Raw genomic sequence first — 110,660 nt, 5'->3', positions numbered from 1 at the left:
GCCGTGGTCGCCCAGGAAGTGCGTGCGCTGGCGCAGCGCTCGGCCAATGCGTCGAAGGACATCAAGGCGCTGATCAGTGCCTCGAACGCGCAGGTCAAGACCGGCGCTGGCCTCGTCAACCAGACCGGCAGCTCGCTCGACGAGATCGTCGCGGCGATCAAGAAGGTCTCGGACATCGTGGCCGAGATCGCGGCGGCGAGCCGCGAGCAGGCCACCGGCCTCGAGCAGATCAACACCGCGGTCGGCAGCATGGACGAGATGACCCAGCGCAACGGCGCGCTGGTGGAAGAGACCTCGGCCTCGGCCCAGGCGCTGTCGGAACAGGCGGGCCAGCTCGCCGAACTGGTCGGCTTCTTCCGTCTGGGCGGCGAGGCGGCCCGCGCCCCGGCATCAACGGCGGCAAGGCCGGCGGCCGCACCGAAGCCTGCCGCAGCAGCGGCGGCACCGCGGCCGGTCGCAAAGCCTGCGCCGGTGGTGAAGCCGGCCGCCAGACCTGCCGCGCCGCAGCCTGCCGCAGCCAAGCCGAAGCCGGTCCCGGCCGGTGGCGATGACGACTGGCAGGAATTCTGATCCGGCCAGGATTGCACATAACGGCTTGAAAGCCTCGCTCGCCTGAGCCATATGGCGCGGTCCGGGACGACCCGGACCTTTCGTCATCGCAGGGACGGCCCTGCAGCGTTCCTGCGGAGGGACAGCATGGCATGGTTGATCCTGGCGCTGGCCGGCCTCGCCGAAGTGGGCTGGGCGGTCGGGCTGAAATACACGGCGGGGTTTACCCGGCTGTGGCCGACGCTCGGCACGGTGGCTTCGATGGTTGTCAGCCTGTGGCTGCTCGGCGTGGCGCTGAAGACGCTGCCGCTCGGCACGGCCTACGCGGTCTGGACCGGCATCGGCACCATCGGCACGGCGGTGCTCGGCATCCTGCTGCTCGGCGAGAGTGCGGCGCCGCTCCGGCTCGCCTGTATTGCCTTGATCGTGGCCGGCATCGTCGGGCTGAAACTGGCGACGCCGGCCTGATCGCCAGCCGGCTCAGACTTCCAGCCATTCCTTGCGGATGGCGGCGTCGTCCATCAGCTGCCTGGACGTGCCCTCGAAGACCATGTGGCCATGGCCCATGACATACAGCCGCTTGCAGATCTTCAGCGCGATGGTCAGCTTCTGCTCGACCAGCAGGATGGCGATGCCGCGCTCGGCGATGCGGGTCAGCAGGGCGCCGACATGCTCCACCATCATCGGCGACAGGCCCTCGGTCGGCTCATCGACCATGATCAGGTCGGGGTCGCCCATCAGGGTGCGGCACATGGTCAGCATCTGCTGCTCGCCGCCCGACAGCACGCCGGCTGGCGTCTCGGCGCGTTCCTGCAGGCGCGGAAAGATGTCGAACATGTCCTGCATCGACCAGCGGCCGCCCGGCTTGGTCGATTTCTGGCCGAGGAACAGGTTCTCGCGTACCGTCAGGCCGGGGAAGATGTCGCGGTTCTCCGGCACATAGCCGAGGCCGAGCCGGGCGATCTCGTGCGGTTTGCGGCCGGCGATCTGCTCGCCCTTGAACAGGATCGAGCCCTGCGGCGGCACGTCGCCCATGATCGCCTTGATGGTGGTCGAGCGGCCGACGCCGTTGCGGCCCAGCAGCGAGACGATCTCGCCGGCGCCGACGTCGAAGCTGACGCCGTGCAGGATATGGCTCTTGCCGTAATAGGCATGCAGGTCGCGGACCTGCAGCATGGCTTCACTCATCGTCAGTGCCCCGCTTCGGCGTGTTCGTCTTCCATGGCCTGGCCGAGATAGGCCTCCTGCACCGCCTTGTTGGTGCGGATCGCCGCCGGCCGGTCGGTGGCGATCACCTCGCCGTAGACCAGCACGCTGATGCGGTCGGCAAGATCGAACACCACGCCCATGTCGTGCTCCACCATGATCAGGGTGCGCCCCTCGGTGACCTTGCGGATCAGGTCGACGAAATGCGCGGTCTCCGACCGGCTCATGCCGGCGGTCGGCTCGTCGAGCATCACCACTTCAGCGCCGCCGGCGATGGTGATGCCGATTTCCAGGGCGCGCTGTTCAGCGTAGGTCAGCAGGCCGGCCGGCATCAGGCGCCGTTCGGCCAGGCCGATCTCGCGCAGGATGGCATCGGCGCGCTCGTTGGCGTCCTTCAGCTTGCGCACGTTGTGCCAGAAGGAATAGCGGTAGCCGAGATGCCACATCACCGCGCAGCGCAGGTTCTCGAACACCGTCATGCGCGGGAAGATGTTGGTGACCTGGAAGCTGCGGCTCAAGCCCCGGCGGTTGATCTGGTAGGGTTTCAGCCCGGTGATGTCCTCGCCGTTCAGCGCGATGCGGCCCGACGAGACCGGGAAACGGCCGGAGATCAGGTGGAACAGCGTCGACTTGCCGGCGCCGTTCGGGCCGATGATGGCGTGGCGTTCGCCGCGGCGCACGTCGAGGGTGACGCCGCGGATGATCGGTGTATTGCCGAAATTCTTGCGCACGTCGTCCAGTGCCAGCGAGGTCATGGCGGCGGCCGCGGTCATGCCGCACCTCCCTGTTTCGAAGTAGCAGCCTGCGGGCCACCCTGAGCCGCCTCGTTGAAGGCGTCGCGGAACCGCGGCGCGTAGAGCCGGCCAAGCCAGAAGCCGCCGCCGATCAGGGCGATGGCGACGATCCAGGCCAGCGGATTGTTGGAGTTATAGGCGATGCCGAACAGCGTCATGGCCGGTCCGTCGGTGACCGCCTTGACCATCTGGTGATGCGCCGTCTCGATCAGTGCCACCAGGCCGGCCAGCCCGAGCAGGGCCGGCACCGCCATCACCAGGTAATGCGGCAGCACGCGATGCAGGGTGCGGCGGTAGACCAGCGGCTCGTGCAGCATGATCAGCCCGGCGATGCCGCCTGGCGCGAACATCACCATGGCGATGAACAGCAGACCGAAATAGAGCTGCCAGGCGCCGGTATAGTCGGACAGCATGCTCTGCAGCAGGGTGACGACGATGGCACCGAGGATCGGGCCGAAGAAATGGCCGATGCCGCCGATATAGGCCATCAGCAGCACCACGCCCGACTGCGCGCCGGACAGGTTGATGGCATTCATCAGTTCGAAGTTGATCGCGGTCAGGCCGCCGGCGATGCCGGCGAACAGGCCGGCCACCGAGAAGGAGAGAAAGCGGATCATCTGCGCGGAATAGCCGATGAATTCGGCGCGCTCCGGGTTGTCGCGCACGGCATTGCAGATGCGCCCCAGCGGCGTGCGGGTAAACGCGAACATCAGCACCACGCAGATGAAGCACCAGGCGGCGATCAGGTAGTAGACCTCGATCTGCGGGCCGAATTTGTGGCCGAAGAAGGCCAGCATGCGGGTGCGGTTGGCCGAGATGCCTTCCTCGCCGCCGAAGAAGCCGCGCAGGATCAGCGACATCGACGAGATCAGTTCGGCCAGGCCGAGCGTGATCATGGCAAACACCGTGCCGGCGCGCCGGGTCGAGACGGCGCCGAGAATGATGCCGAAGAGCAGCCCCATGAAGCCGCCGGCCAGCGGGATCAGCGGCAACGGCACCGGCAGCTTGTCGGCTGCCACTGTCACCATGGCATGGGCGGCGAGGAAGCCGCCGAGGCCGTAGTAGACCGCATGGCCGAAGCTGAGCAGGCCGGTCTGGCCCAGCAGCATGTTATAGCTGAGCGAGAAGATGATCATGATGCCCATCAGGCACATGGTGGTGATCGAGCCACCCGAGGTGAAAATCTTCGGCATGACCAGGAAGGCGAGCGCGAGGATGATCCAGATGCCGTAACGGCGGACGGTGTCGAGCGAGAAGAGGGCGGGGCTGGTCATGGTGGTGGTCGCGCGCATGGCTCAGGTCTCCCGCGTGCCGAGCAGGCCGGTGGGCCGGAAGATCAGCATCAGTACCAGCATCAGGTAGGGCAGGATCGGGCCGACCTGCGCCACGGTGACATGCCACAGGTCGCCGAGCACGCCGGTGGTCTGCGGCCCGACACCGATCAGGGCGAAGACATCGCCCATCGAATAGTTGATGGCGATGGCGAAGGTCTGGATCAGGCCGATCAGCATCGCCGAGATGAAGGCGCCGGGCAGCGAGCCGAGCCCGCCGAACACCACGACGACGAACAGGATCGGCCCCAAGGTGGCGGCCATGGCGGGATCGGTGACCAGCGCCGGGCCGGCGATCACGCCGGCGATGGCGGCCAGGCCGCAGCCGAAGCCGAACACCATCATGAAGACCTTGGGGACATTGTGGCCCAGCATGGCCACCATATGCGGATGGGTCAGCGCCGCCTGGATGATCAGGCCGATGCGCGAGCGCGTCATGATCACCAGCAGGGCGATGAAGATCGCCAGCGAGATCAGCAGCATGAACATGCGGAAAGCGGGATAGGTGGTGCCGAACAGTTCGAAGGCCGAGAAATCCAGCGCCTTCGGCACCTGGTAATCGACCGGCAGCTTGCCCCAGACCATCTTGACCAGCTCTTCGATCACGAAGGCCAGGCCGAAGGTGAACAGCAGTTCGGGCACATGGCCCCATTTGTGCACGGTGCGCAGGCCGAAGCGCTCGACCAGGGCGCCGATCAGGCCGACCAGCACCGGCGCCAGGACCAGGCCGGTCCAGAAGCCGAAATACTGGCTGATCTGGAAGCCGAAATAGGCGCCGAGCATGTAGAAGCTGGCATGGGCGAAGTTGAGCACGCCCATCATCGAGAAGATGACGGTCAGGCCGCTCGCCAGCAGGAACAGCAGCATGCCGTACAGCACGCCATTCAGGGTGGAGAAGATGATGATCTCGAGCACGCGACTACCCCGTCAGAGAAATTGAGATTCCGCCGGCGGCAGCGAATCCCGGTCCGGAGACGCTGCGGCCCCGGAATATCCAGGGCCGCAGGTCCGGTTGCAACAGGCCGATCAGCTCGGCTTCTGCATCTTGCAGGTGGTGGGGACGACGGTGGCCGACGCCGGCACCTTCGCCGCGACATGCCAGCCCCAGCCGGTCTTCTCTTCGTCGAACTTCACGTCGCCGCCCACGGGGATCAGGTTGGCGATGTACATGTCCTGGAAGAACTGGTGGTCGGTCTCGCGCATGTAGGACTCGCCGCCATACATGGTCTTGTGCTTCATGCCGGCCAGAATCGGCGCCAGCTTCAGCGGATCGTCGGACTTCGCCTTGTTGATCGCTTCCGCCACCATATCCATGGCGTTGCGCACGCGCGGATAGGTCCAGCCGAGACCGTCATGGCTCTTGCGGAAGGCCGCCTCGAAGGCCTGCGCATCGCCGCCGCCGGCATTGGCCAGGCCTTCGATGATGGCAAACACCTTGCCGTTCAGGCCGGCCTGCTTGATCGCAGTCGGGCCGCCGGCGCCGCCGGCATAGAAGGTGTAGAAGTTCGCCTGCAGGCCGGCATCGCCCGCCGCTTTCAGCAGCAGCGAGATGTCGGAGCCCCAGTTGCCGGTGACCACGCTGTCCGCGCCCGATGCCTTGATCTTGGCGATATAGGGCGAGAAGTCGGTGATCTTGGCGACCGGATGCAGCTCGTCGCCGACGATCTGGATGTCAGGGCGCTTGGCCTTGATCATTTCGGTGGCGACCTTGCGGACACCCTGGCCGAAGGAATAGTCCTGATTGATCAGGTAGACCTTCTTGATGTCCTTGTTGGTCTTCATGTAGCTGGTGAGCGCCTGCAGCTTGATGTCGGTGTTGGCGTCCCAGCGGAAATGCCAGTAGCTGCACTTTTCGTTGGTCAGCGGCGGATCGACCGCCGCGTAGTTGATATAGAGCAGCTCCTTGCCCGGATTGCGTTCGTTGTTCTTGTTGACGAAGTCGATCAGGCCGGCCGCGATGCCCGAGCTGTTGCCCTGGGTGATGATGCGGATGCCCTGGTCGATCGCCTTCTGCGCCTGCACCACCGATTCCTGCGGTGACAGCTTGTTGTCCATCGGCACGATTTCAAGCTTCTTGCCGGCCACGCCGCCGGCAGCATTGATGCGCTCGGCCATGTAGCGGTAATCGGCGAGGCCCTGCTCGCCGATCGGAGCCATCATGCCCGAAAGCGGATCGATAAAGGCGATCTTGATCGTATCTGCGGCTATCGCCGGTGTGGCTGCAAGGCCGAGCGCAAGCCCGGCTAGCGCCATGCCCTTCCCGAAACGAGTCGGCATTCGAGTTCCTCCATCCCATTTATGTTGCGGCGGCTTCCGGTCCGCCGATCCACCGCATCTGCGGCGAATTCCGTTATTTGTGCAAAAGCGTGCCGAAGCCTCCCAACCCTGTCAAGCCAATCCGCCGCGCGTTACGGACGACACAAAGAGTGTGTGTCGCGTCGCGCCGCAGGCTGCTCAACACTTCGGCGTGGCCATGCGATATGCAGTGTGATGACGATGCGATCATGACGCGCGTGCCGCACCGTGAACCGGTGTGCATGCGTGCAGAGACATGATCGTCATGATGTGGATGCCGCTGCGGCAGGGCGGCATGATGCGCGGATGCTGCTGCGCTGCGGCGGCGGTGCCGGACCCCGGTCACCGGACGCGCCGGAGCAGGATCGACGGCAGCGATACACTGCCATGGTGCGGTGCGGCAGAAGCAGAGGGCGGGGCCCGGCACACGCGGCCGGCGGAAATCCGCAGCGCCCGGTGCCAACCGGAGCCGCGCATACCATGCGGTTCCTGATAGGGCGATCCGGTCCGGGCCGGCGGTCGTCGCCGACGCAGAGCTGGCTGGCTGCATCCCGTATTGCCTCCCTGGCAATGATTTTATGTTTTACTTGGCGACTATGATTGTCGGACAATCGGACGTAAGTCAACGCCGCATATGCCGCTTGATGGTCGGTCCCGCAAAAGTCGCGCTGACAGCCCGGAAGGCTGGACGGCGCGGTGATATCGGGCCGATCATGTTACAGGTCGAATCGTCTGGCTGGCCGGGTGCTGGCCACGCAGCGGGGAACCGACAGGAAAATAAATGTCTGAAGTGGCCGAAAAATTTGCCCGGATCACACCGGTTCCGGCCTATCAGATGGTCGCCGAAGCCATCGAGCGGGAGATTTTTGCCGGCCGCTTGCGGCCCGGCGACCCGATCGGCACCGAGGCCGAGCTGGTCAAGCAGTTCGGCGTCAACCGTTCCACCGTGCGGGAAGGCATCCGCCTGCTGGAACACGGCGGACTGGTGCATCGCGATTCCAGCCGCCGCCTCTCGGTCGGCCTGCCGCATTACGACCGCCTGGCCAGTCGCGCCAGCCGTGCCCTGGTGCTGCATCAGGTCACCTTCCGCGAGCTGCTCGAGGCGACCATGGCGCTCAGTCTCGCCTCGATCGAACTGGCCGTGCTGCGCGCCACCGACGACGACCTTGCCGCGCTGGAGGCCAATATCACCGCCACCGAACTGGTGATGGACGATCCGGCCGCGGTGGCGGCCTATGACAGCGAGTTCCACATCCTGCTGGAGCGCAGCGGCCGCAACCGCGTGCTGGAACTGGCGCGCGAGCCGTCCAACATGCTGATCTATCCGACCACCCAGGTGGCGGTCGGCGGCAGCGCGCAGGGCGCGCAGCGGCTGATCGAGGCGCACCGCATGCTGGTCGAGGCGGTGCGTCGCCGTGACAAGGACATGGCGCGGCTGTGGACCCAGCGCCACCTGATCGACTGGCGCAAGGGCTTCGAGAAGGCCGGCATGGATCTCGACCAGCCCATTGATAGCATGACCGGCGACAGCGTCACCGGCATGGGCGCCGACGCCGGCTGAGACGGCCTACGGCTGCGGCATCACGCAGGTGGTCGGCAGCGCCGTATCGGCGGCTTTCACCATCCCGGCCGTCTTCCAGCCCCAGCCGGTGTTTTCCTCGTCGAAATGCATGCTCGCGTTGCGCGGCCCGAACGAGGCCACGTAAAGATCCTGCAGGACCTGGTGGTCGGCCGGCCGCAGGGTGGCGATGCCGCCGTACATCGTCTTCTGCTGCGCGCCTGCCATGGCCGCGGCAACGCGGTCGGCATCGGTGCTGCCGGCCCTGACGATGGCGGCCTTCAGCATCTCCATGGCCAAGCGGATGCGCGGCACCACGAAACCGCCGCCGAAGCGTGCGCGATAGTCGTCCTCGATGCGGTCGGTCATCGGCAGATTGGCATGGCCCTCGATGACGGCATAGACGCGATGCTCAAGCCCGCTCTGCTTCACCGCGGTCGGGCTGCCGATGCCGCTGGCGTAATAGGTATACCAGCCGGCTTTCAGATGTGCGTCGCCGGCCGCCTTCAGCAGCAGGGCCAGGTCGCTGCCCCAGTTGCCGGTGATCACGCTGTCGGCGCCGGACGCCGCGATCTTGGCGACATAGGGCGAGAAGTCATTGATCTTGGCCAGCGGGTGCAGCTCGTCGCCGACGATCTCGATATCGGGCCGTTCGGTCTTCAGCATCGCGAGAGCGGCATCGCGCACGGCGCGGCCGAAGGAATAATCCTGGTTGATCAGATAGACCTTGCGGATCTGCGGCTGGGTTTTGATGAATTTCGCCAGTGCCAGCATCTTCATGCCGGCATGGGCATCGAAGCGGAAATGCCAGGGCGAGCATTTCTCGTTGGTCAGTGCCGGATCGATGGCGGCGTAGTTCAGATACAGCACGCGGGCGTCCGGGTTGCGCTCGTTGTGCTTGACGACGAAATCGGCCAGTGCGGCGGCGGCGGCCGAGCCATTGCCCTGCGCGATAAAGCGGATGCCGGCATCGATCGCCTTCTGCGCCTGCACGATGGTCTCCTGCGGCGACAGCTTGTTGTCGTAGCCGGTGACCTCGAATTTCAGCTTCGCATCCGACAGCCGCTCGGCCATGAAGCGGAAATGATTGAGGCCGTTCTGCGTCACCGCCGCGGCCGGGCCGGACAGCGGATCGATGAACGCGATGCCGATTGTTTCGGCGCGGGCGGAAAGACTGGCCATGGCGGCACAGAAAACCACAGCAAGAAAGGCGAGAAAGCGCATGACGGCTCCGGGGTGAAAACCTGCGCGGAGCCTAAGAAAAAACCGCCGCGGCACAAGCCGCGGCGGTCGGAAATAAACGCTGATACGCGAACAGTTATATCCGCAACCGTTTACCTACCGCGCGTTATAGGCCGCCAGCGCCGCGATGTTGACGATCTCACTCATGCTCGCGCCCATCTGCACGATCTGCACGGGCTTTTCCATGCCGACCAGCAGCGGGCCGATCACCGTGCCGCCGCCGAGGTCCTGCAGCAGCTGCGACGACAGCAGCGCCGAATGCAGGCCGGGCATGATCAGCACGTTGGCCGGACCCGACAGGCGGCAGAAGGGATACAGCTTCATCAGGTCGGGGCTGAGCGCGGCGCGCGCGTTCAGTTCGCCGTCATACTCGAAATCGACCGGATGGCCGCCGGACTCGAGCGCATCGAGTTCCATCACCGCCTGGCGCACGACTTCCACCACGCCACCCGGCGCATTGCCGAAATTGGAATGCGACAGCAGGGCGACGCGCGGCTCGTGGCCCATCTGGCGGGCGGCCGAGGCCGCCTGTACGGCGATCTGGCAGAGATCCTCGGCCGAGGGCTGCTCGGTTACCGTGGTATCGGCCATGAACACGGTGCGGCCCTTGGTGACGATGATCGACAGGCCCATGACGCGCTGGCCGCGCGCCGGGTCGAGCGCGAGGCGCACGCCGTCGTAGGAGACGGAATAGGTCCGGGTCACGCCGGTGATCAGCGCATCGGCATGGCCGTTGGCGACCATGCAGGCGCCGAACACATTGCGGTCGAGATTGACCAGCCGCTGGGCGTCGCGGTGCAGCATGCCGCGGCGCTGGTGCCGGCGATACAGGAAGTCGGTGTATTCGCCATTATGCTCGCTGAGCCGCGCATTGTGGATTTCGCAGCCGTCGAGGTTCTTCAGGCCGATCGCCTTCATGGTCTGCTCGATCCGCTCGCTGCGGCCGATCAGCACCGGGGTGCCGTAGCCGGCGGCGCGGAACTCCAGCGCGGCGCGGATCACGGTCTCTTCCTCGCCCTCGGCGAAGACGACGCGCTTCGGGTTCTGCACCACCTGGTCGAAGAAGATCTGCAAGCTTCCGGCGGTCGGGTTCAGCCGCGCGCGCAGCTCATGGGCATAGGCGTTCCAGTCGGTGATCGGCTTGCGGGCGACGCCCGACGCGACAGCGGCCTTGGCGACCGCCAGCGGGATCTCGACGATCAGTCGCGGATCGAACGGCGAGGGGATGATGTAGCCGGGGCCATACTTCGGCCGCTCGCCCTTGTAGGCGGCGGCGACCTCGTCGGGCACGTCCTCACGCGCCAGCAGCGCGATGGCCTCGGCGGCGGCGATCTTCATCTCGTCGTTGATGGTGCGCGCCCGCACGTCGAGCGCGCCGCGGAAGATGTAGGGGAAGCCGAGCACGTTGTTGACCTGGTTCGGATAGTCCGAACGCCCGGTCGCCATGATGACGTCGCCGCGGGTGGCCAGTGCATCTTCCGGGGTGATTTCCGGGTCCGGGTTGGCCATGGCGAAGACGATCGGATTGGCCGCCATCGAGCGCAGCATCTCCGGCGTCACCGCGCCCTTGACCGACAGACCGAAGAATACGTCGGCGCCCTTCATGGCGTCTTCCAGGCTGCGCGCCTCGGTCTTCACGGCATGGGCCGACTTCCACTGGTTCATGCCCTCGGTGCGGCCCTGGTAGACCACGCCCTTGGTGTCGCAGAGGATGACATTCTCATGCTTCATCCCCATGGCCTTCATCAGCTCGGTGCAGGCGATGCCCGCCGCACCGGCGCCGTTGACGACCATCTTGATGTCCTTGATGTCGCGGCCGGTCAGATGCGCGGCATTGATCATGCCGGCGGCCGCGATGATGGCGGTGCCATGCTGGTCATCATGGAAGATCGGGATGTCCATCAGCTCGCGCAGGCGCTGCTCGATGACGAAACATTCCGGCGCCTTGATGTCCTCGAGGTTGATGCCGCCGAAGCTGGGGCCGAGGTAACGCACGGCGCCGACGAATTCGTCGACATTCTCGGTATCGACCTCGAGGTCGATGCAGTCGACATCGGCGAAGCGCTTGAACAACACCGCCTTGCCTTCCATGACGGGTTTACCCGCGAGCGCGCCGAGGTTGCCGAGACCCAGCACCGCGGTGCCGTTCGAGATCACGGCGACCATGTTGCCGCGCGCGGTGTAATCGTAGGCGGTGTCGGGGTCCTTCTGGATTTCCAGGCAGGGGGCGGCGACGCCGGGGCTATAGGCCAGGCTGAGGTCGCGGGTCGTCGCCATCGGCTTGGTCGGGACGATCTCCAGCTTGCCCGGCTGACCCATCTTGTGGAATTCGAGGGCGTCGTCGTACAGGGACGGATTTTTCGCGTCGCTCATTATATCTCTGCGAGGTTATGGCCAAACTCGGGACGTTGGCTCCCGGCATCATCATAAGGCCAAGCCGCGAGGGGTTAAAAGAGCCGTGCGCTGTGCTATGTCTGCGACTGGCATATTATTTTCGACCATGAACAAACAAGAACAGACACCTCCGCTGCCCCCCGGCACCTCTCCCCTGATGGCGCAGTATCTGACCATCAAGGCGGCAAATCCCGATTGCCTGCTGTTCTACCGCATGGGGGATTTCTACGAGCTGTTTTTCGACGACGCGGGCACCGCGGCACGGGCATTGGACATCGCGCTCACCAAGCGCGGCGAGCATGACGGCCAGCCTATCCCGATGTGCGGCGTGCCTGTGCATGCGGCCGAGGCCTATCTGTCGCGCCTGATCCGCCAGGGTTTCAAGGTGGCGGTCTGCGAACAGATCGAAGATCCGGCCGAGGCCAAGAAGCGCGGTGCGAAATCCGTTGTGCAGCGCGATGTGGTCCGCGTGGTCACGCCGGGCACCATCACCGAAGACAGCCTGCTCGACGCGCGACGCAACAATTATCTGGCGGCGCTGTCGCAGGTTGGCGGCAGCGACGGCGGCATGGCGCTGGCCTGGCTCGACATGTCGACCGGCGAATTCGGCCTGGCGGAAACCGGGCTGGCCGGCCCGGAGGGGGCTGGGCTGGGTGCCGATCTGGCCCGCATCGGCCCGCGCGAACTGGTGCTGCCCGAAAGCCTGCTGGCGCGGGCCGAATTGCGCGTCCTGCTGGAGCAGGCGGATACCGCCCTGTCGCCGCTGCCGTCGGCGCGGTTCGACAGTGTGTCCGGCGAACGCCGGCTGAAACAGACGCTCGGCGTCGCGGCGCTGGATGCCTATGGCCAGTTCAGCCGCGCCGAGCTCGCGGCGGCCGGCGCCCTGCTCGATTATGTCGAGACGACACAGCGCGGCCGCATGCCGCGTCTCGATCCGCCGGTGAAACAGCCGCCGGCCGCCGCCATGGCGATCGACCCGGCGACCCGGCGCAACCTCGAACTGGTCGAGACCATGACCGGCGCCCGCGACGGCGCGCTGCTCGCCACCATCGACCTCACGCTCACCGGCGCCGGCGCCCGGCTGCTGGCCCAGCGCCTGCAGGCGCCGCTCACCGACATGGCGGCGATTGCCGCGCGCCATGACGCGATCGCCTATCTGCTCGACGGCGTGCGGCTGCGCGACGATATCCATAGTGCGCTGCAGCGGGTGCCCGATCTCGCCCGTGCGCTGTCGCGGCTCAGCCTGAATCGCGGCGGTCCGCGCGATCTCGGCAGCTTGCGCGATGGCCTGATCCAGGCCGGTGCCCTGCAGGCACGGCTGGGCGCGGAAGCCACCCTGCCGCCGGCACTGGCGGCCATGCGCGACGGGCTCGGCGACCATGCCGCGCTGGTGGCGGCGCTCGATGCCGTGCTGGGCGACGAGCTGCCTTTGCTGGCCCGCGACGGCGGCTTCGTCAAGGCCGGCCATCATACCGGACTCGACGAATTCCGCGCGCTGCGCGACGAAAGCCGCCGTCACATTGCGGCGCTGCAGGACAGATACGCCGCCGAGACCGGCGTGCCGGGCCTGAAAATCCGCCACAACAACGTGCTCGGCTATTACATCGAGGTCACGCCGCGCCACGCCGACCGCATGGGCGTGCAGTATATCCATCGCCAGACCATGGCCAATGCCATGCGCTATGCGACGCCCGAGCTGTCGGAACTGGAAAGCAAGATCGCCCAGGCGGCCGAACGCGCGCTGGCGCTGGAACTCGAGATCTTCACCGGCCTCTGCGCCCGGGTGCTGCAGGATGCCGCCGCCCTGACCCGGGCGGCGCGCGCGCTGGCCGAGCTCGATGTCGCGGCGGCGCTGGCCGAGCTCGCCATGCAGCGCGGCTGGGTGCGGCCGGTGGTCGACGACAGCCTGGCCTTCGAGATCCGCGGCGGCCGCCATCCGGTGGTCGAGGCGGTGCTGGCCCGCGCCGGCCAGGGCGGGCAATTCGTCGCCAACGACTGCAATCTCGGCGACGGCCAGAAATTATGGTTATTGACCGGCCCCAATATGGCCGGCAAAAGCACTTTCCTGCGCCAGAACGCGCTGATCGCGCTGCTGGCGCAGACGGGATCCTACGTGCCGGCGGCGTTTGCCCATATCGGCGTGGTCGACCGGCTGTTCAGCCGGGTCGGCGCCGCCGACGATCTGGCGCGCGGCCGCAGCACCTTCATGGTCGAGATGGTCGAGACGGCGGCGATCCTGCATCAGGCCGGCGAGAAGGCGCTGGTCATCCTCGACGAGATCGGCCGCGGCACCGCGACCTTCGATGGCCTGTCGATCGCCTGGGCGGTGGTGGAATACCTGCACGAGAAAAGCCGCTGCCGCGGCCTGTTCGCCACCCATTATCACGAGCTGACCGTCCTTGCCGACCGGCTCAAACAGCTCAGCAACCATACCCTCAAGGTGAAAGAGTGGAACGGCGAGCTGGTGTTCCTGCACGAGGTCGGCGCCGGCGCCGCCGACCGCTCCTACGGCATCCAGGTGGCGAAACTCGCCGGCCTGCCGGCCGCCGTGCTGGCGCGGGCCTCGGACGTGCTGCACAAGCTGGAAGAGACCGACCAGGGCGGTGCGGCGAAACTCGTCGATGATCTGCCGCTGTTTTCGCTGGCGTCGCCGCCCGCAACCGCAGCAATAAAGCCTTCGGCCATCGAAGCGGCGCTCAAGACGGCCGATATCGACGCCCTGTCACCGAAACAGGCGCTCGATTTGCTGTATCAGCTCAAGGCCCTGCTCGGCGAATAACGCCGATTGCCGCCATATCTCGTCTCATATCCGCGTATGGCCCGCACTGTCGTGGAATGGTCGCTTGTAAAGCCGGGCAAGACCGCTTATATATCTGCCATCGACCTTTGGCCGGACAATCAGGCTGTCTGTCGCGCTTGGCCCTGTGCCATCAGGATGTATCCTCCGGGTTGCTCCGTCGCGCGGCGAACTTTCGGACTCTCTTCCAAAATCGACAAGCCGGGCTTTCAGTACGCAACATCTGTGTCCTGCGCCTGTGCGCCAAACCCGAAAGGATCATCATCATGATGACGGGCACCGTTAAGTTTTTCAACGTCACCAAGGGCTTCGGCTTCATCCAGCCGGACGACGGCAGCAAGGACGTGTTCGTGCATGTCTCGGCGCTGGAGCGGGCCGGCATGAGCGCGCTCAACGAAGGCCAGAAGGTGTCGTTCGATACCGAGCAGGATCGTCGCTCGGGCAAGACCGCCGTCGCCAACATCAAGGCGGCCTGATCTAGTCAGATCCGGCCGGGCCCGTCACACCGACGGGCCCGGCCTTTCTTTTGCGCCTTTGCTGAAACAACACATAGAAAGCCGGAATGTCCGCCTCACGCCACGCCTACAAAGATACCGACTTCGGCGACCGCCAGCAGGCCGCCGCCGCCGCGCGCCGCGCCGCGCTCGAGAAATTCCGCACCGCACCGGTCGTTGACGAGGCTGCGCTGCAGGCCCGCCAGGCCGAGCGCGCTGCCAATGCCGCCGCCCGCGAAGCCCGCCAGGCCGCCCGCCGCGCCGAGCGCGAGGCCGCCCTGCTGCGCGAGGCCGAAGAAAAGATCGCCCGCGCCGCCGAGGCCGAGCGTCTGGCCGCCGAACAGGCCGTCGCCGCCGTCGCCCGCGAGGCCGAACTCAAGGCCGCGCGCGACGCCCGCTACGCCGCCCGCAAGGCCAAAACCCGCAAGTGAACGCCTGCCAGTGAACGATGCAGCACCGCCGGCGGCAGAGTTTGACTGCCAGTCCTGCGGTGCCTGCTGTTCCTACGCTGCCGACTGGCCGCGCTTCACCCTGGAAGACGACGCAACCATCGCCCGTATCCCGGCGGCGCTGGTCGATGACGAGCGCGGCCGCATGCGCAGCACCGACAACCGCTGCGACGCGCTGACCGGCCAGGTCGGCCGCGCCACCGGCTGTGCCATCTATGCGCTGCGCCCCGATGTCTGCCGGGCCTGCCTGCCCGGCGACGACGCCTGCCTGATTGCGCGCCGGCATTTCGGCCTGCCGGTTTAGTGCAGTCCGTCTGATCCCGATATCATTGCCGAAGCCGCGCAGCCGCCGATAGAATGATCCCGGCATGTCGGCGAGCGGCCAAAATCGTTCGTAGACATGCGACAGTCGTGCAATCCACCGGGAGTGCCGCATCCTGTCGTCGCTTCGCATCGCCGCCGTCCTGATGCTCTGCCTGGCGCTGCTGCCGCAGCGCCTGCTCGCGGCGGACGGACCGGTGCTGCAGGTCCTGCTCAACGACGCGCCGCCCTATCGCATCATTGATGACAGCACCCGGCCGCCGCGCTACAGCGGCATCTATGTCGATATCGCCCGCACCGCCGCCGCGCGCGCCGGCGTCCGGCTCGATTTCATGCAGGTGCCCTATGCGCGTGCCTTTGCCATGATGCAGAACGGCGAGGGCGACCTGATGCTGGGACCGAACCGCACGCCTGAGCGCGAGGCCTATCTGCTCTATCTCGACCCCGCCCTGCCGGCCGAACCCAAGGTCTTCGTGGTGCGGCAGAACGGCCCGGTGATCGCCCGCCGGGACGATCTGCGCGGCCTGCGTATCGCCACCCTGCGCGGCGCCCATTACACGGCGGATTTCGACGGCGATGCGGCGCTCGTCCGCGTGCCGGTGGTGGATTACGAGACGGCGCTGCGCATGCTCGGTGGCGGCCGGGTCGAGACTGCGATCATGCCGGAGATGCGGGCGCGCTGGCTGCTGCGCGAACAGCCCGGCCTGCGGCTCGCTGGCTACCGTATCCCATATGTATTCGCGCAGTATACCTTGGCTGGAAAAGTGCGCGCTGGCTTTTCCAGTTGGATCGAGCAGTTTTGCGGAACATACAAACCGGCAGAAGATATTGCGGAATTTTTATACGATCAATTTGGGATTGAAGTTCGCAGTCCTGATGCGCCAGAGAATTTGTCTCCGGATCTAACATCTGAGATCAGAGAATATTGGAGGCGAGTGCAGGATCGGCGGAGGGGTTCGAGAGATGACTTTGGTATGATGGCTAATCGTCTAGCAGAGCATGATTCTGAAACTTGCTTGACGGTTTTGGAACAACGCAAGTTGGGCGTTGGAAAATCGCCTCTCGGATATACAAGCTGGTGGTTTACGCTCGATAGTGCTGCTTGGCGAATGCAGTCCGATATTGACCCGGCAGTTTGGCTGGAGATAAAGCATAGCCCAGTGATTTCGATAGATTTCCTCTTGAAGTACTTAACTTTTGGTCCTAATCGGGACCAAGTCGCTCATTCCGAACGCAGTCTCGCGTCCATGTTATCGGGGGTTATTCTCGAATCATTGCCGAATGACTTGTTGGAAATTGTAAATAAGATTCGCCAAGAGTCGGAGGGGGTTTCAGAGCGGGTCGTTCAGCGGCGTATTCGCGATGCAGTTGATCGTGAAAAATCTAAAATTGGACCGGTGCATATGGCTGGCTTGGATGGGGCGAACCAATCAATTAACGATATGTTCTGAGCTGATCTTATTCTATGGGCTACATTGTGGTATTGATGCCTACGCGCTCTTGCCGTCGTATTTCATCGGCTCCAGCGTCTCGAGGTCGAAGCCGTCGAGGCAGCGCACGTTGATCGCCACCATGCGGTCGCCGTTCGGTGCCGTGCCGGTGGCGAAGGATTCCACGCCGCAGGTCTTGCAGAACAGGTGATGGATATTCTTCGTGTTGAACTGGTAGTCGCTCACCGCGTCCTTGCCGGCCAGCAGCTTGAAGTCATCGGCCGGAACGAAGCTGAGCAGCGAGCCCTTCTTGGAACAGATCGAGCAGTTGCACGAGATCACCGGCGGGTTGGCCCCGGTGCTGACGCTGTAGCGCACGGCGCCGCAATGGCAGCCGCCGCCGTAGATATGTTTCGCTGTGGCTTTCGCTTCCGACATGGCTTCCTCACACGTTCGCTGCTGCCGGTTTCTGGCATCCGCCGCGACCGGCTGCAACCATTAACCGGTCGGGCGTCACGCCAGCAGGGAGGTCCGCTGCGGCGTCGCGCCGCCGCGGCCGGGCCACAGGCGCGTCAGGTCGGCGGCGGCAAAGCTCAGCCCGCGCCAGGCGACCTTTCGCCCGGTGGTGTGGCGCGCTTCCGACGGCGCCACCGGCACCAGCGTCTGCCAGTCGGCGGCGGCAATGGCAACGGCTGTCGGCGCTGCGCCGGAGGCTGCAGCCATGCCGCGCGCCACCAGACCGCCGCCCTGCAGGGCACGCAGCAGGGCGCCGCGATGGTCGTCCTCGACCACCGGCACCCCATCGGGAAACACGATTTCCTCGGCGATGCCGAGATGGCTCTCGCTGGCATAGGCGGCGACCTTGGCCGGATCGCGCCAGCGGATCCACGCCCAGGCCTGGGTCAGGTTCCAGTCAGCGGACATTTGCAGCGAGCGGGCGGATTTGACACATGGCCGATGCAGTATGCCGCATCTGCTGCGCACCTCAAACTGCTCGCCGGCCCTCCCGCTACGGCATCCGGGTATGCTAGGTCTGTGACCGGCCTGCTCTGGCTTTTTCCTGTCCGACCCCATTGCAAGGATTTTCCGATGTCCGCGCCCGCCGCCATCCCCGATACCCCCACCTTCGTCACCCACCTCGAATGCGGCATGACCGGCGAACGGCTGCCGGCCGACACGCTGCAAAACCTGTCGCCCAAGGGCTGGCCGATCCTGGTGCGCTACGACCTCGCCGGCGTGAAGGCGGCGCTGACCAAGGAGCTGATCGCCGGCCGCGCGCCGAACTGGTGGCGTTACCGCGAGCTGCTGCCGGTGCGCAGGACCGAGAATGTCGTCTCGCTCGGCGAGGTGATGACGCCGCTGATCCCGCTGCCGCGGCTGGCGCGCCGGCTCGGTGTCACCGCCGAGGTGATCGTCAAGGACGAGGGCCGGCTGCCGACCGGGAGCTTCAAGGCGCGCGGTCTCGCGCTCGCCGTCTGCATGGCCAAGGAACTCGGCGTCGAGAAGATGGCGATGCCGACCAACGGCAACGCCGGCGCCGCGCTGGCCGCCTATGCCAGCCGCGCCGGCATCGAGACGGTGGTGTTCTGCCCGGATGATACGCCGGCGGTGAACATGAACGAGATCGCGCTGCAGGGCGCCCGGCTCTACAAGGTCAACGGCCTGATCAACGACTGCGGCAAGCTGGTCGGCGAGGGCAAGGCCACGGCCGGCTGGTTCGACACCTCCACGCTGAAGGAGCCCTATCGCATCGAGGGCAAGAAGACCATGGGATTGGAGCTCGCCGAACAGCTCGGCTGGGAAATGCCCGATGCGATCTTCTATCCCACTGGCGGCGGCACCGGCCTGATCGGCATGTGGAAGGCCTTTGCCGAACTGGAAGCCATCGGCTTCATCGGCTCGAAGCGCCCGAAGATGATCGCCGTGCAGGCCTCGGGCTGCGCGCCCATCGTGCGGGCCTTCGAGGCCGGCGAGCGCCATGCCAAGCTGTGGGAGAATGCCCATACCGTGGCGGCCGGTATCCGCGTGCCGGCGGCGATCGGCGACTTCCTGATCCTCGATGCCGTGCGCGAGAGCGGCGGCTTTGCCATCGCCGTCGAAGACGCCGCCATCGAACAGGCGCTGAAGGATGTCGCCACCGAGGAGGGCCTGCTGCTCTGCCCGGAAGGCGCCGCCACTTACGCGGCCTACAAACAGGCCCTCGGCGACGGCCGGGTCAAGAAGGGCGACCGCGTGGTGCTGTTCAACTGCGCGACGGGCCTGAAATACCCGATGGCCGATGGCGGCAAACCGCTCGACCGCCACGGCAGCATCGACTACAGCAAACTGTAATCAGCAGACGGGAGACCAGTCAGGCCGGCTCGCGCATGAAATAGATCATGTCGAGTTCCGGCGGGCTGGCGCCGGCATGGCTCAGCAGGCCGTGCACCTGACCGCGGTGATGGGTCTGGTGGTTGAAGAAATGCATCAGCGGCGGAAACAGCGGATCGGTGAAAGTCTGGCCGCGCGTGTTGGTGTAGGTGAATGTCCCTTCCAGCGCCGCATCGTCGAGGCCGTCGCAGAAGGCGATGATCTCGGCATCCTTGGCGCTGCGCGCGGTGCGCAGGGACGCGAAATCCGCGTGCAGGATCTGGTTCAGCGCGGTGATATGCGGCGGCGGGCTGCCCTTGAAACGGCCGAGCCAGATGCTGTCGCCGACCAGGATGTGATTGAGCGTCGTATGCAGGCTGCCGAAGAAGCTCGGCCGGGCCGCGTAATAGTCCTCCGGCGCCAGCGCGGCGCAGGCGTCATAGACTCGTGCATTGGCCCAGCGGTTGTAGCGGGCGAAGCGGCGGGCATGCTGCAGCGGCAGGGACGGGGCGGCGGTCATCGGGGCACCTCTGGTCTGGTGCCGCAAGCTTAGAGCCGGCCGCTCCGTGGCGGGAAGCGCGGAATTGTCCCGCTGCAATTGAGCAAAATGACAGGCCGGAAAAGACCGGGAAAAAGAAAACGGCCCGCCGGTGGTTCAGCCGGCGGGCCGCGCAGTCAGGCGATGCCGCCCGGACTTACCACCCAGAACTTACCACTCGGTGAGAACCGGCTCCATGCCGGCCTTGGTCAGCGCCTCGGCGCGCAGCTTCTGCCAGCCGGCCATGGCGGCCTTGTCGTCGGTATAAGACGCCTTGCCATGGGCTGCCCAGGCGGTGGCCAGCACCTGCTGGCGCTGCACCAGCGCAGCGTTGCTCTTGTCGTAGTCCGGCTTCCAGACGCCGATCTCCTTGAAGTACTTGATGGCGCCCTCATGCACCGGCACCACCCAGTCGAAGACCTGGCGCTTGATGTCCCAGCCGATATTGCCGGGCGCCGAATCCTTGTATTCGGCGAACAGCTCGACCATCGCCTTGGTCATCGCATAGACCTGCCCGGCGTCGATCTTCTCGTAGGTCATCAGCACCGGATAGGGATAGGTGGCGCCCTCGACCGGCTTGTCCTTCGACAGGCCGGCGCCCTCGGTGCCCATGAACGGCACGTAGAACGGCGCATGGGCCTTCAGGCGCTTCCAGCCCGCCGCATCGCCGTGCGGCACGGTCGGCCAGGCGATGCCGCGCGGCGAGGATTCGATCTGGAAAGCCTTGCCCGAGATGGTCGAGGTGAACGCCGCGTCGACCTGGTCGTTGATGATGCCGTCCATCGCCTGGCCGAAACCGCCGAACTCGACCCTGGTGACGTCCTTCCAGCCCAGGTTGGCGTAGGCGAGCAGGGCGGTGATGTTCTGGTTCAGTGAGGGCGCGCCGACCACCCAGGCGACCCGCTTGCCTTTCAGGTCGGCGATGGTCTTCACCCCGGCATTGCCGGCGGCGACCACGGTCAGCAGCGCATCGGAATTGTTCAGCAGCAGTGAGCGCACCGGCTGCGGACCCCAGTCCTTGCTGCCGAATTCATACATGCCTTCCTGCGCCATGTAGGTGCCGCCGACACCGTTGGCCGAGAAGGGCACCTTGCCCTCGCGCAGCGGCACGGTGCGCGAGACGTCGTTCTTGCCGGGCAGCACGCGCAGCGTGACGCCCATCTTGTTCTTCAGCGCATTGCCGATGGCAACCGCCTGGTTGTAGCCGCCCGAGCCGACGTCATAGGCGGTCCAGGTCAGCTGGTCGGGCAGTTTCTGTGCCAGGGCTGCGCCCGATGCCGTCAGCGCGGCGATGGCGGCGAGTGCCGTCAGGGTTACTCCTCGCATGTGTAATCCTCCTTGTTTTCTATTTGTTGGTCGTCATTGCCAGCACGTTGCGGCCGCCGAGTTTCAGCAGGCCGAAGGCACCGAGCGCCAGCACGATGCCGATCCCGGCCAGCGCGACATTGCTGACCGGAATGAGGTTGCCGCCGGGCACCGCCAGCGCGAAGCCGGCCACCAGCAGCATGAGACGGGCGAGCAGCCTGAGCGGGCTGCCGTCAAGGCGTCCGGCGCCGAGCAGATAGCCCTGCAGGGACGAGCCGATCAGGGCGACACCGAGCGCGGCGGAAACGATCACCGAGATCACTTCCACCGGCGAGCCCTTCAGGATCAATGCCGGGTTGAGCACGAAGAAGAACGGCACGATGTAGATCACGGCGCCGAGCCGCACCGCCTGAAAGCCGATCTTGAACGGCGAGGTGCGCGCGATCGACGATGCCGCGAAGGTTGCCAGCGCCACCGGCGGGGTGATGAAGGAGATCATGCCCCAGTACATGATGAACAGGTGCACGGCGAGCGGATCGAGGCCGGATTTCACCAGCGGCGGCGCCAGCACGATGGCAAGGAAGATGTAGCAGGCGGTCACCGTCATGCCCATGCCGAACACGAAACTGGTCAGCGCCCCCATCAGCAGCAGGATCAGCGTATTGTTGCCGGCCAGATAAATCAGGTCGTTGGCCAGCGTGCCGGCGAGGCCCGTCACCGAGAAGGCACCGATGATGAAGCCGACGCCGGCCAGAATCGCGACCAGTTCGGCCAGCGCCCGGCCGGTGGCGCAGATCAGGTCGACCAGCCGCTCGCGGTTGAGCCGGTGATTCGGCAGCAGCTGGTTGATCACCAGCAGCAGGGCGGTCGCGGCGAACGGCGCCACCGCCTCGCGCTGCTGCCAGACCATCAGGAAGACCAGGGTGACGAAGACGAGGATGTAGAGCCAGCCGCGTTTCAGCGTGTCACGCAGGTTCGGCAGTTCCTCGCGCGTCATGCCCCGCAGGCCAAGCCGCGCCGAATAGGCATCGATCTGCACCACCAGGCCGAAATAGAACAGCAGGGCGGGGATGGCGGCGGCCAGCGCGATCTCGCCGTAGGAAATGCCGAGAAAGCTCGCCATCACGAAGGCGGTCGAGCCCATCACCGGCGGCATCAGCACGGCGCCGGTCGAGGCCACGGCCTCGACCCCGCCGGCATAATCGGCGCGAAAGCCGGTGCGCTTCATGGCCGGGATAGTGACCACGCCGGACGAGATCACGTTGGAGATCACACTGCCCGAGATCGAGCCTTGCAGGGCCGACGAGACCACGCCGACCTGGGCGGCGCCGCCGCGCACCCGGCCGACCAGGGCGAAGGCGAGATCGTTGAAGAAGCGGCCGCCGCCGGTCTTGTTCAGCGCCACGCCGAACACGATGAAGCCGATGACGATCTCGCCAAAGGCCTGCATCGGGATGCCGAACGCGCTTTCCGACGAGACGATGTGATAGGCCAGCGTATCCGGCAGGGTCTGGCCGATGCCGCGAATCGGCCCGGGCATCACGTCGGCGACCACCGGGTAGAGCGAGATCGCCAGCACGATGACGAAGATCGCGGTGCCGCCGGTGCGCCGCAGGGCTTCGAGGATCAGCACCCAGAGTACGCCGCCGAGGATCTTGGCGGTCAGCGGCGCGGCGAATTCCCAGCCTTCGGCCAGGATCGAATCAGCCGCCCAGGCGAACCAGCCGATGCAGCCGAGCGTGAGCAGCGCCAGCAGGATGTCGAGCGGGTTGAGCCGACCGACCGCAGTCTTGTCCTTCGGCTGGCGCCACGGGTAGGCGAGGAAGACCAGCGGCAGCGTCGCGCCGGCCATCAGGAAGAGATAGCGGTTGTCGATCAGCGTGATGCCGAACAGATGCAGGTTGAACTGCTGGTTCAGCACCAAAGCGAGGGTCAGCAGGGTCAGCAGCGTGAAGATCGCCCGCACTGCCGGCGACATCGGGCGATGCACCAGCTCTTCGACCATCTCGTCGGCAGACGACATCGTTGCGGCGCCCGCCGCGGCGCCGGCCCCCTGTTGCATTCTGTTGCCTCCCGGACGTCCGATTGTCGGACGATTGCCGACAGCTTATGCGGCGCATGCCGCAGTAATCAACCATGCCGTGACGATGCAGGGAGGAAGAGGCGCATACGCAAACGGCCACCGCGATGCACCATGCGATGCTGCGGTGGCCGTCGGTATCGATGCGCGCACCCGGGCGAGGTGCGCGTGACGTAGCGTCGACGTTACTCGGCGCCGTGGACGTCGCGCAACTGCAGCGGCGCACGCCAGAACGGCTGGTTGCTCTCGAAGCTGGCCGCGCCGGGATCGATGCCGGCATCGCGCAACGTGCGGCTGTCGACGCGGGCGAGATCGCGGCGGCTGCGCGCGCGGGCCGACCAGGCGGCCAGCAAGCCGCGGGCAGCAGCCGGCAGCAGGCGCCACCACGGCAGCGACAGGCCGTCGAGCGCGGCGGCATCGGTCAGGCCGTCCAGCAGGTGCTGTTCGGCGCGGCCGGTGGCGACCGGGGTGCGGCGGCTGCCGGCTGAAAGCGAACGATCGTGCTTATTCTGGCTCTGGGGCGACTGGCGATGGGCAATGAACGTCATGGGAGGCCTCGTTTCTTGTGGGGGCTTAAATAGGCCGCATGCTGCGCTGCAGCAAGCCGGCAAAGGCGTCTTCGACGCGGCGGATTGCCGCGGGATCCTGCAGCAGGCGCCGGTAGAAATTCAGGCCGAGCACGATGGCCTGCATCTCGAAGGCGAACTGCTTCGGGTCGAGATCGGCGCGGAAATGGCCTTCCTGGATGGCGATCTGGGCACTGCGCGCCAGCATCGCCTGCCACTGCCGCTGCAGGTCGGCCAGCTGGTCGCGCACCGGGCCGGCCTTGTCGTCGATCTCGGCGGCCAGCGCCACGAACAGGCAGCCGCCGGGCAGGTCGGCATTATTCTGGGTCCAGTCGAGCCAGCGACGGAACAGCGCCTCGATGCGCGGCTGGCCGCGTGGTTCGCGCATCACCGGCGCCCAGATGGCATCCATGAAGCGCTTCGCCGTCTCGTCGAGTACCGCCTTTTCCAGCTCCTCCTTGGAGCCGAAATGGGCGAACAGGCCGGATTTCGACATGCCGAGCCGCTCGGCCAGCATGCCGATGGAAATGCCCTGGAAGCCCTCGACGCTGGCGGCGCGCATGGCTTCCGAGAGGATCGTGCTGCGGGTCTGCTGGCCTTTGCTCATGCCTGGAATATACGAACGGTCGTTCGCAAAGGCAAGCCGTGATCTTTTCGCACTCGCGAAAGTGTGATCGGGCGCACAGGTGCGAAACCGCAGGCAAAACACCGGGACCGGCGTATATCCCGTACTGCATCTGCGAAGGGAGATTCGTCCGTCATGCCGACCCGTCGCGCCCTGCTGCTCCAGGCAGCCATGTTTTCCGCCCTGTCCGCCCGCGGTTTTGCCCAGACCCGCGGCAATCACCGGCTGCCGCTGGAGCCGACCCCGGCCTGCGGCGCGGACCCCGCCGCCGCGACCCCGGCCAGCGCGGAAGGGCCCTATTATGCCCGGCGCTCGCCGCGGCGGACCGACCTGCGCGAGGCCGGCATCGCCGGCCCGGTGCTGCGGATCGGCGGCCTGGTGCTGACGCGCAGCTGCCGGCCGGTGGCCGGTGCGCTGGTCGACCTGTGGCAGGCCGATGCCGCGGGGCAGTACGACACCGCGGGGTTCCGCCTGCGCGGCCATACCTTCAGCGATCCGGACGGGCGCTGGCAGTTCGAGACCGTGCGGCCCGGCCTCTATCCCGGGCGTACCCGCCATCTGCATTTGAAAGTACAGATGCCGCATCAGGCGGTGCTGACCACCCAGCTGTATTTTCCCGGCGAGCCGCGCAACGGCAGCGACCGCATTTTCGACCGCCGCCTGCTGATGGCGGTCGGCGGCGACGAGGAGACAATGATTGCCCGGTATGATGTCGTGCTGGATGTGAGCTGAAGCGCTGCCGCCGCCGGCGTTTTTTGCTAGACTGGCACCATGATGGATTTCGCCACCCTGCTGACCTTTGCCGGCGCCGCTTTCGCGCTGGCGCTCACCCCCGGGCCCGACATGCTGCTGGTGATGACGCGCAGCGTGGCGCAGGGCCGCGTCGCCGGGCTGGTCACGCTCGGCGGGATTACCGCAGGCTGTTTCGGCCATGCGCTGATCGCCGGCTTCAGCTTAAGTGGCGTGCTGCTGGTAGCGCCGGTGATGTTCGAACTGATCCGCTGGGCCGGTGCGGCCTACCTGCTGTATCTCGGCATCCAGGCCCTGCGCGGGGCAGGCGGTTTCCGGCCGCCGCCGCCGGGCGCACCGCGACTGCCGCTGGCGAGGCTGTTCCGTCAGGGGCTGCTGACCAACCTGCTCAACCCGAAGGTGGCGCTGTTCTTTCTGGCGCTGTTTCCGCAGTTCATGCGGCCCGATCCGGATACTGCGGTCGCACAGGCGCTGCTGCTGGCCTGCGTGCTGTCGCTGGCCGGCCTGCTGGTCAATGGCGGCATCGCGCTGGTCGCCGGACGGCTCGGCGAATGGCTGGCGCGGCGGCCGGCCTTCGTGCGCTGGCAGAACCGCCTGCTCGGCTGTGTGTTTGCCGGGCTTGCCCTCCGCCTCGCCTTTGATGCGAGGCGGTAAAAGAGAAAGTTGCGCCTCGCATTGATGCGAGGCGGTAGGGCGCCTGCTTACATCCGTGCAGCCTTGACGCCGGAGACCTCGGCGGTGCCATCGAGGATGGCGCCCTTGATCATCTCGAAGCCATGTTCGAATTCGGCGATGCGCTCGCGCAGGCCCTTGAGTTCGTCGAGCGCCGGCTTGCCGATCGGCCGCTCGCTCTGGCCGTATTCGAGGATCAGACTGGCATAACGGCTGCGCATGCGGGCGAGCTGCTTGACCATGTTGTCGAGTTCGGCCGGTTCGATGCGGCCCAGCGCCCAGACCATCTGCGCCTGGGTGGTCTCGCGGTCCTTGGCGACCAGGCTCTGCACGAACTGGCGGGCATTGAGGATGGCGGCGGCCTCGACCGCGCTGCCGTCGCGCAGCGCCAGCCGCTCGCGGGCGGTCAGCCCCATGGCGGCACCGGCCTTCACGCTGTCGAATTTGCTGCCGGCAGCTTTCGCCGATGCGGCGGAGCCGTTGAGGGCGGCCTTGAGCTGCGGTTCGACTTTTTCTGCCTGGCGCAGGCTCAGCAGCGCAATACCCATGGGTCGGTTCCTTTCCGCCGGTTCACATCTGTCTGCGGAAGAAGGAGCAAGTGGCATGCCAGAGTTAATATGCCTGATTTCCGGGGAATTATTGGCATCCCGTCATGCCGGCGGGCATTTTCTGCCGGTCCAGCCCGGTCTCAGGGCTGCAGGCTGCCGGGTTCCGGCGGCGGCGCCGGCAGGCTGGCATCGCGGCCCTCGAACTGCAGGTCGAGCTGCCAGTCCTGCGGCCGGGCGCGATAGCTGGCCAGGGCCTCGTCGGGCAGGCGGAATTCGGCTTGGGCCGAACGGTAGCGCGGCGGGTCGGCGGCAAAGGGATTGCGCACCGGCAGGCCGATGCTGATGCCGGCGTCCAAACCGCTGCGCGATCCGCCGGAGCCGCCGATGCCGATATCGGGCCAGCGCCGGCCGCCCTGGTCGCCGCTGTCGCCACCCGCCGGTCCGGTGAAATGCACCGGCGTCCAGGCCCGGCCGTCGGGGCCGGTCAGGCCGATGCCCTGCAGGGTCTCGACCGCCAGCACGCGGATCACCAGCACGCGCGGCCGTGATGGTGTCCCGGACTGGGCGGCGGCATCATCGCTGCCGGCGCTGATCCAGGCGGCGGCGCGTGGCGGCGGGGGCGGTGCGTCGCTGCCGCAGCCGGCCAGCGGCAGCATGGCCAGCACGGCGAGAATCACCATATGGCGTGCGGCTTTACGCAGCGTCGCGCCTGTGTGCAGCGGGTGACGTAACGGCAACGGAATCTGCATGCTCATGACAGTACTATACCGTGCCGGCAGGTTGTCCGCATGGCCCGGCCGGCGTTATCGTGACGCCGGCAACACAGACAAGAAAACGAGGAAACCGGGATGGACAATCTGTTCGATCTGCAGGGCAAGGTGGCCGTGGTCACCGGCTCCAGCCGCGGCATCGGCCGCGCCATTGCGCTGCGCCTGGCGCAGCATGGCGCGAAACTGGTGATTTCCAGCCGCAAGGCCGAGGCCTGCGAGACGGTCGCCGAAGAAATCCGCGCCAATGGCGGCGAGGCGATCGTGCAGCCCTGCAACGTATCGGACAAGGCGCAGCTGCAGGCGCTGGCCGACGCGGCGATGAAGCAATGGGGCCGCATCGACATCCTGGTCTGCAACGCCGCGGTCAATCCCTTCTTCGGCCCGTCGAAGGACATTCCCGACGACGCCTTCGACAAGATCATGGACGTCAACATCAAGTCGAACCACTGGCTGTGCAACATGGTGGCGCCCGGCATGGCCGAACGCGGCGGCGGCGCCATCGTCATCATCTCGTCGGTCGGCGGCCTGTTCGGCTCCAGCACGCTCGGCGCCTACGGCATCTCCAAGGCGGCCGACATGCAGCTTGCCCGCAACCTCGCGGTCGAATGGGGGCCGCAGAACGTGCGCGCCAACTGCATCGCGCCGGGCCTGATCAAGACCGATTTCGCCCGCGCCCTGTGGGAGAACCCGGAGATCGCCAAGAAGGCGACCAAGGGCTATGCGCTGCGCCGGGTCGGCGAGCCCGACGAGATCGCCGGGGCGGCCGTCTTCCTCGGCAGCCGGGCCGGCAGCTTCATGACCGGCCAGACCATCGTGATCGACGGCGGCGGCATGGTGAATTTCCAGAGCGTCTGAAAAAAACACCGGGCGTATAAAGAAAAAACACCGGGAAACCCCCGGAATGCCGGGCCGGGGGGCGCATTTTTAACAAACTCGTCTATATACTGGACGCATGCGCCCCACCATCCAGACCCCCCGCGAGATCATCGACCGCAAGGCCCTGACCCTGCAGCTCGATGCGCTGGGCGGCGAAGGCCAGCACGGCAAGCCCGAGCAGCGCCAGCAGGCCCTGGTGCTGCTGAAGGCCGCGTTGCAGTCCGGTCACGCGGTGATCCGCAGGCGCTTCGAGGCCGGCACCCCGGCGCTGGCGACCCGGCAGTCGATCGCGTTTCTCACCGACCAGATCATCCGGCTGGTGTTCGATTTCACCGTCAACCGGGTCTACCGCCTGCCCAACCCGACGGCGGCCGAAAAGCTGTCGCTGATGGCGGTCGGCGGCTACGGCCGCGGCGAGATGGCGCCGTTTTCCGACGTCGACCTGCTGTTCCTGTTTCCCTACAAGCAGACGCCCTGGGGCGAGCAGGTCGCCGAATACATGCTCTACCTGCTGTGGGATCTCGGGCTGAAGGTCGGCCATGCCACCCGCTCGGTCGACGAATGCATCCGGCTGTCCCTGAGCGACGTTACCATCCGCACGGCGATCCTCGAGGCGCGCTGGATCTGGGGCGACCAGGATCTCGCCGGGCAGCTGATGACCCGCTTCCAGGCCGAGGTGGTGGCCAGGACCGGCGCCGATTTCATCGACAAGAAGCTGGCCGAGCGCGACGACCGCCATCGCCGCATGGGCGATTCCCGCTATGTGGTCGAGCCCAACATCAAGGAGGGCAAGGGCGGCCTGCGTGACCTGCACACCCTGATCTGGATCACCAAATACGTCTACGGCGTCGATGACACCGCCGAGCTGATCCAGCGTGGTCTGCTGCATGCCGACGAACATCGCCGTTTCGTGCAGGCGATGGAATTTCTGTGGACCGTGCGCATCCATCTGCATTATCTGGCCAACCGGCCGGAAGAGCGGCTGACCTTCGACATGCAGACCGAGATCGCCAAGGCGATGGGCTATGCCGACCGTCCCGGGCGGCTCGATGTCGAACGCTTCATGAAGAAATATTATCTGGTCGCCAAGGAAGTCGGCGACCTGACCCGCATCTTCGCGGCGGCGCTGGAAGAGCGCCACAAGAAGAAGAAACCGCTGGCGGCGATCCGCGCCCGCATGAAACGGCCGAAGACCATCGACGGCTTCGAGATCGAGGGCGGTCGCGTCAATGCGCGCAGCGAGGGTCTGTTCGAGAAGCAGCCGATCAAGATGCTGCGGCTGTTCCACCTGGCGCAGGAACAGGGGCTCGACATCCACCCGGAAGCCCTGCGCCTGGTGCGCCGCCATCTCAAGCTGATCGGCGCCCAGATGCGCAACGATCCGGAGGCCAACCGGCTGTTCCTCGAGATGCTGTGCTCGAAGAACGACCCGGAGACGACGCTGCGGCGGCTCAACGAGGCCGGCGTGTTCGGCCGCTTCGTGCCGGATTTCGGCCGCGTCGTCGCCCAGACCCAGCATGACATGTACCATACCTATACGGTGGACGAGCACACCATCCGCGCCATCGGCATTCTTTCTCGCATCGAAAGCGGCGCGCTGAAGGAAGACCATCCGCTGTCGGTCAATGTCATCAAGGAAGTGCTGTCGCGCCGCGTGCTCTATGTCGCGCTGCTGCTGCATGACATCGCCAAGGGCCGCGGCGGCGACCATTCGGTGCTGGGCGAGACGGTGGCGGAAAAGCTCGGGCCGCGCTTCGGGTTGACCGCCGCCGAGACCGAGACGGCGGCCTGGCTGGTGCGCTGGCACCTGCTGATGTCGGCGACCGCCTTCAAGCGCGACATCGCCGACCCGAAGACGGTGGTCGACTTCGCGCAAGCCGTGCAGAGCCCGGAACGCCTGCGCCTGCTGCTCTGCCTGACCGTCTCCGACATCCGCGCCGTCGGCCCAACCATCTGGAACGGCTGGAAGGGTCAGTTGCTGCGCGAGCTGTATTACCGCGCCGAGGAGTTCCTGTCCGGCGGCTTCACCGGCCGGGCGCGCAGCCAGCGCATCGACGACACCAAGGCAGAGGTGCGCAAGCTGCTGGCCGACTGGAGCAAGGCCGAGACCGATCGCCTGCTCAAGCGGCATTACGAGAACTACTGGTATTCCAACGACCCCGAAACCATCGCGCGCCACGCCCGCATGATGAAGGCGGCCGATGCGGCGAAGCGGCCGCTGACCCTGGAAACCCAGACCGACAGCTTCCGTGCCGTCACCGAGGTGGCGCTCTATGCCCCCGACCATCCGGGCCTGTTCGCCCGCGTCGCCGGGGCGCTGGCCTCCTGTGGCGCCAATATCGTCGACGCCAAGATCTTCACCACCAAGGACGGCATGGCGCTCGACATGTTCTTCATCCAGGACATGGAAGGCGGCGCCTTCGACCGCGCCGACCGGCTGAAGAAACTGAGCGGCACCATCGAAGGCGCGCTGTCCGGCGACCTCAAGCTGCGCTCGGCCATCGCCGCCGAGAAACCCGGCCTGCCGAGCCGCACCCGCGTGTTCAAGGTGGCGCCGCAGGTGCTGATCGACAACAACGCCTCGAACCGCTGGACGGTGATCGAGGTCAATGGCCGCGACCGGCCGGGCTTTCTCTACGATGTCACCAAGACGCTCTACGGCCTCAACCTCAGCATCGGTTCGGCGCATATCGCCACCTACGGCGAGCGCGCGGTCGACACCTTCTATCTGCAGGACCTGACCGGCATGAAGCTGACCGACAAGCGCCGGCTGGCCCAGATCGAGCGCGCCGTGCTGAAACGCCTGCGCCCGGAGGACAAGCCGGCGAGTGCCAAGGCCGCGGCCGCCGCCAAGGCGGCGTGACCGCCCGGCCCGACTGATCCCCGCAGATGTCGCTGTTTCGCTCCATCGCCACGGTTGGCGGCCTCACCATGGTGAGCCGGCTGGCCGGTTTCGTCCGCGACCTTCTCATTGCCCGCTATCTCGGCGCCGGTCCGGTCGCCGATGCCTTCTTCGTGGCGCTGCGCCTGCCGAATTTCTTCCGCTCGCTGTTCGCCGAAGGCGCGTTCACCGCCGGCTTCCTGCCGCTGTTCAGCGGCACCGAAGCGACCGAAGGCCGGGCGGCGGCGAAAAGCTTCGCCGAATCCGCGCTGGCCATCCTGCTGCCCAGCCTGCTGGTCTTCGTGATCGCCGCGCAGATCGCCATGCCGCTGGTGATCCACCTCTTGGCGCCGGGCTTCGCCGGCGATGCGCAGCGCTTCGGCCTCGCGGTGCTGCTGACCATCATCACCTTTCCCTACCTGCTGTTCATCTCGCTGGCCGCGCTCTATGGCGCCATGCTGAACAGTGTCGGCCGGTTCGCTGCCATGGCCGGCACCCCGGTGCTGCTCAACCTGACCATGATCGCGGCCCTGCTCGGCTTCCACCTGCTGCATGGCGGCGATATTTCCGGCCTGCCGGAGACCGGCCACCTGCTCGCCTGGGCCTTGTTCGCCGGCGGCATCGTGCAGTTCCTCTGGCTCGCCTTCGAGGCGCGCCGCGCGGGGCTCAGTCTCAGTCTGCGCCGGCCGGCGCTGTCTGCGAAAGTGAAGCGGCTGTTCGCGCTGGTGCTGCCGGCGGCGATCGGCGCCGGGGTCACCCAGATCAACCTGATCGTCGGGCTGATGCTGGCCTCGCTGCTGCCGGCGGGCGCGGTCTCGTATCTGTTCTATGCCGACCGCATCAACCAGCTCACCGTCGGCGTGGTCGGCGTCGCCATCGCCACGGCTTTGCTGCCGGCGATCTCGGCGCAGCTGGCCCGCGGCGAGACCAGGGCCGCGCAGGCCAACCAGAACCGCGCCATCGAATTCGGCCTGCTGCTGTCGCTGCCGGCCGCTGCGGCGCTGATCGCCGTGCCGGGGCCGATCATCGGCATTCTGTTCCAGCGCGGCGCCTTCGATGCCGCCACCGCGCAGGCCACCGCCGCCGCGCTGCTCGCCTATTCGGTCGGCCTGCCGGGCTATGTGCTGTCGCGCACGCTCACCCCCGGCTTCCATGCCCGCCAGGATACCCGCACGCCGGTGAAGATCGCCGTGGTCGCTATCGGCGTGAACCTGGCCTGCAGCCTGGCGCTGATGCCATGGCTCGCCCATGTCGGGCTGGCGCTCGCCACGGCGCTGGCGGCCACCGTCAACACGCTGCTGCTGGGTCTCGTGCTGCGTCGGCGCGGCCACTGGCAGGCCGATGCCCGGCTGGTCTCGCGCGCCTGGCGGATTCTCGCCGCCTCGCTGGTAATGGCGGCCGGGCTGGTCGCGCTCGACCGCCTGCTGCTGCCGGGCTGGTATGCCGGCCCGGCGGGCTTGCGCTTTGCCGCGCTGGCGGTGCTGGTCGGCGGCGGCGTCCTGCTGTTCGCCGCCGCCGCGCTCGCCTTCGGCGCGACCCGGCCGGCGGAATGGCGCTCGATGACACGGCGCCGTCCTGCGGCTTGACGGACCCTGTCACGGGGCGCGATAACCGCGCGCTCACAGCCCGGCGCCCTGCCGGGTCTCCCGCAACCGGGGTCTTCCACCGCCCCATCCCAAGGGACTTTCCATGGCCTTCCAACGGCGCATCTTCTCGGGCATCCAGCCCACCGGCAATCTCCATCTCGGCAATTATCTCGGCGCGGTGCGCAACTGGGTCGCGCTGCAGAACGAGTTCGAGTGCATCTTCTGCATGGTCGACATGCATGCGATCACGGCGAGCCTGCTCGACCCCGATGACCTGCGCCGATCGACCCGCGAACTCGCCGCGGCGATGATCGCGTCGGGCATCGACCCGCGGAAGAACATCCTGTTCAACCAGTCGCAGAACCCGGACCATGCCACCCTAGCCTGGATCTTCAACTGCATCGCCCGCATGGGCTGGATGAACCGCATGACGCAGTTCAAGGAGAAGGCCGGCAAGGACCGCGAGAATGTCTCGCTCGGCCTGTTTGCCTACCCGGCTCTCATGGCTGCGGATATTCTCGTCTACAAGGCCACCCATGTGCCGGTCGGCGAGGACCAGAAGCAGCATCTCGAACTCGCCCGCGACATCGCGCAGAAGTTCAACTTCGACTACCAGAAGGAATTCTTCCCGCTGACCGAGCCGCTGATCTACGGTCCGGCCACCCGCGTGATGAGCCTGCGCGACGGCGCCAAGAAGATGTCGAAATCGGACCCTTCCGACCAGTCGCGCATCAACCTGACCGACACGGCGGACATGATCGCCGACAAGATCAAGCGCGCCAAGACCGACCCCAATCCGCTGCCCGACACGGTGGAGGGCCTGGAAGGCCGGCCGGAAGCCGAGAACCTGATGGGTATCTACGCCGCGCTCGGCGGCATGACGATCGAACAGGCGGTCGCCGACTGTGCCGGCAAGGGCTTTGCCGAGTTCAAGAAGCTGCTGACCGAGGTCGCCGTCACCGTGCTCGGGCCGATCACCGCCGAGATGCGGCGGCTGACCGACGACACGACCTATGTCGACGGCATCCTGCGCGACGGCGGCGAACGGGCCCGCGCGCTGTCGGCGCCGATCATCGCCGAAGTCTACGACACGGTGGGATTCTTGCGGCCGTAACGCCGTAATGTCGCGGAAATCCGCGGCATGCCTTGAAACGACCCGGGGGCGGGCCCACATTCGTGGGGTCCGCCCTTTCTCTTTCCCCGTATGGACACCCGGCCACCATGACCGATCCCGACAGCTCTCCCGGATTTCTCGCGCGCCTGCGCGGCCGCTGGCCGTTGTTCGCCGCCATCGCGGCGGTGCTGGTCTTCGGGCTGTATTACCCGGTCGGCATGCTGCTGGCCCACAAGATCGACGACAATCTCGACTATCAGATTCCGGCAACCGAGGGCGCGCAGAGCGGCAGCCGCGCGGTGGCGATGGCCGCCGCGCTGATCGACCGCGAGGTCAACCACACCGGCTGGGTCGCCAACGATCCCTTTTTCATGCCGGGCTCGATGCTCGACAACATGCCGAACTACCAGCTCGGCATGATCCATGCGCTTGGCCGCTTCGCCTTCCAGATGGTCGACCAGATCGGCCGCACGCGCGGCTCCAGCCAGACCGACACCGACCTGCAGGAAGCCGCCGGCCTGCTGCAATATTCCGGCACCAAGTGGACCTTCGATTTTTCCACCTCGCTGCTGCCGACCGCGAAATCGGAAGACCAGTATCGCAAGGCGCGCCGCGCGCTGCTCAACTACAACAGCCGGCTGGCGCAGGACAAGGCGATCTTCGAGCGCCGCGGCGACAACCTGCAGGCCACGCTGGAGCGCATCGCGCTCGATATCGGGTCTTCCTCGGCGGCGCTGGACAGCCGCATCCGCGAAGGCAGCCATCTGTGGATCGACTGGCAGAGCGACGACGTCTTCTACAGCGTCAAGGGGCAGATGTATGCCTATGACCTGCTGCTGCGTGAACTGCGGCAGGATTTTTCCAATGTGATTCGCGACCGCGAGCTCGGCGGCGCCTGGGACCAGATGATGTCGTCGTTTGCCGGCGCCGCCGCACTGCATCCGCTGGTCGTCTCGAATGCCGCCACCGATGCGGTGATCCTGCCCAACCACCTCGCCTCGATGGGCTTCTATGTCGAGCGCGCCCGCACCCAGATCTACGAGATCGTCAACATCCTGCAGAAATGACCGGCTGCAGAAGTGACCGGGGCCGGATTGCCGGTTTTACGGAATGGAATGAACGGGATGGCCGGAACCGGAGCAACCGTGACAATGCATGCAAAGAGAAGCATTGCCTGCCCCCGGGCGTTGATGGCAACCTGATCCCATGAGCGACACGGCGACCGCCGCAAAAACCGAAGCCAAACGGCGCAGCAAATTCCTTGTGGTGGTCGACGACACCCAGGAGTCGCGCGTCGCCCTGCGCTATGCCACGCGTCGGGCGCGCAACATCCGCTGCGGCGTGGTGCTGCTGCGCGTGGTCGAGCCGGTGGATTTCCAGCAATGGGCCGGTGTCGCCGAGATCATGCGCTCGGAGGCCCATGAAGCGGCGGAAGGCCTGCTGCAGACGCTGGCCGAACAGGTCAACAAGGAATCCGGCCTGATGCCGGAGCTGGTGATCCGCGAGGGCATGGTGCGCGAGGAGGTGCTGGCGCTGATCGATGCCGATCCGGATATCCGCATGCTGGTGCTGGCCGCCGCACCGGGCGGGCAGGGGCCGGGACCGCTGGTCACCGCGCTGGCCGGGCAGATGGCCGGCGACCTCAGCTTCCCGATCACCGTGGTGCCGGGCAGCCTGACCGACGAGCAGATCGACCGCCTGACCTAAGCCGGCGGGTTCAGGTCGAGGATGGCTTCCTGTTCCGGCACGATGGTGACCGGATCATGGATGTGGTCGATCGGTTTGCCGTCGTGATCGGGCAGCAGGTCATACAGAGCGAAGCCGAGCACGCCGTCGATGCATTGGCGGTCGCTGGCCAGTGGCAGCAGCAGGCGGCGGAAACGGATCACCGGCCGGCCGCGCTGTTCCCAGCGCTGGATGGCATACTCACCCCGGCCGCCGATCACGGCGTGATAGGCGGCCATGTTGCGTTCAAGAATATCGCCCTGGAACAGCTCGTCGAAATAGCGGCCGCTCAACTCGAAGTGCAGTGTGTTGCGAATGGTGGCGCCGGCCAGCACGTAACGGAAGCGCCGGCCGCCGTCGACGGCTTCCACTACATACAGATTGGGCAACAGCAGGCGCAGCTCGTCAGAATCGATATCGGCGCGCGTCGGCCAGTCGTGGTTGCAACGCCAGTGCTGCCAGCAGGACAGCGCGTGACTGAGCCTGGCGTCGGTAACGGTCTGTGGCGTCTGCTCCGACATGACTGCCACTGTCGCGCCGCGCCGGGCGGCGGACAAGCGCCATCTGCAAAAACGGACTGACGGTGCGTATGCAGGCTACTTTCCGGAGGGGCTGACCTGACCGATCGTCCCGCAGAAATCGGCGACGCTGCTGACCCAGCCGAAAAACGTCTCGATGTTGTACAGCGCCGCCTGCTGGATGTAGTCGGGTCCGGCCTGATGGGTGGCATCGGCCAGCACCACGCCGAAATACTCCAGATGGAAGGCGTCGCGCAGCGAGGATTCGACGCAGACGTTGGTGGCGATGCCGGTAAACACCAGCGTGCGGATGCCGCGCGCCCGCAGGAAGCTGTCGATGCCGGTGTTGAAAAAGCCGCTGTAGCGGCTCTTGGCGATCACCATGTCGCCGGGCTGCGGCGCCAGCGCATCGACCAGCGCATAATCCCAGCCGCCCTTGGCGAGCAGTTTGCCCTGCAGGTCGGGCTGCCGGCGCATGGTCTTCAGCGCATTCGACTTGTGCCAGTTGGGCGAGCCGGGCCCGCCGGCTTCAGCGTAGCCGGCATCCCAGCCGTTCTGGAAATAGATCACCGGAATGCCGGCGGCGCGCGCGGCGGCGGCGGCCCTGGCGATCTGCCCGGTTGCCGCCGCGGCGCCACTGATGTCAAAACCGGCAAGATCGAGGTAGCCGCCGGGCGAAGCATAGGCATTCTGCATGTCGACGATTACCAGCGCCGTTTCCGCCGGCTTCAGCCGCAGCGGCTCCGGCCGGGCCGGCAGGGTGACCAGGCGGCCATCGGCGTGCTCGGGCGCATAGCCGGCGGGCATAGGGTTGGTGCTGGAGGCATCGGTCATGGCGGACTCCGTGTCTTGGGCTCCGTCAATCCAAGCAGGATGCGTGCCAGCGCCTATCTGTCTGGTCCTGTCCGGGCGGCGCCTAGTCGTAGCCCGCGAGGATGCGCTGCGGCAGGCCGAACAGCTCCTGCGGTTCCTGCACGCCGCGCAGGCCGTGAAAGCCGAGCGATTCGATCGGATGGTCGGTCACTTCGGCGGCGAAGGCGGCCGAGGTCAGCAGCGGCCGGTTCAGCACCTTGGTCATCGCCTCGACGCGCGCCACCTCGTTGACGGCACGGCCGATCACGGTGAAGTCCAGCCGGTCCTTGGCGCCGATGTTGCCGAACACCACGCGGCCGACATGCAGGGCGAGGCCGATGCGCAGCGCCGCCTCGCCGCCGATGGCACGGCCCTGGTTCAGTTCGTGCAGTTCGGTGAAGGCCTGGCGGGCGGCCTCCATCGCCCGGTGGCAGGCCTCGGCGCGGCCGCCACCGTCCGGATCGACCCGGAAGATCGCCAGCAGGCCGTCGCCGATGAATTTCAGCACCTCGCCGCCATGGGCCTGCACCGGGCCGGCCATGGCGTCGAAATAGTCGTCCAGCGTGGCGACCACCTGCTGCGGGGCATGGCGGTCGGAATAGGCGGTGAAGCCGCGCAGGTCCGACAGCCAGATGGCGGCCTCGGCCTCGTAGCCGCGGCCGCGCATGAAATCGCCCTTCAGCACCCGCTTGGCCGGGCCGCGGCCCAGATAGGTGGTCAGCAGGTCCTTGGTCATGCGCCGGCCGGCCTCGAGTTCGAGGCGCAGCGCGATCAGCGGCATCAGCTCCATCAGGTAGCTCAGTTCCTCGGCCCGGAAGCCGCCGGCCCGGTCGGCCACGAAGCTCATGAAGGAAATGTTGGAGCGGCCGTCATGGCTCATGCCCGGGCCCTGGGTGAATCGCATGGGCAGGGCGATATAGTCGGTGGCGCCGATGGCTTTCAGATCCTCCAGCACGCCGAAATCGAGCGGCGCGTCGGGAATATCGAGCCGGCGGCGCACCGCCGCGGCGCCCTGGTGGATCACATGCACCGGGCTGTTGAGGTATTCGGGCGACTGGCGCACGTCATGGCCGCGCACGATGACGGAAACCCCCTGGCCGCGGGTCCAGGTGAAGCCGCGGGTGAAGGTCTGGGGGTGCATCGAGGGCAGGCCGGTGCTGACCCGCAGCAGCGGGATACCCTCGTCGAGCAGATGGCGGCAGAATCCCTCGATCAGGTCGGCCATCGGCATGACTTCGCCGTTGTGATCGAGCAGCCAGCGGGCCGCCGGGGTCAGCCGGAGGCGCGAATCGGGCCAGCTGGGCAGCCGTTCCACCGCTGCCGGGTCCCCGCTCACCCCAGGCCTGCCCTGGGGATAACCCTCGATTTTATCCACATTGGTTAAAAATCTTTCCAGTTGCTGGGTAAATCACGCAGCTTTGTTACCTTGCCCACGATTCGCCACAGTCTTCGTCCTTGATATTTGTAGACCCGGTGACCAATTTCCAGTGGCCTTGAACGGACCCATCATGTTTATCCAGACCGAAACCACGCCGAACCCGGCGACCCTGAAGTTCCTGCCCGGCCGCGACGTGCTGCCGGAGGCCAGTGTCAACTTCATTGCCGCCGCGGATGCCGAGGCCTCGCCGCTGGCCAGCCGCCTGTTTACGGTGCCTGGCGTCGAGGGGGTATTCCTGGGCGCGGATTTCGTCACCGTCACCAAGGCTGGCACCCGCGACTGGACCGAGCTGAAGCCGGCCCTGCTGGGTGCCATCATGGAGCATTTCATGACCGGGCTGCCGGTCATGACCAGTTCGCCGGCCGCCGTCGATGGCGCCGACGAGCAGTATGATCCCGCTGACCGCGAGCTTGTACTGCAGATTAAGGAACTGATTGATACGCGGGTGCGTCCCGCTGTGGCCCAGGATGGGGGCGACATCGTCTTTCGCGGTTTCGACCGCGGTGTCGTCCTCCTGCATATGCAGGGCTCCTGTGCCGGTTGCCCGAGTTCGACGGCAACTTTGCGCTACGGCATCGAGAACATGCTGAAGCATTACGTCCCGGAAGTGACTGAAGTCCGGGCTGTGTAGTCATAGCCGGCCGGCTCGGGGCAGAGCCGTACGGTCCACGCGTTTCCTGGTGGGGGATCGCACAAGGGCGGCGCCCGGTGTGCCCGACGATGTCATGTCGGCTGCACCGATTGTTACGGCGTCGAGAACTGTGGAGGTTAGCCCATGGCGCCAAATCGCGATCGGCATCTGCTTGCCATCGGATCTGACGTAAGATTGATGTTGGCCGGCTTTGGCCTGTTACTGGCCGTCGGCCTGGTTTCCGGAGTGGGGGTGGGTGTGCTGTCGAGCCGGCAGCTGGCCCGTGTTCCCGAGGTGGATGTACAGCAGGCATCGCTGGGTGACGGCGTGCAGGAGGCCTTCGACCGCCTGCGCCAGATCGCCCAGCTTGACTGGCGTGCGGCCATGGAGCCGCGCCCGGCCGGCAGCAGCAGCAATACTGCCGTGGCCGACGCCGCTGCCGCGGTGCGCGCCGCCATGCCTGCCGTCTCGGCCGAGGATGCCGCCCGCCGGGTTGCCGAAGGGCGCCAGCTGTCGCCGCACCGCACCGCCGTGCGCACCGAGGCCAACCGGACCGTCGATGCGACCCTGACCCGCTTCGAGCAGCAGGGCTTCGACCTGACCGATTACCGCAGCTCCGGCGGCCAGCTTGAAGTGCCGCGCATCTTCCTGGCCAAGCTGCCGGTCGACATGGCCGATGTCAGCATCACCGACAAGCGCAAGCGCGCCTTCATCAAGGTGATGCTGCCGCATATCCTGCGCGAGAACGAGCGCATCATGGCCGACCGCGAGCGGCTGGAGAAGCTCGCCGACCGCATGAAGCTCGGCGACAGCCTGAGCGGCCGCGACCAGCGCTGGCTCGACCAGCTGGCCGACCGCTATGGCCTCGACAGCGTCGATGCCAACGAGCTGCTCGAGCGTGTCGATGTGGTGCCGCCGGGCCTCGCCCTGGCGCAGTCGATCGAGGAATCGGGCTGGGGCACCTCGCGTTTCGCCCAGTCGGGCAATGCCGTCTTCGGCATGTGGACCTGGAGCGCTGGCAGCGGCCTGGTGCCGGAGGATCGCCCGGACGGCGAGACCTACGAGGTGCAGCGCTTCCGCAGCCTGGAGAATTCGGTCGCCGCCTACATGCGCAACCTGAACACCAAGACGAGCTACCGCGAGTTCCGCGACCGCCGTGCCGCCCTGCGCGACCAGGGTTCGCCGCTCGACAGCTATCAGCTGGCGGGGCAGTTGCAGCGCTATTCGGTGCGCGGGCCGGATTACATCCGCACCATCCGCTCGATCATGCGCTCGAACGCCCTGGACACCTTCGACGAGGCGAAGCTGGCGGACGAGCCCTCGCCGATCCTGGGCTTCGACCTGTTCGGCAAGTCCTGACGGTTTTGTCATCGTGACGGCAAACGGCCCGGTTATCCGGGCCGTTTTGCTGTTTGCTGCCCCGCCCGGACCTGCCGGCCGCGGCGACCTGACGCCGGTCGCCGTCTTGCAGGGGCGTTAACCCGACCAATATACTGTGACACCGGATTCGGCGGCGGCGCAGGGGCGCCGGCCGCTGTCATGCCCTGAGGATTGCATCATGATCACCCGTCTGCCTGCCCGCCTGTTGGTCATTCCCGCTCTCGCCGCTGCGCTCGGCCTTGCCGCCTGTCAGAACGGCCAGCAGCCCGACAAGCAGGATTTCGGCACCGTGCTCGGTGGTATCGGCGGCGCCGTGCTGGGCGCCCAGTTCGGCAAGGGCACGGGCCAGCTGGTCGGCGTTGCCGCCGGCGCCCTGGCCGGTGCCTATCTCGGCAACCAGATCGGCGCTTCGCTCGACAAGGCCGACAAGGCGGCGATGGAGCAGGCCAGCCACAAGGCGACCACGGCGCCGGTGGGCCAGAGCATCTCGTGGCGCAATCCCGATACCGGCCATTCCGGCACCGTGACGCCGGTCAAGGAAGGGACCGCCAGCAACGGCGACTACTGCCGCGAGTTCCAGCAGACCGTCACCATCGGCGACAAGACCGAAAAGGCCTATGGCACCGCCTGCCGCCAGCCCGACGGCAGCTGGAAGATCGTCAACAGTTGAGGTCCGGCTTCCCCGCGATGCCCCGCAGACCTGGCTGGTTGAGACAGTCCCTGTTCGGTGCCCTGGCGCTGGCGCTGGTCGGCACGGTGGCGCCGGCGCCGGCCTGGGCCGGCTTTGCCGATGGCGTGAAGGCTTATGAAGCCGGCGACTACAAGGGCGCCTTCGATGCCTGGCTGCCGCTCGCCGAGGGCGGCGACCTCGCCGCCATGCGCAACATCGGCCACCTCTATCGCTGGGGCCAGGGCGTCGACCGCGATATCGACAAGGCGATTGCATGGTATCAGCGTGCCGCCGATGCCGGCTTTGCCCGCGCCCAGGCCAATCTCGCCGCCATCTACCTGCAGGGCGATGGCGTACCGGTGGATTATGTCGCGGCGCGCAAGTGGTTCGAGGCGGCGGCCCGTCAGGGCAATGCCGTCGCACAGTATAATATGGGCTTGATCTACGAACTCGGCCTCGGTGTCGAGCCCAGCGAGCCGGTCGCGCTCGGCTGGTACAATCTCGCCGCCAAGCAGGGCCAGACCGATGCGCTGAACCGGCTGTCGCTGCTGGTGATGACGCCCGACAAGGCCCAGAAGGATGCCGTGTTGCCGCGCGGCCCGGACAATGCCGCGGCTGCCACGCCGGCAGTACAGGTGCCGGCTGCTGCGGTGCCGGCTCCGGCCGCGGGCGACAGTGCGCGGGTCCGCTCGGCACACAGCGAGGATACCGGGACCGATGCCGCACCAACGGCTGCCGCGGCCACTGCGCCGCAGCCGCCATCCGCTGCCGCGCCGGCACCTGCCGCTGCCGCGACGCCAGAAGACAAGCCCGCGGAGAAGCTTGCAGAGAAGCCTGCCGAGGCACCGGCGCCGGCGGCCGGGGCCGGCGAGGATCGCGGCTTGCTTGGCCGGTTCTATTCCGCCATCGTCTCCGGTGGCGGCGTCTCGCTGCCCGACCTGGTCGGCGCCACACCGGACAAGGACGACGGCAACCCACCGGCGAGCCGGCCATGACCACGGCAATGCGAGATCCTTACACGGTGCTTGGCGTTGCGCGCGGCGCGAGCCACGAGGACGTGCGCAAGGCCTATCGCAAGCTGGCCAAGGAACTGCATCCCGACCGCAATCCCGGCAACGACACGGCGGCCGAACGATTCAAGGAAATCTCCGCCGCCTACGACATCCTCGGCGATGCCGACAAGCGCGGCAAATTCGACCGCGGCGAGATCGATGCCTCGGGCCAGCCGCGGGCGCGCGGCTTCAGTGGCGGCTATGGCGGCGCGCGCGGTCCCGGCGCAGGTCCCGGTGCCGGCCCAGGCGCCGGCCCAGGCGCCGGTGGTTTCGGTTTCGAGGGCAACCCGGAAGACATCTTCGACGAGATCTTCGGCCATATGCGGCGCACCCGTGGTGGGGCCGGGGCGGCCGGTGCCGGCTTCGGCGCCGGGACGCGGCGGGCCAACCAGCCGATGCGCGGGGCCGACCGCCATTTCAGCCTCAAGATCGGTTTTCTCGATGCGGCGCGCGGCTGCAAGCGGCGCCTGACCATGCCCGACAGCAAGGTGATCGATGTCACCATCCCGGCCGGGCTGGTCGACGGCCAGCAGATCCGCCTGCGCCATCAGGGCGATGCCGGCCGCAACAACGGCGAGGCCGGCGATGCGCTGATCGAGGTGACCGTCGAGCCGCATGCCTTTTTTGTCCGCCAGGGCGACGACGTCCAGATCGAGCTGCCGGTCACCGTCGACGAGGCCATCCTCGGCGCCAAGATCGCCGTGCCGACCATCGACGGCATGGTCGCCGTCACCGTGCCCAAGGGCGCCAGTTCGGGCACCACGCTCCGGCTCAAGGGCCGCGGGCTGCCGCTCAAGGGCGGCGCCCAGAGCCAGCGCGGCGACCAGTATGTGAAGCTGAAGATCGTGCTGCCGGAAAAGCCGAACTCGGCGCTCGAGAAGCTGATCGAGGGCTGGGTGAAGTCGAACAAATACGACGTGCGCGCCAAATACACGGTCGATTAGGCGCGGGCCCGCCGGCGGCCGGGCGACACCCTGCCGCACCTGCTGTTAACGAAGCATTCACCATCTCCTGCAAGGCTGATCCGCGAACTTCGCTGGACGCGGAGTCGGGTGGGCGCTTATCGTCCGCGCGAACCTCACCGATTCGCCCGATTCGCCGCAAGGCCGGTCCGGCGGGACACACAAGGTCGCAGGACTTCAATATGTATTCGCGGCGTTACGTCATCACTTCCCTGCTGGGGGCTATCGGTGCGGCCGGCATGGCCACGTCCGCCATGACCGGAGAAGCCTGGGCGCGCCAGCGCAACGGCGTGCCGATCCCCGAAAGCAAGCCGCCGGTGCCGCGCGGCGCCCGCGTGGCCGCGCGCCCGCCGGCCATCCTGGTGCTCGATCCCGGCCATGGTGGCCGCGATCCCGGCGCCATCGGCATGTCGGGCACCGAAGAGAAAGACGTCACCCTGTCGATCTGCCAGTCGATCCGCGACCAGCTGCAGCGGCGCAGCGACATCCGGGTGCATCTGACCCGCGACAACGACACGTATATCCCGCTCGGCAGCCGGGTCGCCTTCGCCCACGAGAAGGGCGCCGACCTGTTTATCTCGATCCACGCCGATGCGGCGCCGAACCACAGCGCCCATGGCCTGTCGGCCTACAGCCGCTCCGATCGCGCGTCGGACGATTTTGCCCGCAAGCTGGCCGACCGCGAGAACCAGGTCGATACCGTCTACGGCTTCGATGCGTCCTCCACCGACAAGCAGACGGCGGCGATCCTGATCGACCTGGCGCGGCGCCACAGCCACAATGCCTCGCTGGTTGCCAAGCGCCGCATCGTCACCGGCATGGGCAAGGATGTGCCGTTGCTCGACAACCCGATGCGCGCCGCGAATTTCGCCGTGCTGCGCTCGCCGTCGGTGCCCTCGGTGCTGATCGAGACCGGCTTCCTGACCAATCCCCATGACGAGCGCGAACTGCGCAACCCGAAAAGTCGCGCCAAGCTTGCCCAGTATCTGGCCGAGCATATCGCGCCGGTCACCGCCGACTTGCGCGAAGCGTAAGATCTAGCCGGTCAGCCGCTGCCAGAAGGCTTCCGCCACCGGCGCCAGCGTCGCGCGCGGCCGGTAGAGCCGGATGTCCACCGCGAATATCCAGTCCGCATCGCCGGCAGGCACCAGCCGGCCGACCTCGAGATCGGCCGCGATCAGGCTGCGCGGCAGCCAGGCCAGCCCGCGGCCGTCGCGCGCCATCGCCTGCAGCACGCCCGCCAGCGGCGAGATGAACACCGGCGTCAGGGCCGGCGTGCGGCGCGGCAGCAGCGCCGTGACGATGCGGCCCATGCCGGATTCGTCGCTGTAGGCCAGATGCGGCACTGCGCCAGCGCCCGGCATTGCGAGGCTGTAGCGCGGCCGGCCGGCGACGTCGGGCGCGCTGACCGGTACGAGATCGTCTTCGGCCAGTTTCAGATGGATGAAGCGGTCGGCGGACAGCCGGTTGGCCACGGCGGCATGGCCATGGCAGAGCAGGAACTGGCTGTGGCCCTGCAGCAGGGCCTCTTCGCCGGCCTGCATGCTGTCCGACAGCAGGCGGATCGCGGCGGGATCGGTGTTTGAGATGGGGCCGCTTTCAAGGCCGCGCAGCCAGTCGGGAAAGAAGGTCAGCGACAGCGCATGGGTGGCGGCAAAGGTCAGGCTGCGGCCCGCGGCGGCCATGGCGGCGGCGGCCTCGCCGCGCCCCTGGGCCAGCCGGCGCAGGGTCTCCTGCGCCACCGGTGCGAAATGCCGGCCGGCGGCGGTGAGCGTCACCGGCTGGCTGCTGCGGTCGAACAGCGGGGCGCCGACCCAGTCCTCCAGCGCGCGGATGCGGCGGCTGAAGGCCGGCTGGGTCATGTTGCGGCTGTCGGCGGCGCGCGAGAAATTGCCGCCGGCCGCCAGCGCGAGGAAATCTTCCAGCCAGTTCAGTTCCATGCCGTGCGATCCGTATGCCCGATGCCGGGCGGGCCAATGCGGAATGTGTATGATCCATTGCGAATCTGGCATTGGCCGCGCTGCCCTGTCCATGGCTAGGATGCACCGGTCCGTTTCGCCCCGTGGGGCTCCATAACCAGCCGGAAACGCCATGCGCATCCTCGACGTCCGCGAGAAAACCGTCTCGATCGCCTCGCCGATCGCCAATGCCTACATCGACTTCTCGAAAATGACCTGTTCGGTGGTCGCCGTGATCACCGACCAGGTGCGCGACGGCAAGCCAGTGGTCGGTTTCGGCTTCAATTCCAACGGCCGCTACGGCCAGGGCGCCCTGATGCGCGAACGCTTCCTGCCGCGCCTGATGGAGGCCGATCCCGACAGCCTGGTCGATGTCGCCCACAACAACCTCGATCCCTTCGCGATCTGGAAGACCGTGATGCAGAACGAGAAGCCGGGCGGCCACGGCGAGCGTTCGGTCGCCGTCGGCACGCTGGACATGGCGGTCTGGGACGCGGTGGCCAAGATCGCCGGCGTGCCGCTGTGGCGCCTGCTGGCCGACCGCTATCGCGGCGGTGTCGCCGACGACAAGGTCTGGGTCTATGCCGCCGGCGGCTATTACTACCCGGGCAAGGACCTGACCGCCCTGCAGGACGAGATGAAGAGCTACCGCGATCGCGGCTATCGCGTGGTCAAGATGAAGGTCGGCGGCGTGCCGCTGGCCGAGGACATGAAGCGCATCGAGGCGGTGCTCAAGATCGTCGGCGACGGCCAGAATCTCTGCGTCGACGTCAACGGCCGCTTCGATATCGAGACCGCCATCGCATTCGGCAAGGCGATTACGCCCTATAACCTGTTCTGGTACGAGGAGGTCGGCGATCCGCTGGATTACGCTTTGCAGGCCGAGCTGTCGAAGCATTACGACAAGCCGATGGCGACCGGCGAGAACCTGTTCTCGATGCAGGATGCACGCAACCTCATCCGCTTCGGCGGCATGCGGCCGGACCGCGACTGGCTGCAGTTCGACTGCGCGCTGTCTTACGGCCTGGTCGAATATCTGCGCACGCTCGACATGCTGAAGGATCACGGCTGGTCGTCGCGCCGCGTGGTGCCCCATGGCGGCCACCAGATGTCGCTGAATATCGCTGCCGGTCTGCATCTCGGCGGCAACGAAAGCTACCCCGATGTGTTCAAGCCGTTCGGCGGTTTCGCCGACGGCATCGCGGTGAACGACAGCTATATCGCCCTGCCGCAGATCCCCGGCGTCGGTTTCGAGGCGAAGTCCGAACTCTACAAGGTGATGCGAAGCCTGCTCGACTGACCGGATCGGCCTGAGTGGGACCCCGGCCGAGCCCGGCTTTCGCTGGGCGAGAGCCGGGATCCCGTTTCTCCCGGACTATCCCGCCTTCTCCAGCACCACGGCGTAGAAGCCGTCCATGCCGCCCTGTTCGCGCCACAGCGCGGGCAGGGTGCGCAGCGTACCGTCTTTCGTGACGGCCTCCGCCGGCAGGCCGAGCATTGCGGCATCCGTGGGCACCAGCTGCGCGCCGGGCAGGGCGCGCAGGCGGGCGAGCTGCTGTTCGCCTTCTTCCGGCTGCAGCGAGCAGACGCAGTAGACCAGCCGGCCGCCTGGCTTCAGCATCGCCCAGGCCGCCGGGATCAGCCGCGCCTGCAGGGCAGCAAGTTTCAAGACGTCGGCCTCGGTCTTCACATGGGGCAGGTCGGGATGGCGGCGGATCGTGCCGGTGGCCGAACAGGGCGCATCCAGCAGCACGGCATCGAAGGGCTGCGGCGGCCGCCAGCTTTCGACATCGGCGCAGACCACCTCGGCGGTGAGATTCAGTCGCGCGAGATTCTCGCGCAGGCGCACCAGCCGCGCCTCCGAGCGGTCCACGGCGGTCACTGACGCACCGCTTGCCGCAAGCTGCACCGTCTTGCCGCCGGGCGCGGCGCAGAGATCGGCGACGCGCTTGCCTGCCACATCGCCCAGCATCCGCACCGGCAGGGCGGCGGCGGCGTCCTGCACCCACCATTGGCCCTCGTCAAAGCCCGGCAGCGCCTCGATGGCACCGCCCATCTCGCGGCGGCGCAGGCTGCCGGTCGGCAGCAGGTCGGCTTCGAGCCGTGCCGCCCAGCCGGCGGCGGCAGCGGCGTCGCGCAGGCAGAGGTCGAGCGGCGCCTCCAGCAGATGCGCGGCGGCGATGGCGCGGGCGGTGGTTTCGCCATAGGCCGCCGTCCAGCTGCGCCACAGCCAGTCCGGGGTGTTCAGCTTCGCGGCATCCTGGGCGGCGACCAGCGCGGCGCCCTCGGTCGACAGCTTGCGCAGCACGGCATTGACCAGGCCACGCATGGCGGTCTGGCCCGGCGCCATGATGTCGACGGCACTGTGCACGGCGGCATGGCCCGGCGCGTCGAGGAATAGCAGTTCGGTGGCACCGATACGCAAAGCCTCGCCGGGCAAGCCCTTCGGCCATTGTCGCAGCAGGCCGCGGAGGGTGGCATCGATCTGGCCGCGCCGGCGCAGGCAAGTCGCGACCAGGCGGCGGATGAAGCCGCGGTCGCGCTCGTCGAGCTTGCGGAAGCCGAGCGCCGGATCGACCAGGGCGTCGTCGAGCGGGCGGCGGTGCTCGAATACGGCGGCCAGCAGCCCGGCGGCGACCAGGCGCGGCGCCACGGGGTGGGCGGCCGGTGACCGGCCGGACGACGGGCGGCCGGCGGGCCGGGGAGCAGCGGAAGTGGAGCGGGGGGCGGGCATGACCGCTGTTCTAGACCCGACCCGTCGTGCCGTCGAGGCGCGGCACCGTTGCGAACAGAGCCCGCGCCGTCGAGACGTGGCGCGGAATTCCGCGCCGAACCGCCATTTGTGGCGATAACAAGGCTGTGCGGTTGCTTGGCGGGCGGGCCGGAAGCTGCTAATCCTGCCGCCATGCCGCAGCAGCCCGTCCGAATCGCGCCGTCCATCCTGTCCGCCGATTTCGCCCGCCTGGGCGAGGAGATCGCCGCCATCGACGCGGCCGGCGCCGACTATATCCATATCGACGTGATGGACGGGCATTTCGTGCCCAACCTGACCATCGGTCCGGCCGTGGTCGCCGCGTTGCGCAAGCACACGAAAAAACCCTTCGACGTGCACCTGATGATCTCGCCGGTCGATGCCTTCGTGCCGCAGTTCGCCGAGGCCGGCGCCGACATCATCACCGTGCATCCGGAAGCCGGCCCGCATGTGCACCGTACCCTGCAGCTGATCCGCAGCCTCGGCAAGAAGGCCGGCCTGTCGCTCAATCCCGGCACCCCGGTCGAAGTGGCGCTCAGCGTGCTCGACATGGTCGACCTCGTGCTGGTGATGAGCGTCAATCCGGGCTTCGGCGGCCAGAAGTTCATTTCGAGCCAGCTCGAGAAGATCCGCGTGCTGCGCAAGGCGATCGACGCCACTGGCCGCGCCATCGACCTCGAGGTCGACGGTGGCATCAATGCCGAGACCGCCGGCCTCGCGATTGCCGCCGGTGCCGATGTGCTGGTGGCCGGCACCGCCACCTTCCAGGGCGGCGCCGACGCCTATGCCGGCAACATCGCGCGCGTGCGGACGGCGCGCGCCGCAGCCTGATTTCGTTCCGGTGACCATATGACGGCGGCCACGCTGCACGACAGCGCCGGCCTGCGGCTGATGCGCCGGCTCGCTGGTGTCGCTTTTGCCAGCCGCGCCTATGGCCTGCTGCTGCCGCGCAAGGCGCCACTCGAACTGCCGCATCTGCCCGACGATCCCTGGCCCGGCCTGCCGGCCAATGCCGACCGGCTGTTCCAGGGCCGCTTCCTGCTCGCCGGCATCGAGGTGGTCTCGCCCCATGCCGCGCCCTGGGCGATGACGGCCGCCGAACTGAAGCTCGATGCCGCCAGCTTTGCCGCCTGGGCTGCCGCACTGCATGATTTCGGCTGGCTGCGCGATTTCGCCACCCAGGGCGGCGACATGGCGCGGCGCATGAGCCGTTCGCTGGTGGTCTCCTGGCTCGACCGGCACGACAGCATCCGCAGCCTGCCGTGGCAGCCGGCGGTGGCCGGCCAGCGGCTGGCGCACTGGCTGCTGAACGGGCATTTCCTCGTCGATGGCGCCGACGAGCGCTTCGCTCACGACTTCCTGCTCGCCATCGTGCGGCATGCCGCCTATCTGCAGCATGCGGCACGGCTGGCGCCGCCGGGCCTGCCGCGCTTCCGCGCGCTGCTCGGGCTTGCCTATGCCGCCGAATGCCTGCCCGATGGCGCCACGCGCTATCCCCATGCGCTGCGCGATCTCGTCGCCTGCCTCGACGCGCAGCTGCTGGCCGATGGCGGCCATGCCAGCCGCAGTCCGTCGCAGCTCTTCGCGCTGCTGCGCCAGGTCACCGTGCTGTGGCGTTTCCTGCGCGCGCTCGATCCGGAACGCGCCGCACTTTTACAGCCCTATCTCGACCGCATGGCACCGATGCTGCGCTTTTTCCGCCATGGTGACGGCGGGCTGGCGCTGTTCCACGGCAGCGCCGAAGAGAATTCCGCCCAACTCGACCTCGCGCTCGAGCTGTCGGAAGCCCGCGGTAAGCCGCTCACCTCGGCGACGCTCAGCCGTTTCGAGCGGGCGACGGCGAAGCGCGCGCTGCTGCTGCTCGATGCCGGCACGCCGCCCTCGTCCCTGCTGGCCGGGGCGCGGCCGCATCGCGGCCTGCTGTCTTTTGAGTTCAGCCATGGCAAGGATCGCCTGATCGTCAACTGCGGTGCACCGCAGCGCGCCGGCGGCAGCAGCGGCCATGACTGGGCCAAGGCGCTCAGCAGCATCGCCGCACACAGCACGCTCGGCCTCGGCGAGGGCGAACCGGCCGCCGATGCCCGCGTGCAGGTCAGCCGCAACGAGCTGGATGGCGCCGTCTGGTTCGAGGCTGAGCATGACGGCTGGGGCCGCGGCGCGGCAATGCGCCACCACCGGCGCCGGCTGTATCTTGCGGCCGGCGGCGAAGACCTGCGCGGCGAGGAGACGGTGACCGGTGCCGGTGGCAATCCGCAGTCCGCCGTGCTGCGCCTGCACCTGCATCCGTCCGTGCATGCCTCGATGATCGGCAGCGGCGATACCGTGATCCTGAAAAGCGCCGGCGGCCAGGGCTGGCGCTGGCGCGGCGCTGGTGGCGTGGTGCGGCTGGAAGACAGCATCTATTTCGGCCAGCGCGATGCCGGCGGCGGCCCCGATGCACCGCGCCGCTGCCAGCAGATCGTCATGGCCGGCTCGGCCGGCACCGACGATCTGACGTTCAAATGGGCGCTGACGAAGATCGGCATCTGACGATGACCGCGCCCCGCCTGATCGACCTTGCCGCCCTGCCGCTGCAGCCATGGAAGAACGGCGGCGGCGTGACCAGCGAACTCGCCATCGATCCGCCGGGCGCGACGGCGGAGACTTTCCGCTGGCGCATCAGCCTCGCCCGCATCGCGCAGGACGGACCCTTCTCGGCCTTTCCCGGCATCACCCGCTGGATCACCCTGATCGAAGGTGGCGGCTTCACCCTGGATTTTTCTGACGGCAGCCGCCTCGACGTGCCTGAGCCCTTCGTGCCGCATCGCTTCGACGGCGGCATGGCGGCGACCTGCCGGCTCAAGGGTGGGCCGTCGCGCGACCTCAACGTGATGGCGCGCGCCGATGTGGCGATGGATGTGCAGGTGGTCGCCGCCGGTGCCGGCGCGCCGCCCCATGAAGTACCACCGCCGGGCTTCGCGCTCATCGCCGGCGACATCGTGCTGGTGCGGCTGGACGACAGCCGCATGCTGCGGGCGGCCGTGCTGGCGGGCTGACGGTGCGGCCGGACTGATCCGGCCTGCCGGATGGTGCGCTACTGGATGGCGCGGGTTTCGATCCGCTCGTCCGGGTTCATGTGAATCAGATAGCGCCGCTGGCAGACCCGGCAGCCGTCTTCCCAGGTGCTGCCCGGCCCGATGAAATCGGGCGCACCCTCCCACCAGTCCGGATCTTCACTCCGGCAATAGGGACAAACGGCACTCTCGGTGCGAGCAGACAACGGACCGGGCCTTTCTGGCGAGGACTGTTCCCCGCCAGTCTAGCGGCCCGGCCGCCGGCCGGCCAGATGCGGATGTCAGCCGGCGTCGGGCAGATACAGGCCACGCAGGGTCCGCAGCGTGGCGCCGCCGGGCAGGACGATGCCATCGGCGGCAAGGCCGCAGGCCCGCTGGAAGCTGCGCAGCGCCGCGTCGCAGCGGGCATCCCACACCGCCGTCGGCCCGCCGGTGGCGAAGGCATCGAGGTCGCCCTCGCGATGCAGCAGGGCCTGCAGCCGGAACACGTCGCCCGGCCGGTTGGCGCAGCCCGCACCGACACTGTCGCCCAGGTCGAACACCGTCTCGCCGCAGAGGTCGCGCAGGCTTGCCCCGTTCATCCAGGCCGCGCGGGCCGCCTGCAGCGGATCGCCGGGCACCGCATGGGTCGCCGGGCGCGGGCGCATGGCCGGGCGCGCCGCCGCCGGGCCGAGCAGGCGGAGCAGGGCGCCAGGTAACGCAAAACCGGGCAGGGTGAAGGGGGTGGGAGAGGCCAGAGGAGAGGCAAGGGCGACGGGCATGGCGGGCTCCGATCAGATGAAACATAAAAGGAACATGCGCCAGTATGGGGATCATCGCCCCGCGGTCAAGCAGAATTTTCCCGTAATGTTCTCATCGAGCCTTTGCCGGGGCCATGACCAGCCCGGACAGGGCGGTCAGCCCTTCAGCGCTTTCTCGACCAGCGGGCGGATCGACTGCTGCGGCCGCGGGCCGATCTGGGCGATCACTTCGGCGGCGCAGAGGCTGCCGAGCCGGCCGCAGGCATGCAGGTCGAAATCATGGGTGAAACCGTAGAGGAAGCCGGCCGCGTAAAGATCGCCGGCGCCGGTGGTGTCGATCACATTGACGCCCGGCACCGCGTCGATGATATGCACCTCCTCGCCGCGCAGGATCACCGAGCCCTTTTCCGAGCGGGTCAGCGCCGCGACATCGACGTGATGGCGTACATGCTGCAGCGCCTCGTCGAAGTCGGCGACCTGGTAGAGCGATTTGATCTCGGCCTCGTTGGCGAACAGGATGTCGATGTGGTGTTCGGCCAGATGCTGGAATTCATCGCGGTGGCGGTCGACGCAGAAGCTGTCCGACAGCGACATGGCGACCTTGCGGCCGGCCTCATGCGCCAGCCGCATGGCCTTGCGCATGGCATCCTTGGCGCGCGGCTGGTCCCACAGATAGCCTTCCAGATAGACGATTTCGGCGCGTGCAACGGCAGCGGCATCGATATCGTCGGGGCTGAGGTCGATGCTGGCGCCCAGGAAGGTGTTCATGGTGCGCTGGGCATCGGGGGTGATCAGGATCATGCAGCGCGCCGTCGACGCACCCTCGGTGGCTGCCGGGGTCTCGTAGAGGACGCCGAGATTGCGGATTTCGCGGATGAAGGTGGCGCCGAGCGGATCGTTGCGCACCCGGCCGATATACTGCACCCGGCCGCCCAGCGCGGCGATGCCGGCGGCGGTATTGGCGGCCGAACCGCCGGAGGTCTCCAGGGTTTCGCCCATCTGGCCGTAGATGGTTTCGGCCTGGCCGCCGTCGACCAGCGCCATGCTGGCCTTGACCATGCCGTGGGTGTCGAGAAAATCGTCATGCACCCGGGCCAGCACGTCCACGATGGCGTTGCCGATGGCCAGCACGTTCAGCGAATCTGTCGTCATTCCGGTACTTTCCCTATTCCGCAGCTTGCCGTTACTCTGTACCGGTTCAGGCACAGGATGGCAAATACATGAACTCCCCGATGAAAAAACCGCAGCTGCAGGACCCGCTGATCCGCATGACCGCCCGCGAGGCGGTCCACGCCCTGAAGACCCGCCAGGTCAGTCCGGCCGAGCTGATCGATGCGGCGGAAAAGCGCATTGCCGCCGTGGAGCCGGCGGTCAATGCCCTGCCGACGCTCTGCCTCGACCGCGGCCGCGCCCATGCTGCCGCCCTGCAGCATCCGGAAAATCCGCCGCCCGGCTATCTCTATGGCCTGCCGGTGGCGATCAAGGACCTGGTGCCGGTGCAGGGCGTGCGGTTTACCTCGGGCAGCATGGCTTATGCGGATCATATTGCGACCTATTCGGATTATACCGTGCAGCGCCTGGAGGCGCGCGGCGCCACGGTGATCGCCAAATCCAACACGCCGGAATTCGGCGCCGGTGCGCAGACCTTCAACGAGGTTTTTGGCACCACGAAGAATCCCTGGAATACCGCGATGACCCCGGCCGGCTCATCCGGCGGTTCGGCGGTGGCGGTGGCGACCGGCGAGGTCTGGCTCGCCGATGGCTCCGATCTCGGCGGCAGTTTGCGCATCCCGGCCGCCTTCTGCGGCGTGGTCGGCCTGCGGCCGACACCGGGCCGCGCCGTCTGGGGGCCGCGCGCCCTGCCGTTCGACACGCTGTCGGTGCTCGGCCCGATCGCCCGCAATGTCGGCGACTGCGCGCTGATGCTGGATGCGCAGGTCGGCTGGGAGCCGCGCGATCCGCTCAGCCTGCCGGCGCCGGAGCACAGCTACACGGATGCCGTCGACCATGCGCTGGCCGCCGGCCGGCTGCCGAGCCGCCTGGCCGGCGGCTGCCGTATCGCCTGGACGCCCGATCTCGGCCTGTCGCCGGTCGATGCGGAAGTGGTGGAGATCTGCGAAGCGGCCGTCAAGCGGCTGGAAAAACTCGGCGCCACCGTCGGCACCGACGCGCCGGATTTCAGCGGCGCCGAGGACTGCTTCCAGGTTTTGCGCGCCGCCAATTTCGCCGCCTCAGTCTGGCCACGAATTGCCGGTAAGACCGCGCTGGTGAAACCCGAGGTGATCTGGAACGCGGAGAAGGGGCTGAAGCTGACCGGCGAGGAAATCGCCGCGGCCCAGCGCAAGCGCGGCGAGATCACCAACCGGCTGATCGCCTTTTTCGAGACCCACGATTTCCTGGTGCTGCCGACCGCGGTGACGCCGCCCTTCGATCATCGCATGCGCTATCTCGAGGAAATCGGCGGCCGCAAGTTCGATACCTACATCTCGTGGCTGGTGCTGACCTTCGCCATCACGCTGACCGGCACGCCGGCGATCTCGGTGCCGGCCGGCATCACGAAGTCCGGCCTGCCGGTCGGCCTGCAGATCGTCGCCCGGCCGCGCGGCGAGGCCGAGCTGCTGGCGCTGTCGGCGCTGCTCGAATCGGATCTCGGGCTGGCCGGCGGCGTGCCGCTCGATCCCGTCGCAGGCACAGCATGAACAGGCGCGGCATGAACGGTCACCGCATGGTCACAGGTCGCCGATGATCGCGGGAGCGCTGCGCCAGGCCGTCGTCCAGCTGCCGGATGCCTCGTTCCGGCAGGTGCTGGTCCGCTCGCTGCTGATCAGCATCGCCGTCTTCGCCCTGCTGGCGGCCGCGCTGTGGCTCGGCCTGATGCTGATCCCCGATGGCGGCCATACCTGGATCGACTGGCTGGTCGGTTTTGCCTCGGGAATCGGCTTTTTCGTCCTCATGCTGCTGCTGTTCCCGGCGGTGATGACGGCCGCCATCGGCCTGTTTCTCGACGACATCGCCGATGCGGTCGAACGCCGCTGGTATCCGCAGGAGGCGCCGGGCCGCGCGCTCGCCCTGTGGCCGGCGCTGTGGGGCAGCCTGCGGTTTCTTGGCGTGGTGCTGCTGGTCAACCTGCTGCTGCTGCCGGTCTATGCCATCCTCCTGTTTTTTCCGCCGTTGCTGTATGGTCTGTCGCTGCTGGTGAACGGCTGGCTGGTCAGTCGCGAGTATTTCGAGCAGATCGCCTGGCGCTACATGTCGCATGTCGAGGCGACGCAGATGCGCCGTCGCTATCGTGGCGATCTGTGGCTCTGCGGTGTGGTTATTGTTCTTCTGTTAACCATTCCGCTCGTAAATTTTCTTGTCCCGATTGTAGCAACCGCTTTCATGGTTCATGTCTACAAACGATTGCGGGCGCGGGGCTGAGGGCACCAGAGGAGAGACCGCCCATGTTTGGTCGCAAGAAGCCGACTCCCGATACCACGGCGCACCAGCCGCCGCTGCCGATGCCTGAGCGCGGCCCGACGCTGAATGCCGCGCCGCCGCCTGCCGTGACGCCGATCCGTGCCGCCGATGACGACCTGCCGCCGATGCCGAGCCACCTGCGCGCCGTTGGCAAGCCGGTCCTGCCTGCCGCCAGCACACCGCCCTCCAGCCCCCCGCCCTCCAGCCCAACGGGAGCCGCCATGACCGACACTCCGACCCCCACCCCGACCTTCCGCCCCGAAATCGCCAAGCGGCCGAATGTCGACCTGCCGAAAGCCGTCGTGCAGGCCTCGGCCGGTTCCAGCGCGCCGCGCAGCGAAGGCAGCCCCGAAGCCAAGGTGCTGCTGATCGGCCGCGACATCAGCCTGAACGGCAAGATCACCGCCTGCGACAAGGTCATCGTCGAAGGCAAGGTCGAGGCCGACCTGACCGACAGCCGCTTCGTCGAGATCGCCGAGACCGGCATGTTCAAGGGCTCGGCCGAGGTCGAGGAAGCAGAAATCCGTGGCCATTTCGAGGGCCGCCTGTCGGTGCGCGGCCGCCTGCTGATCCGCGGCACCGGCAAGGTCGCCGGCGACATCGCCTATGGCCAGGTCGAGATCGAATGCGGCGGCGAGATTTCCGGTACGGTGCAGACCGTTGCCGCCGGTGGCCGCAAGGCCGCGCCGGCTGCCGCCGAATAACCCGGTTCGCTTTCAAAGCCCGCTGTCAGACGTGGCAATGCGTTCCGCCTTGCGCGGGGCCCCAGTGGCCCCGCGTCTGCTTTTCAGCCTGCTGCTGGTGACGCTGCTGGCAGCCTGCGGCATTCCGCAGTCCGGCACCCGCCCCGCCACCGCGCCGGAAGAACCCCTCGACCTGTCGCTGGTGCCGCCGCCCGAGACGCCGGCGCAGGCGCCGCGCCGTCCGCGCAGCGCCGATGTCGTGCACAAGACCGCCGCCGAGGCGCGTGCCCTGTTCGGTGCGCCGGCGAGCCTGCGCCGCGAGCCGCCGGGCGAGGTCTGGCAGTATCTCTCCGACACGCCGCATTGCACGCTGCTGCTGTTCCTGTATCCCAGCGAGACCGATCCGCGCCTGCGGGTGACCCATGCCCAGGTGCTTGGCCGTACCCGCGGCCAGACGGTGGATGATTCCGACTGCGTCGCGGCTTTGCTGAAGACCGAGCCGCCGCCGCGCAAGACGCCGGGGCCGATCTCCTAGGGCGCGAACCCAATCCGAGACTCAAGCTGCGCGCGTCTTGGCCATCGCCATAGCGGTCGGCCGCTGAACCTGTCTGGGCTCTAGTCAGCATCCTGGATGTCGAAGCGGGCCACCTTGCCCTCTCGAAGACGGAAAACGTGACCGACCGTCTTGTCTTTAAGCCCGTGCGTCTGCCCCTGGAGCGGTTTGCCTTCGAGATCCCGGACCGACTGCCGGACCTCTGCGACGACTGCGCCATCCGCTGTTCGATGAAAACCCACAGGCTCGACGTGCGGACTGACCATGGCCCACTGGCGTGTCCAGTACGCGCGCACGGCCTCACGGCCATGGACGTGGCCACCATCCATACCGTTGGCCCAGGTGACATCATCGGTGAGCGCGGCCAGCACGCCGTCTATATCCCGCGCGTTAAAGCGGTCGTAGATGCGTTCAAGGACTTTGACGTCATCGTCCATCGGGGCTTTCCTCGCGTCGTGCGGGCGTTGCGTTAAAAAGCATATGCGCGTATATATCAGAGTCTCGGCAGGTGCAAGAGGTGAGATGCGATGGATTTGAATGTGCTCTCGACGCCCGGGCACCTGATCAGTCTCGCGGCGCGCGGGTTCGCCCGCCTCAGCGAAGCGCGACTCAAGCCGCTTGGCTTTGGCGTTGGACATCTGCCCGTGCTGGTCGCGCTGCAGGATGGCCGGGCCAGCACGCAACGTGATCTCGCCCGCTTCGCCAGGATCGAGCAGCCGCCGATGGCACAGATGCTCGCCCGCATGGAGCGGGACGGGCTGATTCGGCGCGCGCCGGACCCGGCCGATGGGCGCAGCAGCCGCATCACACTGACGAAGGCCGCAGAAGCGCGCCTGCCGGACGCGATTGCTGTCTTACTACGGGGGAATCATGAGGTGCTGCGCGACTTCACGGACGAGGAGGCTGGGCTGCTCGTCGCCATGCTGATGCGCCTGATCGCAAACCTCGATCGGGTCGCGAGCGCCGAAGCATCGCCGGGCACGCCAATTGCTGGGAAGGGGACTGACCGTCGGCAGGCTGATTGAGTCCGAATCCTAGCCCAGTTCCGGCCTGTCGCGGAAAGCGGCATAGCCAATCGCAACCGGGCAGACGGCTGCCAACGCAGCATCGTCGGTGACCAGCAGGTCGCAGCAGGATGCCGCCACGCCGGCCAGCACGGCATCGCCCGACAGATGGGCGAGATCGCCGCCGAGCACCGTAGCCGGATCGATGCGCCGGCCGCCGAGGCTGCGGAACAACCCGAACAGCCGGCTGCGATGCCCGGCATCGGCGATCCGCTGCAGTTCGTCTTCCTGCACAGGAGTGGTGATCACCGCGAGGCGGCCGCCGTCGATCAGCGTGCGCAGGGCCTCCGCATCGCCATGGGCGAGGATGGCGTCATAGGCATTGCTGTCGAACATCACCCGCAGCGGCGGGGCGTCATCGCTCATGCGTCGCGCCGCCATAGCGCCGCGGTCCGCCCGGTCCAGCCCTTGAAGGCGCGGTGGAAATTCGCCGTATCGGCAAACCCGAGCCGCGCGGCGACGGCGGCGATGCTGTGCTGCGGATCGCGCAGCAGCTCCTGCGCCAGGGCACAGCGCCCGCGGGCGACTTCCGCCTGCAGGCCGGTGCCGCGTTCGGCCAGCCGGCGCTGCAGGGTGCGCGGGGTCGTCTGCAGGGCGGCGGCCACCGCGTCGATGCCGGGCACGTCGCCGGCGGCCAGCGCGGCGCGGATCGCCCTGGCCACGGCGTCGCGCAGCGGATCGCCGCTGCCGAGCAGGTCGAGCGCCGCCTGCGCGTGGCCGGCTAGCACCGCCTTCAGTCCCGGGCTGGCCAGCCGCACCGGCAGGGCGAGGGTTTCGGCATCGAACGGCAGCGAATCCTCGGCGGCGTCGAACTGCACCGGGCAGCCGAAGATGCGGCGGTATTCATCAAGGCTGTCCGGCGCGGCATGGCGGAACCGCACCTGCTGCGGCCTGACGCCGGCGCCGCACAGCCAGCGGGTGAAGGTCACCGTGGCCGACAGCACCGCCTCGACGCGATGCCGCCGGCAGGGCCAGTCGGGATCGAAGGGCTGATAAAGCAGGCATATACCGTCGCCCTCGTCACGGGCGGCGAAGCGGCCGCCGCCGCCGACCAGCGGCGCGAAGCGCTCGGCCTGGCGGGCCGCCTCGCGCAGGGAGTCGCAGGTCATCAGCAGATGGCCGAGGGCGTCGAACGAGCCGGGCTGCACCCGCTCGCCCACATGCAGGCCGAGGTGACGGTCGCCGGTCAGCCGCAGGGCGGCCTGCCAGATCGCCGATACCGCATCATGGGGCAGCCGGCCGTCGTGTGCCTGCGCGACCAGGCCGGCGGGCAGGCCGGCCGCTGCCAGCACGGCGGCAGCCGTCACCTGTCCGGGCGCCCCGCCGCTGGCGGCAACGGCATCGAGCAGGGTGTGCACATAGCCGGCCGCCACGCTGCGCGGCGGTGCCGGCGGCTTGGACGGCTGAACCGGAGCCGGCATTGCGCCTGCCAAGATATCCTCCCTCTGGCGGTTTCCCGGGCGATTTCCCGGGCGGTTTTCCGCCGCGTCTGGCGTGCGATGACAGCCGGTGTCGTCCATCGCCATCGCCGCCGCCCGGCAATACCGCCAGAATGCCGCAGCCGGCGGCGACTTGCCAGCCGGCGAGAGCGGCCCGCAGAGGCCGGCAGGAGGAAGCCCGATGCACGGTTCGTCGATCGACGCCGTTCTGATCCATATCGATTCCACCGGGCAGGCGGCGCTCGGGGTGATCCTCGCGCTGATCATGTTCGGCGTGGCGCTCGACCTGCGGATCGGCGATTTCGCCGCCGTGCTGCGCCGGCCGCTGGCGCCGCTGACCGGGCTGGCGGCGCAGACCCTGCTGTTGCCGGCCCTCTCCTGGGTGATGACCATGGTGCTGCAGCCGGCGCCCAGCGTGGCGCTCGGCATGATCATCGTCGCCTCCTGTCCGGGCGGTAACCTGTCCAATCTGATCACCCACCTGGGACGCGGCAACACGGCGCTCTCGGTCTGCATGACCGGCCTGTCCAGCGTGGTGGCGGTTGTGGCGACGCCGCTGAACATCCTGTTCTGGGCCGGACTCAATCCGGCCACCGCAGTGCTGCTGCGTCAGGTCGACATCCAGCCCGGCCCGTTTCTCGCCCAGACGGTGCTGATCCTCGGCCTGCCGATGGCCCTCGGGCTCGCCATCGCCCATGGCCTGCCGCGACTGGCACTGCGGCTGCGGCGGCCGTTCCAGCTGCTGTCCTTCGCGGTGCTGGTGCTGTTCATCGCGGCGACCACGGCGGCGAACGGCAAATACCTGCTCGCTTTCCTCGGCCAGATCATGCCGCTGGTGGTGCTGCACAATGCCGCCGCCCTGTTGCTCGGCTGGGCGGCGGCGCGGCTGATGCGGATGGATACCGCTGACCGCCGCGCGGTCACCATCGAGGTCGGCATGCAGAATTCCGGCCTCGGGCTGGCGCTGATCCTCAACCAGTTCGACGCGCTCGGCGGCGCGGCGCTGATCGCCGCCGGCTGGGGTATCTGGCATATCGTCTCGGGCTGGGCGCTGGCGGCCTGGTGGCGCCGCCGTGACCGGCAGCAGCAGGCCGGAGCCGCATCGTGACCGGCGGCGTTCTGGTCACCGGTGCGGCCGGCTTCATCGGCCGCAGCCTGGTCGACGCACTGGCCGAAGCGGGCGAGGCGGTGGTTGCGCTCGACATCCGTCCCGTCGCGCCGGACCGGCGGCGCGACGGCGTGACCTACGAGACCGCCGATATCTGCGATCCGGCGCTGATCGCCCTGTTCGGTCGCCACCGGCCGCGCTGCGTGGTGCATCTGGCCTCGGTGGTGGCGGCCGGCGGCGATCCGCAGCGCGACCATGCGATCGACGTCGGCGGCACGCACAACGTGCTGCAGGCCTGCCGGGCCGCCGGCGTGGCGCATCTGGTGGTCACCTCGAGCGGCGCCGCCTATGGCTATCATGCCGACAATCCGGTGCCGCTGTCGGAAACCGATACACTGCGCGGCAACGAGGATTTCCCCTATGCCCGCCACAAGCGGCTGGTCGAGGAGATGCTGGCGGACTGGCGGCGGCATTATCCCGCGCTGTTGCAGACGGTGTTCCGGCCCTGCACCGTGCTGGGGCCCGGCACGGCGAACCAGATCACCGCGATGTTCGCGCGGCCGGTGGTGGTGGGCCTGAGCGGCACGACAACGCCGTTTTCCCTGGTGGCCGACAGCGACGTGGTCGCCGCCCTGCTGCGGGCGGTGCGCGACGGTCGCGGTGGCGTGTTCAATCTCGCCGGCGACAGCACGCTCAGTCTGCGGCAGATCGCCCGGCTGCTCGGCAAGCCGTATCTGCCGCTGCCGCCGGCCGTGCTGAAGGCCGCCCTGTGGCTGTTCAACCGGCTCGGGGTGACAAAGCTCGGGCCCCAGCATGTGAAGTTCATCCAGTACCGCCCGGTGCTGGATAACACGCGGCTGAAAGACGACTTCGGCTACAAGCCGCACTACGACGCGGCGGGCGTTTTCGCGCGCTATCGTGCCGCGCAGGAGAATGGGCGATGACCTATCTGGTGATCGGTGCCGGCCCGGCCGGCCTTGCCGCGATCAAGAGCCTGAAGCAGGCCGGCCTGCCGGTCGAGGCGGTGGAGAAGCATGCCGGCCTCGGCGGCCAGTGGCTGTATGGTGCCAAGAACAGCGCCGTCTATGCCTCGACGCATCTGATCTCGTCGAAGCGGACCACCGCCTTTGCCGATTTTCCGATGCCCGACGACTGGCCGGCCTATCCCGACCATGCCCGGGTGCTGCAATACCTGCGCGACTTCGCCACGCATTTCGGGCTGACGCCGCTGATCCGTTTCAACACCGCCGTCACCATGCTGGAGCATCGGGGCGACGGCTGGCGCGCCGGCTTTTCCGATGGCCGCGTGCAGGATTATGCCGGCGTGATCATCGCCAACGGGCATCTGTCCGATCCGCTGCTGCCGGCGATCGCCGGCAGCTTCGACGGCACGGTGATGCATGCCAAGGACTACAAGACGCCGGAGATCTTCGCCGGCAAGACCGTGCTGGTGGCCGGCATGGGCAACACCGGCTGCGACATCGTCGTCGATGCCGTGCACCGCGCGAAGACCGTGCTGTGGAGCGTGCGCGGCGGCAATCACTTCGTGCCAAAATTCATTGCCGGCAAACCGGCCGACGAAGGCAACCATCGCCCGAAGCGGTTCGTGCTGCCGCGGGCCCTGCGCGCCCGCCTGCATGAACCGCTGCTGCGCCTGCTGGTCGGGCCGCCGGAGCGTTTCGGCCTGCCGCGGCCGCAGCACCGGCTGTATGACCGCACGCCGATCGTCAATTCCCTGGTGCTGCAGCATCTCGGCCAGGGCGACATCCAGCTGCGCAAGCCGATCCGCGAATTCCGCGGCGATACCGTGGTCTTCGCCGATGGCCGGGAAGATCGCGCCGACCTCGTGCTGCTGGCCACCGGCTATCGCATCAGCTTTCCGTTCCTCGCCGACCTCGCGCCGCTCAACTGGCAGGTGGCCACCGGCGCACCGCAGCTGTTCATGAACATCTTCCCGCCCGGCGACAACAACCTGTTCGTCGCCGGCCTGCTGGAAGGGGCCGGGGTCGGCTGGGCTGGACGCGCGTTGCAGACCGACCTGATCGCCGCCTGGCTGACCGCCCGCGACCGCAATCTGCCGGCGGCGGCCGCTTTTCGCCGGCGCATCGAAGCCTACTGTGCGACGCCCCCCTCGGCGGCGCGCGGCGATCACGGCATCTTTGTCGATTTCCTGCAGTACAAGCGCGATCTGCAGCGCGCCATCGCCAGCCTGTCCTAGGTGCGGCGCCGCTTCGTCGCCGGCTTTTTCCGGGCGGCCTTTTTCTTCGCTGCCGGCTTCGGCTTGGCCGGCTTCGTCTTCACTGGCCGTTCGTCGGGCGCCAGCGTCTTGGGTTTGAAGTCGCAGAATTCGGCGACCACGCAGCGCCAGCAGTCGGGTGTCCGTGCCTTGCAGATATAGCGGCCGTGCAGGATCAGCCAGTGGTGGGCATGGCGGCGGTATTTTGCCGGCACCACTTTCTCAAGGCCGAGTTCGACCGCCAGCGGCGTCTTGCCCTTCGCCATGCCGGTGCGGTTGCCGACGCGGAAGATATGGGTGTCGACCGCGATCGTCGGTTCGCCCCATATCACGTTGAGCACCACGTTGGCGGTCTTGCGGCCGACGCCGGGCAGGGCTTCCAGTGCGTCGCGGTCGCGCGGCACTTCGCTGCCATGGCGGGCGATCAGCAGTTCCGAAAGGGCGATGACATTCTTCGCCTTGGCATTGAACAGCCCGATGGTCTTGATGTGCTGCTTCAGTCCGGCCTCGCCGAGCGCCACCATCTGTTCGGGCGTGGTGACCTGCTCGAACAGCTTCGCGGTCGCCTTGTTGACGCCGGTATCGGTGGCCTGCGCCGACAGCACCACGGCGACCAGCAGGGTATAGGGATTGACGTAGTTGAGCTCGGTGGCCGGCGCCGGATTGGCCGCGGCGAGACGGGCGAAGAACTGTTCGATGGCGGCGGGTTTCATGGCGGGCCTGCTGGGGCTTGGCAGAACGGGGCGGGCCGATGATGTTTAGACCGCCATGCGCAACCGAGGCAAGCTGACCCTTCTGCTGCTGCTCGCCCTGTTCGCTGCCTTACCGGCAGCGGCGCAGCCGTCCTGCCGCCTGCCGCAGCAGGTGCCGGTGCAGGCCTGCGACCGTCATGAAGCCCCGCGCGGCCGGTCGGGCGATTTCGATTACTATCTGCTCAGCTTCAGCTGGTCGCCGGCCTTCTGCGCGACGGCGGCCGGCCGCCGCAGCCCGCTGCAATGCCGCGACAATCGTTTCGGCTGGGTGCTGCACGGCCTGTGGCCGCAATATGACGCGTCGCGCGGCGTCACGCCGTCCTGGCCGCAATACTGCAGCCCTGTCGCGCCGGTGCCCGAGGCCGTATTGCGCCGGCATCTCTGCGCCACGCCCGATCCGCGGCTGCTGCAATGCGAATGGGCCAAGCATGGCAGCTGTGCCGGCTTTGGCTCGGCCGCGGCGTATTTCGACGCCATGGCCGCCGCCGCGGCCCGGCTCAGGGTGCCTGATCCGCCTGCGGAGGGACGCGGCAGTGCGACGGCCATGACGGCGGCGCTCGTGGCGGCCAATCCCGGGCTGCAGCCGGCCATGCTGCAGGTGCTGCGTCGCGATGGCCGCATCCGCAAAATACGCGTCTGCCTCGATTCCGGGCTGCGGGATTTTGTGGCATGCAAGGGCACCGGCAGCCGCTGATTTTTCTTATCTATCTGTAAATAAATAATAATTATCAATTCTGACAATGCATCATATACAAGAATTTACCTTGTAGACGCACAACCTTTGCCTTTATGGTGCTTTCGTTAACGAAGCCAAAACAACTCAGGCTAGTACGTGGTCGCTGACAAGAACACACAGGTCCGCCGTGAGGCGCTCAAGCTGCTGGCCCAGGTCGAGAAACAGGGCCTGGAAATCGCCGAGCGCTATCGCGACGGCGCCGACATGACCGGCGACTACCGCGGCTTCCGCAATTTCATCGAGAAGGTCGACCACTTCTACGTCTTCGTCGACCTGGTCGAAGAACGCCTGCCGCAGTTCGAATCCGACAAGCATGCAGCCCTGGCCAAGCATCTGGCCGAAATCCGCTGGCGCATCACCATTGTCGAGGTCGACACCACGCAGATTTTCCTGGTGCGCATCGGCGAGGCCCGCAAGCCATGGCCGCTCGGCAGCCGGCAGTTCCTTGAACGGCGGCTGACGCGGCTCGGCGAGATCGCCGAATATTACGACGAGTTCGGCGAGACGTATCAGCTGCCGGAGCTCGGCGGCGCGCTGATGCATGCCGTCGAGGATCTGCTGAAGGCGCAGATCACCCGCGCCCCGGGGCTCGACGACTTCTCCGCCGATTTCCGCAGCTATTCCGCGATCTCGGCGACGCCGGCCCGCAGCCTGCGGCGGCCGGAGGACTTCGTCACGTCGCGCGGCGCCGATGCGGCGCGGGCGAAACTGCCCGGTTACCGGACTGCCGCGTTCCGCGTGCGCGAGATGGATGGCCGTTTCTTTGCCGAGCGCGACAGCATCAGCGCCGTCGCCGAGGCCTGCCGGGTGTCGCATGTCAGCATGGACGACCTGGCGCGACAGCTCGGCATGAGCCGCCCGGCGCTGGCGCTGATCCTCAGCGGCAGCGACCCGATGTCGAGCGCGACGCTCGAGGGCCTGCGCAAATTCCTTACTGAGGTCCGGCCGGCCTGACGCACTCACTCGCCCTGCGAGTGCTAATCGTTCGGTTGCCCTAACCGTAAAGTAACCCCGTTCCTTCCACAGTGGGTCTAAGCTCGGCTGCAACAGCCCGGCAGACGGTGGAATGGAGTACGGATGGACAGCAAACAGACGGCGGCGCGCAACGTCGCCCTCGCGATGGTCGGTCAGGTGGAGCATCAGGCGCTCGACATCGCCGGTGCCTATCGCGACGGTGCCGGCATCAATGACCGCTTCGGCGATTTCCGCGCCTTCGTCGACAAGCTCGGCCAGTTCCAGGTTTTCGTCGACCTGGTGGAAGACCGGCTGTCGGACCTCGAACCGGAAAAGCGCGATCTGCAGGCCCGCAACCTGGCCAATATCCGCTGGCGCGTCCTGCTGCTGGAAATCGTCGCCGTGCGGGTTTTCCTCGAGCGGGTGGCGGCCAGCGGCAAACCCTGGCCGCTCGGCAGCCACAGCTTTCTGGTGCGTCGCCAGGACCGGCTGGGCGAGATCACCGCTTTCCATACCCAGTACGGTGCGCAATACGGCCTGACGGCGCCCGATGCCGGCCTGCTGCAGAGCGTGCGCGATGCGCTGCAGCAGCAGCTGGGCAACAGCCAGGGGCTGGAGGATTTCGCCACCGCGCCGGCGCAGGCCTTCATGCCGGCAGAGGATTTTGCCGCATCGCCGCGCCCGGCGCCGCGGCCCGCGGTCCGCAAGCCGGTGATCCGCAAGCCGCCGGCGCCGCCGGCCGCACCGGTCATCCCGGAGGCTGCCCTGGCATTGCCGATCCAGCACGGGCAGGGCGGCGAAGATCATTACCTGCAGGACAGCGCCAACGGCGTGGTCAGCGAAGCCTGCCGGATGGCACAGATCAGCCTCGACGAGCTCGCCACGCGGCTGAATACCAGCCGGTCCAGCCTGGTGCTGATGCTGAACGGGCGCGACCAGATCACCACACCGTCCCTGAACCACCTGCGCGCCTTCGTGAAGCAGCACCTGAAGGCCGGCGCCGCCTGATGCGGCGTTCAGAATTCCCGGCGTTCAGAACTCGACGTCGAGTTCGTCGAGTTCCTCGGGCTCGGCCTTGGCGGCCGTCACCCAGTCCTGCATGTGCGGCAGCGCCATGATGGTCTGGCAATAGGCGGCGCAGTCGGCGTCGAGCTTGGCGTCATAGGTGAGGAAGCGGGTGCAGACCGGCGCATACATGGCATCGGCCAGATTGGGCGCCGCGCCGAACAGGTAGGGCCCCTTGTGGGCCTCGAAGCATTCCCGCCAGATCGCCAGGATGCGGTCGATATCGGCCTGGGCGCCAGCCCAGATCCTGAAGCCGGGGAAACGCGCCTTCAGGTTCATCGGCAGGGCCGAACGCAGGTTGGAAAAGCCCGAGTGCATCTCGCCGCTGATCGACCGGCAATGGGCGCGGGCGACGCGCTCGGTGGGCAGCAGCCCGGCCCCGGGATTCAGCTCGCTGAGGTATTCGGCGATCGCCAGGGTGTCCCACACCGACACGTCGCCATCGGTCAGCCGCGGCACCAGGAAGGAAGGGGACAGCAGCAGCAGCTCGGCGCGGATGTCCGGGTCGTCGCTGGGCAGCAGCTTTTCCTCGAAATCCAGTCCCGCCATGCGGCAGAGCAGCCAGCCGCGCAGCGACCAGGACGAGTAGTTCTTGCTGCTGATGGTCAGCGTGGCCTTGCTCATGGACGTTCCTCACGGTGCAAAAACGGCAGACTGCAACGCACTGGCGGACCGGAAACCCCGTCACTTTTTTACGTTTTTACGGCCGGTACGCCTGCCGTAAGGGAAACGCGTCAGGACTTGTCCACAGGGGCCCTGCTCCCCGTCACAGTTATATCTCGCATTGCAGCATGATTTAAACTAGCTTTTTGAGGACCGACCGCCGTTCGTCCACAGGACCCGCCCCGCCGTCTCCATGAAATTACCGGCATGAAATATCTGGCGTACCAGACCCAGGCCAACATGATGGCCCCGCTGCGGCAGATGGCCGGGATGATGCTGCCGATGCTTGGCCAGGCGGTGTCGGGTAGTGCGGAGACCAATTTCATGCTGCGCGGCATGGCGGCTGCCACCGAACTGCTCAGCCGCGCCGGCCTCAGCCACAGCCGGCTGCCGTTTGGCATCGACCGGGTCAAGACCGGCAACCGCGAGGTCGCCGTCACCGAGGAGGTGACCCATGTCACGCCCTTCGGCACCCTGCTGCATTTCAAAAAGGACACCGATGTCGCCCAGCCGCGGGTGATGGTGGTGGCGCCGCTGTCGGGGCATTTCGCCACGCTGCTGCGCGGCACCGTCGAGACCCTGCTGCAGGATCACGACGTCTATATCACCGACTGGCACAATGCGCGCGACGTGCCGCTCTCGGCCGGCCGTTTCGGCGTCGAGGAATATATCGAGCATCTGATCGACTTCCTGCATGTGCTGGGCCCTGATGCCCATGTGGTGGCGGTTTGCCAGCCCTGCGTGCAGGCGCTGGCTGCAGTCGCGGTGATGGCGGAAAGCGGCGACAAGGCGCAGCCGCGCAGCATGACGCTGATGGCGGGGCCGATCGACTGCCGTATCAACCCGACCGGCGTGAACGACCTTGCCGTCGGCCATTCGATGCAGTGGTTCGAGGCGCAGATGATCGACACCGTCCCGCCGGGTTTCGCCGGCATGGGGCGCAAGGTCTATCCGGGCTTCGTGCAGTTGTCGGCCTTCATGAGCATGAATCTCGACCGCCACCTGCGCGCCCATGCCGAGCTGTTCGCGGCGCTCGTGCACGGTGATACCGCCAAGGCCGAGCAGACCAAGACCTTCTACGACGAGTATTTCGCGGTGCTTGACCTCGCCGCCGAATTCTATCTCGAGACCGTGCAGTGGGTGTTCCAGGATTACCGGCTGGCCAAGGGCGAGCTGACCTATCGCGGCAAAAAGGTCGACCCGTCGGCGATCCGCCGCACGGCGCTGCTGACCGTCGAAGGCGAGCGCGACGACATCTGCGCGATCGGCCAGACCATGGCGGCGCATGACCTGTGCAGCCGCATCCGCCCCTACATGAAGCGGCACCACATGCAGGCCGGCGTCGGCCATTACGGCGTGTTCAGCGGCCGCAAGTGGCAGAACCAGATCTATCCGATCGTCAAGAACACCATTCTCGCCATGGAGTGAGCGGTGCTGCCGGCGCGGCCTGCCGCGGCGATTCAGGTCCCGGTCGCTCAGGTCTCTGCGAAACGGCGCACCAGGTTGTGGTACAGCCCGGTCAGCCGGCCGACCTCGGTATTGCCGGGGCCATGTTCGACGGTCAGCCGCTGGATGGTGAGGTCGAGCCCGTGCAGCATGTCGCGGTCGGCATCGCCGCGCACCATGCTCTGGATCCACAGGAAACAGCCGACGCGCGACCCGCCGGTCACCGGCGTGACGCGATGGCGGCTGGCGGAGGGATACAGCACCATGTCGCCGGCCGGCATCTTGACGCTGTACTCGCCATAGCTGTCCTGCACGATCAGCTCGCCGCCCTCGTATTCGCCGGGCTGCGACAGGAACAGCGTCGCCGAAAGATCGGCGCGCAGGCGGCCGCCGTCGGGCGTCAGGCGCAGGGCATTGTCGATATGGTCGCCATAGGTCTCGCCGCCTTCATAGACGTTGAACTGCGGCGGCGTGATGCGCAACGGCAGGGCGGCGGCGAAAAAGGGCGCATGGCGCGCCAGCGCCTGCAGGATGGCCTGGCCGAGCCGCTGGTTGAGCGGCGACTGTTCGGGCAGCTGACGGTTCTTTTTCACGATGCGCGCCTGCTGGCCGGCAGTGACGGCGCCGCCGATCCAGCCGGCATCCGGCGCGGCCAGCGCCGCGCGGAAGGCGGCGACCTCCGGCCTGGTCAGCACCTCGTAGAGCTTCAGCATCATGACGGGCAGGCCCTTCCGGGACGCAGAACATTGGGGGCAGAGCTGGGCGGCAGGATACTCCCCTACAGGGCGCCCGGAGGCATTAATGGAGGATGAAACTAGCGGGTTTTGTGTAACAACATGATTTAACTCATAATATCTTGGTGACAATCTATTGCGGGCGGGTGGCGGCCTGGCGGTACTTCCTCGAAAGTTAAAACGATTGCTGGGGGCAAAACTTCCGTGGCCAAAAGAAGCCGAGGATTTGGCGAAGCACCGATAGCTTGGAATTTGAAAATCCCGAGCGCTCCCGCTTCGCGACCGCCCGGTGATCCCGATGCGGCCATCCGCATGGCGGCCTTTGCCCATCTGCGCCATCTCAATCAACTGCACGATCGTTTGACGGCCGCGGTATTGGCGGAGGGCTTCTTATACAACGGTGAGCAGGTTTCGTTGCTGGCGCGGCCACGCGGGATATTCAAGCCCAAGCAGATGTCGAGCCTGTTGTCGATCCGCACCGCCATTCCACGGCCAGGGCGCAAGGTCTGGTACGACGACCAGCGGGAAGTCCATCGCCAGATTTTTCAAGGCGACGACACAGTGGATTACGCCTTTCAGGGAGACGACCCTGAGGCCCCCGACAACCGCCTGCTGCGGGATGCGATGCAGCGACGACTGCCGATCATCTATTTTCTCGGCGTGGGTCCGGCCATCTATCAGGCCGTATTCCCGGTCTTCATTGTCGGCTGGGATGCGCAGGCATTGAAGGTGCAGCTTGCTTTCACGGCATCCGACGCCGATATCGCCTCGGTTCCACAAACCGTCATCGAGCGCCGCTATGCCTTGCGGTCGGTAAAGCAGCGCCTGCATCAGGGTGAATTCCGCGAAGCCGTTATGGCCGCCTATAAGGGCCGCTGCGCCATCACGCGATTGCCTGAAAGCAGGCTTCTCAATGCCGCGCATATCATTGCCGACGGCGATGAGGCCTTTGGCCAGCCCATTGTGCAAAACGGCATCTTGCTGTCAAAGCTGCATCATGCCGCTTTCGACCGGCATCTGATCGGGATCGATGCCGATTACCACCTGCATGTGTCAAAGCGGCTATTGATGCAAAAAGATGGTCCGATGCTGGAAGCCCTGAAGACATTGCATGGCGCGACTCTAACGCCACCGCCGCGCGAACAGGACCGGCCTGATCAAGATCGCCTGGCGCAGCGCTTCCAGGATTTCAGGCGGGCTGGCTAGCCGCATCGCCGGCCTGCAGGTCGCGGTCTGGTGCCTCGGCACCTTGGTGCAAGCGGCTGGCGTCGCCATGGTGGTGACGGGCCGGGCCGGCCACCGCCGACGACGAGGCGGTGCCGGAAGCGGCAGAACAACACACGCCGGCCAGATTACAGGGGGCGCCGGGTGCTCAGGCGAATGGAAGCCGGAAGTTCCAGAGACCGCTCCAGATCACGAACAGCATCAGACCTGCACCGATGGCGAAGGCGCCGAGAACACCGCCGGTGCCCAGCCGACCGCTGCGGATGGCGAGCACCCCCGCCCAGATCGCAACCGGATAGTAGAGCAGCGATGCCGATACCAGACCCGGGGAATAGCTGTCGGCATATACCGTCGTGACGACGTGAAAGATGAAGTTCCAGAACAGATTGCCGCTCGCCCAGCTGAGGAAGACGAAGGCCGCCAGCGCCGAACGGCTGCGGCTGGCCCACAGCGACAGTGAGAGCAGGATGGCCATGAACAGGCCGTTGTTGAGCCAGAATCCCTGATTGTCCATATCCGCATGCATGTGCCGGCTCATCCAGCCCGGGAAGCCGGCAAAGAATTCCTCGGGGATATGCACCGCATAGGCGAGGGGCAGGGCCCAGAGGAATCGCTCGAAGGTCATGCGGTTCGGATGGAGCGCCGCAACAGACGCCGGGGAAGCAGATTCAGGGGAGTTCATCGGGCTCGTCATTTCTCCAGATTGCGGCTTCGCGGCAGCCACGACGGGTGCCGCACCGCGATGTCCGCTCAGCATATTGCAAAGGGCGAGCCGGACAAGATTCGGGCGGGCGCGCGGAAACCGGCGGAGCCGAGGGGATCGAACTCCCTTGGTTCGGAACGAGGCGCTCTCCCGTCCGGGCTGCGGCCCCGGGGCGGTGCGCCGGCCGGCCGGGCGATACACACTGCCGCCTGCGACCCACAGTCATCCGGCCGGCGAAAACCCGCGGTCACGCCTAACCACTTCTCAACCTGTTTTCGCAGTGCCGGATCGGGCATTACGGGGCGGCAAAACCAACCAACCCTGACACCCCGAGGTATGGCCATGCTGCTGGATGGCAATCCGGTGCTGCAGGCGGCGCGCGATTACTGGTGCGGCCTGCCCAAGCCGGTCAACATTCCCGATTTCCGCCTGATCGATCCTCTGGCGATTCCCCGCATCATCCTGCCGCATGTGATGATCGCCGAGATCACGCGCGGCAATTTCGATCTCGGCCAGCTGCGGCTCTGCGGCCACGAAATCGCCCGCTGGTTTCGCGACATGCCCGAGGGCATGTCGGCGCGGGATTTCGCCGCGCTGACCGATGACGCCTATATGCGCCACATGCGCGACCTGCTGGCCGAACTGATCCAGCGTCGCCGGCCGCTCTACTGTCAGAGCGTCTACACCCTGCCGCCGGAGCCTGGCGCCGCCATGGCTCCGGCTGCCGCTGCCCGGACTGCCGCTAACAGGGGCGCCGCCCGCGGGGACGCGGTCGCCGTCGCCGAACCGCCGGCCGCGGCCGGCACGGTGGTGACTGCCGAGCGTGTGGTGCTGCCGCTCGCCGATGGCGGCGTGTCGGTCGAATGCGTCATCATGGTCGAGACCCTTTCGGTCACCGGTCTCCTGGCCGAGGCCGCCCCGCTGCCGCTGCTGCCGCCCGCCGCCGGGGTGGCGGTCAGCCATGGTCCCTTCGAACCGGTCGCCTGATCCTCAGCCTGTTGCCGTGCCCTGCCGCAGCATCCGCAGCAACGCCTCGCCCTCGGCCGGCCGGCGCAGCCGGATGAAGCGGATATGGGCATAGGCCGGATCGGCGGACAGGCGCGCGTAACTGCGCCGGGTCTTCGCGCAGGCGGTGATCGTCCAGATTGATGCGGGTGCAGGGAAAATTGGTGGAGCCGAGGGGAATCGAACCCCTGACCTCCTCATTGCGAACGAGGCGCTCTCCCATCTGAGCTACGGCCCCAAGCCGGTGCGCCGGCCGACAGAACAGAAGGGGTGGGACGTCGCAAGCGTCCCGGCCGGGCGGGCTAGCAAGTAGCAAACGGCCCGGGCTTTGTCCACACCCTTGGGCCCGGCCGCCGGTGATTTCCGGCCCGGCCCGGCGGGTTGTGGCGCCGGGCACCGGGGCCCTGCCGTCCGGCGCGGTTTTCCGCGGCTGTCGCCTGCCGGGCGCCCGCCTGCCAGCGCGGCAGGCCGCCGCAGTGGCCCGGCGGCGGTTGCCTTCGCGGGCGCCACCCGGTATCACTCGGGCCATCGCTTTCGGGCCATTGCTTTCGGGCTATGGCTTTTCCGGGGCTCGCGGGCCGCCTCCATCGGGCGCCCCGCCGCGGCAGATGCCCGCGGCGCATCAGGCGGCCCCCCGCAGGAGGACGGATGACTTCGCTGATTATGCTCATCGATGCCGTGCTCAGCATCTACATCTGGCTGCTGATCGCCTCGGCGATCCTGAGCTGGCTGGTGGCCTTCAACATCCTCAACACCAGCAACCGGGTGGTCTACGCCATCGGCGATTTTCTCTATCGCATCACCGAACCGGCGCTGCGGCCGATCCGGCGTATCCTGCCCAATCTCGGCGGCCTCGACATTTCGCCGGTGGTGCTGATCCTGCTGCTGATCTTCATCCGCAACCTGATGTGGGAATACGCGGTCTGAGCGACCCGACGGCCCGGCCCTGGATCGTGGCCGGTCCCGGTGAGGACGGCGGCCTGCGCCTGTTCGTGCGGCTGACACCGAAGGCGGCGCGCGCCGGCATCGCCGGCATCAAGCCGGCCGCTGTGACGCCCGGCAATCCCTGCGGCTGCGAGCTCGACGTCAAGGTCACCGCCGTGCCCGAAAAAGGCCGTGCCAATGCGGCGCTGATCGCCCTGCTGGCGAAGGCGCTGCATCTGCCGCAATCGGCTGTTGCGCTGGTCGCCGGCGAGACCGACCGCCACAAGCAGATTGTCATTGCCGGCGCCGCGCCGGCGCTCGCCACCACGCTGGCCGCCCTCATCCCTGGCCGCGTCTCGAAAGGATGATCCGATGAGCGCAACCCTGATCGACGGCAAGACGGTGGCGGCCGGCCTGCGGGCCGAGGTGGCTGCCCGGGTGACGGCGTTTCACGCGAAGACGGGCCGCCGGCCGGGCCTGACCGTGGTGCTGGTCGGCAGCGACCCGGCCTCGGAAGTCTATGTCCGCAACAAGGGCATCCAGACCCGCGAGGCCGGCATGCGCTCCGACGAGATCAAGCTGCCGGAGACGACCACCCAGGCCGAGCTGCTCGCCGTGGTGCAGACGCTGAATGCCGATGCGGCCGTCGACGGCATCCTGGTGCAGATGCCGCTGCCCGGACAGATCGACACCCAGGCCATCATTGCGGCGATCGATCCGGCCAAGGATGTCGACGGCCTGCACCCGGTCAATGCCGGCCGGCTCGCACAAGGCATCGACGCGCTGGTGCCATGTACGCCGCTCGGCTGCATGATCCTGCTGGACAAGGCCGGCGTTGCGGTGGCCGGCGCCAACGCGCTGGTGATCGGCCGCTCGATCCTGGTTGGCCGTCCGGTCGCCAGCCTGCTGCTCGCCGCCAATGCCACCGTCACGGTGGCGCATTCGAAAAGCCGCGATCTGCCCGCGCTGTGCGGCCAGGCGGATATCGTCATCGCCGCCGTCGGCCGGCCCGAGATGGTGCGCGGCGAATGGCTGAAGCCCGGCGCCGCGGTGATCGATGTCGGCATCAACCGGGTGCCGAAAGAGGACGGCAAAACCAGGCTGGTCGGCGACGTGCATTTTGCGTCCGCTGTCGAGACCGCCGGCGTGATCACCCCGGTACCCGGCGGCGTCGGCCCGATGACCATCGCCTGCCTGCTGCAGAACACCCTGACGGCCGCTTGCTTCCGCGACGGCATCGATCCGAAAAGCCTGTAGCCGCCGCCGCGCGCCCCGACCGGACAGTATGGGGTGCAGACCCTAGTGCCCGGCCGTCTTCGAGAACAGGTTGATCACCAGCACGCCGGCCACGATCAGCCCGCTGCCGGCCAGTGCCGGGGCATCGAGCTTCTGGCCGTAGAAGACCCAGGCGGCGGCCGTCACCAGCACGATGCCGACGCCTGACCAGATCGCATAGGCCACGCCGACCGGGATGACGCGCAAGGTCAGGGTCAGGAAATAGAAGGCGAGCAGATAGCCGAGCACGACGCCGACGCTCGGCCACAGCCGGGTGAATTCGCCGGACGCCTTCAGCAGGCTGGTGGCAAAGACTTCCGAGACGATGGCGATGGCGAGATACAGATAGGGCATGGCGGCCTCCGCGAGCGGTGCCGCAGTGTCGGCGCCGGCCCGCGGTTTTTCAACCGTTGGCGGACTTTGTCTCCATCGCCTCGGTCTCCGGCGTCACCAGGCTGCCATTCCAGCCGCCGCCGATCGCCTTGTAGAGATCGACCGTCGCCGTGTAGCGGGCGAGTTCCGCCTGCACCAGCGTGTCGTTGGCGGCAAACAGCGAGCGCTGGGAATCCAGCAGGGTGAGAAAGTCGATGGTGCCGGCACGGAAACGGGCCTGCACGATGCGATAGGCGATCTGCGCCTGCTCGTAGGCCTCGCGGGCGAAGCCGTATTGCCGCGTCGTGGTGTCGGTGGCGCTCAGTGCATCCTCGGTGTCGCGGAAGGCGGCGAGAATGGCGGCGCGGTAGCTGGCGGTCAGCTCCTCGAGCTGGGCCTGCGACAGCTCCTCCTGGCCTTCCAGCCGGCCGCCCTCGAAAATCGGCGCGGTCAGCGAGGCGGCAATCGCATAGGCCATCGAGGCCGGGGTGAACAGCGCGCCGGTGGTCGCCGCCACGGTGCCGGCCGAGGCCTGCAGGTTGAGCGAGGGGAAGCGCGCAGCGCGCGCGGCCACCACGTCGAGATGGGCGGCGCGCATGTCGGCCTCGGCCTGGCGCAGGTCGGGCCGGCGCAGCAGCAGGTCGGACGGCAGGCCGGCGGCGAGCGGCGGCAGCTTGAGGTCGCCGAGCGATGCCGAAGCGATGCGGAAACCCTGCGGGTTGCGGCCGAGCAGCACGGCGAGGGCATCCTGCGCCACACGCATGCTCTGCTGCAGGCTGGCCACGGCGGCGCGCTGGGTTGCCACCGCGCTGCGCTGCTGGGCGACCTCGAAATCGGTCGAGGTGCCGGCATCGCGCTGGTTCTCCAGCAGCTTCAGGGTGTCTTCGGCGGCGCGCAGGGTGTCTTCCGACAGGCGGATGCGGTCACGCAGTGACAGGTACTGGAAATAGGTCGAGGCGATATCGGCATACAGCGTGATCGCCACCGTCTCGCGGCTGTACTGGCTCGACTGCAGGCTGGCAATGGCCGCATTGGCGCTGGCGGCATTGGCGCCGAACAGGTCGACCTGGTAGCCGGCGGTCAGGTCGCCGCCGAAGCTGTTGCTGACGACCTGCTTCGACCGGCTGGTGCTGGTCGTGCTGCTGCCGCGGCCGGTGCCGGTGCGGCTGCGGCTGGCGTCGGCGCCGGCATCGAGCGTCGGGTACAGGTTGGCGCCGGCGATCTTGGCCGTCGCCTGGGCCTGGCGGATGCGGGCCAGCGCAATGGCAAGGTCGGTGTTGCTGCCGCTCGCCTCGGCAATCAGGCGGTCGAGCTCGCTGCTGCCGAAACCGCGCCACCAGGCGGCATCGGGCCAGATGCCGGCGCCATCGGCGCGGCTGTCCCAGGCTGCGGGGGTGGCGATCTCCGGCTTTTTGTAATCGGGGCCGAGATCGATCAGCGAGCAGCCGGCGAGCAGGACGGTTGCGGAGGCAGCCGCCAGCAGGCGGGCCGTGAAGCGATGCATGGACATGGGATTATTCCGCAGCGAGAGCGACGACAGGGTCGAGATCGGCGGCCTTGCGAGCCGGCAGGTAGCCGAACAGCAGGCCGGTGGCGAAAGCGCAGAAGAAGGCGAGCAGCACCGGTTCCGGCGAATAGACCACCGGCCGGCCAAGCGTGGCGAACAGCCAGACGGTCCCGAGCCCGATGGCAATGCCGATCAGGCCGCCAAGCGTGCAGATCGCCAGCGCCTCGCTGTTGAACTGCATCATGATGTTAAGCCGGCGGGCGCCGGTCGCCATGCGCACGCCGATCTCGCGGGTGCGTTCGGTGACGCTGACCAGCATGATGTTCATCACGCCGATGCCGCCGACCAGCAGTGAGATGGCCGCGATCGAGCCAAGCAGGATGGTCAGCGTGTTCTGCGTCTCGGTCGCCGTGGCGATGATCGAGGCCATGTTGCGGATCTGGAAATCTTCTGTCTTGTGGCGGGCGATCAGCAGGTCACGCACCGCTTCCTGGGTGGCGTCGATCTTAGCAACATCCTCGGCCTGGACTGTGATGGTCTTCACATATCGTTGACCGAACAGCCGGAGCGTGCCGGTGGTCAGCGGCACATAGATGATGTCGTCCTGGTCGGCACCCCAGGGGGTGGCACCCTTGGCCGACATCACGCCAATGACCTGGAAGGGAATGTTGTTCAGCAGCACGTAACGGCCGACCGGGTCCGGAGTATCGGGGAAAACATTCTTGACGACGGTCAGGCCCAGGACGGCGACCGGCGCGTATGACTTAACGTCCTCGCTGTTGAAGAAAAGCCCCTCCTGCACCGGCCAGTCATGGGCCTTGGGGAAGTCCGCCGTCGTGGCATTGGCGACGGTGGAATAGTCGCGGTTGGCGACCCGGATGGTGACCGAACCGGGATATTCCGGCACCGCGGCGGCGATATTGGGCAGGCTGAGGATCGCCTCGGCGTCCTCGGCCACCAGGGTCGCGGTAATGCCGTCGGCACGCCGGATGTTGGGCGCGCCGGGCCGCACCAGCAGCAGGTTGGTGCCCATGGCGCTGATGCGGTCGAGCACCGACTTGCGGGCGCCCTCGCCGATCGCCAGCATCGCCACTACCGAGGCGACGCCGATGATGATGCCCAGCAGGGTCAGCAGGGTGCGCAACAGGTTGCTGCGCAGGGCCTGCACCGCCATGCGGCCGGCCTCCGTCACGTCGAATAGCCCATAGCCGCTGCCGCGCCCGCGCTGCGGCCGCTTCGGCGGGACGGGCGGGGTGGCCGGCGGCGCTGCCGCCTCGGGGGCCGGCTGCATGCGGTCGGAAATGATCAGGCCGTCGCGGATCTCGACGATGCGCTTCGCCTGGGCGGCGACCTCGTGGTCGTGGGTGATCAGCAGGATGGTATGGCCCTGGTCGTTCAGGTCGTGCAGCAGCTGCATGACCTCGGCGCCGCTCTTGCTGTCGAGCGCGCCGGTCGGCTCGTCGGCCAGGATGACCGCGCCGCCGTTCATCAGGGCGCGGGCAATCGAGACACGCTGCTGCTGGCCGCCGGACAGCTGGGTCGGGCGGTGATCCATGCGGTCGCCGAGGCCGAGCTTGGTCAGCAGCATCTCGGCGCGGCTGCGCCGTTCGCCGCGCGGCAGGCCGGCATAGATCGCCGGCATCTCCACATTGGCGGTGGCACTTTCACTCGGCAGCAGGTTGTACTGCTGGAAGATGAACCCGAAGGCCTCGCGGCGCAGCAGGGCGCGCGCATCGGGCCCAAGTGCCGAGACCTCGGCGCCATCGAAGCGGTAACTGCCCGAAGTCGGCCGGTCGAGCAGGCCGATCAGGTTCATCAGGGTCGATTTGCCCGAACCCGACGTGCCCATGATGGCGACGAACTCGCCGGCATGGATGTCGAGCGACAGGCCATGCAGCACCTCGACCGCCAGGGTACCGCGATGAAAGGTCTTGCGGATGTCGCGCAGGCTGATGATCGGCACGGCGGCGTCGCCGGCGGCCCGGTTGTCGGGACGGTCGGTCGATTCCGGGCGCTGCTGCATCAGGTTCATGGCGCGGTTCCGTCTTTCCGCTACAGCCGCGGCGGCCGCTGTGCCGGCCGTTCGCCGCCGCCGCCCTGGCGCACCGGCGGCAGGTCAAGCACCACCTCGTCGCCGGCTTTCAGCCCGGAACTGACCGCGGCACTGATCCGGTTGACGGCAGCGACCTGCACCACGCGGCGCACCGGTTCGCCATTTTCCATCACCCGCAGGGCATAGCGGTCGCTGCCGTTGGGCAGCTGGCGCAACGCGGTCAGCGGCACGATGGGCATGTCCTTGGCTTCCGATACCACGAAGAAGACCTGGGCGGACATGCTGGTCATCAGGTCGTGGTCCGGATTGGTCACGTCGAACAGCGCCGAATAGAGGATGACGTTGTTCACCGTCTGCGGCGTCGGCAGGATCTGGCGCAGCTTGCCGAAGCGCTTCTTGTCGGGCTGGCCGAGCGTGGTGAAATAGGCGGTCATGCCGAGCTTCAGCTTCGGCACGTCGGCTTCCGAGACCTGGGTGTTCACCGTCATGGTGTCGAGATCGGCGACGCGCAGGATGATCGGCGCCGACTGGTTGGCATTCAGGGTCTGGCCCTGCTTGGCGGTGATGTCGACGACCGTGCCGGTCATCGGCGCGTAGATCTTGGTGTAGCCGAGGTTGGCCTGGTCGGAGGACAGCGTCGCCTCGGCCTGCTGGATCTGCGCATCGAGCACGGCGATCTGCGCCAGCAGCGAGCGGCGGTTGGCCTCGGCGCTGTCATAGGCATCCTGGCTGGTGGCGCGCTCGCCGAGCAGGCGCTTCTGGCGCTCGTACTGCTTTTCGGCGAGGCCCTGCTGCACCTGCTTGTCGGTGCGCTGGGCGCGCAGTGCCAGCATGTTGGCCTGGTCGGCGGTGACGCGGGCCTGGAAGACGGTGGGGTCGATCTGCGCCAGCAGCTGGCCCTTTTCCACCCGATCGCCGTAGTCGACCTTAATCTCCTTGAGCTGGCCGGAGACCTGGGTGCCGACATCGACATAGTTGAGCGGCTGCAGGGTGCCGACTGCCGAGACGGTGTCCTCGATGGAGCCGACGGTGACGGTTTGGGTGCGCAGGGCCGGCCGGGTATCGGCGCGGGCGGTCCAGAACCACCAGGCGCCGCCGCCGGCGGCCAGCAGGGCGATGGGAATGGCAAGAATTTTGATCAAGCGTGTCATGATGATAGCCGTTTCAGAATCCAAACGGCGCAGAGCCGGGATTCCTGCGCGGCCGGCGGGCAGATTCTATCATCGCCGCCGGTTTCCCGGCGGGGCACATTGCAGCCTGCAGTAAAAACGACATCTTTTTTCCGGTTAGTATTGAGAATGAATTGCAATAATGTCGCCGCGATGATAAATCCGGCTCCGCACTGCCGTCCATGGTCCCGCCACAGGCATCCGGACCGTTGGCATGACAGGACATCTGGGGGGTGATCCGACAGCCCGGCCGGTCCGGCCGCCGGTCCGCATCATCCTGATGACTATAGAGAAATCGCGGGTTCCACCGCGATCTGAGCGCCAAGCCAGCCCTCCGGCTGCCGGGACAGTCTTCCCGGCCCCGTCCGGTACGCCAGCCAGGTGAGTTCCAACCTGCTGCCGTTCCGAGGGGAATCATGACCGTCACATCCACCGAACCGTCCATTACCCTGCTGCCCACCGTGGGCCGCCTGCGCCTGCCGCGGGTGCGTCCGGCCATGCTGGCCTCTGCCGTCGCGCTGGGTGCTGCTTCCGCCGCCCTGCCGGCCGTCGCCCAGCAGACCACCGGCGACCAGCCGGCGACCCTGCCGGCCATCTCGGTCGAGGGCCAGAAGCCTGGTGCCGCGGCCAGCGAGGGCTACAAGGCCAGCGAATCCGCCTCGCCGAAATTCACCGCGCCGCTGCTGGATACGCCGAAGACGGTCACGGTCATCACCAAGGAACTCATGGAAGACCACGGTGCCACCTCGCTGACCGAGGTGTATCGCACCACGCCGGGCATCAGCCTCGGTGCCGGCGAGGGAGGCACGGCGATCGGCGACCGGCCGTTCATCCGCGGCTATGATTCGACCTCCAGCACCTATATCGACGGCATCCGCGACACCGGTTCGCAGTCGCGCGACATCTTCGACGTCGAGCAGGTCGAGATCATCAAGGGGCCGAGCTCGACCTTCGGTGGCCGTGGCAGCACCGGCGGCGCCATCAACCTGATCACCAAGTCCGCCAAGAGCGAGGATTTCAACGCCGGCAGCGTGACGCTCGGCACCGACCTGACCAAGCGCGCCACGGTCGACATCAACCGCGTCATCGATGCCAATACCGCGTTTCGCATCAACGCGATGGCCCACGACGCCGATGTGGCCGGCCGCGACGAGGTCGACATCACCAAGTTCGGCTTCGCACCCACCATCAGTCTGGGTATGCAGAAGCCGACCCGGCTGACGCTGAGCTATTACCACTTCCAGTCCGAGGACCTGCCCGATTACGGCATTCCGATCGATCCTTCGACCGGCAAGCCGATCGACGTCGATCGCGACAATTTCTACGGCTCGACCGATCGCGATTACCGCAAGACCTATTACGACGGCGTAACCGCGCAGGTCGAACACGACCTGACCGACAGCGTGCTGCTGCGCAACTCCACGCGCTACAGCTATGCCGAGAACCGGTACATCGTCACCGAGCCGCGTGTCACCACCGCCAATCTGGCCGCCGGAACCGTGACGCTGTCGCCGAAAAGCCGCAACGCCGATACCGAGACCATCACAAACCAGACCGATCTGCAGAGCGAGTTCAACGCACTCGGATTCGGTCATACCCTGATTACCGGCATCGAGATCAGCCGCGAGCAGACCAAGAACCGGGCCTATGCCTTCTCGCCCACCTCGACGACCGGCAGCCTGTACGATCCGGATTCGGGTGTTTCCGGCCTCGCGGTCAGCACCTCGCCGAACTTCGCCAATACCACGATCGACACCAAGGCGATCTACGCCATCGACACCATCGCGCTGGCCTCGCAATGGGATCTCAACATCGGCCTGCGGCTGGATGATTATTCCACCGACAGCGTCGGTCGGAACAACAGCGGCGCCTTTGACCTGACCAACAACAGCCGGTTTCTCAACCCGCAGGTCGGCCTGGTCTACAAGCCGCTGCCGAATGGCAGCATCTACGTCGCCTACAGCACATCGTCGAACCCGTCCGGCGGCAGTGCCGGCGAGGGCGGTGGCGACGGCAGCCTCGGCGTGACCAATGCCACCCTCGACCCTGAGGAAAACAAAAGCTACGAACTCGGCACCAAGTGGGAGCTGGCCAATGGCAAGCTGCTGGTGAACGGCGCGGCGTTCCGCACCGACAAGACCAATGCCGCGGTGCCGGGCGTGTCGAACACGGTCGACCAGCTTCCGGTCGGCAAGGAACGGGTCGATGGCTTCGAAATCGGCCTGTCGGGGGCCATCACCCAGGCGTGGAAGGTATTCGGCGGCTATACCTTCCTGAAGAGCGAAATCCTCGACGACGGTCCGAACGCCTCCAATGACGGCAAGGAATTCCCCAACATCGCGCCGCATAACTTCACCCTGTGGTCGACCTACGACATCGACAGCGACTGGACCATCGGCGGCGGCACCGTCTACATGGCGCGCCGCTTCTCCAATACCACCAACACCGTGGAACTGCCGTCCTACTGGCGGTTCGACGCGATGGCGGCCTACAAGATCACCCGGGACGTCAACGTTCAGCTGAACCTCCAGAACCTGCTGGACAAGACCTATTACGATGCGCCGCGTGGCGGCAATGCCGCCATCGTCGCCCCCGGGCGCACGGCATTGCTGACCGCGAATTTCAAGTTCTGAGTAGAGCGTAAATCCGCGCAGGATATGCGCGCCCCGCCCGTATCCCTTCCGGGGTGCGGGCGGGGCTTTGCGTTTCCGGTGCCGCCCCGCAGGAGACAGGAGCATGATGCTGAGCATTCCCGACGTGCTGACCGCCGAGCAGGTCGCGTTCTGCCGTCAGGTCATGGATGCCGCCGAATGGATCGACGGCAACGCTACCTCGGGGACGCAGTCGGCGCTGGCCAAGCAGAACATGCAGCTTCCGGAGGATTCGCCGGCGGCCCGCCAGCTCGGCAGCCTGGTGCTCGATGCACTGGAACAATCGCCGCTGTTCATCTCGGCGGCCCTGCCGCTCAAGGTCTTCCCGCCGCTGTTCAACCGCTATGGCCCGGGGCAGACCTTCGGCACCCATGTCGACAATGCGATCCGTGCCATGCGCGACGCCGATTTCCGCATCCGCACCGACCTGTCCTGCACGCTGTTCCTGGCCGGGCCGGATGAATACGACGGCGGCGAACTGATCGTCGAGGATACCTACGGCGAGCACAGCGCCAAGCTGCCGGCCGGGCATATGGTGCTGTATCCGTCAACCAGCCTGCATCGCGTCACCCCGGTGACCCGCGGCACCCGCGTCGCCTCGTTTTTCTGGCTGCAGAGCATGGTGCGCGACGACGGCAAGCGCACCCTGCTGTTCCAGCTCGACAGCAATATCCAGCAGCTTGCCGCCGAGCGCGGCCACCGCGATCCGGTCGTCGTGCAACTGACGGGCATCTACCACAACATGCTGCGGCGCTGGGCCGACAGCTGAACTCTCTGCAAGGACCTTCCGCCATGGCCAATTCCGCCAAGCCCCGGCCGCGTCGCACGCTCCGCTACTGGCTGCTGCAGATTCATCTGTGGACCGGCCTGATCCTCTGCCTGCCGCTGATGCTGCTCGGCATCACCGGCAGTCTGCTGGTCTATGGCCATGATCTCGTCAGCCTGTTCGGCGCCGGCGCACCGCAGGCCAGTGCCAGCGGCGAGTGGCGCCCGCCCGGCGCCATCGTTGCCGCCGCCATGACCGGGGCCGAGCCGGGCCGGATACCGATGGCCCTGCGCATGCCGCTCGAACCCGGCGAACCCGCCACGGTGCGGCTGTCGCGCCCCGGTATGGCCAGAGAGAGCATGCCCAGGGAGGGTATGGCCAGGGACGGCGCGGCGCGTGACGGCGGGCCGCGTCGCGAGGGCCAGCCGGCTGCACCGGGACAGCAAGGTCAGCCGGCGCAGGGCGGTGCCCCCGCCGCCAGTCCTTTCGCCGGCAGCCTGCAGGTGCAGGTCGATCCGGTGACCCTGCAGATTCTCGGCAACGGCGGTGGCATGCCCGGCTGGCTGCGTTTCGCCCATAACCTGCATGGCAACCTGATGCTGGGCCGCGACGGCCGCAGCATCGTCGGCTGGCTCGGCATCGCCATGCTGGTGCTGGGCAGCTCCGGTCTGGTCATCTGGTGGCCGAAGTCTGGCCAATGGAAAGCCGCCTTCATGGTCCGCCGCACTGCGAAGGGCCTGCGGCTGCATCGCGAGCTGCACGGCATGGTCGGCATCTGGAGCCTGGTCATCTTCATGGTGGTCAGCTTCACCGGCGTCTATCTCGGGTTTCCGCAGCAGATCGCGGCGGCGATCAACGCCGTCTTCCCGGGCCGCGACCTGCGCGCCGCCATCACCCAGGCGCGGGTCGAGCCGCGGCGCGGCATGGCGGCGATGGCCCTCGACGATGCTGTGGCACTGGCGCTGCAGGCCGCGCCGGGCACGCGGCTGTTCAATGCTGTCCTGCCGTCGCGTCCCGACCAGGCCCTGCGCATCGGCCTGGTCCTGCCGGAATATGCGGAGGGCGCCCCGGCGATCACCGTGCTGGTCGATCCCTGGCGGCAGAGCGTGATCGGCGTGTTCGATCCGCGCGACTACAGTGCCGGCGAGACCATCCTCGCCTGGCAGCGCGGCCTGCATGAGGGCAGCGGCCTCGGGCCGGTCTATCAGGCCCTGGTCTTTCTGTCGGGCCTGATCATTCCGCTGTTTGCCGTCACCGGCTTTTTCATGTGGTGGATCAAGCGGCGCAACCGGCGCGCCACCGAACGTGCCAAACAGGCCGCCCTGCAGCTGGCCGGCCAGTAGGGCCCGCATAAAAAACCGGCCCGCCGGCTGTCACAGGCCGGTGGGCTGTCGCGTCTTTGGGGTATCCTGCCGGACAGAGAGAGGGCGGCCCCATGGACGACAAGACGGAAACCTTCGAGCGCCACCGCCGGCGCCTGTTCGGCCTGGCTTACCGCATGCTCGGCACGGTCGGCGATGCCGAGGATGCCGTGCAGGATACCTGGCTGCGCTGGCACCGCGCCGATGCGGCGAAGATCGAGACCCCCGAGGCCTGGCTGGTCACGGCCTGCACCCGGCTATGCATCGACCGCCTGCGGGCCGCCAGGACCGAGCGCGAGCATTACACCGGCACCTGGCTGCCAGAGCCGATCATTGGGCCGCTGATCGAGCTCGAGGTCGCGCCGGCGCCGGACATGGTGCCGGGCGAGCTGGCCGACGACCTGTCGATGGCCCTGCTGGTGGTGATGGAGCGCCTGAGTCCGGCCGAGCGCACCGCCTGGCTGCTGCGCGAGGCCTTCGACTACGATTACGGCCAGCTCGCCGTGGCGCTGAAGAAGACCGAGCCGGCCTGCCGCCAGCTGGTCAGCCGGGCACAGAAGCACATCGCCGAGGCGCGGCCGCGCTTTGCCGCGGATGCCGGTGCCGCGCGCGCGTTGGCGGCAAAGTTCACGGCGGCGACGCAGGCGGGCGACGTGGCGCAGATCGCCGGCCTGCTGACGGAGGATGCCATGCTGTGGTCGGATGGCGGCGGCAAGGCGCAGGCGGCGCTCAACATCATCCATGGCGCCGACAAGGTGGCGCGGTTCTTTGGCGGCATCGCCTTCAAGCAGCCGGGCGACCTGCGCCGGGTGCCCTGCCTGATCAACCGACAGCCCGGCGTGATGACCTACGAGGCCGATGGTCGGCCCTATTCGGCGATGGGATTCGATATCCGGGATGGCGTGGTGCACACCGTCTTCATCGTGCGCAATCCGGACAAGCTGGCGCGGGTGCCGGCGCTGTAAGTCCGGTGCAGCCAGGTATCTGACGCAGGCCGGGCATCAGACGTAGATGTCGACGATATGGCCCAGATGCGGGCTGTCCTTGAGGCGCTGGCGGCGGCCGGCGCGGGTGCCGACGGCCTCGGCGGCATCGACAAGAGTGTCGGGCGCATAGCGACCGCGGAAGCCGGGCAGGCGCTCGGCGATGCTGGCGGTGGCGCGGCGCAGGGCGCGTTGCCAGCGGCCGTGGTCGCGCAGGCGGGTGGCCGAGGGGCTGGGCCCTGGGGCAACGGCAGGCGAAACGCGCGGAATGAACATTCGCTGTCTCCTGGTTGCGGCAGCCGTCGCTGCCTGGCCGGGCAATGCCCGGCTAACGCCCCTTCATGGAAAGGTGGTGCGGGGTGGCGGATGCGGCGGTGACGGCCGTCACGTCGCCGTGCTGCGCCGGTTTTTGTGATGACGGGTGCTGTGAGGCCGCCGGCGGCAGCGGCGGCGCGGTCAGGCGCCGTACGGCCTGGTCCCAGACCGGCTCGTTCACCCACCAGTCGCCGCCCGGCAGCACCACGCCGAAGCTGTTCGGCACGATCTCCACCGTGGCGATATCGCGCGCAATGGCATCGCCAGCGATCTTGCGGTCGCCATCCGGGTGCTCTGGTTTCGTGGTCAGGCTCGACATGAGCTGGGCTCCGCAATTCTTGGGGGGCAGCGCCGGCCCGGGCAGGGAAGAGGGAAGGACGTTCCGGGCAGGCGCTGCAGCCTTTACGGCATGCAGTGAGCCTAGGGTCTTTGTCGGCCAGCGGGTTGCGACCAGATTGGGACCGAGCGTGACAAATTCGCGATAGCTGCCCGCAACGGTGGAATCGCGCCGGGTTGCAGAATCCCATGAAAACGGGCCCGGATTGCTCCGGGCCCGCGGAAAATAGCCGATAATGTAAAGAGCGTTCAGCCCTTCTGACGGTTCAGCAGCCGCAGGCGCAGCGCATTCAGCTTGATGAAGCCCTGCGCGTCCTTCTGGTCGTAGACCGAATCGGCCTCGAAGGTGACGTGGCTGAGCGAATAGAGCGACTTCGGCGACTTGCGGCCGACCACGTTGACGGAACCCTTGTACAGCTTCAGCCGCACGGTGCCCTCGACATTCTCCTGGCTCTTGTCGATCAGCGCCTGCAGCATCTCGCGCTCGGGCGAGAACCAGAAGCCGTTGTAGATCAGCTCGGCATAGCGCGGCATGATGTCATCCTTCAGATGCGCCGCGCCGCGGTCGAGCGTCGCCTGCTCGATGCCGCGATGGGCCATATGCAGGATGGTACCGCCGGGCGTCTCGTAGATGCCGCGGCTCTTCATGCCGACGAAGCGGTTTTCCAGCAGGTCGAGCCGGCCGATGCCGTGCTTGCCGCCGAGTTCGTTCAGTCTGGTCAGCAGGGCCGCCGGCGACAGCGTCTGGCCGTTGATCGCGACCGCATCGCCCTTGCGGAACTCGACCTCGATATATTCGGGCTGGTCCGGCGCCTTCTCGGGATCGACGGTGCGCGAATAGACGAAGTCGGGCGCCTCGACCCAGGGGTCTTCCAGCACTTTGCCTTCGGCCGAGATATGCAGCAGGTTGGCGTCGACCGAGAAGGGCGCTTCGCCGCGCTTGTCCCTAGCGATCGGGATCTGGTGCTTCTCGGCAAAGTCGATCAGTGCGGTGCGCGAGTTCAGCTCCCACTCGCGCCACGGCGCGATCACCTTGATGTCGGGCTTCAGCGCGTAATAGCCCAGCTCGAACCGCACCTGGTCGTTGCCCTTGCCGGTGGCGCCATGGCAGACGGCGTCGGCGCCGACCTCGCGGGCGATCTCGATCTGGCGCTTGGCGATCAGCGGCCGGGCGATCGAGGTGCCGAGCAGGTAGAGGCCCTCGTACATGGCATTGGCGCGGAACATCGGGAAGACGAAGTCGCGGACGAATTCCTCGCGCACATCCTCGATGAAGATCTGCTTGACGCCGAACATCTCGGCCTTCTTGCGCGCCGGTTCCAGCTCCTCGCCCTGGCCGAGATCGGCGGTGAAGGTGACCACCTCGCAGCCATAGGTCTCCTGCAGCCATTTCAGGATCACCGAGGTGTCGAGGCCGCCGGAATAGGCGAGAACCACCTTCTTGACGCTGCCGTATTTGCTGCCGCTCATGGGGCGCACTCCTGCCAGAGAACCGAACATAAGGAAAAGCACGGAAAAAAGCGGCCGGAGTATAGGCGAGGGGGGCTGCCGTGCAAGGCGCCGGGGCCGGGGTAGCGGCGGGAAATGCCCTGATTCCGCCCTGAATCCGCCTCAGAAGTCCGAGACGATGCCCTTGCGTTCCCAGTCGCCGTAGCGGGTCGGCTCCGGCCCCTTGGGGCCGTCCTCCTCGCCGGGCGCCTGGGTCAGCTTGACGGCAGGCTGTGCCGGGGCGAGCGGCCTGCCGGTTTTGGGATCGACCGGCCGTGTGTCGACCGGTTCCGCCTCTGGCATGGCCGGGCGTGCGGCCGGGGCTTTGTTAAGCATCTGTTTTGGCTGGTCGGTCATGATCGGTGGTCCGATGGGATGCCGGCGTGCGGCATCTGTGGATATCTTGCGGAGGGCGGCTCCCTCCTTACATATAGTGGAGCCGGCGGCTTGCCTAGGTTGGGTTGCCAGGGATGGCAGGCAGGGCTGGCGGAAGAGGGTCTGAGGCGATGAACTACTTCAAGACGGGCCTGCTGCTGGCGGCGATGACCGCGCTGTTCGGCGGCATCGGCTTCCTGATCGGCGGCGAGGCCGGCATGCTGATCGCGCTGGCGGTCGCCGCCGCGATGAACCTGTTCGCCTACTGGAACAGCGACCGCATGGTGCTGTCGATGTACCATGCCCGCGAGGTCGATGCCCGCAGCGCGCCGGATTTCCATGCCCTGATCGCCGAACTGGCGCAGCGCGCCGGCATCCCGATGCCGCGCGTCTATGTGATCGACAACGACCAGCCGAATGCCTTCGCCACCGGGCGTAACCCGCAGAATGCCGCAGTCGCCGCCACCACCGGGCTGCTGCATAGTTTAAGCCGCGAGGAACTCGCCGGCGTGATGGCGCATGAGATCGCCCATATCCGCAACCGCGACACCCTGATCATGACGGTGACGGCGACCTTGGCCGGTGCCATCGGCATGCTGGCGAATTTCGCGCTGTTTTTCGGCGGCGGCAACAACCGCAACAACGGGCTGGGTTTCATCGGTTCGCTGGCGATCATGATCCTGGCGCCGCTGGCTGCCATGCTGGTGCAGATGGCGATCAGCCGCAGCCGCGAATATGCCGCCGACCATGCCGGCGCCGAGATCTGCGGCGAGCCGCGCTGGCTCGCCTCCGCCCTGCAGCGCATCTCGGGCGCCGCCCAGCGCATTCCGAACGAGGCGGCCGAGGGCAATCCGGCCACCGCGCATATGTTCATCATCAACCCGCTGCATGGCCGTGGCATGGACGGGCTGTTCTCGACTCATCCGTCGACCGAGAACCGCGTCGCCGCCCTGATGGCGCTGGCATCCAGCGTGCGGGGCGGCAGCGGCACGGCCTATGCCGCTGCTCCGGCGGCCGCAACGACCGCCATGTCGCAGGGTTCGGGGGCGCGCAGTTCCGTACCGCAGAGCGGCACTGCCTCGCGCCCGCGTCGCGGCCCCTGGGGCTGAACGGGGGGCTGGGCTTTATTCGGCGGCAGCTACCGCCGGCATCGCGAGATCGAGCTGCGTCTTGTGGAAGGCCTGCAGGGCCGGCCGGTGACCGATGCTGACCAGCGTCGTCTCCGGCAGGGCATGGCGCAGCGCCTCCAGCGCTGCTGCCTCGCTGGCCTCGTCGAGCGCCGCCGTCGCCTCGTCGAGGAACAGCCATGCGGGTTTTTTCAGCAGGGCGCGGGCGAGCTGCACGCGCTGCTGCTCGCCGCCGGACAGGATCTGCGCCCAGTTGGCGCTCTCGTGCAGCCGCCCGGCCAGCGTCTCCAGACCCAACGCCGCCAGCGCCGCTTCATACTGCGCGTCGTCGTAACGCTCCGCCGGCTCCGGATAGGCCAGCGCGGCGCGCAAGCTGTCGACCGGCAGATAAGGGCGCTGCGGCAGGAACATCGCCGCGTCATTGGCCGGCCGCGCGATATGCCCACGACCGAACGGCCACAGGCCCGCCAGCGCGCGGAACAGCGTCGACTTGCCGGTGCCCGAGCGGCCGCGAATGAGCAGGCTGTCGCCGGCCGCCACATGCAGGGCCGGCATGGTCAGCAGCGGCCGGGCGTCGGGCAGGTCGAGCGACAGCCCGTCGACGCGCAGATCCTGCGCCGTCGTGGTGGCGATACCGGAGGCTGCGCGCATCGCATCGGCCTTCTGCATGCCGGCGATGAAACCCTCGAGACGCGAGACCACCGACCACATCTCGGCGATGTCGGTATAGGCCGAGATGATGTAGCTGAGCGCCGACTGGACCTGGCCGAAGGCGGATGCCGTCTGCATCAGGCCGCCGAGCGCGATGCCGCCGCTGAAAAACCGCGGTGCAGCGACCAGGAAGGGAAAGATCACCGCGATCTGGCCATAGCCGGAGGTGAACCAGGTCAGCTGCTTCTGCTTTTTCATGATGGCGAGGAAATTGTCGACCACATGGCCGAAGCGGCCGCCGAGGGCGATTTTCTCCGCCGGCTCGCCGCCCTGCATCGCCACGCCCTCGACATTCTCGCGCAGGCGGACGAGGTGGAAACGGAAATCCGCCTCGAAGCGCTGCTGGTCGAAATTCAGCCGCACCAGTGGCCGGCCGATCTTGTGGGTCAGCCAGGTGCCGATGCCGGCATAGACCAGCGCCACCCAGACCATATAGCCAGGGATCGAGACTTCGTGGCCGAACAGCGGCAGGGCAAAGGCGCCCGACAAGCCCCACAGGATGCCGAGAAAGGAGAACAGCGTGACGATGGAATTCATCAGGCCGAGCGTCAGGCTGAGCGAATAATCGGTGAACAGCCGCAGGTCGTCGGCGATGCGCTGGTCGGGGTTGTCGGTGCCCAGATGCAGCAGCTGCATCAGGTAATAGCGATGGTCGCGCAGCCAGTCTTCCAGCCAGCGGCCGGTCAGCCAGCGGCGCCAGCGCAGCCGCAGCATCTGGCTCAGGTAGGTCTGGTAGACGGCGACGATGATGAACACCACCGCCATGCCGCAGAACTGCAGCAGGTATTTCTTGAAGTCGCCGAAATCCTTGTTCTGCAGCGAATTATAGAAATTGTTGTTCCAGAAATTGAACCAGACGCTCAGCGCCACCGAGCCGAGGTTGAGTCCGACGATGACGGCGAGCAGGACCCAGGCGCTGCGCTTCTCGTCGGATTGCGTCCAGTAGGGCTTGGCGAGCAGCCAGAGGGCGCGGAAAAAAGCGGCAAGTTTCGACATGGATGATCCTTCGGGGAAGCCGGCAGCATGGCCGCCGCCGGTCATCATGGCGGCATCCGCGGCGGCGGCGAAATTAAATTAAGTTCATCCGGACCGCCATCACGCCGATGTGCGCATCAGTTCAGGGCATAGCGCACCGGCACGATATAGGTGGTGCGGGTCACGCCGGGAGAAAATTGCGGCGGCGGATAGGGCGCGGCGCGCTCGGCCATGGCCTGCGTCGCCGCATCCAGCAGGGCAAAGCCGCTGGATTGGTAGAGGCGCGCCTGCAGCAGCCGGCCGGAGCCATCGAGGGTGAGGGCGATCTGCACGATGCCTTCCTGGCGGCGCAGCCGGGCGGCCTGTGGGTAGTCGCGGAACCGCTGCAGCCAGGTATGCAGGATGGCGCCATAGTTTTCTGCGGCCGGCGGCGTGGCGGGCGCGGTCTCGGGCAGGGCCGGCGCGGCGACGGACGGCAGGGTCAGGGGCGCGGCCGGGATAGCGGGCGACGGTGCGGGCACTGGCGGCATAGCGGTGACCGGCGCAGGCCGCGGCTTGGGCGGCGCCGGTTTTGTCACCGGCTTTGCTACCGGTTTTTCCGCCGCGCGGGGCTGCGGTTCTGGTTCAGGTTGTGATTCGAGCCGTGGTGCCGGCCGCGGTTCAGAGTGTGGTGCCGGCACCGCTGGTGCCGGTTCGGGCGCGGCGGCCGCCGGCGCGGGCAGCATGACGAGTTCGATCACCGGCGGATCGGGCGGCGGCCTGTCCTGTCCGAGCAGGAGCAGCGCCGCCGCCACGAGGCCGGCATGCAGCAATCCGGCCATGGCGGTGCCCCGCCATGGCCAGTCGGCCGCTGCCGCCGTCAGGGACGGCCGCTCAGAAGCGGACGCGCATGCCGCCATAGATGGTCCGCCCGTCGCCGGGGTAGAAGGTTGCCGTGCTGGCACTGGCCGTGGTGACCGGGCCGAAGTCGGTGATGTAGCGTTTGTCGGCGAGATTGCGGCCTTCGGCGAACAGCGACACGCCGTTCGGCAGGTCGATACCGGCAGTGACGCCGATCAGCGCATAGGACGGTGTCTTCTGCGTGTTGGCGTAATCGACGAAAGCGCCGTCCGGCACCCAGTCGAGCGCCGGCGCGACGTAGATGCCGTCGGCCCTGGCATAGCGGATCACCGTGCGCAGCACGGTCTGCGGAATGCCGGGGATGCGGTTGTCGCCATACTGGGCGTCGCCGTCGAAGCGGAAATCGCTCCAGTTCCACAGCTGCGACAGGGTCACGCTGTCGCCGGATTGCGGCCCGGAGAGGTCGTCGGCCAGGCGGACCGAGCCGCCGAACTCGATGCCCTGGTGGATGGTATGGCCGGCATTGAAGGTCGAGGCCGGAATACTGCTGTTCGTCGTGAACTGCAGCATCTCGCCGTCGATCCGCGAATGATAGGCGGTGACATCCCAGCCGAAGCGCTCATACCGGCCGCGCGTGCCGGTTTCCAGCGTCCAGGCCTTCTGCGCGTCCAGCGGCACGAAACGGGTGCTGCTGAAGCCGCTCTGCACCAGGTCGCTGAAATCCGGCACGTCCTGGCTGCGGGTGACGTCGATGAAGGCCTGAATGTTCTTGCGCGGCTCCCACAGCAGGCCGAGCTTGGGGTTGATGCCGTCATAATCGCGGCTGGATTCACCGCCGGCGGTGAAGTTGCTGTAGTCGCGCTCGCTACGGAACAGCTTGGCGCCGGTCATCAGCGCCACGTCGGGCAGGAAGTAGTAACGGTTCTCGGCATAGGCCTCGTAGTTGCGGGCATCCTGCTCGGCGCTCAGCGTCTGGCTGCCGCGCGAGCCGCTGACATTGGTGAACTGCCTGGCGTCGTTGTTGCCGGCGGTGGCACGGGCACCGAGGATCAGGTCGTTGCGGTTGCCGCCGATGGTGTAGTTGCCGGTCCAGCGCGGCGCGATGCCATAGGTCCAGCCATCCTGGTCGATCACCTGGAAGATCGGATGGAACAGCGACTTGTGGATCGCCCAGACGGCGACATCGAGCTGGCCGTCATCGGCGAGCCAGCTCGTCTTGTTGGCCAGGCGCTGCACATGCTCGACGCGGGCCTGATCGCCCGACAGCGCAGTCGACGCCGCCATGCGCGGTGCCCCGAGCGCCTGGTTCAGTGTCAGCGTGCCGGGCAGTTTCTGGTCGACATTGTAGCTGCCGAAATAGAAGCGGGTTTCCAGCCCGGCGCGCGGCCGGTAGCCGGCATTGAGGTTGACCTGGGCGTAATTGCCCTCCTCATGGTCGCGGAAGCCGTCGGCGTGGCGCAAGGTCACATTGCCGAGAAAGTCGGTATCGCCGACCACACGCGAGACCTGGGCACTGCCCTGCACGGTGCCATAGCCGCCGCCCGACAGGCTGGCGATATTCGGCGCCACCGCGGTATAGGCGCTCGGCGTCACGAAGTTGATGGCGCCGCCCAGCGTGGTCGAGCCGTAGGACAGGCCGTTGCCGCCCTTGTAGATCTCGATGGCCTGCAGCGCTTCCGGATCGACCTGGTAGAAGCTGCCGCTGCCATCGGCGAGGTTCATCGGGATGCCGTCCTGCAGGATCTCGATGCCGCGCGTGTGGTAGGCACGGCTGATGCCTGAGCCGCGCACCGACAGGCGCACTTCCTGGCCATAGCGGTTCTGCACATAGACGCCGGGCGCATCCTGCAGCATGTCGCGCATATTGGTGGCGAAGCGCTGCTTGAAGGTCTCGGCGTCGATGAAGCCGACCGAACCGGCGGTCTGCTCGATCGCTGCTTTCTGGTCGGCGACGCTGGGGACCGTCGGCGTGCCGGTGGCGGCCGGCGCGGTGACCTGCAGGGTCGGCAGCACGGCCGGTGCGGCTGTGTCGTTGCTGCCGGATGTGGTCTGAGCGTGGGCGGTGATTGGCAGGCCAGCCAGCAGGCCGAGCGCCAGCAGGTGCCGTCCGGGTCGAGGACCGGATGAACGGAAAAGTCGAGTCATGTGTTTGCGTCCCGGTTTTCACCACAGGGGGCGCATGGCGCAGGCCCCGGCGCGCACGCGCGTCATCGCGCGCTGCACCGGCCGCGGCCATCCCCCCGGATGTCGGTTAAGAGTTCAGTCGCTGTTGCGGAGGATGGCGGTTCAGGGCGTCTTGCCCATCGGCATCGCGCTGGTGGCCCCCGGCGACATCACCGGTACATCGATGGTGACCGTGCCCGCCTTCTCGAAGGTGAGCGTCAGCGGGAAATGCTCGCCCTGCTTCAGGGGGTGCTTCAGCCCGATCAGCATGATGTGATAGCCGCCGGGCTGCAGCTCGGCCATGCCGCCGGCCGGCAGCGGCACGCCGTCCACCGGGCGCATGCGCATGGCATTGCCATCCATGACATGCTCATGGAGCTCGACATGCTCGGCCACCGGCGAGGCCGCCTTGATGAGCTTGTCGTCGGTCTTGCCGCTGTTTTTCAGCAGCATGAAGGCGCCGCCGACCTTGACCGGGGTGGCGCGGGCAAACGGCGCGGCGATGGCGATATCGCCGACACTGGCGACCGGTTTTGCCGTCGCGGCGTCAGGGTTCATCGCGCCATGGTCCATCTTGGAATGATCCATGGCCATCTGCATGGGCATGCCGCTGCTGTCGGCCACCTGGATCAGTGCCGCCGGATGCGCCAGGGCATGGGGCGACTGGCCCGCGGCGGGGATCTGGTCCCAGTTCACTTTGCTCTCGGTGCAGGTTTGCTCGACCGGCAGCCACAGCTTGGCGCCCGGCGTCTGCGGAATCATCACCACCAGGCCGAACTCGTCGAACTGGTCGCTGGGCAGGATGCCGCGACTCCAGCTGATCGCGGCGATCTCGCTGTCGGCCATCTTGCCGTGGGCGCCGGCTACCGGCTTGTCGAGCTTCTTGCGCTCGATGCCGATCTGCCAGCCGGTCTTGGCCTGCGGCATGGCGCTGACGATGCCGGCCGGGAAACGGACGCGGATGCCGGTGGTCGGCTGGCCGTCGCAGCCATGGCCGACGCGCAGCGCGGTGCGGAAATAGCTGCCCGGCTGCGCCAGCGCCGGATCGGCGACGATATGGGCAAAGGCGGCCGGGATGGCGGTGGTGGCGAACAGGGTGGCGAGCGCGGTGCCCGCGAGGAAAGCACGTGTCATGGGATATCTCCCCGAAGATCCAGAAAATAACAGACAAGGCCGCCCGGCAGGACCGGACGGCAGCGGATCACGACGGGAAAGCGGGTGGCGCACGGGCCTGGGGCGGCAGCCAGGACGGCTGGTCCGGTGTGGTATAGGCCGGCGGAGTGAAAACGGCGGCGGCGATCGCCGCCGGCAGCACCAGCAGCAGGCCGGCCGGCAGCAGGGCATGGGCCAGGCCGGCGGAGGCCAGGCAGATCGGGCAGCTGCGTTCGGCTTTCTTGGGGGCCGACGGGTCGAGATCGGCGGGCACCCCGTCCTTGATGGCAATGGTGCGGATGCCGAGCGCGGTGCAGATCACCAGCTGTTCGATGCCGCCCCCGACTGCGGCCTCGGCGCTGGCGGCTTCGGCCATGGCGCGCTGCATGGCGTTGTAGGACAGCGGCAGCAGACCGTGGAAGACCAGCCCGAGCAACGCCACCCAGGCCGCAATATGGCGGCGGGCCGGCAGGAACAGGCGGCGGGTGGCGGTCATGACGGCAGCAGTATACCGGCATCTTGCATCGGGCAAGGGTGGCGGTTTGCCGCACCATTTGCCCTGCCCGGTCGTTCGCCGCCCCGCCGGCGTCCGGCGCTGCCGCAATGATTTCGCTGTCCTGCCCTTGACTTATCCCCGCGCCATTGCTATCTGGCTTGGCAACCGGCCCATCTTCTGCGGGTCGGCGCCGTTCCGGCATCCTCCGCTTTCCCTGCACCATAAGAGCCTCGTATCCGGCTCACCCGAGTTTACGGTGCGACAGCGCGGACTCCGCACAGACGGCGGCAATCCCCCCATCACCTGGCTGCTGCGTTCCTCCCGATGCGGCGCCCAATCTCCCTTCACAATACCTGATCTCCGAGTCCGCAATGAATCTGCAGGAACTGAAATCCAAATCCCCGACCGATCTGCTCGCCTTCGCCGAAGAGCTGCAGATCGAGAATGCGAACACCCTGCGCAAGCAGGACATGATGTTCGCGATCCTCAAGCAGCTCGCCGACAAGGAAGTCGAAATCACCGGCGTGGGCGTGCTCGAGGTGCTGCAGGACGGCTTCGGCTTCCTGCGCTCGGCCGAGGCCAACTACCTGGCCGGCCCCGACGACATCTATGTCAGCCCGAACCAGATCCGCCGCTTCGGCCTGCGCACCGGCGACACGGTGGAAGGCACGATCCGCGCACCGAAGGACGGCGAGCGCTATTTCGCGCTGCTCAAGGTCAACACGATCAACTACGAAGACCCCGAGAACAGCCGCCACAAGGTGCATTTCGACAACCTGACGCCGCTGTATCCGACCGAGCGGCTGAGGATGGAACTGCCCTTCGTCGAAGAGCCCGCGGCGCCCGCCGCCGAGGCACCGGCCAAGGCCAGCAAGACCCCGGTGATCAAGTCGCGCGGCGAAGGCGGCAAGCGCGAGAAGATCGTCTCCGGCGGTCCGAAGCGCGACGTTTCGGCCCGCGTCATCGATCTGATCGCCCCGCAGGGCAAGGGCCAGCGCGCCCTGATCGTGGCGCCGCCCCGCACCGGCAAGACGATGCTGCTGCAGAACATCGCTCATGCCATCAGCTACAATCATCCGGAAGTCTATCTGATCGTTCTCCTGATCGACGAACGTCCGGAAGAAGTCACCGACATGCAGCGCACGGTGAAGGGCGAGGTGATCTCGTCCACCTTCGACGAGCCGGCCAGCCGTCACGTCCAGGTCACCGAAATGGTGCTTGAGAAGGCCAAGCGTCTGGTCGAGCACAAACGCGACGTCGTCATCCTGCTCGACTCGATCACCCGTCTCGCCCGCGCCTACAACACCGTGGTGCCCTCGTCGGGCAAGGTGCTGACCGGCGGTGTCGACGCCAATGCGCTGCAGCGCCCGAAACGCTTCTTCGGCGCCGCGCGTAACATCGAGGAAGGCGGCTCGCTGACCATCATCGCCACCGCGCTGATCGATACCGGCAGCCGCATGGACGAGGTGATCTTCGAAGAGTTCAAGGGCACCGGCAATTCGGAAATCATCCTCGATCGCAAGCTGTCCGACAAGCGCACCTTCCCGGCCATCGACATCACCAAGTCGGGCACCCGCAAGGAAGAGTTGCTGGTCGACAAGGGCGTGCTGGCCAAGATGTGGGTGCTGCGCCGGATCCTCATGCCGATGGGCGGCCAGGATGCCATGGAGTTCCTGCTCGACAAGCTCAAGCATGCCAAGACCAACGGCGAGTTCTTCGATTCAATGAACACCTGAGGCCACGCCTCAGCGGTTTTCCGACACGGGCGGGGGCGACAATCCCCGCCCGTTCTGTTTTGGCGCCATTCAGTTTTGCGGCGTCCGCGCTATACTGGCGACATGGCGCATCCGAGGGACTGGTTCGAGTTTGCCCGCGATCCGGCCAGCGGCACCGAGATGGTGCGCGCCGCCTTCCATGCCCATGCCTATGATCCGCATTTCCACGACCAGGTGCTGGTCGGCGTCACCGAACGCGGCCGCCAGAGTTTCCGCTGCCGCCGCCAGTGGCACCACAGCCTGCCCGGCCGGGTGATCCTGTTCGGCCCCGGCGAGACCCATGACGGCGAGGCGGCGGAAGAATCTGGCTTCGTCTACAGCATGCTGTATTTCGACCCCGGCTGGCTGCTCGATGCCGCCGAAGCCTGTGCCGGCCGGCGCATCGGCACCGGCTTGTTCGACTTCCCCCAGGTGCTGCAGGACGAGCCGGCGCTGGCACCGGCGATCTTTGCCGCCACCCGGCAGATCGCCAGGCCCGACAGCGCCATGCATCGCGATGCGGCGCTCGATGCCGTGGTCGCGCTGCTGGTGCAGCACTATGGCGCGCAGCCGGCCGCCGCAGGCAGCAATACCGTCGACCACGGCATTGCTGCTCGCGCCCGCGATGCCATCGATGCTTCGCTCGACGCGGATATCGGCCTCACGCGGCTGGCCGATCTGGCCGGCACTGACCGCTTCCGCCTGCATCGCAGCTTCAAGGCAGCCTATGGCCTGGCGCCGCATGCCTGGCTGGTACAGCGCCGGCTCAACCTGGCCCGCCGCCTGCTGGCGCAGGGCGAGGTGCCGGCGGAAGCCGCCGCCGCCGCCGGCTTCGCCGACCAGAGCCATATGGGGCGCTGGTTCCGCCGCGCCTTCGGCATGACGCCTGCGGCCTATCGCCGGGCCTGCACAAATCTTCCAGACACGGCGGGGGCCTGAACGGCATCCTTACTGCATTGCCATGCAGGAGACGATGCCGTGTTCGAGACCAAGATCGCCGTTGTGGTGCGCGATGACCTTGCCGTCTGGCAGAAGCTGAATGTGACGGCGTTTCTGGCCAGCGGCATCGCCGCCGCGCAGCCCGAAACCATCGGCCAGCCTTACGTCGACGCGCTCGGCCGCGGCCATACCGCGCTGTTCGGCCAGCCGGTGCTGGTCTTCGCCGCCACGGGTGACGCGCTACGCCGGGCCTATGCCCGCGCCCGCGAGGGCGGCCTCGTCATTGCGCCCTATATCGAGGCGATATTCGCCACCGGCCATGATGCCGCCAACCGGGCGGTGTTTGCCGCAGGCGAAGCGGACAGCCAGACCTGGGCCGGGCTGGCGCTGCACGGGCCGCGCAAGGCGGTCGACAGGGCCGTGAAGGGCCTCAAACTGCACGGCTGACCGGCTCTCGTATTTGTTACAGGCCAGGTCATGGCCGGCGTCGCTTTTTCGCCGCAGTTGCCGCGCAGCCTTGCTGGATCACCCGAACCGCATCCGCAGTCACACGGGAGGATCCCTTATGCCACGCAGACATTTCATCGCCGGGCTCGCCCTACCGGGCCTTGTTGGGCTGGCGTTAACAGGCACCGCCATGCCGGCGCAGGCCGCACAGACCACCATCACCATGCATGCGATCTCGGCCGATGGCATCGGCGGCGACCTTGGCACCATCACCGCCCGCGACACACCGCAGGGCCTGCTGCTGGTCCCCGATCTCGACAGGCTGGCGCCGCCGGGCCCGCATGGCTTCCATGTCCACGCCAAGGGCAGCTGCGGTCCCGGCCCGGGCGACGACGGCAAACCGGCAGCCGGCATGGCCGCCGGCGGACATTACGATCCGCGCCATACCGGCAGGCATCTCGGCCCCCTTGATGCGGGCGGCCATCTCGGCGACCTGCCGCCGCTGGTGGTCGAGGGCAATGGCCGGGCGACCCTGCCGGTGCTGGCGCCGCACCTGAAGGTGAAGGATCTCGCCGGCCATGCGCTGATGATCCATGCCGGCGGCGACAATTTCAGCGACCAGCCGGTCAAGCTGGGCGGCGGCGGCGCCCGCATCGCCTGCGGCGTGGCGAAATAGCCGTGGGCTGAACGTTCCAGGCGGTTATGACAGATCGTCGCATCGCCGGCCGGCGGCTTGCGGGCCGGCGGATCCTGTTGCTATAAAATTGAAAATCATTCGCAAACAGGATGTCCGTGATGGCCTCGCCGCTTCGCTTTGCCGGGTTTTCCGCCGCTTTCGCCCTTGCCGCCAGCTTTGCCCTGCTGGCTGTGCCGCCGGCGCGTGCCGATGACGCGCCAGTCTACAAGCTGATCATCAAGGATCATAAGTTCCAGCCCGACACCATCGAGGTGCCGGCCGGCAAGAAGTTCGTCATCGAGGTGCATAACCAGGATGACACGCCAGAGGAATTCGACAGCAACGCCCTGCACCGCGAGAAGATCGTGCGCGGCGGCGGCACCGGTAATGTCAACCTCGGCCCGCTTAAAGCCGGCAGTTATCCCTTCATCGGCGAGTTCCACGAGAGCACCGCCAAGGGCAAGGTCGTCGCCAAGTAAGCGCGGAACAGGAGCGCCATCATGCTGGCCGCAGCCGTCATTGTCTTCCGCGAAGCGCTTGAAGCAGCGTTGATCGTCGGCATCGTGCTGGCCGCCACCAAGGGCGTGATCGGCAGCCGGCGCTGGGTCGCCGGCGGCATCGCGGCCGGCATCCTCGGCGCTGCACTGGTGGCGCTGTTTGCCGACCGCATCGGCAATGCCTTCGGCGGCAACGGCCAGGAGCTGTTCAACGCCTTCGTGCTCGGCGCCGCGGTCCTCATGCTGGCCTGGCATAACATCTGGATGAAAAAGCACGGCCGCGAACTCGCCGCCCATGTCGGCAGCGTCGCCGACGAAGTGCGCGCCGGCGGCCGGCCGCTGTCGGTGCTGGCGGTCATCGTCGGCATCGCCGTGCTGCGCGAGGGCGCCGAGACCGTGCTGTTCCTGTATGGCATCATCGTCGGCAGTTCGGCCGAAACCCTGCCGGCGACCTTTGCCGGGGGCCTGCTCGGCCTGGTGCTCGGCGCTGCCGCGGGCGCGCTGCTCTATCTCGGCCTGCTGCGCATTCCCGGCCGCTACCTGTTTTCGGTCACCGGCGCCATGGTCACCCTGCTGGCCGCCGGCCTGGCCGCGCAGGCCGTTACCTTCGTGGCTGCCGCCGGCCTGATCGACGGCATCGGCCCGGTGCTGTGGGACAGCTCGGGGCTGCTGTCGGAAGGCAGCATTCCGGGCCGCCTGCTGCACACGCTGATCGGCTATGCCGACCATCCAACCCTGCTGCAGCTTGTCGTCTACCTCGTCGTGCTGGTCGCCATTCCGGTGGCGGCGCGGCTGGCCAATGGTACTGCGCCCCGGCCGCAGCGGGCGGCGGCCGAGTAACAGAAGTTGGCCGCAGCGCGCTGCGGCCGAATAGTTATCGCGAAGCCTGCCGCGCGCTGAAATCGGCGCCGATCATCAGCATGTCGACCTTGCGGCCGTCGGTCGCCAGCGGCAGGCGCAGAATCTCGTAATTGTGCAGGATGCCGTCGATCACCATGTTGGGCCGTTCGGCAAACGGCACCGCGCGCGCCACCACCTCGGCAAAGGCGGCGCCGATATGCTGGCGATAGGTGTCGCCGGGAAAGTCCTCCAGCCAGCGGCCGGTGGCATCGAAACCGAAGCGGGCGGCGACGCGGCTGCCGATCAGGCGGAAGCGGTACCGCAGGCCGCCGGCGCCGCGATGCACCTCGATCAGCGACAGGTCGCCGAGAATCCACGCCATCTCCAGGGGATCGATGTCGTCGCGGCCGGGCAGCGCATCGCCATGGCGGTGCGCCTGCCAGTAGCCGAGCAGGCGCTGCAGTCGCGGACAGTACAGGTCCTCTGTCGCCGTCACCGCGATCTGTCCCGTCATGGTCTACCGGCCATTCCCGTGTCCCCCCCGCGTTGCCGGGAGTCTAGCGCCGGCACGGGTCCGGCGCTGCGGCCAAATTTTTATCGGCCGGCAGACGGATCGGACTTGTAATTGAAAATCATTCTCATATACTCAGGCCCATCGCGGTTCGCCGCGGTGACTTAGGTCGGCCCCGCCACTCTCGCTGGTCGTGGTGGGGTTCGTGGCCGGTCCGGTACTGTGGGGCATTACCGGGCCGGCCCCGACCGAAGAACCCTCTGAAAATCCAGACAATTCAGGTTTTTTGCCGGTCAGGCGGCGCGCGCCTGCTGCACCAGCCGCACCAGTTCGGCCCGGGCCGTCGCGGCATCGGCGACCGGCCGGGCAAAGCCGAGCCGGGCCAGTTCGCGGCCCTGGTCCCCGTCGCCGCGGATCAGGTCGCAGCCCTCCGGGTCGATGCCGCAGAGCCGCCAGCCATCGCCTGCGCGGCCGAGCAGCCTGGCGGCATAGAGCTGCACGGCATCGGCATGGTCGGCATTCATATGCTGCAGGATCTCCGGCTCGGCTTCGGCCAGTGCCGTCCAGTCGCCGTCCAGCATGTAATCGTCGAACCAGTGGATGCGGCCGAAGCCGGCCACCAGATGGGTGCGTTCGACCGCGATGCGGTAGAAGCCGAAGTCGCCGAAGCCGGCATACATCTCCGCCGAGGGCTGGCGGGCGAGGAAACGCGCCCGGTGGCGCGGATCATCGGTCTTTTCGGCGCGACCCTGCAGGCTGGCGCGCGGGCCGGTCAGCGGTTCGGCGAATCCCGCCGTGCCGTCGCAGAGCAGCGAGACGCGGCCATCGGCGAGAATATTCTTGGTGTGATCGGCCAGCCGCGAGATCAGCAGCAGCGGCGCGCCGTCGAGGTCGAAGGCCACCAGCACCAGCGAGGCATAGGGAGCGCCGGCGAGACTGGTCGCCAGCGTCGCCGTGCGGCAGGCCCGGGCAACCGCCCGCGCCTGCCGCGCCGGAGTGGCGGGCTCGTTCACGGCAGCAGCAGGGTCGAGCCGGTGGTCTTGCGGGCCTCGAGATCGGCATGGGCCTGCGCGGCATCCTTCAGCGCATAGGTCTGCTTGATCTCGATCTTCACCTTGCCCGACTTGACCACGTCGAACAGCGCATTGGCCGAACCGACCAGGTCGGCGCGCTTGGCCGTGTAGGTGACCAAGGTCGGCCGCGTGACGTAGAGCGAACCGCGGCCGGCCAGGATGTTGACGTCGAAGGGCGGCACCGGGCCGGATGCGCTGCCGAAGCTCGCCATCAGGCCGAAGGGCTGCAGGCAGTCGAGCGAGGCCGGCCAGGTATCCTTGCCGACGCCGTCATAGACGACCGGCACGCCGGCGCCCTTGGTGATTTCCTTGACCCGCTCGACGAAATTCTCGGTGCGGTAGTTGATCAGGTGGTCGTAGCCATACTGCCGCGCCAGTTCCGCCTTGTCGGCGCTGCCCACCGTGCCGATCACCGTGGCACCGAGCGCCTTGGCCCATTGCCCGAAGATCAGGCCGACGCCGCCGGCGGCGGCATGGAACAGCACGGTATCGCCCGGCTTGATCTTGTAGGTGCGACGTACGAGGTATTCCGCGGTCATGCCTTTCAGCATCATGCCGGCAGCCTGCTGGTCGGTGATGCCGTCGGGCAGCACGACCACGCGGTCGGCCTGCATCAGGCGTTCTTCCGAATAGGAGCCGAGCGGCTGCGAGGCATAGGCGACACGGTCACCGACCTTGATGTCGGCGACGCCGCTGCCCACCGCAGTCACCGTGCCGGCGCCTTCCATGCCCAGCACCAGCGGCAGCGGCAGCTTGTAGAGGCCGCTGCGATGGTAGGTGTCGATATAGTTGAGGCCGGCCGCGGTGTTCTTCAGGCGAATCTGGCCGGGGCCGGGATCGCCGACCTCGATCGTCTCCCACTTCATCATCTCGGGGCCGCCGGGGGTGTGGATGCGGATGGCATGCACCATGACCTGTAATCCTCTCTCTGGGTTTTTGTTTTCTCGTTGACGCGGCTGGTGGGGGCGGCTTCAGCCCAGATGCTTGCGGAAGAAATCCATCGTGCGCTGGTTGGCGAGATCGGCGGCCGCCTTGTCGTAATGCTCGCCGCCGACGCGGGCGAAGGCATGGTCGTTGCCGACATAGTCATAGCGCGTGATCAGCGGCCAGGCCTTCAGCGCCTCGGCGATCTTGGCCTGCGCTTCCTTCGGCGTGAACTTGTCCTCGGTGGCGCAATGCAGCATCAGCGGGTGTCTGATGTTTTTCGCCTCGTCGAGATGGTCCTGCAGCATGACACCGTAAAAGCCGACGGCGGCATCCACATCGCTGCGGCAGGCCATCAGGTAGGCGAGCCGGCCGCCGAGGCAGTAACCCACGGTGCCGACCTTGCCGCCGACGCCGGGCAGCTTGCGCAGCACGGCGAGCGACGATTTCAGGTCCTCGATGCCGAGATCGAGGTTGAAGCCGCCGAACAGCTTGAAGGCCTGGTCCCACTCCTCCTTGGTCTGGTCGGTGATGTCGATGCCGGGCTGCTGGCGCCAGAACAGGTCGGGGCAGAGCGCAACATAGCCCTGGGCGGCGAGGCCGTCGCAGATGTCGCGCATCACCTTGTTGACGCCGAAGATTTCCTGGATGACGAGGATGCCGGGTCCCCCCTTGGCAGATCCCTTGCCTGCGGCCGGTTCGGCCAGATAGCCGGTGAAGCTGCCGCCGTCATGGGCCTTGATGTCGATGCTGCGGGCCATGGGATCCTCCTGTTTGCGTATACGATGCCGCAAGGCGGAGAAACTCTAGCGGCAGCCCGCCGCGGCAATCAACCGCCGACGGGAGGAATGGCGCCGATCAGCAGCATATTCACGGTTTCGCCGTCGTCGGACAGCGGCAGCAGCAGCACCTCGAAACGATAGCGCCGCCGGGCCGTCATCAGGTCGCGGAATACCCGCAGCGGTTTCTGCTTCGTAAGCACCCGGGTCATGTCACGGCGGGCGACGGCATCGAATTCTGGATCGTCGGTATCTGACGTGCTGGTCATTTCCGAGTCCAGATCCATCACGCGGGCAAGGTTGCTGCCGAAGACGCGGAATTCGAAATGGTCGCTGCCGGGCCGGACTTCCGCCAGATTGACCCAGCCGAGCGCATAGCGGAAATCGACCGGGTCGATATCGGCCCGCGCCGGGGCCATGCGGCCGCCGCGCCGTTCCAGCCAGTAGGCATAGAGGCGCCGCAGCACCGGATGCTGCAGGCCGGCGGGCGTGTCATAGAGTTCGGCAAACCGGTAGGGCGGCTCGTCGGGCGTCCCGGCCGGGGCCATGGCTCAGCGGTTCGCCACCGCGGCCGGCCGGTCCGTCGCGCTGCTGCCGAACAGGTCACCCTGGCGCTCGGGCTGCCAGGCGCCCTCATGTTCCAGCAGCCAGCGTTTGGTGACGACACCGCCGCGTCCCGAATAGCCGCCGGTACGGCCGCCGGCGGCGAGGATGCGGTGGCAGGGAATGATCACCGGGATCGGGTTGGCGCCACAGGCGCCGCCGACCGCCTGGGCCGCCGAGGCGCTGCCGGCCGGTGCCTCTACAATGCCGCCGGCGGCGAGCGCGGTGGCGCAGTCGCCATAGGTGCGGGTCTCGCCGGCCGGGATGGCCAGCATGAAATCCCAGACCGCACGCTGGAAGACGCTGCCGCGGGGATGCAGCGGCAGGTCGAAGCGGAAATGCCCCTCCGCGAAATAGGCAGCCAGCTGGCGCGCGGCCTCGGCCAGCAGGGCCTGCTCGCTGCCGGGCGCTTCCGTCTGCCGGCCCCAGTCAAGTGCAATAACAGCACCACCGGCGGCACGTATGGTCAGTGGTCCGAGCGGGCTGTCGAGGCTGATATGGCTGGCAACGGCGACTTCTGCGGGCATGGTTTCCGTCCTTGCCGTCCGCTCCGGGGCCGGCTCTGGACTCCGGCGGACGGCTCACTATGTTGGGCCCATTCATACCACGACCGCCTTTTCCGGAGTATCCGCTTATGACGCAGTCATCCGCCGCGCAGACACCCGTCCCACAGACTCCGGTGCCCCAGACTCCGGTGACCGTGCTGACCGGCTATCTCGGCGCTGGCAAGACCACCCTGCTGAACCGTATCCTCACCGAACCGCACGGCAAGAAATATGCCGTCATCATCAACGAGTTCGGCGAGGTCGGCATCGACAATGACCTGGTGGTGGATGCTGACGAGGAAGTCTTCGAGATGAACAACGGCTGCATCTGCTGCACCGTGCGCGGTGACCTGATCCGCATCATCGAGGGGCTGATGAAGCGCAAGGACCGCTTCGACGGCATCATCGTCGAGACCACCGGGCTGGCCGATCCGGGGCCGGTGGCGCAGACCTTCTTCGTCGACGAGGATGTCGCCCGCCGTGCCAAGCTCGATTCCATCGTCACCGTGGTCGATGCCCGCCATCTGCCGGCGCGGCTGAAGGACAGCCGCGAGGCGGAAGAACAGATTGCTTTCGCCGACGTGATCGTGCTGAACAAGACCGATCTGGTCAGCCCGGCCGAACTCGCCGATGTCGAGGCGCGCATCCGTGCCGTCAACAAGTTCGCGCCGATCCACCGGGCCGCCCGCTGCGATGTGGCGCTTGACAAGATACTCGACCGCGGCGCCTTCGATCTCGACCGCATCGTCAGCCTGGAGCCGGACTTCCTGAAGAAGACCCCGGCCCATGGCGAGCCGGGTCATGTGCATGACGAGCACTGCGGCCATGACCATCACGATCACCACCATCATCACGACCATAACCCGGCGCATGGCGAACCCGGCCATGTGCATGACGAACATTGCGGCCGTGACCATGAGCATGATGCGACAGTGAAAAGCGTGTCGCTGACCGCCACCGTGCCGATCGATGCCCGCAAGTTCGACGCCTGGATCGGCGAACTGCTTGCGACCCAGGGGCAGAACATCCTGCGCAGCAAGGGCATCCTCGATTTCAAGGGCTCCGACAAGCGCTTCGTGTTCCAGGCCGTGCACATGATCAAGGACGGCGATTTCCAGCGTCCGTGGCGCGACGGCGAGCCGCATGTCTCCAAGCTGGTTTTCATCGGTCGCGAACTTGATGCCGCTGCCCTGCAGCAGGGTTTCAATGCCTGCCGCGCCTGAGCCGGCCGCAGCCGCGCAGGTCGGCTTCCGCGCATACCTCTGGCAGTTTAAGGCCGGCGTGGTGGCGGTGGCCGCCGCCGAAGCCGCCGGCCTGGCCGGCTTCGGCCTTGGCGATGGTTCGATCGCACTCAGGCCGTTCGACGATCCGGAAGCCGCCAACACGCGGCGGCTGATCGTGCACGAGAATGCCGCGCTGCTGTCCCTGGTAGCGGCGCCGGGCGGGCATGGCTTCCTGTCGGGCGGCGATGACGGCCGGCTGGTGCGCACCGCCGCCGATGGCACGGCGGACGAGCTGGCCAGCGTGCCGCGCAAGTGGATCGAGCATGTGGTGGCGGCCGATCACGGTAATGCGCTCAACAGCCAGATCGCCTATGCCGCCGGCAGGCGGGTCGGCCTGCTGGATGGCACCGGCCGCGAGATCGCGGCCTGGGACGACCACCCCAGCACGGTGACCGGGCTCGCCTTCAACCCGAAGGGCAAGCGGCTGGTCGCCTCGCATTACGGCGGCGTCAGCCTGTGGTGGGCCAAGGCCGAAGCGCAGCAGCCCAAGCGCTTCAGCTGGAAGGGATCGCATGTCGCGGTCACCTGGTCGGGCGATGGCCGCTTCGTGATCACCGCCACCCAGGAAAGCGAGCTGCACGGCTGGCGGCTCGCCGATGGTGCCGACATGCGCATGAGTGGCTATCCGGCCAAGCCGAAGAGTCTCAGCTGGTCGCGCGACGGGCGCTGGCTGGCGACCAGCGGCGCCGAGGTGGTGGTGGTGTGGGATTGCCGCGGCAAGGGGCCGATGGGTTCGGCGCCGGTGGAACTCAGCCGCGGCGCGCAGGTCACCAGCGTCGCGTTCCATCCGCGCCACGGCCTGGTCGCCTCGGGCCATGCCGACGGCCAGATCCGGCTCGGCCGGCTGGCCGACCAGTCAAGCATCGACCTGGAGCGCGTCGGCGCGGCGCCGATCACCAGTCTGGCCTGGACGCGTGATGGTCGCTGGCTGATCGCCGGCGGCGAGGACGGCGCGGCGGGCCTGCTCGATTTCGAGGCGGGTAGCTAGGTCTTTATCGCGCGACGCGCGCGGCCCACTCTTATCGCGCGACGCGCGCGGCTCTGGCGATGCGCAGCAGCGCGTCGCCGCAGGCGGCTGCGGCCGGCATGCCGGTGCTTTTCGCGGTCAGCTCGGCATCGGTAAGAATTTCCAGCGCCCGCATCAGCCGCGTCGATGACCATTGCCGCATCTGCCGCTCGAAGCCGGCCTTGCGCGTCCAGTGCACGCCCAGCCGCGTCGGGTCGACGCGGCCGCCGGTTTCCGTTTGCGCGGCGGCCAGATGCAGCTTCTGGCCATGCTTCTGGGCGACACGCAGGATCGCCACCGGCGATTCGCCGGCGTTCTCGCAGCGGGTCAGGGCATCGGTCAGTGCGTTGAAGTCGCCGCCAAAGGCGGCAAAGGCGGCATCGTCGAGGAACATCGTGCTGCTGTCGCCGACCACCGCCTCGCAATCGTCGAGGCTGATCGGCGTCGCATCCTCGCCCTTGTAGAGCAGCAGCTTGGCGATCTCGCCGCGGGTGACCATGCGATCGGTGCCGAGATTGTCGGTCAGCCAGGCGACCGCCTCGGGCAGGATGCGTTTGCCGGCCTCGGCCACCATGGTCTCGATCAGGGTCTGCAGGGCGCGGGCATCGTCGGCATAACAGCCGATCGCGGCAGCCACGGAGCAATCCTCGAAGGCGCCGCGCAGGGAGGAGCGGGCCGCCAGTTCGCCAGCCTCGACCACGACAAGCGCGTCGCCGAGGGGATCATCGAGAAATCCCTGGAACAGCTTGGCCAGCCGGTCGCCGGCGCCGGAGATCATGACGACCCGTCGGCCGCCGGTCAGCGCGATGGCGGCGGCTTCATCGGCCAGCCGCGCCGGGTCGTCCTGCAGCTGGGCGCCGGTCAGGGTGGTGACGCGGAAGGGATCGGACAGATCCTCGACAACGCTGGCGGCAACGGCCTTGGCGCGTTCGCGGATCAGGCCGGCATCGCTGCCGAACAGCAGGACGGCGCGGATATCGGGCCGCGGCTTGCGGACGAAGGCTTCAGCGTCCCGTGCCTGCAGCTTCACCAGCTGCTTTCTCCTTGCTGTATTTTCCGAAGTAATTTCCGAGCCGCAGCCGCAGCTGTTCAGCGGAATCCTGCAGCGCTCGCTCGCGCGCATTCTTTTCACTGATCAGGTTGGAATAGTCGGCAATCGTGAGGTTGTAGGAAGAATACGAGGATATTGAGATATTGTAGAGTGAACGTCCACTCTCATAATCACGCAGGGTGTAGGAAACCGTCACGATCAGGTTGTTTCGGGTCACTTCCTCGCTGCGCGTCGTGAAGACCGCGCTGATCGATTCGGTGATCTTGTATGCGAGCAGATAGCGTGGTCGCGACGGGCTGCCGAGGGGTGTCAGCAGGTCGAGCAGGTCGTTGCGCAGCAGCTGGTCGCGACGATCCTCCGGCTGGGCAATCATGACATCGGAAAATTCGGCAACCGTGGTGCCCCCGGCGGCGCTTTCCTTGTACATCGGCCGGAAGCCGCAGCCGGCAAGGGCCGCGGCCAGCACGATCGCGGCCAGGCCCCTAGACCACCACATTGACGATCCGGTTCGGTACGACAATCACCTTGCGGACCGGCTTGCCGTCGATGGCGCGTTGCACGTTGTCGTTGGCAAGAGCCAGTGTTTCCAGTTCGGGCTGCGTCATGTCGCGGGCCACTTCAATGGTGGCGCGCAGCTTGCCGGCCACCTGCACGGCGATGGTGACGGTGTCATCATGGGCCAGGGTGGCATCGGCCTGCGGCCAGGGCTGGTCGAGCAGCAGGCCGTCATTGCCCAGCGCTTGCCAGATTTCCTCGGCCAGATGCGGGACCATCGGACCGATCAGCTTGGCCAGCGTCTCCAGCGCCTCGCGCCGCGTCCAGGCGGCCGCAGCATCCTCGTCCTTCGCCGCTTCCAGCAGGTTGGCGAATTCGTGAATACGGGCGACCGCCTTGTTGAAGTGGAACTGTTCAAGATCCTGGGTCAGCGCCGCTATCGTCTTGTGCAGCGCGCGGCGCAGGCTGACGGAATCGTCGGGCCAGTCGGCCGGCATCGGGGCCTGCCGGGCGGCAATCGGACCGGCCGGTTCGGCAACCAGCCGCCACAGCCGCTGGGTGAAGCGCCAGGCGCCGGCCACCCCGGCCTCGGTCCATTCGAGATCGCGTTCCGGCGGACTGTCGGACAGCATGAACCAGCGTGCGGTGTCGGCGCCGTAGGTATCGATGATCAGGCCGGGGTCGATGACGTTCTTCTTCGACTTCGACATCTTCTCGGTACGGCCGACGGTGACCGGCGCCCCGGTGCGGACATGCACGGTCAGGCCGTTTTCCCTCTTCACTTCCGTCGGCAGCAGCCAGGCACCATTCGCATCACGATAGGTTTCGTGGCAGACCATGCCTTGCGTGAACAGGCCGGCGAAGGGTTCGCCGTCGGGCAGCGAGAGGTGTCCGGTGTCACGCAGCGCGCGGGTGAAGAAGCGCGAATACAGCAGATGCAGGATGGCATGCTCGATGCCACCGATATACTGGTCGACCGGCATCCAGTAATCGACCTCTTCCTTGATCAGCGGCACTTCGGCGCGCGGGCTGCAGAAGCGGGCGAAGTACCACGAGCTGTCGACGAAGGTGTCGCAGGTATCGGTCTCGCGCCGCGCCGGCTTACCGCAGGTCGGACAGGCGACATGCTTCCAGCTCGGATGGTGATCGAGCGGGTTGCCCGGCTTGTCGAAGCTGACATCGTCAGGCAACAGCACCGGCAGGTCGGCTTCCGGCACCGGCACGATGCCGCAGGATTCGCAATGGATCACCGGGATCGGGCAACCCCAGTAGCGCTGCCGCGATACGCCCCAGTCGCGCAGGCGGAAAGTGACGGTGCCCTCGCCGGCCTTCAGCTCTTCCAGCTTTTCGATCGCGGCGCGCTTGGCGGCGGCGACGTCGAGGCCATCGAGGAAGCCGGAATTGACGGCGATGGTGTTGTCGGTATCGGCAAACGCCTGAGTGCCGATTTTGGGTGCCGGCTGGCCTTTCGGTGCCACCACGGCCTTGACGGGAAGATTGTATTTGCGGGCGAAATCGAGGTCGCGCTGGTCATGGCCGGGGCAGCCGAAGATGGCGCCGGTGCCGTATTCCATCAGCACGAAGTTCGCCACGTAGACCGGCAGGGTCCAGGCCGGATCGAAGGGGTGAACCGCTTCGACCGGAATCCGATAGCCTTTCTTTTCGGCTTTTTCGAGTTCGGCTTCCGCGGTGCCGGTGTGGCGGCATTCCTCGATGAAGGCGGCCAGGGCCGGGTCGTTCTTCGCAGCCTCGGCAGCAAGCGGATGGTCGGCGGCGATGGCAACGAAGCTGGCGCCGAACAGGGTGTCCGGCCGGGTCGAATAGACCTCGATTTTATCGGCGCGGCCCTTGAGGGCGAAGGCGAAGCGGGCGCCTTCCGATTTGCCGATCCAGTTCTGCTGCATCAGCTTGACCCGCTCGGGCCAGCGCTGCAGGCCGTCCTGCAAGGTCTGTAGCAGGTCGTCGGCATAAGCCGTGATCTTGAGGAACCATTGCGACAGCTTGCGCCGCTCGACCACGGCGCCGGAGCGCCAGCCGCGGCCGTCGATCACCTGCTCGTTGGCCAGCACGGTCATATCGACCGGGTCCCAGTTGACGAAGCTCTCCCGGCGATAGATCAGGCCGGCTTTCAGGAAATCGAGGAACAGCTTCTGCTGGTACTGGTAATAGCCGGGATGGCAGGTGGCGAATTCGCGACTCCAGTCCAGCGACAGGCCCATGCGCTGCAGCTCGGCGCGCATATTGGCAATGTTGTCGTAGGTCCAGGCGGCCGGATGTACCTTTTTCTCCTGGGCGGCGTTCTCGGCTGGCAGGCCGAAGGCGTCCCAGCCCATCGGATGCAGTACGTTGAAGCCGCGCGCGCGTTTGTAGCGCGCGACCACGTCGCCCAGTGTGTAGTTGCGCACGTGGCCCATATGGATACGTCCCGACGGATAGGGAAACATCTCGAGGACATAGTATTTCGGCCGGGCCGGATCGGCTTCGGCGCGAAAGGCCTGGCGTTTGTCCCAGACCTGCTGCCACTTTTTTTCGACCGCTTTTGCGTTGTAGCGGGACATCTACGCTTCCGTTGCTGCTGGGTCCGGTGCCGGACGGTACTGGGGACGGCGCCGCCGTCAGCGCTGCGCTTCGGTCTCCATGCGGAACTCTCGTGCGCGCTGCAGGATGGCGTTTTCGATATTGACCGCGGTGTCTGTGGCCGTCGGCTTGTCGGTCCAGCCCTTGTCGTCATGGATCTGGCGGAAGACGCTGACGCGCAAGCCATCGGCGCGCAGGGCACGATCAAGGATGTAGACCGTCACCTTGAGGCGTTCGTTCGGGGTCTGCTGCGGCGTATACCAGTCGGTGATGATGACGCCGCCGAAGGGATCGGCCGAAGCCAGAGGCATGAAGGAGATGGTGTCCAGCGTGGCGCGCCACAGATAGCTGTTGACGCCAATTCCACTGCCGCCACCACCTTCTTCCGGCTTTTTCTTGTTGGAACCGAAGATATCGAGGCCACCGCCGCCGAAGACGCTATCGCGCTCACTGCTTGGCGCCGGGTTATAGGTCCCGTAGGGGCCTTTTTCAGGATAATAGGTCTTAGTCTCGCCGTCATCGGGCGAGGCGCAGCCGCCGAGGGAT

Annotated in this window: 111 protein-coding genes and 1 tRNA gene (2 of these 112 running past the window's edge); 57 read left to right on the top strand and 55 right to left on the bottom strand. The window is 67.1% G+C overall.

The features are described 5' to 3' along the window. Positions 1-570: the 3' end of a methyl-accepting chemotaxis protein gene (locus tag ACFOOQ_RS06990; protein WP_379723554.1), read on the top strand. Its footprint begins 1,920 nt before the window's first position; the window shows 570 of its 2,490 coding nt (coding positions 1,921-2,490); its start codon lies beyond the left edge, outside the window; it ends in the stop codon at positions 568-570. Between the two features lie 126 nt (positions 571-696). After that, the gene (gene sugE, locus ACFOOQ_RS06985) at positions 697-1,017 is read left to right on the top strand and encodes a quaternary ammonium compound efflux SMR transporter SugE (RefSeq protein WP_379723551.1); all 321 of its coding nucleotides are present in this window, start codon (positions 697-699) and stop codon (positions 1,015-1,017) included. 12 nt (positions 1,018-1,029) lie between these two features. Here the strand turns inward: sugE and ACFOOQ_RS06980 are convergent, their stop codons facing one another. The 5 genes from ACFOOQ_RS06980 to ACFOOQ_RS06960 form a co-directional block, all read right to left on the bottom strand. After that, on the bottom strand, positions 1,030-1,737 hold the full coding sequence (locus tag ACFOOQ_RS06980) for an ABC transporter ATP-binding protein (protein ID WP_379723548.1): 708 nt from the start codon (positions 1,735-1,737) through the stop codon (positions 1,030-1,032). Positions 1,738-1,739: 2 nt separating this feature from the next. Next, entirely contained in the window at positions 1,740-2,528 is a 789-nt protein-coding gene (locus ACFOOQ_RS06975) for an ABC transporter ATP-binding protein (protein WP_379723545.1), read from the bottom strand. After that, a complete protein-coding gene (locus tag ACFOOQ_RS06970; RefSeq protein WP_379723542.1) occupies positions 2,525-3,841 on the bottom strand; it encodes a branched-chain amino acid ABC transporter permease in 1,317 nt (438 codons plus the stop codon). The genes ACFOOQ_RS06975 and ACFOOQ_RS06970 overlap by 4 nt, the downstream gene beginning before the upstream one ends. A gap of 3 nt (positions 3,842-3,844) precedes the next feature. Beyond that, positions 3,845-4,795 (bottom strand): branched-chain amino acid ABC transporter permease, encoded by a 951-nt coding sequence (locus ACFOOQ_RS06965; RefSeq protein ID WP_379723539.1) that lies wholly within the window; start codon positions 4,793-4,795, stop codon positions 3,845-3,847. A 111-nt stretch (positions 4,796-4,906) separates the two neighbouring features. Further along, positions 4,907-6,157, bottom strand: a complete 1,251-nt coding sequence (locus tag ACFOOQ_RS06960) for a branched-chain amino acid ABC transporter substrate-binding protein (protein WP_379723536.1) — start codon at positions 6,155-6,157, stop codon at positions 4,907-4,909. Between the two features lie 799 nt (positions 6,158-6,956). On the opposite strand from ACFOOQ_RS06960, the gene ACFOOQ_RS06955 reads away from it, so the two are divergent. Next, positions 6,957-7,736 (top strand): FadR/GntR family transcriptional regulator, encoded by a 780-nt coding sequence (locus ACFOOQ_RS06955; protein WP_379723534.1) that lies wholly within the window; start codon positions 6,957-6,959, stop codon positions 7,734-7,736. A 6-nt stretch (positions 7,737-7,742) separates the two neighbouring features. Here the strand turns inward: ACFOOQ_RS06955 and ACFOOQ_RS06950 are convergent, their stop codons facing one another. Further along, positions 7,743-8,957, bottom strand: a complete 1,215-nt coding sequence (locus ACFOOQ_RS06950) for a branched-chain amino acid ABC transporter substrate-binding protein (RefSeq protein WP_379723531.1) — start codon at positions 8,955-8,957, stop codon at positions 7,743-7,745. A gap of 114 nt (positions 8,958-9,071) precedes the next feature. Further along, entirely contained in the window at positions 9,072-11,348 is a 2,277-nt protein-coding gene (locus ACFOOQ_RS06945) for an NADP-dependent malic enzyme (RefSeq protein ID WP_379723528.1), read from the bottom strand. A 127-nt stretch (positions 11,349-11,475) separates the two neighbouring features. Between ACFOOQ_RS06945 and mutS the strand changes: the two genes are divergently transcribed. From mutS to ACFOOQ_RS06920, 5 genes are all read left to right on the top strand, one after another. After that, positions 11,476-14,148 (top strand): DNA mismatch repair protein MutS, encoded by a 2,673-nt coding sequence (gene mutS, locus ACFOOQ_RS06940; RefSeq protein WP_379723525.1) that lies wholly within the window; start codon positions 11,476-11,478, stop codon positions 14,146-14,148. Positions 14,149-14,432: 284 nt separating this feature from the next. After that, a complete protein-coding gene (locus ACFOOQ_RS06935; protein WP_379723522.1) occupies positions 14,433-14,642 on the top strand; it encodes a cold-shock protein in 210 nt (69 codons plus the stop codon). An 86-nt stretch (positions 14,643-14,728) separates the two neighbouring features. Then, a complete protein-coding gene (locus ACFOOQ_RS06930) occupies positions 14,729-15,091 on the top strand; it encodes a DUF6481 family protein (RefSeq protein WP_379723519.1) in 363 nt (120 codons plus the stop codon). Positions 15,092-15,101: 10 nt separating this feature from the next. Beyond that, positions 15,102-15,413: a YkgJ family cysteine cluster protein gene (locus ACFOOQ_RS06925; RefSeq protein WP_379723516.1), complete on the top strand. Its 312-nt coding sequence runs from the start codon at positions 15,102-15,104 to the stop codon at positions 15,411-15,413. A 163-nt stretch (positions 15,414-15,576) separates the two neighbouring features. Then, a complete protein-coding gene (locus ACFOOQ_RS06920) occupies positions 15,577-16,881 on the top strand; it encodes a substrate-binding periplasmic protein (protein ID WP_379723513.1) in 1,305 nt (434 codons plus the stop codon). A gap of 39 nt (positions 16,882-16,920) precedes the next feature. Here ACFOOQ_RS06920 and ACFOOQ_RS06915 read toward each other — a convergent pair whose 3' ends face one another. Together ACFOOQ_RS06915 and ACFOOQ_RS06910 are read right to left on the bottom strand one after the other, a co-directional pair. Continuing rightward, positions 16,921-17,298, bottom strand: coding sequence for a GFA family protein (locus ACFOOQ_RS06915; RefSeq protein WP_379723510.1), 378 nt, complete (start codon positions 17,296-17,298; stop codon positions 16,921-16,923). 75 nt (positions 17,299-17,373) lie between these two features. Further along, positions 17,374-17,784: a hypothetical protein gene (locus ACFOOQ_RS06910; protein WP_379723507.1), complete on the bottom strand. Its 411-nt coding sequence runs from the start codon at positions 17,782-17,784 to the stop codon at positions 17,374-17,376. A 165-nt stretch (positions 17,785-17,949) separates the two neighbouring features. Here ACFOOQ_RS06910 and ACFOOQ_RS06905 point away from each other — a divergent pair, with 165 nt between their 5' ends. Then, positions 17,950-19,191, top strand: a complete 1,242-nt coding sequence (locus ACFOOQ_RS06905) for a threonine synthase (RefSeq protein ID WP_379723504.1) — start codon at positions 17,950-17,952, stop codon at positions 19,189-19,191. 19 nt (positions 19,192-19,210) lie between these two features. On the opposite strand, the gene ACFOOQ_RS06900 is transcribed toward ACFOOQ_RS06905, so the two are convergent. The 5 genes from ACFOOQ_RS06900 to ACFOOQ_RS06880 form a co-directional block, all read right to left on the bottom strand. Continuing rightward, positions 19,211-19,729 carry a DinB family protein gene (locus tag ACFOOQ_RS06900; RefSeq protein WP_379723501.1) on the bottom strand — a complete coding sequence of 173 codons (519 nt, stop codon included), beginning with the start codon at positions 19,727-19,729 and terminating at the stop codon, positions 19,211-19,213. Positions 19,730-19,918: 189 nt separating this feature from the next. Further along, positions 19,919-21,073, bottom strand: coding sequence for a TAXI family TRAP transporter solute-binding subunit (locus tag ACFOOQ_RS06895; protein ID WP_379723499.1), 1,155 nt, complete (start codon positions 21,071-21,073; stop codon positions 19,919-19,921). Between the two features lie 19 nt (positions 21,074-21,092). Further along, entirely contained in the window at positions 21,093-23,114 is a 2,022-nt protein-coding gene (locus ACFOOQ_RS06890; protein WP_379723496.1) for a TRAP transporter permease, read from the bottom strand. Positions 23,115-23,317: 203 nt separating this feature from the next. Then, entirely contained in the window at positions 23,318-23,680 is a 363-nt protein-coding gene (locus tag ACFOOQ_RS06885) for a DUF1127 domain-containing protein (protein ID WP_379723492.1), read from the bottom strand. A gap of 25 nt (positions 23,681-23,705) precedes the next feature. Beyond that, positions 23,706-24,305 (bottom strand): TetR/AcrR family transcriptional regulator, encoded by a 600-nt coding sequence (locus tag ACFOOQ_RS06880; protein WP_379723489.1) that lies wholly within the window; start codon positions 24,303-24,305, stop codon positions 23,706-23,708. A gap of 153 nt (positions 24,306-24,458) precedes the next feature. Between ACFOOQ_RS06880 and ACFOOQ_RS06875 the strand changes: the two genes are divergently transcribed. Continuing rightward, the gene (locus ACFOOQ_RS06875; RefSeq protein WP_379723486.1) at positions 24,459-25,055 is read left to right on the top strand and encodes a dioxygenase family protein; all 597 of its coding nucleotides are present in this window, start codon (positions 24,459-24,461) and stop codon (positions 25,053-25,055) included. 39 nt (positions 25,056-25,094) lie between these two features. After that, positions 25,095-25,727, top strand: a complete 633-nt coding sequence (locus tag ACFOOQ_RS06870) for a LysE family translocator (protein ID WP_379723483.1) — start codon at positions 25,095-25,097, stop codon at positions 25,725-25,727. A 47-nt stretch (positions 25,728-25,774) separates the two neighbouring features. On the opposite strand, the gene ACFOOQ_RS06865 is transcribed toward ACFOOQ_RS06870, so the two are convergent. Both ACFOOQ_RS06865 and ACFOOQ_RS06860 read right to left on the bottom strand, forming a co-directional pair. Then, positions 25,775-26,293 (bottom strand): hypothetical protein, encoded by a 519-nt coding sequence (locus tag ACFOOQ_RS06865; RefSeq protein ID WP_379723480.1) that lies wholly within the window; start codon positions 26,291-26,293, stop codon positions 25,775-25,777. 140 nt (positions 26,294-26,433) lie between these two features. Continuing rightward, positions 26,434-27,048, bottom strand: coding sequence for a hypothetical protein (locus ACFOOQ_RS06860; RefSeq protein WP_379723477.1), 615 nt, complete (start codon positions 27,046-27,048; stop codon positions 26,434-26,436). Positions 27,049-27,141: 93 nt separating this feature from the next. Here ACFOOQ_RS06860 and ACFOOQ_RS06855 point away from each other — a divergent pair, with 93 nt between their 5' ends. From ACFOOQ_RS06855 to ACFOOQ_RS06830, 6 genes are all read left to right on the top strand, one after another. After that, a complete protein-coding gene (locus tag ACFOOQ_RS06855; protein ID WP_379723474.1) occupies positions 27,142-27,918 on the top strand; it encodes an SDR family NAD(P)-dependent oxidoreductase in 777 nt (258 codons plus the stop codon). A 97-nt stretch (positions 27,919-28,015) separates the two neighbouring features. After that, positions 28,016-30,802, top strand: a complete 2,787-nt coding sequence (locus ACFOOQ_RS06850) for a [protein-PII] uridylyltransferase (protein WP_379723471.1) — start codon at positions 28,016-28,018, stop codon at positions 30,800-30,802. 26 nt (positions 30,803-30,828) lie between these two features. After that, on the top strand, positions 30,829-32,406 hold the full coding sequence (gene murJ / locus ACFOOQ_RS06845) for a murein biosynthesis integral membrane protein MurJ (protein WP_379723468.1): 1,578 nt from the start codon (positions 30,829-30,831) through the stop codon (positions 32,404-32,406). A gap of 103 nt (positions 32,407-32,509) precedes the next feature. Further along, entirely contained in the window at positions 32,510-33,520 is a 1,011-nt protein-coding gene (gene trpS / locus ACFOOQ_RS06840; RefSeq protein WP_379723465.1) for a tryptophan--tRNA ligase, read from the top strand. A gap of 107 nt (positions 33,521-33,627) precedes the next feature. After that, complete coding sequence (locus tag ACFOOQ_RS06835) at positions 33,628-34,587, top strand: DUF2333 family protein (protein ID WP_379723462.1); 960 nt, start codon at positions 33,628-33,630, stop codon at positions 34,585-34,587. A 139-nt stretch (positions 34,588-34,726) separates the two neighbouring features. Continuing rightward, positions 34,727-35,227 (top strand): universal stress protein, encoded by a 501-nt coding sequence (locus tag ACFOOQ_RS06830; RefSeq protein WP_379723459.1) that lies wholly within the window; start codon positions 34,727-34,729, stop codon positions 35,225-35,227. On the opposite strand, the gene ACFOOQ_RS06825 is transcribed toward ACFOOQ_RS06830, so the two are convergent. The 3 genes from ACFOOQ_RS06825 to ACFOOQ_RS06815 form a co-directional block, all read right to left on the bottom strand. Then, positions 35,224-35,766 (bottom strand): PAS domain-containing protein, encoded by a 543-nt coding sequence (locus ACFOOQ_RS06825; protein ID WP_379723456.1) that lies wholly within the window; start codon positions 35,764-35,766, stop codon positions 35,224-35,226. The two genes, ACFOOQ_RS06830 and ACFOOQ_RS06825, sit on opposite strands and share 4 nt — an antisense overlap. 75 nt (positions 35,767-35,841) lie before the next feature. Beyond that, positions 35,842-36,597: a pyrimidine utilization protein B gene (gene rutB, locus ACFOOQ_RS06820; protein ID WP_379723453.1), complete on the bottom strand. Its 756-nt coding sequence runs from the start codon at positions 36,595-36,597 to the stop codon at positions 35,842-35,844. Positions 36,598-36,679: 82 nt separating this feature from the next. Continuing rightward, complete coding sequence (locus ACFOOQ_RS06815; RefSeq protein WP_379723450.1) at positions 36,680-37,951, bottom strand: adenylate/guanylate cyclase domain-containing protein; 1,272 nt, start codon at positions 37,949-37,951, stop codon at positions 36,680-36,682. 172 nt (positions 37,952-38,123) lie between these two features. Here ACFOOQ_RS06815 and ACFOOQ_RS06810 point away from each other — a divergent pair, with 172 nt between their 5' ends. From ACFOOQ_RS06810 to ACFOOQ_RS06785, 6 genes are all read left to right on the top strand, one after another. After that, positions 38,124-38,684: a NifU family protein gene (locus tag ACFOOQ_RS06810; RefSeq protein ID WP_379723447.1), complete on the top strand. Its 561-nt coding sequence runs from the start codon at positions 38,124-38,126 to the stop codon at positions 38,682-38,684. 198 nt (positions 38,685-38,882) lie between these two features. After that, positions 38,883-40,043 carry a glucosaminidase domain-containing protein gene (locus ACFOOQ_RS06805; RefSeq protein WP_379723444.1) on the top strand — a complete coding sequence of 387 codons (1,161 nt, stop codon included), beginning with the start codon at positions 38,883-38,885 and terminating at the stop codon, positions 40,041-40,043. Positions 40,044-40,242: 199 nt separating this feature from the next. Next, positions 40,243-40,734, top strand: coding sequence for an RT0821/Lpp0805 family surface protein (locus ACFOOQ_RS06800; RefSeq protein ID WP_379723442.1), 492 nt, complete (start codon positions 40,243-40,245; stop codon positions 40,732-40,734). Positions 40,735-40,772: 38 nt separating this feature from the next. After that, the gene (locus tag ACFOOQ_RS06795) at positions 40,773-41,729 is read left to right on the top strand and encodes a tetratricopeptide repeat protein (RefSeq protein WP_379723438.1); all 957 of its coding nucleotides are present in this window, start codon (positions 40,773-40,775) and stop codon (positions 41,727-41,729) included. Next, positions 41,726-42,730, top strand: coding sequence for a DnaJ C-terminal domain-containing protein (locus ACFOOQ_RS06790; RefSeq protein WP_379723435.1), 1,005 nt, complete (start codon positions 41,726-41,728; stop codon positions 42,728-42,730). Before ACFOOQ_RS06795 ends, ACFOOQ_RS06790 begins: the two co-directional genes overlap by 4 nt. 200 nt (positions 42,731-42,930) lie before the next feature. After that, complete coding sequence (locus tag ACFOOQ_RS06785; protein WP_379723432.1) at positions 42,931-43,782, top strand: N-acetylmuramoyl-L-alanine amidase family protein; 852 nt, start codon at positions 42,931-42,933, stop codon at positions 43,780-43,782. A 3-nt stretch (positions 43,783-43,785) separates the two neighbouring features. On the opposite strand, the gene ACFOOQ_RS06780 is transcribed toward ACFOOQ_RS06785, so the two are convergent. Continuing rightward, the gene (locus tag ACFOOQ_RS06780; protein WP_379723429.1) at positions 43,786-44,688 is read right to left on the bottom strand and encodes a LysR family transcriptional regulator; all 903 of its coding nucleotides are present in this window, start codon (positions 44,686-44,688) and stop codon (positions 43,786-43,788) included. A 151-nt stretch (positions 44,689-44,839) separates the two neighbouring features. On the opposite strand from ACFOOQ_RS06780, the gene ACFOOQ_RS06775 reads away from it, so the two are divergent. Continuing rightward, positions 44,840-46,006, top strand: a complete 1,167-nt coding sequence (locus tag ACFOOQ_RS06775) for a mandelate racemase/muconate lactonizing enzyme family protein (protein WP_379723426.1) — start codon at positions 44,840-44,842, stop codon at positions 46,004-46,006. Positions 46,007-46,081: 75 nt separating this feature from the next. Here the strand turns inward: ACFOOQ_RS06775 and ACFOOQ_RS06770 are convergent, their stop codons facing one another. Then, positions 46,082-47,359, bottom strand: coding sequence for an RsmB/NOP family class I SAM-dependent RNA methyltransferase (locus ACFOOQ_RS06770; RefSeq protein WP_379723423.1), 1,278 nt, complete (start codon positions 47,357-47,359; stop codon positions 46,082-46,084). Positions 47,360-47,611: 252 nt separating this feature from the next. Here ACFOOQ_RS06770 and rpe point away from each other — a divergent pair, with 252 nt between their 5' ends. From rpe to ACFOOQ_RS06755, 3 genes are read left to right on the top strand one after another with little or no spacing between them, the layout of a single operon-like run. Further along, positions 47,612-48,289, top strand: a complete 678-nt coding sequence (gene rpe / locus ACFOOQ_RS06765; protein WP_379723420.1) for a ribulose-phosphate 3-epimerase — start codon at positions 47,612-47,614, stop codon at positions 48,287-48,289. Positions 48,290-48,307: 18 nt separating this feature from the next. Then, the gene (locus ACFOOQ_RS06760; protein WP_379723417.1) at positions 48,308-49,987 is read left to right on the top strand and encodes a heparinase II/III family protein; all 1,680 of its coding nucleotides are present in this window, start codon (positions 48,308-48,310) and stop codon (positions 49,985-49,987) included. Positions 49,988-49,989: 2 nt separating this feature from the next. Next, complete coding sequence (locus ACFOOQ_RS06755; RefSeq protein WP_379723414.1) at positions 49,990-50,493, top strand: HutD/Ves family protein; 504 nt, start codon at positions 49,990-49,992, stop codon at positions 50,491-50,493. A gap of 38 nt (positions 50,494-50,531) precedes the next feature. Here ACFOOQ_RS06755 and ACFOOQ_RS06750 read toward each other — a convergent pair whose 3' ends face one another. From ACFOOQ_RS06750 to ACFOOQ_RS06740, 3 genes are all read right to left on the bottom strand, one after another. After that, positions 50,532-50,717, bottom strand: coding sequence for a hypothetical protein (locus ACFOOQ_RS06750; RefSeq protein ID WP_379723411.1), 186 nt, complete (start codon positions 50,715-50,717; stop codon positions 50,532-50,534). A 75-nt stretch (positions 50,718-50,792) separates the two neighbouring features. Next, positions 50,793-51,272, bottom strand: a complete 480-nt coding sequence (locus tag ACFOOQ_RS06745; protein ID WP_379723408.1) for a peptidoglycan-binding domain-containing protein — start codon at positions 51,270-51,272, stop codon at positions 50,793-50,795. 135 nt (positions 51,273-51,407) lie between these two features. Then, on the bottom strand, positions 51,408-52,403 hold the full coding sequence (locus tag ACFOOQ_RS06740) for an adenosine kinase (RefSeq protein ID WP_379723405.1): 996 nt from the start codon (positions 52,401-52,403) through the stop codon (positions 51,408-51,410). Between the two features lie 80 nt (positions 52,404-52,483). On the opposite strand from ACFOOQ_RS06740, the gene ACFOOQ_RS06735 reads away from it, so the two are divergent. The 4 genes from ACFOOQ_RS06735 (at position 52,484) to ACFOOQ_RS06720 (ending at position 55,928) form a co-directional block, all read left to right on the top strand. Further along, complete coding sequence (locus ACFOOQ_RS06735; protein WP_379723402.1) at positions 52,484-53,950, top strand: amidase; 1,467 nt, start codon at positions 52,484-52,486, stop codon at positions 53,948-53,950. A gap of 43 nt (positions 53,951-53,993) precedes the next feature. Then, positions 53,994-54,671 (top strand): EI24 domain-containing protein, encoded by a 678-nt coding sequence (locus ACFOOQ_RS06730; protein WP_379723399.1) that lies wholly within the window; start codon positions 53,994-53,996, stop codon positions 54,669-54,671. 23 nt (positions 54,672-54,694) lie between these two features. After that, positions 54,695-55,414, top strand: coding sequence for a bactofilin family protein (locus ACFOOQ_RS06725; protein WP_379723396.1), 720 nt, complete (start codon positions 54,695-54,697; stop codon positions 55,412-55,414). Between the two features lie 64 nt (positions 55,415-55,478). Beyond that, entirely contained in the window at positions 55,479-55,928 is a 450-nt protein-coding gene (locus ACFOOQ_RS06720) for a hypothetical protein (RefSeq protein ID WP_379723394.1), read from the top strand. Between the two features lie 80 nt (positions 55,929-56,008). Here ACFOOQ_RS06720 and ACFOOQ_RS06715 read toward each other — a convergent pair whose 3' ends face one another. Next, positions 56,009-56,383: a nuclear transport factor 2 family protein gene (locus ACFOOQ_RS06715; RefSeq protein ID WP_379723392.1), complete on the bottom strand. Its 375-nt coding sequence runs from the start codon at positions 56,381-56,383 to the stop codon at positions 56,009-56,011. A gap of 90 nt (positions 56,384-56,473) precedes the next feature. On the opposite strand from ACFOOQ_RS06715, the gene ACFOOQ_RS06710 reads away from it, so the two are divergent. Continuing rightward, complete coding sequence (locus ACFOOQ_RS06710) at positions 56,474-56,971, top strand: MarR family winged helix-turn-helix transcriptional regulator (RefSeq protein WP_379723390.1); 498 nt, start codon at positions 56,474-56,476, stop codon at positions 56,969-56,971. 9 nt (positions 56,972-56,980) lie between these two features. Here ACFOOQ_RS06710 and ACFOOQ_RS06705 read toward each other — a convergent pair whose 3' ends face one another. After that, entirely contained in the window at positions 56,981-57,376 is a 396-nt protein-coding gene (locus tag ACFOOQ_RS06705) for a hypothetical protein (protein WP_379723388.1), read from the bottom strand. Then, positions 57,373-58,431: an AraC family transcriptional regulator gene (locus ACFOOQ_RS06700; protein WP_379723385.1), complete on the bottom strand. Its 1,059-nt coding sequence runs from the start codon at positions 58,429-58,431 to the stop codon at positions 57,373-57,375. The genes ACFOOQ_RS06705 and ACFOOQ_RS06700 overlap by 4 nt, the downstream gene beginning before the upstream one ends. 88 nt (positions 58,432-58,519) lie before the next feature. Here ACFOOQ_RS06700 and ACFOOQ_RS06695 point away from each other — a divergent pair, with 88 nt between their 5' ends. Genes ACFOOQ_RS06695 through ACFOOQ_RS06685 form a run of 3 tightly spaced genes read left to right on the top strand, consistent with a single transcriptional unit; the run spans position 58,520 to position 61,775 of the window. After that, positions 58,520-59,557 carry a bile acid:sodium symporter family protein gene (locus tag ACFOOQ_RS06695; RefSeq protein WP_379723382.1) on the top strand — a complete coding sequence of 346 codons (1,038 nt, stop codon included), beginning with the start codon at positions 58,520-58,522 and terminating at the stop codon, positions 59,555-59,557. Then, positions 59,554-60,501 (top strand): SDR family oxidoreductase, encoded by a 948-nt coding sequence (locus ACFOOQ_RS06690; protein WP_379723379.1) that lies wholly within the window; start codon positions 59,554-59,556, stop codon positions 60,499-60,501. Before ACFOOQ_RS06695 ends, ACFOOQ_RS06690 begins: the two co-directional genes overlap by 4 nt. After that, on the top strand, positions 60,498-61,775 hold the full coding sequence (locus tag ACFOOQ_RS06685; protein WP_379723376.1) for a flavin-containing monooxygenase: 1,278 nt from the start codon (positions 60,498-60,500) through the stop codon (positions 61,773-61,775). Before ACFOOQ_RS06690 ends, ACFOOQ_RS06685 begins: the two co-directional genes overlap by 4 nt. Here ACFOOQ_RS06685 and nth read toward each other — a convergent pair. After that, positions 61,772-62,506 (bottom strand): endonuclease III, encoded by a 735-nt coding sequence (nth, locus tag ACFOOQ_RS06680; RefSeq protein WP_379723373.1) that lies wholly within the window; start codon positions 62,504-62,506, stop codon positions 61,772-61,774. The two genes, ACFOOQ_RS06685 and nth, sit on opposite strands and share 4 nt — an antisense overlap. A 55-nt stretch (positions 62,507-62,561) precedes the next feature. Between nth and ACFOOQ_RS06675 the strand changes: the two genes are divergently transcribed. From ACFOOQ_RS06675 to ACFOOQ_RS06665, 3 genes are all read left to right on the top strand, one after another. Further along, positions 62,562-63,239, top strand: coding sequence for a ribonuclease T2 family protein (locus ACFOOQ_RS06675; protein WP_379723370.1), 678 nt, complete (start codon positions 62,562-62,564; stop codon positions 63,237-63,239). Positions 63,240-63,377: 138 nt separating this feature from the next. Further along, positions 63,378-64,235 carry a hypothetical protein gene (locus ACFOOQ_RS06670; protein ID WP_379723367.1) on the top strand — a complete coding sequence of 286 codons (858 nt, stop codon included), beginning with the start codon at positions 63,378-63,380 and terminating at the stop codon, positions 64,233-64,235. 123 nt (positions 64,236-64,358) lie between these two features. Then, the gene (locus ACFOOQ_RS06665; RefSeq protein WP_379723364.1) at positions 64,359-65,243 is read left to right on the top strand and encodes a hypothetical protein; all 885 of its coding nucleotides are present in this window, start codon (positions 64,359-64,361) and stop codon (positions 65,241-65,243) included. A gap of 24 nt (positions 65,244-65,267) precedes the next feature. On the opposite strand, the gene ACFOOQ_RS06660 is transcribed toward ACFOOQ_RS06665, so the two are convergent. Further along, a complete protein-coding gene (locus tag ACFOOQ_RS06660; protein WP_379723361.1) occupies positions 65,268-65,924 on the bottom strand; it encodes a glutathione S-transferase family protein in 657 nt (218 codons plus the stop codon). 246 nt (positions 65,925-66,170) lie between these two features. On the opposite strand from ACFOOQ_RS06660, the gene ACFOOQ_RS06655 reads away from it, so the two are divergent. Further along, positions 66,171-67,391, top strand: a complete 1,221-nt coding sequence (locus tag ACFOOQ_RS06655) for a polyhydroxyalkanoate depolymerase (RefSeq protein ID WP_379723359.1) — start codon at positions 66,171-66,173, stop codon at positions 67,389-67,391. A 47-nt stretch (positions 67,392-67,438) separates the two neighbouring features. Here the strand turns inward: ACFOOQ_RS06655 and ACFOOQ_RS06650 are convergent, their stop codons facing one another. Further along, a complete protein-coding gene (locus ACFOOQ_RS06650; protein ID WP_379723356.1) occupies positions 67,439-68,125 on the bottom strand; it encodes a Fe2+-dependent dioxygenase in 687 nt (228 codons plus the stop codon). Between the two features lie 330 nt (positions 68,126-68,455). Here ACFOOQ_RS06650 and ACFOOQ_RS06645 point away from each other — a divergent pair, with 330 nt between their 5' ends. Next, positions 68,456-69,349: an HNH endonuclease gene (locus ACFOOQ_RS06645; protein WP_379723353.1), complete on the top strand. Its 894-nt coding sequence runs from the start codon at positions 68,456-68,458 to the stop codon at positions 69,347-69,349. 166 nt (positions 69,350-69,515) lie between these two features. Here ACFOOQ_RS06645 and ACFOOQ_RS06640 read toward each other — a convergent pair whose 3' ends face one another. Beyond that, positions 69,516-70,091, bottom strand: coding sequence for an HXXEE domain-containing protein (locus ACFOOQ_RS06640; protein WP_379723351.1), 576 nt, complete (start codon positions 70,089-70,091; stop codon positions 69,516-69,518). Positions 70,092-70,406: 315 nt separating this feature from the next. On the opposite strand from ACFOOQ_RS06640, the gene ACFOOQ_RS06635 reads away from it, so the two are divergent. Continuing rightward, on the top strand, positions 70,407-71,057 hold the full coding sequence (locus tag ACFOOQ_RS06635) for a hypothetical protein (protein WP_379723348.1): 651 nt from the start codon (positions 70,407-70,409) through the stop codon (positions 71,055-71,057). A 180-nt stretch (positions 71,058-71,237) separates the two neighbouring features. Here the strand turns inward: ACFOOQ_RS06635 and ACFOOQ_RS06630 are convergent. Continuing rightward, positions 71,238-71,313: transfer RNA gene (locus tag ACFOOQ_RS06630), tRNA-Ala, on the bottom strand. Positions 71,314-71,723: 410 nt separating this feature from the next. Between ACFOOQ_RS06630 and ACFOOQ_RS06625 the strand changes: the two genes are divergently transcribed. Genes ACFOOQ_RS06625 through folD form a run of 3 tightly spaced genes read left to right on the top strand, consistent with a single transcriptional unit; the run spans position 71,724 to position 73,256 of the window. After that, positions 71,724-72,002, top strand: a complete 279-nt coding sequence (locus tag ACFOOQ_RS06625) for a YggT family protein (protein ID WP_379723345.1) — start codon at positions 71,724-71,726, stop codon at positions 72,000-72,002. 26 nt (positions 72,003-72,028) lie between these two features. After that, a complete protein-coding gene (locus tag ACFOOQ_RS06620) occupies positions 72,029-72,367 on the top strand; it encodes a DUF167 family protein (RefSeq protein ID WP_379723342.1) in 339 nt (112 codons plus the stop codon). A gap of 4 nt (positions 72,368-72,371) precedes the next feature. Next, complete coding sequence (folD, locus tag ACFOOQ_RS06615) at positions 72,372-73,256, top strand: bifunctional methylenetetrahydrofolate dehydrogenase/methenyltetrahydrofolate cyclohydrolase FolD (RefSeq protein ID WP_379723339.1); 885 nt, start codon at positions 72,372-72,374, stop codon at positions 73,254-73,256. A gap of 42 nt (positions 73,257-73,298) precedes the next feature. Here folD and ACFOOQ_RS06610 read toward each other — a convergent pair whose 3' ends face one another. From ACFOOQ_RS06610 to ACFOOQ_RS06595, 4 genes are read right to left on the bottom strand one after another with little or no spacing between them, the layout of a single operon-like run. After that, positions 73,299-73,628, bottom strand: coding sequence for an SMR family transporter (locus ACFOOQ_RS06610; protein ID WP_379723336.1), 330 nt, complete (start codon positions 73,626-73,628; stop codon positions 73,299-73,301). Between the two features lie 49 nt (positions 73,629-73,677). Next, complete coding sequence (locus ACFOOQ_RS06605) at positions 73,678-75,156, bottom strand: efflux transporter outer membrane subunit (RefSeq protein ID WP_379723333.1); 1,479 nt, start codon at positions 75,154-75,156, stop codon at positions 73,678-73,680. Positions 75,157-75,160: 4 nt separating this feature from the next. Continuing rightward, positions 75,161-77,176, bottom strand: a complete 2,016-nt coding sequence (locus ACFOOQ_RS06600; protein ID WP_379725361.1) for a MacB family efflux pump subunit — start codon at positions 77,174-77,176, stop codon at positions 75,161-75,163. A gap of 29 nt (positions 77,177-77,205) precedes the next feature. Further along, positions 77,206-78,357 carry an efflux RND transporter periplasmic adaptor subunit gene (locus ACFOOQ_RS06595; protein ID WP_379723330.1) on the bottom strand — a complete coding sequence of 384 codons (1,152 nt, stop codon included), beginning with the start codon at positions 78,355-78,357 and terminating at the stop codon, positions 77,206-77,208. A gap of 434 nt (positions 78,358-78,791) precedes the next feature. Between ACFOOQ_RS06595 and ACFOOQ_RS06590 the strand changes: the two genes are divergently transcribed. The 4 genes from ACFOOQ_RS06590 (at position 78,792) to ACFOOQ_RS06575 (ending at position 84,118) form a co-directional block, all read left to right on the top strand. Further along, on the top strand, positions 78,792-81,008 hold the full coding sequence (locus tag ACFOOQ_RS06590) for a TonB-dependent receptor (protein WP_379723327.1): 2,217 nt from the start codon (positions 78,792-78,794) through the stop codon (positions 81,006-81,008). Positions 81,009-81,111: 103 nt separating this feature from the next. Further along, on the top strand, positions 81,112-81,795 hold the full coding sequence (locus ACFOOQ_RS06585) for a Fe2+-dependent dioxygenase (RefSeq protein ID WP_379723324.1): 684 nt from the start codon (positions 81,112-81,114) through the stop codon (positions 81,793-81,795). A 23-nt stretch (positions 81,796-81,818) separates the two neighbouring features. Further along, on the top strand, positions 81,819-83,135 hold the full coding sequence (locus ACFOOQ_RS06580) for a PepSY-associated TM helix domain-containing protein (protein ID WP_379723321.1): 1,317 nt from the start codon (positions 81,819-81,821) through the stop codon (positions 83,133-83,135). Positions 83,136-83,227: 92 nt separating this feature from the next. Further along, on the top strand, positions 83,228-84,118 hold the full coding sequence (locus tag ACFOOQ_RS06575; RefSeq protein WP_379723319.1) for an RNA polymerase sigma-70 factor: 891 nt from the start codon (positions 83,228-83,230) through the stop codon (positions 84,116-84,118). A 36-nt stretch (positions 84,119-84,154) separates the two neighbouring features. Here ACFOOQ_RS06575 and ACFOOQ_RS06570 read toward each other — a convergent pair whose 3' ends face one another. The 4 genes from ACFOOQ_RS06570 to ACFOOQ_RS06555 all read right to left on the bottom strand — a co-directional run bounded on the left by ACFOOQ_RS06570 (position 84,155) and on the right by ACFOOQ_RS06555 (position 86,632). Continuing rightward, positions 84,155-84,412: a hypothetical protein gene (locus tag ACFOOQ_RS06570; RefSeq protein WP_379723316.1), complete on the bottom strand. Its 258-nt coding sequence runs from the start codon at positions 84,410-84,412 to the stop codon at positions 84,155-84,157. 52 nt (positions 84,413-84,464) lie between these two features. Further along, positions 84,465-84,770: a hypothetical protein gene (locus tag ACFOOQ_RS06565; RefSeq protein WP_379723313.1), complete on the bottom strand. Its 306-nt coding sequence runs from the start codon at positions 84,768-84,770 to the stop codon at positions 84,465-84,467. Between the two features lie 266 nt (positions 84,771-85,036). Beyond that, positions 85,037-86,257: an argininosuccinate synthase gene (locus ACFOOQ_RS06560; protein WP_379723310.1), complete on the bottom strand. Its 1,221-nt coding sequence runs from the start codon at positions 86,255-86,257 to the stop codon at positions 85,037-85,039. 141 nt (positions 86,258-86,398) lie between these two features. Next, positions 86,399-86,632 (bottom strand): DUF1674 domain-containing protein, encoded by a 234-nt coding sequence (locus ACFOOQ_RS06555; RefSeq protein WP_379723307.1) that lies wholly within the window; start codon positions 86,630-86,632, stop codon positions 86,399-86,401. A gap of 149 nt (positions 86,633-86,781) precedes the next feature. Between ACFOOQ_RS06555 and htpX the strand changes: the two genes are divergently transcribed. Next, a complete protein-coding gene (gene htpX / locus ACFOOQ_RS06550; RefSeq protein ID WP_379723304.1) occupies positions 86,782-87,759 on the top strand; it encodes a zinc metalloprotease HtpX in 978 nt (325 codons plus the stop codon). A 15-nt stretch (positions 87,760-87,774) separates the two neighbouring features. Here the strand turns inward: htpX and ACFOOQ_RS06545 are convergent, their stop codons facing one another. The 5 genes from ACFOOQ_RS06545 to ACFOOQ_RS06525 all read right to left on the bottom strand — a co-directional run bounded on the left by ACFOOQ_RS06545 (position 87,775) and on the right by ACFOOQ_RS06525 (position 94,114). After that, positions 87,775-89,532, bottom strand: coding sequence for an ABC transporter ATP-binding protein/permease (locus ACFOOQ_RS06545; RefSeq protein ID WP_379723301.1), 1,758 nt, complete (start codon positions 89,530-89,532; stop codon positions 87,775-87,777). 68 nt (positions 89,533-89,600) lie between these two features. After that, positions 89,601-90,284, bottom strand: coding sequence for an energy transducer TonB (locus ACFOOQ_RS06540; protein WP_379723298.1), 684 nt, complete (start codon positions 90,282-90,284; stop codon positions 89,601-89,603). A gap of 52 nt (positions 90,285-90,336) precedes the next feature. Continuing rightward, entirely contained in the window at positions 90,337-92,448 is a 2,112-nt protein-coding gene (locus ACFOOQ_RS06535; protein WP_379723295.1) for a TonB-dependent receptor family protein, read from the bottom strand. A gap of 141 nt (positions 92,449-92,589) precedes the next feature. Then, positions 92,590-93,600, bottom strand: a complete 1,011-nt coding sequence (locus ACFOOQ_RS06530; protein WP_379723292.1) for a copper chaperone PCu(A)C — start codon at positions 93,598-93,600, stop codon at positions 92,590-92,592. 67 nt (positions 93,601-93,667) lie between these two features. Next, positions 93,668-94,114 carry a DUF2946 family protein gene (locus ACFOOQ_RS06525; RefSeq protein ID WP_379723289.1) on the bottom strand — a complete coding sequence of 149 codons (447 nt, stop codon included), beginning with the start codon at positions 94,112-94,114 and terminating at the stop codon, positions 93,668-93,670. A 371-nt stretch (positions 94,115-94,485) separates the two neighbouring features. On the opposite strand from ACFOOQ_RS06525, the gene rho reads away from it, so the two are divergent. The 6 genes from rho to ACFOOQ_RS06495 all read left to right on the top strand — a co-directional run bounded on the left by rho (position 94,486) and on the right by ACFOOQ_RS06495 (position 99,267). Then, a complete protein-coding gene (gene rho / locus ACFOOQ_RS06520) occupies positions 94,486-95,850 on the top strand; it encodes a transcription termination factor Rho (RefSeq protein ID WP_379723286.1) in 1,365 nt (454 codons plus the stop codon). Between the two features lie 102 nt (positions 95,851-95,952). Beyond that, complete coding sequence (locus tag ACFOOQ_RS06515; RefSeq protein ID WP_379723283.1) at positions 95,953-96,807, top strand: AraC family transcriptional regulator; 855 nt, start codon at positions 95,953-95,955, stop codon at positions 96,805-96,807. 39 nt (positions 96,808-96,846) lie between these two features. Then, positions 96,847-97,254: a DUF2000 family protein gene (locus ACFOOQ_RS06510; protein ID WP_379723280.1), complete on the top strand. Its 408-nt coding sequence runs from the start codon at positions 96,847-96,849 to the stop codon at positions 97,252-97,254. Between the two features lie 118 nt (positions 97,255-97,372). After that, a complete protein-coding gene (gene sodC, locus ACFOOQ_RS06505; protein ID WP_379723277.1) occupies positions 97,373-97,930 on the top strand; it encodes a superoxide dismutase [Cu-Zn] SodC in 558 nt (185 codons plus the stop codon). A gap of 119 nt (positions 97,931-98,049) precedes the next feature. Then, on the top strand, positions 98,050-98,409 hold the full coding sequence (locus ACFOOQ_RS06500) for a cupredoxin domain-containing protein (protein ID WP_379723274.1): 360 nt from the start codon (positions 98,050-98,052) through the stop codon (positions 98,407-98,409). A 21-nt stretch (positions 98,410-98,430) separates the two neighbouring features. After that, positions 98,431-99,267, top strand: coding sequence for an FTR1 family iron permease (locus ACFOOQ_RS06495; protein WP_379723271.1), 837 nt, complete (start codon positions 98,431-98,433; stop codon positions 99,265-99,267). A 34-nt stretch (positions 99,268-99,301) separates the two neighbouring features. Here ACFOOQ_RS06495 and ACFOOQ_RS06490 read toward each other — a convergent pair whose 3' ends face one another. From ACFOOQ_RS06490 to ACFOOQ_RS06465, 6 genes are all read right to left on the bottom strand, one after another. Continuing rightward, positions 99,302-99,781, bottom strand: a complete 480-nt coding sequence (locus ACFOOQ_RS06490) for a PAS domain-containing protein (protein ID WP_379723268.1) — start codon at positions 99,779-99,781, stop codon at positions 99,302-99,304. Between the two features lie 290 nt (positions 99,782-100,071). Beyond that, complete coding sequence (locus ACFOOQ_RS06485; RefSeq protein WP_379723265.1) at positions 100,072-100,791, bottom strand: HugZ family pyridoxamine 5'-phosphate oxidase; 720 nt, start codon at positions 100,789-100,791, stop codon at positions 100,072-100,074. Then, positions 100,788-101,762 (bottom strand): quinone oxidoreductase family protein, encoded by a 975-nt coding sequence (locus ACFOOQ_RS06480; protein WP_379723262.1) that lies wholly within the window; start codon positions 101,760-101,762, stop codon positions 100,788-100,790. The genes ACFOOQ_RS06485 and ACFOOQ_RS06480 overlap by 4 nt, the downstream gene beginning before the upstream one ends. Positions 101,763-101,822: 60 nt before the next feature. Next, positions 101,823-102,536 carry a dienelactone hydrolase family protein gene (locus ACFOOQ_RS06475; RefSeq protein WP_379723259.1) on the bottom strand — a complete coding sequence of 238 codons (714 nt, stop codon included), beginning with the start codon at positions 102,534-102,536 and terminating at the stop codon, positions 101,823-101,825. A gap of 68 nt (positions 102,537-102,604) precedes the next feature. After that, positions 102,605-103,102, bottom strand: coding sequence for a PAS domain-containing protein (locus ACFOOQ_RS06470; RefSeq protein WP_379723256.1), 498 nt, complete (start codon positions 103,100-103,102; stop codon positions 102,605-102,607). 3 nt (positions 103,103-103,105) lie between these two features. Beyond that, positions 103,106-103,684, bottom strand: coding sequence for a methylated-DNA--[protein]-cysteine S-methyltransferase (locus ACFOOQ_RS06465; RefSeq protein ID WP_379723253.1), 579 nt, complete (start codon positions 103,682-103,684; stop codon positions 103,106-103,108). Positions 103,685-103,791: 107 nt separating this feature from the next. On the opposite strand from ACFOOQ_RS06465, the gene ACFOOQ_RS06460 reads away from it, so the two are divergent. Continuing rightward, the gene (locus tag ACFOOQ_RS06460; RefSeq protein WP_379723250.1) at positions 103,792-104,925 is read left to right on the top strand and encodes a CobW family GTP-binding protein; all 1,134 of its coding nucleotides are present in this window, start codon (positions 103,792-103,794) and stop codon (positions 104,923-104,925) included. Beyond that, complete coding sequence (locus ACFOOQ_RS06455) at positions 104,909-105,973, top strand: WD40 repeat domain-containing protein (protein WP_379723247.1); 1,065 nt, start codon at positions 104,909-104,911, stop codon at positions 105,971-105,973. Before ACFOOQ_RS06460 ends, ACFOOQ_RS06455 begins: the two co-directional genes overlap by 17 nt. A gap of 31 nt (positions 105,974-106,004) precedes the next feature. Here ACFOOQ_RS06455 and holA read toward each other — a convergent pair whose 3' ends face one another. The 4 genes in view from holA to ACFOOQ_RS06435 are tightly spaced (at most 57 nt apart) and all read right to left on the bottom strand, a layout consistent with a single transcriptional unit that may run on beyond the window. Continuing rightward, entirely contained in the window at positions 106,005-107,021 is a 1,017-nt protein-coding gene (holA, locus tag ACFOOQ_RS06450) for a DNA polymerase III subunit delta (protein WP_379723244.1), read from the bottom strand. Next, a complete protein-coding gene (gene lptE / locus ACFOOQ_RS06445) occupies positions 106,996-107,508 on the bottom strand; it encodes an LPS assembly lipoprotein LptE (protein ID WP_379723241.1) in 513 nt (170 codons plus the stop codon). The genes holA and lptE overlap by 26 nt, the downstream gene beginning before the upstream one ends. A 16-nt stretch (positions 107,509-107,524) precedes the next feature. Beyond that, positions 107,525-110,095, bottom strand: a complete 2,571-nt coding sequence (gene leuS / locus ACFOOQ_RS06440; protein WP_379723238.1) for a leucine--tRNA ligase — start codon at positions 110,093-110,095, stop codon at positions 107,525-107,527. A gap of 57 nt (positions 110,096-110,152) precedes the next feature. After that, positions 110,153-110,660: the 3' portion of a DUF3576 domain-containing protein gene (locus ACFOOQ_RS06435; RefSeq protein ID WP_379723235.1), read on the bottom strand. The gene runs 200 nt beyond the window's last position; the window shows 508 of its 708 coding nt (coding positions 201-708); the start codon falls outside the window, past its right edge; the stop codon is at positions 110,153-110,155.

The organism is Ferrovibrio xuzhouensis, assembly GCF_042648965.1.
Classification (GTDB): Bacteria; Pseudomonadota; Alphaproteobacteria; order Ferrovibrionales; family Ferrovibrionaceae; genus Ferrovibrio; species Ferrovibrio xuzhouensis.
This window is presented reverse-complemented; position numbering and strand designations above follow the sequence as displayed.

Bases quoted from the DNA above. Each gene is read 5' to 3' on its own strand.
- ACFOOQ_RS06890 (WP_379723496.1), bottom strand. From the start codon at position 23,114: ATGCAACAGGGGGCCGGCGCCGCGGCGGGCGCCGCAACGATGTCGTCT.
- ACFOOQ_RS06945 (WP_379723528.1), bottom strand. From the start codon at position 11,348: ATGAGCGACGCGAAAAATCCGTCCCTGTACGACGACGCCCTCGAATTC.
- ACFOOQ_RS06590 (WP_379723327.1), top strand. From the start codon at position 78,792: ATGACCGTCACATCCACCGAACCGTCCATTACCCTGCTGCCCACCGTG.
- ACFOOQ_RS06475 (WP_379723259.1), bottom strand. From the start codon at position 102,536: ATGGCCCGCAGCATCGACATCAAGGCCCATGACGGCGGCAGCTTCACC.
- ACFOOQ_RS06810 (WP_379723447.1), top strand. From the start codon at position 38,124: ATGTTTATCCAGACCGAAACCACGCCGAACCCGGCGACCCTGAAGTTC.
- nth (WP_379723373.1), bottom strand. From the start codon at position 62,506: ATGAAACCCGCCGCCATCGAACAGTTCTTCGCCCGTCTCGCCGCGGCC.
- ACFOOQ_RS06920 (WP_379723513.1), top strand. From the start codon at position 15,577: ATGCTCTGCCTGGCGCTGCTGCCGCAGCGCCTGCTCGCGGCGGACGGA.
- ACFOOQ_RS06535 (WP_379723295.1), bottom strand. From the start codon at position 92,448: ATGACTCGACTTTTCCGTTCATCCGGTCCTCGACCCGGACGGCACCTG.
- ACFOOQ_RS06950 (WP_379723531.1), bottom strand. From the start codon at position 8,957: ATGCGCTTTCTCGCCTTTCTTGCTGTGGTTTTCTGTGCCGCCATGGCC.
- ACFOOQ_RS06585 (WP_379723324.1), top strand. From the start codon at position 81,112: ATGATGCTGAGCATTCCCGACGTGCTGACCGCCGAGCAGGTCGCGTTC.
- mutS (WP_379723525.1), top strand. From the start codon at position 11,476: ATGAACAAACAAGAACAGACACCTCCGCTGCCCCCCGGCACCTCTCCC.
- ACFOOQ_RS06905 (WP_379723504.1), top strand. From the start codon at position 17,950: ATGTCCGCGCCCGCCGCCATCCCCGATACCCCCACCTTCGTCACCCAC.
- ACFOOQ_RS06710 (WP_379723390.1), top strand. From the start codon at position 56,474: ATGGATTTGAATGTGCTCTCGACGCCCGGGCACCTGATCAGTCTCGCG.
- ACFOOQ_RS06910 (WP_379723507.1), bottom strand. From the start codon at position 17,784: ATGTCCGCTGACTGGAACCTGACCCAGGCCTGGGCGTGGATCCGCTGG.
- ACFOOQ_RS06515 (WP_379723283.1), top strand. From the start codon at position 95,953: ATGGCGCATCCGAGGGACTGGTTCGAGTTTGCCCGCGATCCGGCCAGC.
- ACFOOQ_RS06455 (WP_379723247.1), top strand. From the start codon at position 104,909: ATGCCTGCCGCGCCTGAGCCGGCCGCAGCCGCGCAGGTCGGCTTCCGC.
- ACFOOQ_RS06830 (WP_379723459.1), top strand. From the start codon at position 34,727: ATGAGCGACACGGCGACCGCCGCAAAAACCGAAGCCAAACGGCGCAGC.
- ACFOOQ_RS06955 (WP_379723534.1), top strand. From the start codon at position 6,957: ATGTCTGAAGTGGCCGAAAAATTTGCCCGGATCACACCGGTTCCGGCC.
- ACFOOQ_RS06775 (WP_379723426.1), top strand. From the start codon at position 44,840: ATGCGCATCCTCGACGTCCGCGAGAAAACCGTCTCGATCGCCTCGCCG.
- ACFOOQ_RS06490 (WP_379723268.1), bottom strand. From the start codon at position 99,781: ATGACGGGACAGATCGCGGTGACGGCGACAGAGGACCTGTACTGTCCG.
- ACFOOQ_RS06800 (WP_379723442.1), top strand. From the start codon at position 40,243: ATGATCACCCGTCTGCCTGCCCGCCTGTTGGTCATTCCCGCTCTCGCC.
- htpX (WP_379723304.1), top strand. From the start codon at position 86,782: ATGAACTACTTCAAGACGGGCCTGCTGCTGGCGGCGATGACCGCGCTG.
- ACFOOQ_RS06575 (WP_379723319.1), top strand. From the start codon at position 83,228: ATGGACGACAAGACGGAAACCTTCGAGCGCCACCGCCGGCGCCTGTTC.
- ACFOOQ_RS06825 (WP_379723456.1), bottom strand. From the start codon at position 35,766: ATGTCGGAGCAGACGCCACAGACCGTTACCGACGCCAGGCTCAGTCAC.
- ACFOOQ_RS06605 (WP_379723333.1), bottom strand. From the start codon at position 75,156: ATGTCCATGCATCGCTTCACGGCCCGCCTGCTGGCGGCTGCCTCCGCA.
- ACFOOQ_RS06465 (WP_379723253.1), bottom strand. From the start codon at position 103,684: ATGCCCGCAGAAGTCGCCGTTGCCAGCCATATCAGCCTCGACAGCCCG.
- ACFOOQ_RS06885 (WP_379723492.1), bottom strand. From the start codon at position 23,680: ATGACGTTCATTGCCCATCGCCAGTCGCCCCAGAGCCAGAATAAGCAC.
- ACFOOQ_RS06970 (WP_379723542.1), bottom strand. From the start codon at position 3,841: ATGCGCGCGACCACCACCATGACCAGCCCCGCCCTCTTCTCGCTCGAC.
- leuS (WP_379723238.1), bottom strand. From the start codon at position 110,095: ATGTCCCGCTACAACGCAAAAGCGGTCGAAAAAAAGTGGCAGCAGGTC.
- ACFOOQ_RS06495 (WP_379723271.1), top strand. From the start codon at position 98,431: ATGCTGGCCGCAGCCGTCATTGTCTTCCGCGAAGCGCTTGAAGCAGCG.
- ACFOOQ_RS06850 (WP_379723471.1), top strand. From the start codon at position 28,016: ATGCGCCCCACCATCCAGACCCCCCGCGAGATCATCGACCGCAAGGCC.
- ACFOOQ_RS06545 (WP_379723301.1), bottom strand. From the start codon at position 89,532: ATGATGACCGGCGGCGGCCATGCTGCCGGCTTCCCCGAAGGATCATCC.
- ACFOOQ_RS06480 (WP_379723262.1), bottom strand. From the start codon at position 101,762: ATGGTGCATGCCATCCGCATCCACACCCCCGGCGGCCCCGAGATGATG.
- ACFOOQ_RS06870 (WP_379723483.1), top strand. From the start codon at position 25,095: ATGATGGATTTCGCCACCCTGCTGACCTTTGCCGGCGCCGCTTTCGCG.
- ACFOOQ_RS06805 (WP_379723444.1), top strand. From the start codon at position 38,883: ATGTTGGCCGGCTTTGGCCTGTTACTGGCCGTCGGCCTGGTTTCCGGA.
- ACFOOQ_RS06730 (WP_379723399.1), top strand. From the start codon at position 53,994: ATGATCGCGGGAGCGCTGCGCCAGGCCGTCGTCCAGCTGCCGGATGCC.
- murJ (WP_379723468.1), top strand. From the start codon at position 30,829: ATGTCGCTGTTTCGCTCCATCGCCACGGTTGGCGGCCTCACCATGGTG.
- ACFOOQ_RS06675 (WP_379723370.1), top strand. From the start codon at position 62,562: ATGCGCAACCGAGGCAAGCTGACCCTTCTGCTGCTGCTCGCCCTGTTC.
- ACFOOQ_RS06725 (WP_379723396.1), top strand. From the start codon at position 54,695: ATGTTTGGTCGCAAGAAGCCGACTCCCGATACCACGGCGCACCAGCCG.
- ACFOOQ_RS06900 (WP_379723501.1), bottom strand. From the start codon at position 19,729: ATGACCGCCGCCCCGTCCCTGCCGCTGCAGCATGCCCGCCGCTTCGCC.
- ACFOOQ_RS06570 (WP_379723316.1), bottom strand. From the start codon at position 84,412: ATGTTCATTCCGCGCGTTTCGCCTGCCGTTGCCCCAGGGCCCAGCCCC.
- ACFOOQ_RS06760 (WP_379723417.1), top strand. From the start codon at position 48,308: ATGACGGCGGCCACGCTGCACGACAGCGCCGGCCTGCGGCTGATGCGC.
- ACFOOQ_RS06980 (WP_379723548.1), bottom strand. From the start codon at position 1,737: ATGAGTGAAGCCATGCTGCAGGTCCGCGACCTGCATGCCTATTACGGC.
- ACFOOQ_RS06930 (WP_379723519.1), top strand. From the start codon at position 14,729: ATGTCCGCCTCACGCCACGCCTACAAAGATACCGACTTCGGCGACCGC.
- ACFOOQ_RS06700 (WP_379723385.1), bottom strand. From the start codon at position 58,431: ATGCCGGCTCCGGTTCAGCCGTCCAAGCCGCCGGCACCGCCGCGCAGC.
- rho (WP_379723286.1), top strand. From the start codon at position 94,486: ATGAATCTGCAGGAACTGAAATCCAAATCCCCGACCGATCTGCTCGCC.
- ACFOOQ_RS06650 (WP_379723356.1), bottom strand. From the start codon at position 68,125: ATGATGCTGAAGCTCTACGAGGTGCTGACCAGGCCGGAGGTCGCCGCC.
- ACFOOQ_RS06875 (WP_379723486.1), top strand. From the start codon at position 24,459: ATGCCGACCCGTCGCGCCCTGCTGCTCCAGGCAGCCATGTTTTCCGCC.
- ACFOOQ_RS06600 (WP_379725361.1), bottom strand. From the start codon at position 77,176: ATGCAGCAGCGCCCGGAATCGACCGACCGTCCCGACAACCGGGCCGCC.
- ACFOOQ_RS06935 (WP_379723522.1), top strand. From the start codon at position 14,433: ATGATGACGGGCACCGTTAAGTTTTTCAACGTCACCAAGGGCTTCGGC.
- trpS (WP_379723465.1), top strand. From the start codon at position 32,510: ATGGCCTTCCAACGGCGCATCTTCTCGGGCATCCAGCCCACCGGCAAT.
- ACFOOQ_RS06715 (WP_379723392.1), bottom strand. From the start codon at position 56,383: ATGGACGATGACGTCAAAGTCCTTGAACGCATCTACGACCGCTTTAAC.
- ACFOOQ_RS06610 (WP_379723336.1), bottom strand. From the start codon at position 73,628: ATGCCCTATCTGTATCTCGCCATCGCCATCGTCTCGGAAGTCTTTGCC.
- ACFOOQ_RS06785 (WP_379723432.1), top strand. From the start codon at position 42,931: ATGTATTCGCGGCGTTACGTCATCACTTCCCTGCTGGGGGCTATCGGT.
- ACFOOQ_RS06665 (WP_379723364.1), top strand. From the start codon at position 64,359: ATGGACAGCAAACAGACGGCGGCGCGCAACGTCGCCCTCGCGATGGTC.
- ACFOOQ_RS06865 (WP_379723480.1), bottom strand. From the start codon at position 26,293: ATGGGTATTGCGCTGCTGAGCCTGCGCCAGGCAGAAAAAGTCGAACCG.
- ACFOOQ_RS06540 (WP_379723298.1), bottom strand. From the start codon at position 90,284: ATGGCCGGATTGCTGCATGCCGGCCTCGTGGCGGCGGCGCTGCTCCTG.
- ACFOOQ_RS06915 (WP_379723510.1), bottom strand. From the start codon at position 17,298: ATGTCGGAAGCGAAAGCCACAGCGAAACATATCTACGGCGGCGGCTGC.
- ACFOOQ_RS06745 (WP_379723408.1), bottom strand. From the start codon at position 51,272: ATGCCCGTCGCCCTTGCCTCTCCTCTGGCCTCTCCCACCCCCTTCACC.
- ACFOOQ_RS06895 (WP_379723499.1), bottom strand. From the start codon at position 21,073: ATGCGAGGAGTAACCCTGACGGCACTCGCCGCCATCGCCGCGCTGACG.
- ACFOOQ_RS06740 (WP_379723405.1), bottom strand. From the start codon at position 52,403: ATGACGACAGATTCGCTGAACGTGCTGGCCATCGGCAACGCCATCGTG.
- ACFOOQ_RS06685 (WP_379723376.1), top strand. From the start codon at position 60,498: ATGACCTATCTGGTGATCGGTGCCGGCCCGGCCGGCCTTGCCGCGATC.
- ACFOOQ_RS06735 (WP_379723402.1), top strand. From the start codon at position 52,484: ATGAAAAAACCGCAGCTGCAGGACCCGCTGATCCGCATGACCGCCCGC.
- ACFOOQ_RS06635 (WP_379723348.1), top strand. From the start codon at position 70,407: ATGGCCATGCTGCTGGATGGCAATCCGGTGCTGCAGGCGGCGCGCGAT.
- ACFOOQ_RS06755 (WP_379723414.1), top strand. From the start codon at position 49,990: ATGACCGCGCCCCGCCTGATCGACCTTGCCGCCCTGCCGCTGCAGCCA.
- ACFOOQ_RS06625 (WP_379723345.1), top strand. From the start codon at position 71,724: ATGACTTCGCTGATTATGCTCATCGATGCCGTGCTCAGCATCTACATC.
- ACFOOQ_RS06525 (WP_379723289.1), bottom strand. From the start codon at position 94,114: ATGACCGCCACCCGCCGCCTGTTCCTGCCGGCCCGCCGCCATATTGCG.
- ACFOOQ_RS06555 (WP_379723307.1), bottom strand. From the start codon at position 86,632: ATGACCGACCAGCCAAAACAGATGCTTAACAAAGCCCCGGCCGCACGC.
- rpe (WP_379723420.1), top strand. From the start codon at position 47,612: ATGCCGCAGCAGCCCGTCCGAATCGCGCCGTCCATCCTGTCCGCCGAT.
- ACFOOQ_RS06655 (WP_379723359.1), top strand. From the start codon at position 66,171: ATGAAATATCTGGCGTACCAGACCCAGGCCAACATGATGGCCCCGCTG.
- ACFOOQ_RS06880 (WP_379723489.1), bottom strand. From the start codon at position 24,305: ATGAGCAAAGGCCAGCAGACCCGCAGCACGATCCTCTCGGAAGCCATG.
- ACFOOQ_RS06835 (WP_379723462.1), top strand. From the start codon at position 33,628: ATGACCGATCCCGACAGCTCTCCCGGATTTCTCGCGCGCCTGCGCGGC.
- ACFOOQ_RS06595 (WP_379723330.1), bottom strand. From the start codon at position 78,357: ATGACACGCTTGATCAAAATTCTTGCCATTCCCATCGCCCTGCTGGCC.
- ACFOOQ_RS06580 (WP_379723321.1), top strand. From the start codon at position 81,819: ATGGCCAATTCCGCCAAGCCCCGGCCGCGTCGCACGCTCCGCTACTGG.
- ACFOOQ_RS06790 (WP_379723435.1), top strand. From the start codon at position 41,726: ATGACCACGGCAATGCGAGATCCTTACACGGTGCTTGGCGTTGCGCGC.
- ACFOOQ_RS06780 (WP_379723429.1), bottom strand. From the start codon at position 44,688: ATGGAACTGAACTGGCTGGAAGATTTCCTCGCGCTGGCGGCCGGCGGC.
- sodC (WP_379723277.1), top strand. From the start codon at position 97,373: ATGCCACGCAGACATTTCATCGCCGGGCTCGCCCTACCGGGCCTTGTT.
- rutB (WP_379723453.1), bottom strand. From the start codon at position 36,597: ATGACCGATGCCTCCAGCACCAACCCTATGCCCGCCGGCTATGCGCCC.
- folD (WP_379723339.1), top strand. From the start codon at position 72,372: ATGAGCGCAACCCTGATCGACGGCAAGACGGTGGCGGCCGGCCTGCGG.
- ACFOOQ_RS06560 (WP_379723310.1), bottom strand. From the start codon at position 86,257: ATGAGCGGCAGCAAATACGGCAGCGTCAAGAAGGTGGTTCTCGCCTAT.
- ACFOOQ_RS06960 (WP_379723536.1), bottom strand. From the start codon at position 6,157: ATGCCGACTCGTTTCGGGAAGGGCATGGCGCTAGCCGGGCTTGCGCTC.
- sugE (WP_379723551.1), top strand. From the start codon at position 697: ATGGCATGGTTGATCCTGGCGCTGGCCGGCCTCGCCGAAGTGGGCTGG.
- ACFOOQ_RS06860 (WP_379723477.1), bottom strand. From the start codon at position 27,048: ATGAGCATGCAGATTCCGTTGCCGTTACGTCACCCGCTGCACACAGGC.
- ACFOOQ_RS06660 (WP_379723361.1), bottom strand. From the start codon at position 65,924: ATGAGCAAGGCCACGCTGACCATCAGCAGCAAGAACTACTCGTCCTGG.
- ACFOOQ_RS06500 (WP_379723274.1), top strand. From the start codon at position 98,050: ATGGCCTCGCCGCTTCGCTTTGCCGGGTTTTCCGCCGCTTTCGCCCTT.
- ACFOOQ_RS06645 (WP_379723353.1), top strand. From the start codon at position 68,456: ATGGCGGCCTTTGCCCATCTGCGCCATCTCAATCAACTGCACGATCGT.
- ACFOOQ_RS06530 (WP_379723292.1), bottom strand. From the start codon at position 93,600: ATGACACGTGCTTTCCTCGCGGGCACCGCGCTCGCCACCCTGTTCGCC.
- ACFOOQ_RS06460 (WP_379723250.1), top strand. From the start codon at position 103,792: ATGACGCAGTCATCCGCCGCGCAGACACCCGTCCCACAGACTCCGGTG.
- ACFOOQ_RS06470 (WP_379723256.1), bottom strand. From the start codon at position 103,102: ATGGCCCCGGCCGGGACGCCCGACGAGCCGCCCTACCGGTTTGCCGAA.
- ACFOOQ_RS06975 (WP_379723545.1), bottom strand. From the start codon at position 2,528: ATGACCGCGGCCGCCGCCATGACCTCGCTGGCACTGGACGACGTGCGC.
- ACFOOQ_RS06705 (WP_379723388.1), bottom strand. From the start codon at position 57,376: ATGAGCGATGACGCCCCGCCGCTGCGGGTGATGTTCGACAGCAATGCC.
- ACFOOQ_RS06565 (WP_379723313.1), bottom strand. From the start codon at position 84,770: ATGTCGAGCCTGACCACGAAACCAGAGCACCCGGATGGCGACCGCAAG.
- ACFOOQ_RS06855 (WP_379723474.1), top strand. From the start codon at position 27,142: ATGGACAATCTGTTCGATCTGCAGGGCAAGGTGGCCGTGGTCACCGGC.